The sequence below is a fragment of the Rhizobium rosettiformans genome, assembly GCF_016806065.1.
Classification (GTDB): Bacteria; Pseudomonadota; Alphaproteobacteria; order Rhizobiales; family Rhizobiaceae; genus Allorhizobium.
Genome location: NZ_CP032405.1, coordinates 1444323 through 1557151 on the forward strand (window position 1 = coordinate 1444323; position 112829 = coordinate 1557151).

Genomic DNA, 112829 nt, shown 5'->3' on the forward strand with positions numbered 1-112829 from the left:
CTGCGCCCGGTCCGGTTGACTGGGCTGCCGTCTCCTTCGACACCGCGGAATATCGCCGCGTCGAGGTGCAAGGCCGCTATCTTCCGGGCGACGATATCCTCGTCAAGGCCGTGACGGCCCGCGGGTCGGGCTTCTGGGTCATGTCGCCATTTGAAACGCGGGAAGGATGGCGGCTCTTCGTCAACAGAGGCTTCGTTCCTGATGATCGCCGGTCACCGGCGGACCGTCCGCAGCCGAACGGCGAGCAGGAAGTGACGGGGCTTTTGCGGCTCACCCAGCCCGGCGGCGCCTTCTTGCGGGACAATGATCCCGCCAATGGTCGCTGGTTCTCGCGCGACACTGTTGCGATGGGCGGTACGCTCGGCCTCGGTGACGTCGCGCCCTATTTCATCGATGCCGACGCACGCGTCGACGCCCTCCCGATCGGCGGACTGACCGTCGTCTCCTTCCCGAACAAACACTTCGGCTATGCGATGACCTGGTTCGGTCTGGCTGCCGTCTTTGCCTACCTGCTTTACCGCGCCACGAGACCCGGCGCACCAGACCGCTAATAGCGCGCTTTGCGACGGGTTGGTCAGGATCTTTTCGATCCGGCGGCCCGGGGCGTTGGCACCGCGGTGTCAGCGGGTGCGGTCCACATGCTCTTGATGAGCTGTTTCACCTGGTTTTGCAGAATATCGTCCTGTCTTGCCACTTCCACGAAGCGGCCGGTGAACTCGCGCGTGGAGCTCAAGAGACCTGCAAGCGCGATCGACGCCATCATGCCCAGCTTGGTGTCGAACGGGCGCTGCTGCCCCGATGCATCGAGGCTTGACTGCACGAAAGGATAGAGGACTTCGAGAAATGGCTTCGCCAGAGCCTCTTCGATGAAGTCCTTTCGTTCCTCGTCGCGGCTGTGAATGATTTCCGAAAACAGAATTCTCGAAAAATGCGTGCGCCGCCAAATCACTTCGACGACTTCGGAACTGATGAAATCGACACGCTCTGCCTGCGGGCGTTCACGGGCCCGATCAATCGCGGACTCGAGCAACTCGACGGTTTCGCGCGCCACTTCGGTCACGATCGCCTGCCAAAGGCCCATCTTCGATCCGTAGCGATAGGAGATCAGCGCAACGTCCACGCCTGCGGTCGTTGCGATCGCACGCAGTGATGTCTGCTCGAAACCATTTGCCGCAAAGGTCTCCATGGCAGCATCCAGAAGGCCTTCGGCATTCTGTTCTGCGCCCCGGCGAGGCCTCCCTCGTTTCCGTTCGGTCACGTTCTTAATCTGTTTCACACCACCCTCAATTCGTTCGCTTGACAAGCCTAGCCGCATTCCGGCATATATTCAACAGACGATGAATAATTCTTCCCTCGTTTTCAGGAGCTTGCGATGCCCACCCCGTTGGTAACGCGCCAGATGGGTCGGTTGCCCCCGACGTCAACAAAATTTCCCTTGCTGGTCGCGGCAGTTTTGCCCCTCCTGCTCGCCTCTTGCAGCGACGATGTGTCGGAGAAGGCCGGCTATGTGCCGACGGTGAGGGTCGCAACCGCGGCCGCCGTGTCCGATGTTGTTACCGTTTCCGGTACCGGAGAGGTGAAGCCCCGGGTGGAAAGTGTCCTGTCCTTCAAGGTCAGCGGTCGCGTCATTGCCCGTGATGTCGAAGTCGGTGATCGGGTAAAGGTTGGCCAGGTGCTTGCCAGCCTTGATCCGACGGAACAGAAGGCGGATCTGACGGCGGCAGAAGCGGCCATACGGGCCCGCCAAGCCACTTTGCGCACCGCCGAATCCTATCTCAACCGCCGCCGTACCCTGACCCAGACAGGTGCTCTGCCGCAGCAGCAGCTGGACGAGGCGATCCAGCAATATGATTCGGCCGTCAATGATCTCGATGCGGCTCAGGCCAATCTCGCAAGCGTTCAGGAGAGCCTGGCTCAGACGGAGCTGAAAGCCGATGCCGATGGTCTTATCACGGCCGTGAGCATCGAACCGGGCGAAGTCGTGCAGCCTTCCTCGGCCGCATTCGAGCTCGCCCATGATGGTGAACTCGATGCGGTCTTCAACGTGGATGAAAGTGCCTTGACCAGGGATGCCCAGCCTGAATCGGTGGAAGTGGCTCTTGTCGATCGGCCGGATATTCGCGCAGTCGCGCGCATTCAGGAGATCAGCCCCTCGGTGGATCGCAAGCTCGGCACCGTGCGCCTGAAGCTGTCGATCACCGATCCGCCGCCGGAGATCACGCTGGGTTCGGCAATTGTGGCCTATGCGAAGCTCTCCGAAGTGGGGCGGATATCCATTCCGTCGCAGTCGTTGACCAGTGACAATGGAAAGCCCGCAGTCTTCGTCGTCGATCCGGCGACAGAAACCGTCGAGACCCGTCAAATCGAGGTGCTGCGCTACGACGCCGACCGGATCATCGTCGCCAACGGGCTTGAACCCGGTGATCAGCTCGTCGTCGATGGAACGCAGTTTCTCTACCCGAAACAAAAGGTGCGTGCGGTTCCGGGAGACGCGCAATGAAGCAATTGAAAGCATTTGCATTTCTGTGCCTTGCCGTCGTCGCGTTGAGTGCCTGCAGCGAGGCCGAAGAACCGGCCGCGCCCCAGGTGCGCCCGGCTCTCTCGATCATCGCAGGTCCGCGCGAGAGCGAGCCCGGATCGACCTTCACCGGGACTGTCGAGGCCAAGCTGAATGTCGACATCGGCTTTCGTCTGCTCGGTCGGGTCACTGCGCGCATGGTGGATGTCGGCGATGTCGTTCGTGCCGGCGATGTTCTGATGACGCTCGACACGACAAGCCTTCAACTCGCAGTCCGTCAGGCCGAGGCAGATCTCGCATCCGCAAAGGCCAAATTCGATCTGGCGCAGGTGAATGCCAGCCGCCAGGCGACGCTTCTGAGAACCCAGGCGACCACGCGGGAGCGACTGGAAGAGGCCGAGCAGACGGCGGAAGCCGCTGAGGCAACGGTCAAACAAAAGGAAGCCGATCTGACCAAGGCGCGCGAGCAGACAACCTATGCCACTGTCGTCGCGCAAACCGACGGTGTCGTTTCGGCCGTGAGCGCGGAAGTCGGACAGGTCGTTGCAGCCGGTCAATCGGCCGTAACGATCGCCCGGCTGGAGGCCCTCGATGCGGTCATCGATGTGCCCGACACGCTGAAGGCGCTTCAACTGCCCGATACGGAATACGAGGTCACCCTCCTGTCGAATCCGCAGATCAAGGCACAAGGTCGCGTGCGGGAAGTCGCACCCGAGGCTGATGGCGCAACCCGGACGCGGCGAACCAAGCTTGCTCTGTCCGCCCCGGACAAGGCCTTTCGCTTGGGCAGCACCGTGGTCGCGAGACCAATCGCAGCCGTCGCCACCGCCATCTGGCTGCCTGAAACGGCTATAGGTGCCGATCAGTCAGGCGGCGCATTTGTCTGGGTCATCGACCCCGCCAGCGGTGCCGTGGAGCGTCGGCCTGTCGAAGCCGAAAAGGCCCAGGGCGGCGGCTATGACATTGTTTCGGGATTGCAGGCCGGAGAGCGCGTGGTCAGCGCCGGCGTGAACTCCCTCACCGAAAACCAGATCGTTTCCTTCACCGACGAGATCGCCCGATGAACAGCAAATTCAATCTTTCCGAATGGGCACTGCGTCACAAGTCGCTCGTCTGGTACTTCATGATCCTTGCCACTGTCGCGGGGGTCATGGCCTATTTCAATCTCGGACGGGAAGAAGATCCGGAATTCACGATCAAGACGATGCTGATCCAGGCCCAATGGCCGGGGGCATCGGTCGATGAAATGACCAGCCAGGTCACCGATCGGATCGAGAAGAAACTGCAGGAACTCGAATCCCTCGACTACACCAAGAGTATCAATGCCCCGGGACAGGCGACGATCTACGTCAACCTTCTCGAGAACACGAAGGCAGCCGACGTCAACCCGACCTGGGTCAAGGTCCGGAACATGATCAACGACATCGTTCCAAACCTTCCTCAGGGTGTGGTCGGTCCCTTCTTCATCGACAGCTTCGGGGATGTCTATGGCAATATCTATGCCTTCACGGCAGACGGACTGACACAGCGACAGCTACGGGACTATCTGGAAGCGGCACGAACCGAGATCCTTGCCGTTCCCAATGTCGGGAAGGTCGATCTCATCGGCGCTCAGGACGAGGTGATCTATCTGGAGTTCTCCACCCGGCGTATGGCCGCGCTTGGCATCACCCAGCAACAGATCGTCGAGACACTGCAGAACCAGAACGCCGTCGTCGCATCAGGCACTCTGCGCACCGCGTCCGAGAGCATCAGCATGCGCGTCTCAGGTCAGTTCTCCACGGAAGACGACCTTAGAAAGGTCAACCTTCGCGTCAACGACCGCTTCTTCCGACTGAGCGATGTCGCGACCATCACGCGCGGCTATGTCGACCCGCAGCAGGCGCTGTTCCGGGTCAATGGCGAGCCGGCGATCGGTCTTGCGATCGGCATGAAGCCGGGCTCCAACCTGCTCGAATTCGGCGAAGCCTTGTCCGAGAAGATGGAAAAGGTGACCGCCAGCCTGCCCATCGGTATTGGCATTCATCATGTGGCTGATCAGGCCGTTGTCGTCGACGAGGCCGTCGGCGGTTTCACCAAGGCCCTCTTCGAGGCAATCGCCATCGTTCTCGTCGTTAGCTTCATAAGTCTCGGCGCCAGAGCCGGGCTCGTGGTCGCTCTGTCGATCCCGCTGGTCCTCGCCATCACCTTCGTCGCCATGGAGTATCTGGGCATCTCCCTCCAGCGCATTTCGCTCGGTGCATTGATCATCGCGCTCGGCTTGCTGGTCGACGATGCCATGATCGCCATCGAGATGATGGTGTCCAAGCTCGAACAGGGCGAACCCCTGTCCAAGGCAGCGATAGCGGTTTGGACCTCGACGGCATTTCCGATGCTGACCGGCACCCTGGTCACCGTCGCGAGTTTCATTCCCGTCGGTCTGAACGACAGCGCCGCGGGCGAGTTCACCTTCTCGCTCTTCGTCGTCATTGCCGTTGCCCTCATCGTTTCCTGGATCGTCGCCGTTCTCTTCGCGCCGGTTCTCGGGGTGCTGATCCTTCCGGCAAAGATGGAGCGGCATCATGAGCAGAAGGGCAGGGTCGCCCAGATGTTCTCGCGCATTCTGGCGGCTTGCATGCATTGGCCGAAGATGACAGTCGCCGCCACATTCGGCGTCTTCCTCCTCTCCGTCTATGGCATGGGCTTCGTCCAGCAGCAGTTCTTCCCGGCATCGGACCGTCCAGAATTGATCGTCGACTGGACCGGGCGGCAGAACTCCACGCTGGCCCAGACCAAGGCCGACATGGATGAGTTTGAGGCCGCCTACCTCGCCAATGACGACAGCATCGAACACTGGACATCCTATGTCGGGCAAGGCGCCAAGCGCTTCGTTCTCTCATTCGACGTGCAGCCGTCGGCCCCCTACTTCGGCCAGATGGTCATCGTCACCAAGAGCATCGAAGCCCGGGAGGCTCTCAAGGAAAAACTGATGGCGGTTGCCGCGGATGGCTATCCGGGCACGGACATTCTGGTCAAGGAAATGGAGCTCGGACCGCCGGTCGGCCGGCCGATCCAGTACCGCGTCAGCGGCCCGGATCCGGAAAAGGTGCGTGAATACGCAACCGGATTGGCAGCCGTCATCGGCACGGAGCCGCGTCTCGGTCGCATCGTCTTCGACTGGATGGAGCCGGCTCGCACCGTCAAGGTCGATGTGCTTCAGGACAAGGCCCGGCTTCTCGGCGTGAGCTCGAGCGATATAGCAACAGCACTCAACAATATGGCCGGCGGATCGACCATGACGCAGCTGCGCGACAGCATCTATCTGATCAATGTTGTTGGCCGTGCGCCGGGCGACGAACGCCAGTCCGTCGAAACACTTCGCAATCTGCAGCTGCCCGGCGGTGACGGCCAGTCCGTACCGCTCGCCTCCATCGCCAGCTTCTCCTATGGCATGGAGCAGCCCGTAATCTGGCGTCGTGATCGCAGTCCGACGATCACGCTGAAAGCTGCCATCACCGATGCCACGCAGCCGGCCACTATCGATGCTGCCTTGAAGGACAAGGTCGAAACCTATGCCGCCGATCTTCCCGCAGGTTATCATGTTGCGGTCGGCGGTTCGGTCGAAAGCAGTGCCAAGAGCCAGGCACCGATTGCGGCCGTCGTTCCGCTGATGCTTCTGACCATGACCACGATCCTGATGTTCCAGCTGCAAAGCTTCCAGCGGCTGTTCATGGTTGTGATCGTGGCTCCGCTTGGACTGATCGGTGTTGTCGCAGCCCTTCTGCCCAGCGGGGCGCCTCTCGGCTTCGTTGCCATTCTCGGCGTCTTGGCCCTGATCGGTATCCTCATCCGAAACTCGGTCATCCTCGTGGTCGAGATCGATACGCTGCAACGGAACGGCCGCCATGCCTGGGATGCGGTCCGCGAGGCCACCGAGCACCGCATGCGGCCAATCATGCTGACGGCGGCCGCAGCCAGTCTCGCGCTCATCCCCATCGCCTCTGAGATCTTCTGGGGGCCAATGGCTTTCGCGATGATGGGCGGCATCATCGTCGGTACGGTGCTGACGCTGCTTTTCCTGCCGGCGCTCTATCTGATCTGGTTCCGGATCAAGGAGCCTTCTGTCACGGCCTGACCGACTGGACGAACTTGACCGGCCGCGACAAAGCTTGCGGCCGGTTTTCTTCTTGGCTCAATAAGAACTTTCGAGACTGTAGCGGCTGCCTGGGTAAAGAAGCCGAACGGATGTCACCAGCCGGTCGCCGGACCAGGTCCGACGCCGCACGAGTAGACAGGGTTCGGACCGTGCGATGGCCAGCAGCCGGCATTCCCACGGCAGCGGCAAGACCGCCTCGACGAACTGCTCGGCGCGCGAGATCGGCGCGATACCGCTCAGATAGGCGTTCGGCGTGATCGTCCGGAAATCCTGGTCGAGATAGGCGGGCGCAAGCTCCGCATGGACGAAGCGATCCTCGAGCTGGATCGGCAGGTCGTCTTCCTTGTGCACGATGACCGAATGAAAGGCTGATGTGCCGGCGGCCACTTCCAGCCTGTCCGCCAGATCGTGATCGCAGACTTCCGCCTGCATCAGCACGATCTCGACCGAATGCTGGCCGCCGCGCTCTGCAATTTCCTCGGCGATATTGCGCACATCGCTGACATTGGCCCGGCGCTTCTTCGGTGCAACGAAGGAGCCTCGCCCCTGGACCCGCACGATGACGCCTTCGCTGGCGAGTTCGCGAAGCGCCCGATGCGCGGTCATCCGGCTGACCCCCAGCATCTCGACCAACTCGTTTTCAGAGGGAATGCGAAAATTGATCGGCCATTCGCCGCGCTCGATCCGCGCCTTGATCTCGGCCTTCATCTGCTCGTAGAGCGGCGTATCCTGACCTTCCTCGGGAAGCGCAAAGCCTGGTTGATCATCGGACATGCTGGTCGATCCTGCTGGTGGCGATGCGAATGTAATGTCGCGGCGCGGCGTTCAATCCCTTATCGGCTAAGGCCTTGTCGAGGCAACTGGTTCGCAACTCGATCCCTCATCGGCCACAGCAGACACCTCGATGACGTAAAGGCAACAATCAGCCCCAAGAGGCTCGACGGCGAGCTCCAGCGGCATCTGTCCGCATATCAGCACATCACCGAGCCTGACATCCGATCGTAGGCTATCGATCTTAACCACAGCATCGCCGCGAAACACGATCGCGAGAGTGTCATCGGACATCGAGAGCGTTTGTACGGCTGACACGGCGATCTTCGTCATGTGATGGACGAAGATCCCGCGACGGCTCATGACATTGAGATCGAGCGTTTCACCGCCAAGACAATCCGCCTGAACCTCTGCATCGCCGGAAAAGGCAAAGGGAGGCGAGGCCACTAAAAGCGGCGGCTCCCGCCTCCCATCGACCGTCAACTGCATGCCGTCGCCTTGCAGAACAGCTATCGTCCTGTCGATTCCAGCAAAGACCGAGAACGGACCGGAGGTCCCGACGGTTGCCAGGCTGATTCGCCAGTCGAACCCGCCGGATCCATCCGAAGCCGGCCGGGAGATCACCTCGCGGGTGATCCCCAGCCCGTTTTTCCAGGGCATCTTCAGGTGCTCGTCAAAGCGCTGGATGCGGATGGACATGGGCGTGTCGTGTCCCCTCAGTTGCCGAGGATGCCGGGCAGACGAAGGCCCTTTTCCTTGGCGCAATCGAGCGCGATGTCATAGCCCGCATCGGCGTGGCGCATGACGCCGGTCGCCGGATCGTTCCACAGAACCCGCTCCAGTCGGCGTGCAGCATCGTCGGTTCCGTCGGCGCAGATGACCATGCCGGAATGCTGGGAAAAGCCCATGCCCACGCCACCGCCGTGATGCAGCGAGACCCAGGTCGCACCCGAGGCGCAGTTGAGCAGCGCGTTCAGAAGCGGCCAGTCGGACACGGCGTCGGAACCGTCCTTCATCGCTTCCGTCTCGCGGTTCGGCGAAGAGACCGAACCCGAATCGAGATGATCGCGACCGATGACGACGGGAGCCTTGAGCTCGCCACTGCGCACCATCTCGTTGAAGGCAAGGCCCAGCTTGTGGCGATCGCCGAGACCGACCCAGCAGATGCGCGCCGGCAGGCCCTGGAAGGAGATGCGTTCACGCGCCATGTCCAGCCAGTTGTGCAGATGTTTGTTGTCGGGCAGCAGCTCCTTCACCTTGGCATCGGTCTTGTAGATATCCTCCGGATCACCCGAAAGGGCTGCCCAGCGGAACGGGCCGATGCCACGGCAGAACAGTGGACGGATATAGGCCGGCACGAAGCCCGGGAAGGCGAAGGCATTCTCGAAGCCTTCCTCCTTGGCGACCTGGCGGATGTTGTTGCCATAGTCGAGCGTCGGAATACCCCTGTTCCAGAAGTCGACCATCGCCTGCACATGGGTCTTCATCGAGGCCCGGGCAGCGACTTCTACCGCCTTCGGATCGCTCTCCTGTTTCGCCCGCCATTCGGCAACCGTCCAGCCGAGTGGCAGATAGCCGTGGATGGGATCATGGGCCGAGGTCTGGTCGGTGACGATGTCGGGGCGTACGCCACGACGCACCAGTTCCGGGAAGATCTCGGCGGCATTGCCGACGAGGCCGACGGATTTCGCTTCACCTGCCTTGGTCCACTGGTCGATCAGCGCGAGCGCCTCGTCCAGCCTATGCGCCTTGGCATCGACGTAACGGGTGCGCAGGCGGAAATCGATGCGGGTCTCATCGCATTCGACAGCAAGGCAGCAGGCGCCGGCCATGACGGCCGCCAGCGGCTGGGCGCCACCCATGCCGCCGAGGCCACCGGTCAGGATCCACTTGCCCTTGAGATTGCCGTTATAGTGCTGGCGCCCGGCTTCCACGAAGGTCTCATAGGTGCCCTGCACGATGCCCTGGGTGCCGATATAGATCCACGAACCGGCGGTCATCTGGCCGTACATGGCCAGCCCCTTCTTATCCAGCTCGTTGAAATGGTCCCAGGTCGCCCAGTGCGGCACGAGGTTGGAATTGGCGATCAGCACACGCGGCGCATCCTTGTGGGTGCGGAACACGCCGACGGGCTTGCCCGACTGTACGATCAGCGTCTCCTCCTCGGTGAGCGTCTTCAACGTCTCGACGATCCGATCGAAATCGTCCCAAGTGCGCGCCGCCCGGCCGATGCCGCCATAAACGACCAGCTCGTGCGGTCGCTCGGCGACATCAGGGTCGAGATTGTTCATCAACATGCGCAGCGGCGCTTCCGTCATCCAGCTCTTGGCCGATAGTTCGGTTCCGATGGCGGCGCGGACGTCGCGGATATTGTGTCTAGGATTGCTCATGGTCCTGTTTCCTTGTGGAACGTCTCATCGATTTTTCAGAATGGCCCCTCACCTGACCCTCTCCCCGCAGGCGGGGAGAGGGAAAAGCGAGGCTGCGGCGCGCTGCCTTCTCCCCGTTTACGGGGAGAAGGTGCCGGCAGGCGGATGAGGGGTTGCATGTTTGGCAACTCGAGCGCGATGGCTTCGATTGATGTCAGAATGATCTTGAGATGATGTCTCAGCGCCTCGGCCTTCCCGACGTCATAGGCGAAGGGTGGTGCTTCGGTGGCCAGATGCGTGATCTGCGCCAGTTCCATCTGAATGGCGTGCACGCCGGTATCCGGCTGCCCGTAATGCCGCGTCGTCCAGCCGCCCTTGAAGCGGCCATTGACCACAGACCTGTAGCCCTCGGCCAGACCGGCGATCTCGGCGGCGGTTCTCTCGATCCGGGCATCGCAGGTGCGGCCCATGTCGGTGCCGATGTTGAAATCCGGAAGAGGTCCTTCGAACAGGTAGGGGATGCGTGAACGTATCGAATGGCAGTCATAGAGCACCGCCACGCCATGCATCGCCTTCACGCGTTCGATCTCGACCTTGAGCGCCGCATGATAGGGCTGATGGAAGCCTGCCAGCCGCTCGGCGATATCGTCGTCGGTCGGCTCCTCGCCGCTCTTCCAGATGGCGACACCGTCGAAATCCGTTTCCGGAACGAGGCCGGTGGTGTTCTGCCCCGGATAGAGGCTCACGCCATCAGGATCGCGGTTCGCATCGATCACGTAGCGATGGAAGGTCGCCCTGACCGTCGTCGCATCCGGCAACAACCCGGCATAGAGCTCATGGATATGCCAGTCGGTATCGGCCAGCAGCTTGCCATTGTCGTTGAGCCGATCCCGGATCGCAGGCGGCACGTCCGTGCCCGTATGTGGGAAGGCAAGGATGACGGGCGATGTGCCTTGCTTGACTTCGAAGACGGCCATCTCACCCCTCCAGACCCGGCAACAACCCGGCAGACACGGCCGAAACCAGCGTCCCATCCGCCACCAGGCGACCGGCAGCCTCGAGATCTGGCGCCATGTAGCGGTCCTCTTCCAGTGTGGCGACATGGGCACGCAAGGTGGAGATCACTCGTCGCAGTTCCGGGCTCGTCGTCAGCGGACTGCGGAATTCGACGCCCTGGGCGGCCGTCAGCGCCTCGATGCCGATGATCGAGAAGAGGTTATCGGTCATCTGCAGCAGGCGCCGTGCGCCATGGCAGGCCATGGAAACATGGTCTTCCTGATTGGCTGAGGTAGGTGTGGAATCGACCGAGGCCGGATGCGCCATCTGCTTGTTTTCGCTCATCAAGGCAGCAGAGGTCACCTCGGCAATCATCAGGCCGGAGTTGAGGCCGGGCTTCTTGGCGAGGAAGGCCGGCAGCCCGTAGGACAGGGCCGGATCGACCAAGAGCGCGATCCGCCGTTGTGCGATCGCGCCGATCTCGCAGACAGCGATCGCGATCTGGTCGGCGGCGAAAGCGACGGGCTCTGCATGGAAGTTGCCGCCCGAGACGACGCTCATGTCGGAAAGCACGAGCGGATTATCGGTAACAGCATTCGCCTCGATTTCGAGTGTGCGGCCGGTCATGCGCAGGAGATCGAGACAGGCGCCATCGACCTGCGGCTGGCAGCGGATGCAATAGGGGTCCTGCACCCGCTCGTCGCCTTCCAGATGGCTTTCCCGGATGACGGAGCCGGAAAGCAGGCCACGCAGGGCCGCTGCCGTATCGATCTGCCCCTTGTGGCCACGCAGTGTATGAATGTCAGCGGTGAAGGGCGCCGACGAGCCCATCGCAGCGTCAGTCGAGAGCGCGCCGGTAATCAGCGCGGCCTGTGCGGCCCGATGGGCGCGGAACAGGCCGGCCAGCGCCAGTGCCGTCGAGGCCTGCGTGCCGTTGATCAGCGCCAGACCTTCCTTGGCCGCGAGCACGACGGGCGTCAGCCCCGCGCGCTTCAGCGCCTCGGCGCCGGAAAGCCGTTCGCCCTCAAAGAAGGCTTCCGCCTCGCCCATCATCACCGCTGCCATATGCGCAAGCGGTGCCAGATCACCGGAGGCGCCGACGGAGCCTTTCTCAGGAATGAGCGGGGTAACGCCTTTCTCCAGCATGCCCTCGATCAGGCGCACCAGTTCGAGGCGGACACCGGATGCGCCGCGACCGAGCGAGATCAGCTTGAGCGCCATGATCAGCCGCACGATGTTGGCGCCAAGAGGCTGGCCCACGCCGCAGCAATGCGACAGGATCAGATTGCGCTGCAGGGTCTCGGTGTCGGCCGCATCGATCTTGATTGAGGCGAGTTTGCCGAAGCCGGTATTAATGCCGTAGACCGGCTCATTGCCAGCGGCGATTTCGGCAATCCGTGCGGCCGCTTTCTCGATGCCGGCATCGAAGCTGCGGTCTAGTACGGCGCTTTCGCCGCTCCAGTAGATCTGCGCGAGTTCGGCGAGAGAGACGCGGCCGGGGTGAAGCGTAATGGTCACGACAGAATTCCTTTGGTGATGTGGCCGTTCCAGATGCGCTGATGCAGCGGATTGAAACCGATGCGGTAGACGAGTTCCGCCGGGCTCTCGATCGACCAGATGGCAAGGTCGGCCTGCTTGCCGACCTCGATGGTGCCGACCGTATCGAGACGCCCGAGCGCGTGGGCGGCGTTGCGGGTCACGCCGAGAAGGCATTCCTCGACCGTCATGTGAAACAGCGTGGCCGCCATGTTCATGGTCAGCAGCAGGGAGGTGAGCGGCGAGGTGCCGGGATTGCAGTCCGTGGCAAGCGCGATCGCTGTTCCGTGTTTGCGGAATAACTCGACCGGCGGCTTCTTCGTCTCACGGATGAAGTAATAGGCGCCGGGCAAGAGCACCGCGACGGTTCCGGCCTTGGTCATCGCGGAAGCGCCGTCTTCATCGATGTATTCCAGATGGTCGGCCGAAAGCGCCTGGTATTCGGCTGCCAGCGCTGCTCCATGCAGATTCGACAGCTGGTCGGCATGCAGTTTGACCGGAAGGCCCAGAGACCTTGCCGCATCGAAGACAAGCCGCATCTCATCGGGCGAGAAGGCAATGCCTTCGCAAAAGCCGTCCACCGCATCGACCAGTCCTTGCGCCTGGGCGGCTTTCAATCCCGGCAGCACGACGTCTTCGATGAAGTCGCGATTGCGTCCTTTGTAGTCGGCGGGCGTCGCATGCGCCCCGAGATAGGTCGTGGTAATGGCCACCGGACGCTTCTCGGCCAGCTGCCGGGCGGCGCGCAGCATCTTGAGCTCGTCTTCGACGGTGAGCCCGTAGCCGGACTTACCCTCGACGGTCGTCACCCCCTCGGCAATCAGCGCGTCAAGCCGGGGAAGCGTTTGCGCGACAAGATCCGCCTCGCTCGCTTCGCGTACCTGGCGCACCGACGATACGATGCCGCCGCCAGCCCGTGCGATTTCCTCGTAAGATGCGCCGGCAAGGCGCATCTCGAACTCTTTCGCGCGATTGCCTGCATGCACGAGATGCGTATGGCAATCGATGAGGCCCGGCGTCGCCCAGCGACCTTCGCAGTCGATCACCTCGGCGCTACCAGGGATCGCGATCTCGTCCGCCTCTCCGACGGCAACGATCCGCCCGCCGTCGATCACCACCCTGCCATTCTCGATCACACCAAGCCCTGGCCGGTCAGGCGCCATGGACGCGAGCCGTGCATTGGTGAGTATAGTCGTCATGCGCCCTCGCTTTCGGGCCAGGCGGCCGTCGTCTTCAGGAGTGTTCGGATCTGCTGGATGTCGCGGTTCAGGGGCCGATCGTCCCGGTAGAAGGGCACCGCGTGACGAACCCGGTCATAGATCCGTTGTGTCATCGGAGCCTTGGCCGCATTGGAGGATTGCAGGTCATGGGCCTGCGCAGCGGCGGTCAGTTCGATGGCAAGCACCGTCTCGAGATTGTCGAGTATGGCGAGCGCCTTGGCCGCAGCCGGCGTCGCATGGGTCAGGATGTCTTCCTGCAGGCCTGAGGTGATTCCACCGTCGAGGCTCGCGGGCATCGCGAGCCGGCGGTTTTCCGCCACCAGCGCTGCCGCAGTGTACTGGATGATCATGAAGCCGGATTCGACGCCGCTACCCGAGGCGAGGAAGGCCGGCAGGCCGCTCACCAGCGGGTTGACCAACCTATCGATCCGCCGCTCGGAAATGGCGGCAAGTTCGGCTGCGGCCGTCGCCAGATGATCCATGGCGAGCCCAAGGGCTGCACCCACGGCATGCGCCTGCGAATGCACTTTCGGGTCGAGAGGCGAGCCGCTCACGGCGGGGTTGTCGGTGACGCTCGCCAGCTCCCGATCCACCACCGCACGCACGTCATCGAGCGCATCGCGCACCGCGCCATGCACATGCGGCACGGCCCTGAGGCTGAGCGGATCCTGCGTCCGCTTGCCGGCAGATTCGGCGAGAAGGGCGCTCCCGGCAAGCAGTTGGCGCAAGTTATGCCCGACCTGCTGCAGGCCATCGGACTCCCGCAGGGAAAGCGGCATTTCCGCAAATGGATCGCTTTGCGCGCCGAGGTTCTCGTAGCTCATCGCCGCTGCCGAATCCGCCCAGTCGACGAGATGCGCGAGCCTGGTGACGGCAAGCGAAGCAAGGCCGGTGGCGCAGGGTGTACCGTTGATCAGGCTCAGACCTTCCTTCGCCTGGAGCACAAGCGGCTTCTGACCGAGCGCTGCCAGCGCCTCGGCGCCCGACAACAGCTTGCCGTCATGGCGGCATTCGCCAGCGCCGATGACGACAAGCCCGATCGCCGCGCCATGCGTCAGGTAACCGACCGAGCCTCTCGACGGGATCACCGGAAGCATATCGCTGTTCAGAAGCGCAATGAGCGTCTCGACGACCTCAAGCCGAATGCCCGAATAGCCATGGGCAAAATTGGCGATCTGGGCCGCCATGATCGCGCGGGTCTCCACTCGCCCGAGCGGTTCACCGACACCACAGGAATGGCTGAACAGCAGATTGCGAGAAAGCGACGCCTGCTCCTCGCGATCGATGACCACGTCGCAGAGTGCGCCAACACCGGTATTGATCCCATAACCACGGATGCCTTGGTCGACCAGGGCCTCGACGATCGCGCGGGCATCGAGAATCCGCTGCCGCGCTGTTTCGCTCAAACCCAGCCTTGCTCCCTCGGCAACGGTAGCGATTTCATCGGATGTCAGCACCGTATCGAGCGTGATCGTCTGCGCCATCAAGCATCCCATCTGATGAAAACAATTTGCCGGCTAATTAAACTCATTGCAGGATCCTCTTCAGCGCACGGGCAAAGTCGCTGTCGATCCGTTCCTCTGCCAGGTGGCGACCCTCCCGAACCACGAAGTTTCCGCGAACCATCACGTCGCGCACGGCCTCACTGCCAAGTGCAAAGATCCAGCGGTCGAGGATCTGGTCGTCCTTGGCAGCGGCGATGAAAGGGTTGGCACCGTCGAGGACGACGAGATCGGCCCGTGCGCCGACGCGAATGCCGCTCGTCCTGAGACCCGCAGCCTGAGAGCCACCGGCAAGGCTGGCGTCGATCAGAGTGCAGCCGACAGAGCCTCCGGGACCGGACACAAGCCGGTTGCGGCGGCGGTCACGAAGCCGCTGGCCATATTCCAGCACGCGCAGTTCCTCCGCCACGGAAGTTGCGACATGGCTATCCGTGCCGATTCCGAAGCGCCCGCCCTGAGCCATGAATTCCGTCGCCGGGAAGATACCATCCCCGAGATTGGCTTCGGTGGCCGGACAGAGACCCGCGACCGCGCCGGATTTCGCCAGCCGGACTGTCTCCTCCGCCGTCATATGCGTCGCATGGATGGCGCACCAGCGCTCGTCGACCGCGAACTCATCGAGCAGATAGCTGACCGGTCGGCGGCCGCTCCAGGCAAGGCAGTCCTCCACCTCGCGTTCCTGCTCGGCCACGTGGATGTGGATCGGTCCGCCGGTCTGCTCAGATGACAGCACCGCGCGCATCTCGTCTGGCGTCGCCGCCCGCAGCGAATGGATTGCCAGACCAAGGCGCACCTCGGCAGCAGCACAAGCCGGCGCCAGTCGATCGAGGAGAGCCAGGAAACTGTCGACGCTATGAATGAAAGGGCGCTGTCCTTCATTGGGCGCGAGCCCACCGAAGCCGGCATGAGCGTAGAAGACGGGCAGGTGCGTCAGACCGATCCCGGCCGTCTCTGCCGACCGCAGGATACGGCTAGACATTTCGAAGCCATCGGACCTGCCGACCTCAGCCAAGGCATGGTGGAAATAGTGGAATTCCACGACCTGACCGAAGCCGCCCTTCAGAAGTTCACTATACAACTTCGTTGTAACAGCCTCGACATCGTCAGGCGACATCTGCCCGACCAGCCGATACATGGTGTCACGCCATGTCCAGAAGCTGTCGTTAGTTGACCCGGCAATCTCGGCCAAGCCAGCCATTGCACGCTGGAAGCCGTGAGAATGCAGGTTTTGCAGCGCCGGAACGACGGGTCCAGCCAGCGTGGTTGGATCAGGACCATGCACCTTGCCGCATTCGATCGAGGCAATCGAGCCACTCTGATCGATCCCGATTGTCACATTGCTCGCCCAGCCCTCGGGCAGAAGCACGCGCTCACAGAACAGAGTTTGAGGAGCTTTCATCTCGAAACCTTCGCAAGTTGTATAGGCAACATGGCAGGTTCCAAGCTCTGGCGCAAGAGGGCACCGATGCGCCTTTCAGATCCGGTATTCTGGTGACTGCACGCGGCCGAGACCTCGCCCCCACAGGCGCGTGGAATCAGATGGCCAAGGAGATGGCGTCAGGCACTCTGGCCTGAGGGCTCGCCAGAGCGGCAAGCTCCTCGCGATGCCGCATCATGGCTTTGAGCAGTGCGTGATCTCGCGCGAGAGCCTGTTGCCGCTTCGGCGATGGCGGAAAATGCTTCATGGCATACCGCATCCGGCTTCCCGCTTCGGCAGACGTCGAAAAGGCGCCGGCGGCAACAGCCGCATGCAGTGCGCAGCCGAGAAGAACGGCGTCGCGGTCGATCGGCACAAAGACATCGCAGCCGGTCGCATCGGCATAGAGCTGTGCCAGAAGCGGATGGTCGGCGAGACCGCCCGCCAACAGGAGCTGCTTCGGCGCTCCCGCACGCCGCGGCTGATGCTCGATGATGTGGCGGATACTGCAGGCGAGTGCCACACAGCTTCGCCAGTAGAGCCTGAGGAGGGAGCGCTCGCTCCGATCGAGATCGAGCCCCGCGATTGTCCCGGTGAGCATCGGATCGGACATAGGTGAGCGTGTACCATGCAGGTCCGGCAGGACGCTGATCGGGAGACCGAAGTCTGGTCCTTCGCTCGCCAGACACTCAGCAATCCCGTCGAGAATAGCGCGATGGCGCGCCTTCATCGGAATCCCGCCGGCCGGATGCTGCGTCACGATATAGTCGAGGAAGGCACCCGATGCGGACTGCCCTGCCTCCGTCAGCCAGAGGCCGGGAATCGCAGCATCACGGAAAGCGCCCCAGCAGCCGGGCCCGGACACAGGCTCGCTCGAAAGCCGCACGATGCAGCTTGAGGTGCCCGCGATCAGAACGGCTTCGGCGTCGAAAGAGACACTTGGCCGTTGTCCGGCTGCAAACAGTCCGGTGGTGCCCGCATAGGCATCGATCAGCCCGGGAGCGACAAGACATTGCTCGTCGAGACCGAGTTCCTGGGCACTGGTTCGGCAGAGGCGGCCGATCGCTTGATCTGGCTGCTGCGAAAGCGCCGGCAGCCCTGCTCGATCCATGACGTCGCCGAGTCCGACTTTTCGATAATAGTCGATCGGGGGCGCGCCGGGCGCTTCCGGCGTATAGCCCCATTTCGAGGCGAGCGCCGAATGGCTGCGTTTCTCGGAGCCGGTCGCGCGCCAGGTCAGGAAATCGCAGAGATCGAAGATGTGTGCGCTTTCAGCCCAGAGATCCGGTCTGTGCCTTTTGAGCCAGAGAAGTTTCGGGATCTGCATCTCGACCGATAGCCGTCCGCCAAAGCGTTCAAGCAACGGATCGGCAATCGCGTTGCAGTATTCGGTTTCCTCGAGCGCCCGATGGTCCATCCACAAGATGGTGTCGAGGGTCGGAGAGCGTGTTTCGGAGACGGAAAGCGGGCGTCCGTTTCGATCGCGCACGACGAGCGAACACGTCGCGTCGAAGCCGATGGCAAGGATTTGGGCAGCTGAAATTCCGCTGTCGGCAAGGGCTGCCTTCACAGCGCCGCAGACCGCAGTCCAGATCTCCTCGCTGTCCTGCTCCATGTGTTTAGGCAGCGGCTGGTGAACGCTGATCGGCACGACGCAGCGGGCAAGTTGCCGACCGCTGAGATCAAACACCCCGGCCCGTGCACTGCCAGTGCCAACATCCACGGCCAAAAGGTGCTCACGCATCAGTCAGATCTTCCGGTCTCCTCGCTCCGAGGACAAAGTGGAGCAAATTCTCCATCGCGTCAAACTGCCCGTCTGGTGCCAGATGCGTGAGCGCTTTTTGATAACTGGCATGGCCGGTGTGGGATCCGCCTGTAAAGGCGATGACCTTCATGCCGGCTGCTTGCGCCGCACGGATCCCCGCAGGGCTGTCCTCGATCACGAGACACTGTGACGGCGAGACCCCCATTTCGGCGGCTGCGTGCAGAAAAAGGTCCGGCGCGGGTTTGCCGCGTTCGACCATCGTGGCGCTGAAGATATGTGGGCTAAGACGGGGAAGAAGTCCGGTCACGGACAGGGACAGCTCGATGCGTTCCCGCTGGCTGGACGAGGCCACACAGCAGGAGACCTGCATGGCCTTCAGCGATTCGATGGCAGCCGCGACCCCGGGCAGGGGGTCCAATTCCGCACGAAACCGAGCGTAGAGCCCGTCCCGCATGCCGGCCAGAAAAGCCGGATCGATTTCAACACCGAATTCGGATCGAACCACCTCTGTCAGCGAACTAAGACTTCGCCCGAGAAAGCGCTCCGCCGCCTCGTCCGTCGTCAGCAGAACGCCCTTCTCGGCCAGCGCTTCGACCAGAACCTCGAGCGCGATGCCTTCGCTGTCGACGAGGACCCCGTCACAGTCGAAGATCACCAGGCGGATCGGCTGCGGGTCCATGGTCACTCAGCTTGAAAGGGTTCCGTCGAGATAGCGCTGGAGCGTAGCGGCAGCACCTTGGCTCCGCAAGCTGGCGATCGCTTCACCGAATCGCTTCTGGAACTGCGGATTGGCACCGACGGAACCGAAGATGTCGGTGACCCCGATGAAAGCCATGGGATCATTCCGGGAGGCAAGCGCTGCCGCGTGCAGCCGATCCGCGCTTGGATCGTTGAAAGCGATCGGCTTCCCGCCATCGCTCGTGCCTTCGAAGTAGCGGCACCACAGGGCCGAGACGAGTGCGAGGCCTTGCACGTCCAGATCCTGGGCCAACCGATCGGCCGTCGAGGGCAGAATGAACTTGGGCTGACGGTTCGAGCCGTCCTGCGCCAGGCGCGGAATGGTGTCGCCGATCTTCGGATTGGCGAAGCGGTTCTCGATGAGCGCGAAATAGTCCTGCAAGCTGGTATTCGGCACCGGCGGCACGACCGGGATGATTTCGTCGTTTTCGAGCTTCGCCAGGAAGGCCCGGATCAGCAGGTTCTCCATGGATTCATGCACGAAATGAATGTCCATCAGCGCCGCCGGATAAGCGATTGCCGCATGGCCGCCATTCAGGATCCTGAGCTTCATCAGTTCGTAGGGCGCCACATCGGGCACAAAGGTCACGCCCACCTCTTCCAGGGCAGGGCGTCCCAGCGGGAACTTGTCTTCGAGCACCCACTGCTTGAAGCCCTCGCAGAATACGGGCCAGCCGTCTTCGATCCCGTAACTCTCCCGCGTGATATCGATCTCCCGCTGTCCGGTCGCAGGCGTGATGCGGTCCACCATGGAATTCGGAAAGGCGACGTTGTGGTGGATCCAGTCTGCGATCTCGGGATCAGACAGCCGGGCGAGACCGCAGATCGTCGCTTCTGTCACCTCGCCATTGCCGGGGATGTTGTCGCAGCACATGACGGTGAAGGGTGGAATGCCCGCAGCGCGGCGCGCCTTGAGGCCGGCGATGATCAGTCCGAAGACGGTCTTCGGCGCGGCCGGGTTCTTCGCGTCGGCGACGATCGCCGGATGCTCAGGATCGAACTGGCCGGTGGCCGCATCGATAAAATATCCACCCTCCGTGATCGTCATCGAAACGATCCGGATATCGGGCGAGGCGAGAGTCGCAATGATCCGATCGAAATCCGGTGCGGTGATCACGTCCAGCATCGGACCGGTGATGGTCGCGGCCGACCGGTCAATGTCCTGTTCGACAACGGTCGTCAGGAAATCCTGGGCTTTCAGCGTGTCACGCATCCGCTGGTCGGAGGCCATGACACCAGCGCCGATGATGCCCCAATCGAGATCGCGACCGCTGTTGAAGAGTTCGTGCAGGTAGATCGCCATATGGGCACGGTGGAAATTGCCGACGCCGAAATGCAGGATCCCGGGACGGATATCCTCGCGGCGATAGGAGGGCAGGGACGCCCGGTCACCGATATCTGCCAGAGTTGCAAGCGAGAGTTTGATCGTCATGGGTGCATTCCTTGGCTGGGGGCCGAGCGAGCCGTCAGCTCATCCAGTTTCCGCCGTCGACATTGTAGGTCTGGGCGACGATGTAGTCGGCTTCCGCCGAGGCCAGGAAGACTGCCATACCGGTCAGATCTTCAGCCCGGCCCATACGGCCGAAGGGGACCGCCTCGCCGACCAGTTTCTTCTTTTCGCCGAGCGGACGGTTTTCGTATTTTGCAAAGAGCGCGTCGACCTCGTCCCACATCTCGCTGCCGACCACGCCAGGCGCGATCCCGTTGACGTTGATCCCGTGCTTGATGAGGTCGAGACCAGCCGATTGGGTGAGCGAAATGACGGCAGCCTTCGAGGCGCAGTAGACGCCGACCAGCGGTTCCCCGCGTCGTCCGGCCTGGCTCGCCATGTTGATGATCTTGCCACCACGCCGTTGCGCGATCATCTGCTTGGCCACAGCCTGCATCGTAAACAGCGTTCCACCGACATTGATGTCGAAAACGCGCTGATAGCTCTTGCGGGAAATCTCGATGATCGGGGCGAGATCGAAGATCGCGGCATTGTTGACCAGGATGTCGATGCCGCCGGCGCGTTCGACACAGGCCGCAACCGCGGCGTCGATCGATGATTGATCGGAGATGTCGATCCGAACGGCATAGGCCGCAGGACCGATCTCCTCTGCCGTTGCCGATGCGCGGTCGAAATCGATATCGGCGATCGCAACTGCCGTCGCACCCTCGCGAAGATAGGCTTCCGCAAAGGCGCGGCCGATGCCGCGGGCCGAGCCCGTGATCATTGCCGATTTTCCGCTCAATCTGCCGGTCATGCTGCCAGTCCCTTGTCATTGAATTTGTGCAGTCGATCGAGATCCGGTGTCACATAGACGGTGTCGCCGTGACGGACCGGGAACTCCCCGCCGGTGCGCGTCGTAATCGTGCCCACGCCGTCAACTTCGACATGCAGGAACGTGTCGGAGCCGAGATGTTCGGCGACCGTCACCAGACCGCGCCACATGCCGCTGTCGAGCGAGAGCGTGATATGCTCCGGCCGAATGCCGATCGTATGGGCGCCGTGGGCAGAAGCAGCCTGGCCGGAAATCAGGTTCATCTTCGGCGAGCCGATGAAGCCGGCAACGAAGAGATTGGCCGGGCTGCGATAGAGGTCGAGCGGCGATCCGACCTGCTCGATACGGCCCTTGTTGAGGACCACGATCTTGTCGGCCATGGTCATGGCTTCCACCTGGTCGTGGGTCACATAGATCGAGGTTGCCTTGAGCTTCTGATGCAGTTCGGTGATCTCGAGACGCATGGCGACGCGAAGCGCCGCATCAAGGTTCGAGAGCGGCTCGTCGAAGAGGAAGCAACGCGGATTGCGAACGATGGCGCGGCCGATCGCGACGCGCTGACGCTGGCCGCCGGAAAGTTGTCCGGGCCGGCGTTCCAGATAGTCGGTGAGGTTCAGGATGCGTGCGGCCTCCTCGACCTTGCGGTTGATCTCGGCCGGATCGACCTTCGCCATCTTCAGCGGAAAGCCGATATTCGAACGCACGCTCATATGCGGATAAAGCGCGTAGGACTGGAACACCATCGCCAGCCCGCGCTGTGCCGGCGCAGTATTCGTTTGATCCTTGCCGTCGATCACGATGCGCCCGCCGGTCGCGTCTTCGAGGCCGGCGATCAGGCGCAGCAACGTGGACTTGCCGCAGCCGGACGGCCCGACGAAGACGACAAATTCGCCGTCATTGATTTCAAGGTCGATCCCCGGGATGACCGCATGCTCGCCGAAAGACTTGGAGAGCTGTTCGAGTTTGATGCTGCCCATGGTCGGGTTTCCTTACTTGACGGCGCCGAAGGTGAGGCCGCGCACGAGTTGTTTCTGGCTGAACCAGCCGAGGATCACGATCGGCGCGATCGCCATCGTCGAGGCCGCCGAAAGCTTCGCCCAGAACAACCCCTGCGGACTGGAGAAGGAGGCGATGAAGGCGGTCAGCGGCGCTGCGTTGGTGGTGGTGAGACGGATCGTCCAAAATGCTTCGTTCCAGGCGAGAATGATGTTGAGGAGAAGCGTCGAGGCGATCCCCGGCAGGGCCATGGGCGTGAGCACATAGACGATCTCGTTGAACAACGATGCGCCGTCCATCCGCGCAGCTTCGAGGATCTCGCCCGGGATCTCGCGGAAATAGGTGTAGAGCATCCAGATGACGATCGGCAGGTTGATCAGCGTCAGCATGATCGTGAGGCCAATCCGAGTGTCGAGCAGACCGAAATCGCGGAACAGCAGGTAGATCGGCACGAGCACGGCGACGGCAGGCATCATCTTGGTCGAGAGCATCCACATCAGGATGTCCTTGGTCCGTTTGGTCGGCGAGAACGCCATGGCCCAGGCGGCCGGTATGCCGACGAAAAGTGCCAGGATCGTCGAGCCCACCGACAGGATGACCGAGTTCATGAACGGTTTCATGTAGTCGCGCTGTGTCTGGACCGTCACGTAGTTCTCGAGGGTAAAGGTCGGGATCAGGTCGAAGCCCTGAATCGCTTCCGTTTCCGTCTTCACGCTGGTGATCAGCGTGTAGAGGATCGGGAAGAAGATCACGAAGGCAATTGTCCAGGCAATCGCCGTAAAGATGATCTTGCGCCGGGTTGTGACGTTGCGAGCCATGGCCTTGTCCTTACCGGTCGAGGTTCTTGCCAACGGCGCGCATCAGGAAGATGGCGACGATATTGGCGAGAATGATTGCGATGATGCCGCCTGCCGAAGCGCCGCCGACGTCGTAGCCGAGGAGGGCTGTTCGGTAGATCAGGAAGACGAGATTGGTCGAGGCATAGCCCGGGCCGCCATTGGTGGTGACCAGGATCTCCGCATAGACCCCGAGCAGGAAGATGGTCTGGATCAGGATGACCACGGTAATTGCACGGGAAAGATGCGGAAGCGTCAGATAGATGAACTGGTTGATGAAGTTAGCCCCGTCCATCTCGGCGGCTTCCTTCTGCTCGACATCCAGTGACTGCAACGCGGTGAGCAGGATGAGCGTCGCAAACGGCAGCCACTGCCAGGCGACGATGATGATGATCGACAAAAGCGGATATTGCGCAAACCAGTCGACGGGCCTCAAGCCGAGCGCCCGGTTGATGTCGGCCAAAACGCCATAGCCCGGGTGCATGATCATGTTTTTCCAGATCAATGCAGCGACCGGCGGCATGACGAAGAAGGGCGAGATAATGAGTATGCGTACAATTCCCTGGCCGAAGATCGGCTGGTCGAGCAGCAGCGCCAGCAGCGTGCCGCCGAAAATTGTGATGAACAGCACGCCACCGACGATCAGCATCGTGTTCCAGATCGACTGGAAGAAGGCCGGATCCGTGTAGAAATAGCGGTAGTTGAACAGGCCGGCGAAGCTGACATTGGCAGGATTGAGCAGATTGTAGTTCTGGAACGAGAACCACAGAGTCATCGACAGTGGCACGATCATCCAGATCAGCAGGAGCCCGACAGACGGCGCCATCATCAGACGGGCCAGGGTGCGTGTGTTTTGAGTAGCCATGATGAAGCTCGCCCTGATGGCCATGTCGGAAACGAGGTCCGCAGGCCCGTTGGAGGCTGGGTGACGACGACCGGCATTGGCCGCAAACGGTCGAAGCCTGTCCTGCCCGGATCGCAATCCGGGCAGGTGGTTCGGGAGGGTGGATTACTTGATGTAGCCGCCGCGGGTCATTTCACGCTCGGTCAGGCTCTGGGCCTGGGCCAGTGCGTCATCAACCGACATCTGGCCTGCAAGCGCTGCCGAGAAGAGCTGACCGACGGAGGTGCCGAGGCTCTGGAACTCGGGGATCGCCACGAACTGCACGCCGACATAGGGCACCGGCTTGACCGTCGGGGCCTTCGGGTCGGCCGCGTTGATCGAGTCGATCGTCATTTTCGCAAACGGCGCTGCCTTCTGGTATTCCGGGTTCTCATAGAGAGAGGTCCGCGTGCCCGGAGGAACATTGGCCCAGCCTTCCTTGGATGCGACGAGCTCGGCATAGGCCTTGCTGGTTGCCCAGGAGATAAACTTCTCGGCCGATTCCGCCTTCTGCGAGCCAGCCGGGATCGCGAGGTTCCAGGCCCAGAGCCAGTTGCCGCGCTTGCCGAGACCGGTGTCAGGCGCGAGCGCGAAACCGACCTTGTCGGCAACCGTCGAGTCGGTCGGATTGGTGACGAAGGAGGCAGCAACCGTGGCGTCGATCCACATGCCGCACTTGCCCTGCTGGAACAGTGCCAGGTTTTCGTTGAAGCCGTTGGAAGACGCACCCTGCGGGCCGGCGTCATTCATCAGCGTGACGTAGAAGTCGAGCGTGTTCTTCCATTCCGGCTGGTCGAACTGGGGCTTCCAGTTTTCGTCGAACCAGCGGGCGCCGAAGGCATTGGAGGTGGCCGTCAGGAAGGCCATGTTTTCGCCCCAGCCGGCCTTGCCGCGCAGGCAGATGCCGTTGATGTCGTTGGCACGGTCGGTCATCTTGCGGGCGGCATCCGCGACGAACTCCCAGGTCGGAGCGTCGGGCATGGTAAGCCCTGCCTTCTCCATCAGGTCCTTGCGGTACATGATGAAGGAGGACTCGCCGTAGAACGGCGCGGCATACAGCTTGCCGTCTTCGCCGGTCAGACCCGAACGGATCGCCGGCAGCAGATCGTCGACATCATAGTCCGCGCCGAGGTTTTCGAGCGGCAGCAGCCAGCCCTGCTTGGACCAGATCGGAACTTCATAGGTGCCGATCGTCATGATGTCGTACTGGCCGCCCTTGGTGGCGATATCAGTCGTCACGCGTTCGCGCAGGACGTTTTCCTCGAGCGTCACCCATTCGACCTGGATATCCGGGTTAGCGGTGGTGAATTCCGAGGTCAGGCCCTGCATGCGGATCATGTCGCCGTTGTTGACGGTCGCGATCGTGAGGGTTTCGGCCGAGGCCATGCCGGCAAATGCCAGCGCTGAGCAGGCGCCCAGCAAAATCGTCTTCAATGTCATGTCTTCCTCCCAGAAGAAAAATGAGCATTCGCTTTGCTCATGGGCAATTACTCAATCGTAGAGCAAAAAATGTCAATCCGCATTTCATGCTGCGCTGCCACATGAATTGACTAAACGCCTGTTCCGAAATTGAAATTTTATAGAAGCCTAGCTCGCCAGAAGATGGCGCGCAGCGTCTTCATCCGTGATCAGGCCATTGATATGCCCGCCCCGGACGGCAGCCAGGATGGCCGGATGCTTGCGCCGACCCCGTGCGAGACCGATTACGGTCGAGGTTTCCCGGGAAGGTATTTGCAGGCTGGCGACCCGCTCATTGACCGGATGGGTCAGCAACTTTCCGTCGTCCCCAAAGATCCAGCCGCAGATCTCTCCAACCGCGCCGGCCTGAAGGAGACCTTCCATCTCGTCGGCGTTCAAAAACCCGTCGACGAGAAGCGGAGCACGCATGTTCATCTCGCCGATGCCGACAAAGGTGACGTCCGATCGGCGCGCGAGCGCGATTGTCGGCGCGACCAGAGGCTGGTCATGCAGCAATTGCCGCTCGGCTGGAGAAGAGACTATGACCGGCAGCGGCATTGGGAAGTGCGGTGCCTTGACCGCATCGGCCATGGAGAAGATGACGTTGAAATAGGCAGCCGATCCGTCAGGGCTGATATTGCCCGTAAGCGAGACGATCTTGTGCTGCGGACATTCCATCGGAGACAACTGATCGATCATCGAGCGGAGCGTTCGACCCGTTCCCATCGCAATGATCAGCGGCTCGGACTGCTTCAGCCAGCGCTCCAGCTGCGCTGCGCCGGCTTCCGCCACTCCCACTGTCGCGGACTCGGATCCCGGATCGGTGGGAACGATCTCCACCGCCTTCAGGTCGAATTTGTGCTTCACAGCTTCGGCAAGCTCCAGACATGCCGCGATGGGATGATCGAGCCGCACCTTGATCAGCTTTTCTGCGACCGACAGGGAAACGAGGCGCTGGGCGCTCTGCCGAGATATGCCCATGGCAGCCGCGATCTCGTCCTGGGTTTTGCCGGCGACATAGTAGAGCCATCCGGCCCGCGCCGCATCGTCCAGTCTCGTCTGCCCCTCGCCACGCCGTGCCATGCAGTCTCCTCTCCGTCTGGAACACTGCTGCCAATTTTGCCCCCTCGTGTCAAATCCGGGTTCTGCGCTCGTCCCTCTATTGGAACGGTTCGAGGACTGGCGGGTTGAACCAACAACCCGTTATTCAAGGAGAACCATCATGATACGCTCCATTTCGCTCGCAGCCGCAACTGCCCTCTGCCTTGGCGCCACGGCGATGGCTCAGCAGACAGCGCCAATCCAGCAATTACCGACTCCAGAGGCTTCGGCCGAAACCAAGGCATTGGGTCCGGCTGAGTTCGTAAAGCAGGCTGCCGCGACCAATGAGTTCGAAATACTGTCTGCAGAACTTGCTCTGAAGCGTAGCGAGGACGAGCAGGTAACGGCTTTCGCCCGTACCATGCTGGACGACTACAAGCGTGCGCAGGGACAGTTGACCGACGCCGCCGAGGCCGATTCAATCGCGATGGTCATGGAACTGTCGATGGAACAGAAGCAAACGCTCACCGCGCTGGAACAGGCAGAGCAGAGCCAGTTCGACGCGGCCTACATGTCCTCCCAGATGAAGGCTCATGATCAGGCGATCAGGCTGCTGGGCGCCTATGCCGATCATGGACCGGCCGGAAGCCTGAAAACCTACGCGATTGCCAATTACCCGCTCGTCCGGATGCACAAGGTGAGAGCACAATCACAAACCAATCCTTGAAGGTCTTTAGCGCAGCAACAACGAAGACAACAAGGATATCCCTCGGTACGGTATGCAACAGTAAGCCGGTACTCACGAAAAAGAACCCCGCCGAAGCGGGGTTCAGGTAGGCGCCCTTGGGGCGGCCGGGGGAGGTTCGGGGGAGGGAACAATGATCTCTCTCATGAACCGGTAAGGCGAAGCTTTGTTCCAACGCTGGAACAAAGAAATATTTGCCCTGCAATTCTCGTGACCAGCTGTTTCGCCTAAGCGCCGCATGGACTGGGAGACGAAGTGTTCCTTCCATCGACCGACTGCCCTTGACCAACCGTCCCGCCTCCGAGCCGTTCCCCCGGAACATTTCTTGACGCCTTCCGGTTGTCCCGGAACAATGCGAGCAGACAGTGAGGTGATGATGGAAGAACTATCCAATGTCGGGAGCCGGCCACGCGTCGTGATCGTCGGCGCAGGTTTCGGAGGTCTCGCCTGCGCAAAGGCTCTGGCCGATACCGAGGTCGATGTGACGGTGATCGACCGGCGCAATCACAATCTGTTTCAACCATTGCTCTATCAGGTCGCAACCGCGGCGCTTTCGCCTGCGGATATCTCGGAGCCGATTCGCCGCACATTGGGACGGTCGGATAACATTCATGTGCTGATGGGAGAGGTGGTGTCGATCGATCCGACCGCCCGGACGGTCTCCCTCGCCGATGGGGCGGCAATTCCCTACGATCGCCTCGTCCTCGCGACGGGTTCAAAATACAACTATTTCGGTAATGAGGACTGGCAGAAACATGCGCCGGGGCTGAAATCGATCCACGAAGCCCGGCAGATCCGTCACCGCCTCCTCCTCGCCTTCGAACAGGCCGAGCGAAGCCAGGACGAGGCAGAGCAGCGCCGCCTCTTGACCAGCGTGGTCATCGGTGGTGGCCCGACCGGCGTCGAGATGGCCGGCGCCATTTCAGAACTCGGTCGCTTCATGATCGAGCGCGACTTCCGCAGCCTGCGACCGGAGCAGCATCATGTCGTACTCGTTGAGGCCGGTCCGCGTATTCTGGCAACCTTCCCCGAGAACCTCTCGGATTACGCGGCCGACTACCTCCGGAACATCGGCGTGGATATCCGGCTGAACACGCCCGTCGAAGACGTGACCGCCGAGGGCGTGCAGGTGAAGGACAGATTCCTGCCGGCGAGCTGCATCGTCTGGGGAGCCGGCGTGAAGGCATCACCGGCCGCTGACTGGCTTGGCATCTCGCCGGGCCCGGGCGGGCGCCTACCGGTGGCGCGGGACCTCTCGGTGGATGGCTTAGAGGGAGTCTATGCCATTGGCGATACCGCGCTGGCTTTGGACGAAGATGGCGAAGCATTGCCCGCCCTCGCTCAGGTGGCCAAACAACAGGGCACGTTCCTCGGCAAAGCGCTCAAAGCCAGCCTCCTAAAGGGTGCGGCAGTGCCGAACTTCCGCTTCCACAACCGCGGCAATACGGCGGTCATCGGCAGAAACGCAGCCATTTTCGACTTCGGTACCTGGCAGCTCAAAGGCCGCTTTGCCTGGCTGCTCTGGGCGATCGTCCATGTCTATCTGCTGGTCAATTTCGAGAAACGCCTGCTTGTGAGCGTTCAGTGGATCTGGCGTTACACCACCCGCCAGAGAGGCGCGCGCCTGATCGACGAAAACTTCATCGCCCCTGACAAATAGCGGCTTTCATTGACGAGCTGAGGGTAGACGCTGTTTCACAGTAGACAACCCAATCTGAGATCTATAGACGTTACGATATTACATAACCAAGAAGATCGAGGCTTGACCGCCAGGGGCTGCAGGTCCTATGCAAGCAGTGACGGTTCCCCGCCGGATGACTCCGAGGGGATTAATAGGGAACACGGTGAGGACGACCCAATAGGGACCAAGACCGTGGCTGCCCCCGCAACTGTAAGCGGATTGCTGTCCATTCTCGCGGCGTGAAAGCGCCGGGCCACTGCGGGTCACCGTGGGAAGGCAAATGGAGAGCGCATATCCGTGAGCCAGGAGACCTGCCGTCAAGTGAAGAGAACGAAGCGGACGGGGTGTTCCGATGGATACGAACTGGCTTTTGCGCCGCGCCTCCTGGCGCGCCGACCACACGCCATTTTGCCTCCGGAGAAATCCTGCGGAGGAACGGCATGCATTACCTTCCAGATCATGACGCGCAGGGACGGGCGATCGGCCTTGGCCATGGCGTAACGCTCGGCGTTTCGTCGTTCGATGAGGTCCGCCCATGAGCTGTACCAGCAAGGGCTGCCCGATCCGGGTCACCGATATCGGTTGGGGGCCGAAGTCATCCCAGTTTTTGGTCCGAGGCGTTTCCTTCTCCCTCGATGCCGGCGACCGGCTGGCAATCGTCGGGCCGAACGGGGCTGGCAAGACCACGCTTCTGCGCTGCCTCTATCGCGGTGTTAGCCCGCTGGAGGGGCGCGTCGAGGTCGACGGTCAGGATATCTGGCAGATGAGTGCCCGCCAGCTTGCCCGTCGGGTGGCGGTCGTTCTGCAGGAAATGCCGGGCGACTTCCCGTTCACCGTCCGCGACGTGGTGATGATGGGGCGCGTTCCCTGGCGCGAAGGCCTTGCGGGCTGGAGCGAAGAAGACCGAGCCGAAGCAGAGCACGCGCTCGATCATCTCGATCTGCTGCGGCTGGCGAACCGGCAGTTCTCGACCTTGTCGGGAGGTGAGAAGCAGCGTGTCCTGGTGGCACGTGCGCTGGCGCAGAAGCCTGAAATCCTCATACTCGACGAGCCGACCAACCATCTGGATATCCGCCACCAGCTCGAGATCCTCGATCTGCTCGGCGCTTTGAACCTGACGATCATCACGACCCTGCACGACATTAACCTCGCCGCCGAGTTTGCAACGCATATTGCCCTGATGCATGGCGGCCGGATGAATGCGTTCGGCCCACCGGAAGCTGTTTTGACCGAACAGGCCCTGTCCGGAACCTTCGGTGTCCTCGCCGCCCGTCAACAGGCGGAGGGCGCTCGATCCCATCGTTTTTCCTTTTCCCTTGCCTTGACCTGATTTTGAAAGGATCCGCCCATATGGCTTCCCGTCTTCTATTGTCTGCTACGCTCTTTGCCTCGGTCTTCGCCGCCTCCTCGGTCTTCGCCGCCTCCTCGGCCTTCGCCTATCCTGTCACGGTCAAGAGCTGCGATCGCGAGGTCACGTTCGACGCCCCTCCGGCACGTGCGATCTCCAATGACGTCAACCTGACCGAGATGATGCTGGCCCTGAAACTGCAGGACCGCATGGTCGGTTACACCGGGATCTCCGGTTGGAAGACGCTGGATGAGGGGCTGCGGGAAGGTGTGAAGGAGTTGCCGGAGCTTTCGCCGAAATACCCGACGAAGGAAGTGCTGCTGAACGCCGATGCCGATTTCTACTTCGCCGGCTGGAACTACGGCATGAAGGTTGGCGGCGAGGTGACGCCCGAAACGCTCGAGCCCTTCAAGATCAAGGTCTACGAGCTGACGGAGTCCTGCATCCATATCATGGCGAAGAACAAGCCGACGATGGACGACATGTTCGTCGACCTGCTGAACCTCGGCAAGATCTTTGGCGTCGAGGACCGCGCCGAGGCCCTGGTTGCTGGCTACCGCAAGCAACTGGACGACATCACCACCCGCATCGGCGGCATCGAAAAGCCGGTCCGCGTCTTTGTCTATGATTCCGGCACCGAGAAGCCCTTCACCTCGGGTCGCTTCGGCATTCCGACCGCAATGATCGAAGCCGCAGGCGGCGTGAACATCATGGAAGACGTCGAAAAGAGCTGGACGGAAGTGTCCTGGGAGCCGGTCATCGAGCGCAATCCGGAAGTCGTCGTCATCGTCAACTACGGCGATGTCACGGCCGAACAGAAGATCGCTTTCATGAAGGAAAACCCGGCCTTCAAGAATCTCGATGCCGTCAAGCAGGATCGCTTCGTGGTGCTGGAATATGTTGAGGCAACACCGGGGCCGCGCAATGTCCAGGCAATCGAGCGGCTCGCAAACACCTTCCATCCGCGCAACATGTAATCCGCAAGGCGGGACCGCGAACCGGTCCCGCCCGGCACGAAATTCGAGGCAGAATGATGCACGGTCGCATGTTTCTCTGGATGGGTCTGGCTATCGTGCTGCTGGCCCTCTGCCTCACCGCTGGCGTGTCCCTGGGTTCGGCTCCCATTCCGGTCAGCACTGTCTGGTCGATCGTGGCCAGCAAACTCGCACCCGGTACATTTGAAGTGACATGGTCGCCCGGTCGCGAGAGCATCGTGTGGGACGTTCGCTTCCCGCGCGTCATCCTGGCTGGCCTCGTGGGTGCCGGCCTCGCAACGGTGGGGGCTGTCCTGCAAGCGGTGACGCGCAATCCACTGGCCGATCCGCATCTGCTCGGCGTCTCCTCCGGCGGTGCCCTCGGTGCGATAATCGCGCTTCTCCATACCGGTCTGATCTTCGGCCTGGTCACGGTGCCGCTCTTTGCCTTCGTGGGTTCCCTGATGGCGACGCTCGCGGTCGTCACTGTTACGCGCTTCACCGGCGCAGGTGCCGATCGCCTCGTATTGACCGGTGTGGCCATCGCTTTCGTGGCGACCTCGCTTGGCAATCTCGCGATCTTCCTCGGAGATCCACGCGCCGCTCATACGGTGGTCTTCTGGATGCTGGGAGGGCTTGGCCTCGCCCAATGGTCGCATCTTCTCTATCCGGTGGCGGTGCTTTCAGTTTGCCTCGTCTTCCTTGTCGTTCGCGCCCGGGAAATCAACGCCATGGCCATGGGCGACGAAACGGCAGCAACGCTTGGTATTCCCGTCGCCCGATTCCGCGCGGAGCTCTTTGTGATCACCGCGCTGCTGACAGGTGTGATGGTCGCCTTTTCGGGTGCCATCGGCTTTGTGGGCCTTCTGGTTCCGCATTTCGTCCGCCTGACCGCCGGCAGCGACAATATCAGGGTCATTCCCCTTTCGGCATTGGCCGGCGCCGTCATCCTCATTCTGGCCGATATCGTGTCGCGCACGATCATGGCGCCTGAGGATGTCCCGATCGGGGTAATTACCGGGCTTGTGGGCGGGCTTGCTTTCATTCTTCTCCTGCGACGGCGATAGTTGGAGCCTGCCTATTGCCCCTGTTTCGTTTTTGCCTAGACTGAAGAAAAACGAAATAAGGGGAGGGGGCGGCATGATGTTCTCCGCGAGACAGGCCGAGATCATGACTCTGGCCAAGGAGCAGGGCCGCGTTCTGGTGGACGAGCTCGCCGCGCGCTTCGCAGTCACACCGCAAACGATTCGCAAGGACCTCAACGACCTGTGCGACGCACGCGCCCTCAACCGTATCCACGGCGGTGCCGTCTTTCCGAGCGGAAACGAAAACGTCAAATACGAAGCACGCCGTTCGATGGCGGCCGGCGAAAAGCAGGCGATCGGCCGCGCTGCAGCCAACCTGATCCCGGACAATTCCTCCCTCTTCATCAACATCGGCACCACGACGGAAGCTGTGGGCGAAGCGCTTGTTGACCACAGGGAATTGATGGTCATCACCAACAACATCAACGTTGCCAATCGCTTGCGCGTCTATCCCTCGATCGAGGTGGTCATCGCCGGCGGTGTGGTGCGTGGTTCTGACGGCGGGATCGTCGGCGAGGCAGCCGTGGATTTCATCCGTCAGTTCAAGGTGGATTTCGCTGTTATCGGCGTCTCCGCGATCGATGAGGATGGTGCACTGCTCGATTTCGATTTTCGCGAAGTGAAAGTCGCCCAGGCCATCATCGCCAATGCCCGGCATGTGATCCTTGTTTCCGACGCTTCGAAATTCGAGCGCACCGCGCCGGTCCGTATCGGACATATCTCGCAGGTTCAGACCTTTATCACCGATCACTGTCCTTCGAGCAGCATCCGCGACATCTGCGCCGAGCGCGATGTCAGGATCATCGAAACGGCGCCGGTCGACCGCGATGTAGCCGCGGAATAACTTTCGTTTGACATTCGTTTAAATTTCGAAAAAGATAATCCTACTTTCGCAATAGCAGCAAATGCTGCAGGTGCGAACATACGGAGGAACGATGTCGGGGCAGCCAATTTACGATCTGTTTGTGATCGGCGGCGGGATCAACGGGACTGGGATCGCGCGCGACGCGGCCGGCCGTGGTTACTCGGTCGCCTTGGCTGAAATGAACGATTTCGCCTCCGGTACGTCGTCGGGCGCAACCAAGCTCATCCACGGCGGCCTTCGTTATCTGGAGCACTACGAATTTCGCCTTGTGCGCGAAGCGCTGATGGAGCGCGAAGTCCTCTGGGCCATGGCCCCGCATGTCATCTGGCCTCTGCGATTTGTCCTGCCCTTCCAGAAGGGCGGCATCCGTCCGGCCTGGCTCATTCGCCTCGGCCTTTTCCTTTACGACAATCTCGGTGGCCGAAAGCTGCTTCCGCCGACCAAGACGCTCGATCTGCGCCGTGATCCGGCCGGAAAGCCTTTGAAGCCGGTCTTCTCCAAGGCCTTTGAATATTCGGATGGCTGGGTCGATGACGCGCGCATGGTGGTTCTCAATGCCCGCGATGCACAGATCCGCGGCGCAACGATCCTGAGCCGCAACCGCGTTGTCTCCGCTCATCGCGAAGATGGCCATTGGGTCGTCACGACGAAGTCGCAGCGCGACGGCTCGACAGTCATCCACAAGGCCCGCATGCTGGTCAACGCGGCCGGCCCCTGGGTCGACCAGGTGCTTGCTGGAGCCTTCGGCCGCAACAATGTTCACAATGTGCGCCTTGTGCAGGGCAGCCATATCGTGGTGCGCAAGAAGTTCACCGACCCGCGCGCCTACTTCTTCCAGAACCCCGACAACCGGATCATTTTCGCCATCCCATACGAGGGTGAGTTCACCCTGATCGGCACGACGGATCGGGACTTCACCGAAGATCCCAAGGACGTCCGGATCAGCCCCGAGGAAGTGAACTACCTCTGCGGTGCCGCGAGCGAGTATTTCCAGGAACCGATCCGCCCCGAGGATATCGTCTGGAGCTATTCCGCCGTCCGGCCGCTTTTCGACGACGGTGCATCAAAGGCCCAGGAAGCGACCCGCGACTACGTGCTCAAGATCGAAGGGACGAGTGAAGAGGCCCCGTTGCTCAACGTCTTCGGCGGCAAGCTGACGACCTATCGTCGTCTGGCCGAACATGCCTTGGAGAAAATCGGTGAGACGATCGGGCAGAAGGGCACGCCATGGACGGCGGGCAGTCGTCTGCCCGGCGGCGACTTCGCCGCGACGGCATTCGAACCAACGGTTGCCGATCTCCTGAAGGCCTATCCGTTCCTGGAGCGAGGGCACGCCGAGCGTTTGATCCGCTGTTACGGAACGGATTCCAAATCGATTCTGGGCAAGGCCCGGTCTTTGGCTGATCTCGGTCGCCACTTCGGCGGCACGCTATACGAGGTTGAAGTTCGCTGGCTGGTGGAAAGGGAATGGGCCGTCACGGCCGAAGACGTGCTGTGGCGCCGAACGAAACAGGGATTGTTCCTGACGCCGGAGGAGGCGAAGGGGCTGGATGCCTATCTGGGGATGCTGGCGGCGGCCTGATCGCCCATCTCGACAAAGACCGACGGTTTGGAGGAGGCCCGAGGACATATGTTGGAACTGCGTAAAGTCTCGAAACTGGCGGGAGGTGGATATCACATCCACCCGACCGACCTGACGTTGCAGCGGGGTACGCTCAATGTCCTGCTCGGGCCCACTCTTTCGGGCAAGACGTCCCTGATGCGCCTGATGGCAGGCCTCGATAAGCCGACTTCGGGCACCGTTCACTTCGATGGTCGGGATGTCACGGGCGTGCCGGTCCAGAAGCGCAATGTCGCGATGGTCTACCAGCAGTTCATCAACTATCCGGCTTTGACGGTCTACGAAAACATCGCCTCGCCGATGCGGGTTGCGGGCAAGGATGCGGCCACCATCGATCGCGAGGTCCGCAAGGCGGCCGACCTCTTGCGCCTGACGCCCTATCTCGATCGCACCCCGCTGAACCTGTCCGGTGGACAGCAGCAGCGCACGGCGCTCGCTCGCGCTATCGTCAAGAATGCGACCCTTGTCCTGCTCGACGAGCCGCTTGCCAACCTCGACTACAAGCTGCGCGAGGAACTGCGCGAAGAACTCCCGAAGATCTTCGCCGAATCCGGCGCAATTTTCGTCTACGCGACAACCGAACCCTCGGAAGCTCTGCTGCTCGGCGGCAATACCGCGACGCTGTCCGAAGGTCGGATCACCCAGTTCGGTCAGACGATCGACGTCTATCGCCGCCCATTGGACCTCCTGGCCGCCAAAACTTTCGCCGATCCGCCGCTCAACACCATCGCGCTGGTCAAGCGGGGCGCAAGCTTCGAACTGAACGGCCAGCCAGTTCTGGCGGTGCCTGGCCATCTGGCATCGATCGCGGACGGCCCCGTCACGGTCGCCTTCCACCCGCATCACCTGTTGCTTGCCGCCCTGCCGGGCGCCCTGCCGATGCGCTCGCGGACGCTGGTTTCCGAAATCGCAGGCTCGGAGAGCTTCATCCATGTCGAATACGGCGCGGCCCGCTGGGTGTGCCTGGCCCATGGCATCCACGACATCGATCCCGATCGCGAGATCGATGTCTTCATCGACACCCGCCACCTGATGGCGTTCGGCGCCGACGGCAAGGCGCTCGGCGCGCCGGCCGAAATGGCCGCGTGAGGAGCAACGTCATGGCACGCATCAATCTCGACCACATCCGCCACGCCTACTCCCCCGCTGCCCGTGCGGCCGGAGATTATGCTTTGAAGGAAGTCCATCACGAATGGGACGATGGCGGCGCCTATGCGCTGCTTGGGCCCTCGGGCTGCGGCAAGACCACCCTGCTCAACATCATCTCGGGCCTACTGCACCCGTCCGACGGCCGCATCGAGTTCGACGGCGTCGACGTCACCAACCTGCCGACGGCCGCCCGCAACATTGCCCAGGTCTTCCAGTTCCCGGTCGTCTACGACACGATGACCGTCTACGACAATCTGGCCTTTCCACTGCGCAACCGCCATGTCCCGGAAGATCAGGTGAACAAGCGGGTCAACGAGATCCTCGACATGATCGACCTGCAGCCCATGGCCCGCAAGCAGGCGCAGGGCCTGACGGCAGACCAGAAGCAGAAGATCTCGCTCGGTCGCGGCCTCGTCCGCTCCGACGTCAATGCGATCCTCTTCGACGAGCCGCTGACCGTGATCGATCCGCATATGAAGTGGGTCTTGCGCTCGCAGCTCAAGCGCCTGCACCGCCAGTCCGGTTTCACCATGGTCTATGTCACCCATGACCAGACCGAAGCGCTCACCTTCGCCGACAAGGTCGTGGTCATGTATGACGGCCAGATCGTGCAGATCGGGACGCCCGCCGAACTCTTCGAGCGTCCCAGCCACACCTTCGTCGGCTATTTCATCGGCTCCCCGGGCATGAATGTCATGCCGGCCAAGGTGAGCGGCGCAACCGCCGTGATCGGCGACCAGACGATCAACCTGCCGGGCGCCCCGAAGCTTTCGGGCCAGAGCAAGATCGAGCTCGGTGTCCGCCCCGAATTCATCCGCCTCGGGCGGGAAGGCATGCCGGTCTCTATCGCCAAGGTCGAGGACATCGGTCGCCAGAAGATCGTGCGCGCCCGCTTTGCCGATCAGTCGCTGTCGATCGTCGTGTCCGAAGATGCAGACATTCCCGCCGATCCCCGCATCACATTCGTCCCCGAAGGTCTCGGCATTTTTGCCGATTCCTGGCGCGTAGGCATGGAGGGCTGACCGATGGAAAAAACCTGGAACAACAAGGCCTGGTTCATGGTCGTCCCGGTCCTGGTGCTGGTGGCCTTTTCGGCCGTCATCCCGCTGATGACCGTCGTCAACTATTCCGTCCAGGATACCTTCGGTAACAACCAGTTCTTCTGGGCCGGCACCGACTGGTTTGCCGACATCCTGTCGTCCGACCGTTTCTGGAACGCACTCGGCCGCAACCTGATCTTCTCCATGATCATTCTGGCGATCCAGGTGCCACTTGGCATCTTCATCGCGCTCAACATGCCGAAAACGGGATTGGGGGTTCCTGTCTGCCTCGTTCTGATGGCCTTGCCACTGCTCATTCCGTGGAACGTCGTCGGCACCATCTGGCAGGTCTTCGGTCGCGTCGACATCGGTCTTCTCGGCTATTCGCTCAACGCGCTCGGCTTCGACTACAATTACACGCAGAACCCGATGCATGCCTGGGTCACCATCATCGTGATGGATGTCTGGCACTGGACGAGCCTTGTCGTGCTGCTCTGCTATGCCGGTCTCGTCTCCATCCCGGATGCCTATTACCAGGCCGCAAAGATTGACGGCGCATCGCGCTGGTCCGTGTTCCGCTTCATTCAGCTGCCGAAGATGAAGCGCGTCCTTTTGATCGCAGTCCTTCTGCGCTTCATGGATAGCTTCATGATCTACACCGAGCCCTTCGTTCTGACAGGTGGTGGCCCCGGCAATTCGACCACCTTCCTGTCGATCGATCTCGTCAAGATGGCGGTCGGCCAGTTCGACCTTGGTCCGGCGGCGGCAATGTCGATCATCTACTTCCTGATCATCCTGGCTCTGTCCTGGGTTTTCTACACCGTCATGACCAACAGTGACGCGAAGGGCTGAGGGAGGCACCGATGAAAAGCACTGACAACCGCACCAATCTCGGCTTTCTGGTCCCGACGATCTACATCATCTTCCTGCTGCTGCCGATCTATTGGCTCGTCAACATGAGCTTCAAGACGAATGCGGAGATTACGGGCGCCTTCTCGCTTTGGCCCGTCAACCCGACACTTGCCAACTATGCGGTGATCTTCACCGATCCCTCCTGGTACAAGGGCTACATCAACTCGATCATCTATGTGTGCATGAACACCGTGATCGCGGTTGCTGTTGCCCTTCCGGCAGCCTACGCCTTCTCGCGCTACAGGTTCCTTGGTGACAAGCATCTGTTCTTCTGGCTGCTGACCAACCGCATGGCACCGCCGGCCGTCTTTGCACTGCCCTTCTTCCAGCTCTATTCCGCCTTCGGCCTGATCGACACGCATATCGCAGTCGCGATCGCACACTGCCTATTCAACGTGCCGCTGGCTGTCTGGATCCTCGAAGGCTTCATGTCGGGCGTGCCGAAGGAGATCGACGAGACGGCCTATATCGACGGCTATTCCTTCCCGAAGTTCTTCGTGAAGATCTTCATGCCGCTGATTGCGTCCGGCATCGGTGTCGCTGCCTTCTTCTGCTTCATGTTCTCCTGGGTCGAACTGCTGATCGCCCGCACGCTGACCACGACGGATGCCAAGCCGATCGCTGCCATCATGACGCGTACGGTCTCGGCCTCGGGCATGGACTGGGGCGTGCTCGCAGCCGCCGGCGTGCTGACGATCATACCCGGGGCGCTCGTCATCTATTTCGTCCGCAACTATATCGCCAAGGGCTTTGCCCTGGGCCGCGTCTGAGGAGGTTCCGATGGACTTTACATGGATGGCCTGGACGATGCCGACGACGATTTTCTTCGTCGTGATCTTTAGCCTGATTCTGTCGATGGCGGTCTGGGAGTATCTGTCCCCGGGCGGCAATCCGCGGACCGGCATCCTGCGCTTCGAAACCACCCGTGGCGACCGTCTTTTCGTGTCGCTGCTCGGGTCGGCTTTTATCAATCTCGCTTGGCTCGGTCTTGTTGGACCGAACCTGTGGTGGGCTCTTGCTCTCTCCGTAGTCTACGCCATCGGCGTTTTCCGCTACGTCTAGAGCAGACAAGACGGGGTGGCGGCGGGAGGTCGCCATTCTCGAGACTGCAAACCGAATGCAATCGCAACCTTAGGGAGGACATAATGCGAAAGCACCTTTTGACGACGACGGCCGCCATGCTTCTGGCTATGACGGGCGCAGCCTTCGCCGACATGGAAGCGGCGAAGAAGTTCCTGGACGCCGAAGTCGGCGACATGTCGGCACTCGACCGTGCCGGCCAGGAAGCCGAAATGCAGTGGTTCATCGATGCCGCGAAGCCGTTCGCCGGCATGGAGATCAAGGTCGTTTCTGAGACCATCACCACGCATGAATATGAATCGAAGGTCCTCGCTCCGGCCTTCACCGCCATCACCGGCATCAAGATCACCCATGACCTGATCGGTGAAGGTGACGTCGTCGAAAAGCTGCAGACGCAGATGCAGTCGGGCGAAAACATTTATGACGCCTACATCAACGACTCTGACCTGATCGGCACCCACTGGCGTTATCAGCAGGTTCGCAACCTGACCGACTGGATGGCGAACGAAGGCAAGGACGTCACCAGCCCGACCCTCGACATTGAAGACTTCATCGGCAAGTCCTTCACGACCGCTCCGGATGGCAAGCTCTACCAGCTGCCGACCCAGCAGTTCGCCAACCTCTACTTCTTCCGCTACGACTGGTTCAACGACGAGAAGAACAAGGCCGACTTCAAGGAAAAATACGGCTACGACCTCGGGGTTCCGGTCAACTGGTCGGCCTATGAAGACATCGCCGAATTCTTCACCGGTCGCGAAATCGACGGCAAGAAGGTCTTCGGCCATATGGACTACGGCAAGAAGGACCCGTCGCTCGGCTGGCGCTTCACCGATGCCTGGCTCTCCATGGCCGGCAACGGCGACAAGGGCATCCCGAACGGCCTTCCGGTCGACGAATGGGGCATCAAGGTCGACGAAAACTCCCGCCCGGTCGGCTCCTGCGTCGCCCGCGGCGGTGACACCAACGGTCCGGCCTCCGTCTACGCCATCGAGAAATATCTCGAATGGATGAAGAAGTATGCCCCTCCGGCTGCTCAGGGCATGACCTTCTCGGAATCCGGTCCGGTACCGTCTCAGGGTGAAATCGCCCAGCAGATGTTCACCTACACCGCCTTCACCGCCGACTTCGTCAAGGAAGGCCTGCCGGTCGTTAACGAGGACGGCACGCCGAAGTGGCGCTTCGCTCCGAGCCCGCATGGCGTCTACTGGAAGGACGGCATGAAGCTCGGCTATCAGGACGCCGGTTCCTGGACGCTGATGAAGTCCACCCCGGAAGATCGTGCCAAGGCCGCCTGGCTCTACGCACAGTTCGTCACCTCGAAGACCATCGACGTGAAGAAGAGCCATGTCGGTCTCACCTTCATCCGTCAGTCGACCCTGGATCACGCCTCCTTCACAGAGCGCGCTCCGAAGCTTGGCGGTCTGGTCGAATTCTACCGCTCGCCGGCTCGTCTGCAGTGGTCGCCGACCGGCACCAACGTTCCTGACTATCCGAAGCTGGCTCAGCTCTGGTGGCAGGCGATCGGTGACGCTTCTTCGGGCGCCAAGACTGCCCAGGAAGCCATGGACTCGCTCTGCGCCGAGCAGGAAAAGGTGCTCGAGCGTCTCGAACGCGCTGGCGTCCAGGGCGATATCGGTCCGAAGCTCGCCGAGGAAAAGACCCTCGAAGAGTGGAATGCCGATGCTGTTGCCAAGGGCAATATCGCCCCGCAGCTGAAGATCGAGAACGAAAAAGAACAGCCGATGACGGTCAACTACGACGAGCTCGTCAAGAGCTGGCAGTAAGAACCGGCGATCGCCGCTGAATTGACAATTGCCGGGGCGCCAACTACGCCCCGGCTTCTTCACTTAAGGAGTTTCGCCGTAATGAGCGGTTACATTCTGGCCATCGACCAAGGAACGACCTCGACGCGCTCGATGATCTTCGATCACGAGATGCATATCGTCGGCGTCGCCCAGCAGGAGTTCACCCAGCATTTCCCGGATTCCGGCTGGGTCGAGCATGATGCGGACGAGATCTGGCAGACTGTGCTTGCCACCATCGAAAAGGCGGTTGCCGCCGCCAAGATCAAGATCGGCGATGTGACCGCGATCGGCATCACCAACCAGCGCGAAACCGTCGTCGTCTGGGACCGAGAGACCGGTCAGCCGGTACACCGTGCCATCGTCTGGCAGGACCGCCGCACGGCCCGTTACTGTGATGAACTCAAGCATAAGGGCCTGGAACCACTCTTCACCGAGAAGACCGGCCTGCTGCTCGACCCCTATTTTTCCGGCACCAAGCTCTCCTGGCTCCTGAAGAACGTTGATGGCCTGAAGGCCCGCGCCGAAAAGGGCGAGATCTGCTTCGGCACGGTCGATAGTTGGCTTATCTACAAACTGACCGGTGGCAAGGTCCATGCGACCGACGCGACCAATGCCTCTCGCACGTTGATCTATGACATCGGCGAAAACCGCTTCGACGATGAACTCCTCTCGATCCTGAAAATCCCGAGCGCCATGCTGCCGGAGGTCAAGGATTGTGCCGACGACTTCGGAATCACGGATGCGGCCGTAGTCGGCGCCGAAATCCCGATCCTCGGCGTTGCCGGCGACCAGCAGGCTGCCGTCATCGGCAATGCCTGCTTCGAGCCCGGCATGATGAAATCGACCTATGGCACGGGCTGCTTCGCGCTTCTCAACACCGGACCGGACCGCGTCGCCTCATCGAACCGGTTGCTAACCACCATCGCCTATCGCTTGAATGGCGAGACAACCTACGCCCTCGAAGGCTCGATCTTCATCGCCGGTGCCGCCGTCCAGTGGCTGCGCGACCAGATGGGCTTCGTAAAGGTCGCCTCGGAAACGGACGCGCTCGCCAGCAAGGCCGATCCGCATCAGCGCGTCTACCTCGTGCCGGCCTTCACCGGTCTTGGAGCGCCGCATTGGGATGCCGATGCCCGCGGCGCGATCTTCGGCCTGACGCGTGGCACAGGCCCGGCCGAATTCGCTCGTGCCGTGCTCGAAAGCGTCGCCTACCAGACCCATGACCTCCTGGAGGCGATGAAGAAAGATTGGAACGGCAGCGCGTCGAAGACGGTGCTCCGCGTCGATGGCGGCATGGTGGCGTCGGACTGGACGATGCAACGCCTCGCCGACATCCTGGCAGCCCCCGTCGATCGTCCTGTCGTGCTGGAAACAACGGTTCTCGGAGCCGCCTGGCTTGCCGGCTCCCGCGCCGGCCTCTGGCCTGACCAGAAGGGCTTTGCCGCGACCTGGAAGCGCGATCGTCGCTTCGAGCCAGGCATGGATGTGACCGACAGGGAAGCAGCCATCGCCGGCTGGCAGGACAGCGTTTCTCGCTGCCTGACCACGCGCTAGCTCCGGAGACGCTAGGCGTCAGAGCATCGCGACCAGCGTCTCCAACCGGTCGGCATCCCTGGGCAATTTGTCCTGACGCAGACGCGCGATGCGGGGAAACCGCATCGCGATCCCGGATTTATGCCGGGTCGACCGCGCCAGCCCCTCAAAGGCCACCTCGACGACAAAGCCATGCTCGGGTTCTGCCCGAAGACTCCGGACCGGGCCGAAGCGCTCCACCGTGTTGTTGCGCACGAAGCGGTCGAGCACTTCGAGTTCCTCATCGGTGAAGCCAAAGTAAGCCTTGCCGACTGGGACCAGCACATCCCCTTCGCCGGGGATCGCCGTCCAGACCCCGAAGGTGAAGTCCGAATAGTAGCTGGAGCGTTTGCCATGCCCGCGCTGGGCATACATCAGCACGGCATCGGCATTCATAGGGTCGCGTTTCCACTTGAACCACGGCCCCTTGGCGCGCCCGGCCTGGTAGCTGCTATCCAGCCGCTTCAGCATCACCCCTTCGATCACAGGATCAGGTGGGGTGGCACGCAGTTGCTCCAGCTCTTCCCAGGTCGAGAAGGAGACGAGCGGCGACAGATCGAACCGGCGCGGCTCTTGCCGCTCGACCAGTGCGCTCAGCCGCTCGCGGCGTGTGAGAAAGGTCTCGGGCCGCACATCCACATCACCGTCGAACAGGATGTCGTAAGCACGGATGAAGACCGGATAATCTTCCAGCATCTTGGCGGTCACCGTCTTACGATTGAGACGCTGCTGGAGATCGGAAAAGGTGCGCGTCGGCGCATTGGTCCGCGAGGTGCCACCGACGAGCAATTCCCCGTCGATCACGCCCTCGAGCTGGGCCGCCTCGACGATATCGGGGAAGGCGCTGGAGATGTCGTCGCCCGAGCGCGAATAGAGCCGGCTCCTGCCTCCGGAGCAGGAGAGCTGCACGCGAATGCCGTCCCACTTCCATTCGGCAGCGAAGTCGTTTGGATCGAGATTGGGCAGATCCCTGTCTTCGATCGGTGTGGAGAGCATCACCGAATGGAAAATCGCTGGCGTCGACAGGACAGGCTTCTCGATCCGACCCTCCAGCCACGCGAACAGTTCCGTATATGGCGGCTTCAGCCCGTGCCAGAGGCCCTCGATATCGACGATGTCTTTGTCGCCATAGAGTGCCAGCGCCTGTTTCGTCAGCCGCGCCGAGACCCCGATCCGGAGCCCCCCTGTGACGAGCTTGATCAGCGCGAACCGCTCCGACGTGTCCAGCCGGTCGAAGAGATCGCGCATGACGGCGCGTGTTTCGTTGCGCCCCAGACGTTGCAGGCGCTCGACGATCTTTGACAGGCTTTCGAAATCCTGCTCGTCCTCGGCCTCAAGCGTCTGCGGCTCCCATACCAGCGAGATGGTCTCGGCGAGGTCACCCACGTAGTCATAGGAATATTGAAACAGGATCGGGTCCATCCGCTCCAGCACCAATTCCTTCAGCAGCGCCGGCTTCACGCCCTTGATGTCGAGACCTTCGGTGAGCGCGGCCAGCGCATAGCCACGGTCAGGATCAGGCGTCTGCCGGAAATAATCCACCAGTAACGTCAGCTTACCGTTGCGGCTGGGTGTCAGCACGAGGCGATCGAGGAGGCGGGCAAAGGCCTTCATCTCAGTCTCCCTCGTCTTCGTAGCCGACAAGGTGCAGCGGTCGCGCCTTGATACCCTCAAGCTCGCACCAACGCACCAGCGCCTCCTCCCGGCCATGGGTAACCCAGACCTCCTGAGGGCCGACCTCGCGGATCGTATCCAGCAGTTCCGGCCAGTCGCAGTGGTCGGAGATGACGAGCGGCAGTTCCACGCCGCGCTGTTTGGCTCTCTGGCGCACCATCATCCAGCCGGATGCGAAGATGGCGAGGGGATCCTCGAAGCGCCGAGCCCAGCGGTCGTTGAAGGCCGAGGGCGGGCCGATCACCACGGCGCCCTTGAAAGCGCCGGACTTCTTGTCCTCGGTCGTCGCCGGGCGAAGCTCGCCGAGTTCCACGCCCTGTTCGGTGTAATAGTCGCAGAGCCGCGCCATCGAGCCGTGGATGTAGATCGGCTTGTCGTAACCGCCGCGCCGAATGAGTGAAATCACGCGTTGTGCCTTGCCAAGCGCATAAGCCCCGATCAGGTGGCTGCGTTCCGGAAATTGCTGCAGAGAGGTCAGCAGCTTCTGGATCTCGAGGCGTGGGTCTGGATGGTGGAACACCGGCAGGCCGAAGGTCGCTTCGGTAATGAACACGTCGCAGGGCACCGGCTCGAAACTCGCGCAGGTCGGATCCGCGCCACGCTTGTAGTCGCCGGAAACGACTATGCGTGTGCCCTGCGCTTCGATCTCGATCTGCGCGGAGCCCAACACATGGCCGGCTGGGTGAAAGCGAACGGTCACGCCATTGACCGATATCGTCTCTCCGAAAGTCGCACTCTGTGATGTGCCGCAAAAGTCCTCGCCGTAGCGTATCGCCATGATGTCGAGGGTCTGGCGCGTGGCGAGAACGTGTGTGTGGCCGGAGCGGGCGTGGTCAGAATGTCCGTGGGTGATCAGCGCCCTATCGACAGGCCGCACCGGATCGACAAAAAAATCACCCGGCGGACAATAAAGCCCGCCCGGTGTTGGATGGAGAAGAAGGTCCGGCTTGATCATGCCGTGAACATAGGGCGCCCGAAGACGCCCTTCCAGCACTCACTGCGTAAAGCGCGAAACGGCGAGATAACCTGCAGCGCAAGCGGTTGCCGAGAGAAATGCACCCCAGGCCATGTCAACGAGGCTGACCTGCAGCGACCAGCCCTTCAGCGTGGCGAGATTGGTCATGTCATAGGTGCCATAGGCCAGAAGCCCAAGGAGCGCCCCGTTGAACAATGCTGTCAAGAGGCTGCCGGCAGACACGGCCGGCATGACCGCAAAATAGACAAGTCCGACCACGTAGAAGAGATAGAAAATCCCGGCGGCCGCAAAGTTTGGGGTTGCCAGAAGAAGGGCGCCGATATGCTCGCGATAGAAGCCGATCGCAATCCGCGTCAGCCAGAGATAGTCGATGGCGAAAAACACAACGGCCGTAGAGATATAGGCAATCACGTAAGGCATATGTCTTCCCCCTCAGGCCGGGCATCGCCCGGCCATCCATCAAATTCCAAGAACCGGCTGAACCAGTCGGACAAGAAAACTCTTGAACTTCAGCGGCGCATCGGTGACCGCAAGACAGATGCAATCTTCGTCCGGCGTCGCCACAGGCTGATGAGTCAAGGTCTCGTCGGCCTCTTCGATGTCGCCGCGCTTGAACACGGTCTCACCATCGGTGAAGGCGCCTTTGAGCACCAGCGTCAGCTCACGCCCACCATGCGAGTGTTCGGGCACCGGCTTGCCGGCTGGGATCTTCAGCAGGCGAACCTGGCTCTCCGTATCACCCGTCTTGATCGGGATATGATAGGCGCCGCGGCCGAGTGCCTTCCATTTCAGAGCCTCGACGTCACCGCCGAGATAGGAGCGCAGCGGCTCTGGAAGGACCGGAAGGTCGGTCGGCGTGGCAACAGGCTTGGCCGCAGCGAGCCGCGCCGTCCCCTGCGACTTGAGCTTCGCCTTCATGGCCGACCAGCTGTCTGTCGCGGGTGCATCCTCGGCGGTCACCTCGGTCGCCTCGAGCAACTGACCGCCGGTATGCTCCATAAAGGAAAGGCGGTCGCGGCATGACGGGCATAGCGCCAGATGCGTTGCAACGGCAATGCTCCAGCCTTCGGCCAGGTTTCCTGTCGCATAATCGAGCAGAAGCTCGTCGCTGATGTGGTGTTGAACGTGGAGGGTCATGCCCGCTCCTCCAATGCTGCGCGCAGCTTTGCGAAAGCGAGGCGGATACGCGATTTCACGGTCCCCATCGGCAGTCCGAGTTCGGCCGCGATCGTGCTGTGGGATGCTTCTCTATAGAATGACATTTTTAGGAGTTCGAGCTGTTCGGGTGGTAGGGTTTCCATGGCGCGGCGAAGGCGATCAGCCTCCTGCTTGCCTTCGAATTCGACATCGGCCGGCGGCACGTCGTCTGGCACGAAGGCCGGATCGGACGGGTCGAAAGTCGGCCGTCTTTCGCGGCGGAAGGCGTCGATGCGCTGGTTGCGGGCGATGGTGAAGATCCAGCTCGAGACATTTCCTCTTGTGGGGTCGAACTGCTCGGCCTTGTTCCAGACCGCAAGCATCGTCTCTTGCATCAGCTCTTCAGCCGCCTGCCCGTCACGGGCAAGTTTCGCCATATAGGCACGCACCTTCGGACCATAAAACTTGAAAATCGTCTCGAAGGCTTCGATGTCTCTATCGCGGCCGACGGCGGCCAAAAGCTGCGAGAAGTTACGCTGGTCCAGTTCTTCCACCGACTCGGTCATCGAAACGCTTTTTTTCCCTCGTTTGAGCGACGCAACGACCTTTTGCCGTGCACTTCGCCCGGGGTCATTGTGGCACGCATCTGCCGAGATGTGTATCGCGTTCATCATGCAGCGGTCTACGCCGCGGTTCTCGGCTCGGATCACTGCCTGTGAATTTATTCGCTGCGATCAATCCATTGAGATTTGCTTTGCGTAATCAGCGACAAACAGATTGAATTGCATACGTGGCAAAGGGCGGGAAATGGACACTGGTAAGACGAAGGCCGCATCCGGCGGTAAACGCAGGATCGCGGTCATCGGATCGGGGGTTTCGGGCCTCTCATCCGCCTGGCTGCTTTCAAAAAGCGCCGATGTCGTTCTCTATGAAACAGAGAGCCGCCCGGGCGGTCATTCGAATACGGTGATCGCGCCCGGCGCCCAGAAAGACATCCCCGTCGACACTGGTTTTATCGTTTACAACGACCGCAACTACCCCAATCTCGTGAAGCTTTTCGAGCATCTCGATGTGCCAACCCTGCCGTCGAACATGTCTTTTGCCGCCTCTCTCGGCGGTGGCGCCTTCGAATATTCGGGTTCGGGGCTCTCGGGGCTCTTGGGGCAGAAGTCGAATATCTTTCGTCCGCGCTTCTGGCGCATGGTGAAGGACGTTCTGCGCTTCTACAAGGAAGCCCCCCGCCTTCTCGAGCGTCGTGAACTCGAAGGCGTGTCGCTCGGCGACTATCTCGCATCCGCCGATTATTCGCCTTCCTTCATCGAGGATCATCTCCTGCCGATGGGCGCTGCAATCTGGTCGACCACGGCCTCGGAGATGCGGCTTTATCCGCTGCACGCCTTCATCCGCTTCTTCGCAAACCATGGATTGCTTGTGCTCAAGGACCGTCCGCAGTGGCGCACGGTGAAGGGCGGCAGCCGCGAATATGTAGCCCGCATTCTTGCCGATTTCAGCGGCGAAGTGCGCCTTGGTACGGCTGTCACGGGTGTCCGCCGTGGCATTGCCGGCGTTCAGGTGACCGACGTGCATGGAGGCGTGGAAGTCTTTGATGACGTCGTTCTCGCCACCCATGCAAACCAGAGCATCGATCTTCTGGAGGACGCTGACAGTGAGGAGATCGAGATCCTCGAGTCCTTCCAGTACACACCGAATCTCGCCGTTCTGCATTCGGACGAGACTTTGATGCCGAAGCGCAAGTCGGTCTGGTCAAGCTGGAACTATGTGGCGGAGAAACAGGCGGGTTCCGGCGAAACTCTTTGCGTCACCTACTGGATGAACAAGCTGCAGTCGCTGGATCCGGCAACGCCTCTCTTCGTCACGCTCAATCCCTGCCGTCCGATCGATCCGGCCAAGATCATCAAGACGTTCAACTACGAACATCCGCTCTTCGATGTGGCCGCAATTCGCGCCCAGCGCCGTATCTGGCAGCTTCAGGGCCGCCGCAATACGTGGTTCTGCGGCGCCTATTTCGGCAGCGGGTTTCATGAGGATGGCCTGCAGGCGGGGCTCGCCGTCGCCGAAGCGCTCGGCGGCGTCCGTCGTCCCTGGTCGGTTGAAAATGAATCGGGTCGCATCGTGATTGGTCGCCAGCTTGAGGCGGCGGAATGAAGCTGAACTCTGCAATCTATGCCGGGCATGTGCTGCATGCCCGCAGTCGGCCCAAGAAGCACAGCCTGCGCTATAGCGTGTTTTCGCTTTTGGTCGACCTGGATGAGATCGACAAGTTGAACCAAAGCCTGCGTCTGTTCGGTTACAACAAGGCCGCACTCTATTCGGTGCATGATGCCGACCACGGCAATGGCCGAACCGGCGAACTGAGAGCCTGGGTCGAGGAACGCCTGGCCGCGGCCGGAGTGGAGGCTGATGGCATCAAGATCCATATGCTCTGCTACCCCCGGATCTTCGGCTATGTCTTCAATCCGATCACGGTGTTTTTCTGCTATCGCGCCGAAGGTGAGCTTGCCGCAGTCCTCTACGAGGTCTGCAACACCTTCAACGAGCGCCACACCTATGTGATCCCGGTCGAGGCCGAAGAGAACGGTATCCTGCGCCATAGTTGCGCAAAGGAGATGTATGTCTCGCCATTCATGCCGATGAACTGCCAATACAATTTCCGTATCAGCCCGCCGACGGATGATGTGGCCATCAACATCGGCGAGAGCGATCCGGAAGGGCCACTTTTGTTTGCAACTTTTTCCGGCCGGCGCCGTCCTTTGTCAGACAAAGGTTTGTTGCACATGTTGCTGAAGTATCCTTTGATGACCCTCAAAGTGATGGGGGGCATTCACTGGGAGGCGTTGAAGCTTTGGTGGAAGGGCGTTCCGATCTACCGACACAAGCCAGCCGCAGCCAAGATAGCCTCAACGATCGTCGTGCAGAATGGGATGAACAAGTCATGAGTCACGCTGAGCAGGAAATGCACCCTGTGGTTAGCTCTCTCACATTCTGGCAGCGCATGATGTGCCGCTGGGCCGACCGGATTGCCGTGGGCCGCCTGACACTTCAGTTCGAAGGTTATGGCGAACATGTCGCGATCGGCGCAAACCCTGGCCCGAATGCCGTCTTGTGTGTCCGCAATGCGAGCCCGGTCCTTCGGATACTAACGAATGGCACTCTCGGTTTTGCTCAGGCCTATATCGATGGCGATCTCGACTCGCCCGACATTGGCGCCGTGCTCGAACTCGCCCTCGCCAATGAGGCACAGCTCGGCCGCGTTCTGGCGTCTTCCTCCATCTTCATGACGCTCGCCCGCTTGCGGCACAAGCTGCGCCGCAACTCGAAGAAGGGTAGCCGGCGAAATATCGCCTATCATTACGATCTCGGCAATGCGTTCTACGGCCTGTGGCTGGACCGCACCATGACCTATTCCTCCGCGCTCTACAGCGCACCCAGCATGAGCCTTGCCGATGCGCAGGAGGCGAAATACGCCCGCATCGTCGACGAGCTGAAGATCGGTCCCGAGGATCATGTCCTGGAAATCGGCTGCGGTTGGGGCGGCTTCGCCGAACATGCGATCCGCAAGACCGGCTGCCGGGTCACAGGGCTGACATTGTCGACAGAGCAAGCGAAGTTTGCGCGCGAGCGGCTTGAAAAAGCCGGTTTCGCCGACAAGGTCGACATCAGGCTCGAAGACTACCGCGATTGTCGCGGGCAATACGACAAGATCGTTTCGATCGAGATGTTCGAGGCGGTGGGTGAAGAAAACTGGCCGGTCTATTTCAAGGCCGTGCAGAACCTGCTGGTCGACGGCGGGCAGGCGCTGATCCAGACCATCACCATTGATGAGAGCCGCTTCGACTATTATCGCCGCAGCGCTGATTTCATCCAGACCTATATCTTCCCCGGCGGCATGCTGCCCTCCGTGACCGTTTTCGAGCGGGGCGCTGAGGCTGCAGGCCTGAAGGTCGGCGATCGCTTCCGATTTGGCCGCGATTACGACCGTACTCTGATTGCCTGGGACAGCGCTTTCACGGCCAATTGGCAGAAGATCGAGCCGCTCGGTTTCGACCGGCGCTTCTACCGCATGTGGCGCCTCTATCTGCACTATTGCGCGGTTGGCTTCCGCTTCGGTCGCATCGACGTCGTGCAGTTCAGGCTGGACAAGCCAGCCTGAACGTCAGGGTTTCCACATTTGCAGTTTGTGCTCCGGTCAAGAGCCCTTCGGCCGGAGCATCTTGCGCGTGAGCGCAAAACGCAGCGCGTGGGGCAGGGCGTGCAGGAAACGGATCGCGAGCGCCATCTTCCAGGGGAAAATAATCTCGAACTTGCCCTTGGCCAGCCCCCTGGCGATCGTGTCGGCTGCTTCCTCTGAAGAAACGAGGAAGGGCATCGGGAAGTCGTTCTTCTTGGTCAGCGGGGTGTCGACGAAACCCGGGTTGATGATGGTCATCTTCACGCCGTGACGCTCGAGCTCGGGATAGAGCGCCTCGCACATCACGTTGAGCGCGGCTTTCGTTGCGCCATAGGTCGCAGCACCCGGCAGCCCGACATAGCCCGATACGGAGGCCACGACGGCGATATGTCCGCGGCGCCGCGCGATCATCGCGGGCATCACCGTTTCCAGGCACGAGGCGGTGCCGAGCACGTTGAGTTCGAACATCTGGCGGGTCCGCTCGCTGTCAAAGTCCTCGGCGTAGTCGCGTGTGTAGGAGCCGGCCGCAAAGACGGCGAGATCGACCGGGCCCATTTCGCTCTCGATCGCCGCAAATGCCTGCTTGACGGCTGCGGGGTCGGTGACATCGAGCGGGTAGACGCCGACTTTACCGGGATGGCTGGCGGAGAGCGACGCGAGCGCATCGACACTGCGAGCGCTGACGGCGATCCGGTATCCGTCTCGAAGCAGGCGTTCGGCGAGCGCGCGGCCAATGCCGGTGCTGGAACCCGTAATCCAGGCAATCTTGGTCATGATATCCTCTTGCTTGATCTCATGACCAATACGCCCCGCGGAGGGGCTCGGTTCAGACCGTCCAGCCCTCGATCAACGAAAGCCCCTGCTTCAGCAGCTGCTCTGCGTCTTCCTTGTTCGCGGCTTCGACATAGCAGCGCATTTCCGGCGCATTGCCCGAGGGGCGAAAGTGGATGACCCGGCCGTCGGCCAGCGTTGCCCGCAGTCCGTCGATGTCGCTGACGCTGTCGACGGCACCGATTGGGCTGAGGAAAGCCGACAGATGGTCGCCGGATTCCCGGAGATGCGCCATGAGAGACCCGCTGCGCTCGCTGGCATAATTCTCCAAGCGGTCGCTGAGTGCCACCGGCAGATTGAAGTCTTCGACGAGCCCAGATAGCGACAGGCCGCGTTCTGCCGCAGTTCCAAGCACGGCCAGTGCCGGCAGAAAGCTGTCCCGGGTCGGCAATGCCGCGATCGTCTTGTCACCGATGGTGAAGTCGGAGCCGAGCATCAGACCGCCATTCGCCTCGAAACCGAGCACGCCGGCTTCTCCAGCCGACAGCGCGTCCTCCATAGCAGCAATGACAAAAGGCGAGCCGACTCGCGTACGGCGCACGGCGAAGCCGCCATCCTGCTCCAGGCCGGAATTCGATGTGACAGGCGTTGCTACAACCTTCGCCTTGAGGAAGCGGGAAACGATCAGGCCGAGCAGATCGCCGCGCAGCGGCCTGCCATGTTCGTCGGCCACAAGCGGCCGGTCCCCGTCGCCATCCGTCGAGAGGATCGCGTCGAGGGCGAGCTCGTCGCTCCAATGCGCAAGTTGGGTGACGGTATCCGGCGATACCGCCTCGGTGTCGACGGGAATAAACTGCTCCGAGCGCCCCAACGGAAACACGGTGGCTCCGCAGTGCTCGAAAACCGTGACCAGCATGTCGCGGGCGACCGAGCTGTGTTGGTAGATGCCGATCCGCTTTCCCTTCAGCGCATCGGGCGCAAGGATGCCGAGATTGCGGTCGATGAAGAGCTGTGTCGCCTCTGCCTCGCCAGGCGTACCGGAACCGGCCTCGACCTTGTTGGCGTCTGCATCGTTTTTCAATGTGGCTGCGAGACGGGTGATCGCCTCCTCGTCGCTCTTGTTGACCTCTCCATCGGGGCGGTAAAATTTGATGCCATTGCGGTCGGCCGGAATATGAGAGCCGGTGACCATGATGCCGGCCGCCCCGATCGAGGCGCCGTAGAGCGCGAGCGCCGGGGTTGGGATGGTGCCACAATCGATCGGTTCAAGGCCAAGGCGTTTCATCGCGGCCATGATCGTGGAAGAGATTTCCGGGCTCGACGGACGAAAGTCGCGGCCGACGACAACAGGCGATCCAGGCTTCAGCGCCCCGCTTTCCAGCATGTGCCGTGCAAAGGCGGTCGCATAAAGTGCTGAAACCGAGCCAACGAGATCTGTCGAAAGCCCTCTCAAACCGCTCGTACCGAACTTTACCGTCATGCATGCCTCCTGGGGTCTCGCGAACAGATGGCGTTATATGGGCCTGTGCCCCACGCCATCAAGCGGAACTGTCGCTTGGCGGTCAGGCGAGTCTAAATCTGCAGGGGGATCCGGAAACGAAAAGAGCCTGGCGCGGGAGGAGGATGCGCCAGGCTCTTAAACTTGATCGGCAATTGGGAGGAGGAGGAGTATTGCCGATCCTACCGAGCGGCACTGGGAGGAGGAGTGCGCCGCTTCGATGCTTTGGTTATACCCACGGCACTCGATTCTGCCAAGCGCGCTTGTTGCAACGCAGCAGTGCGTTTAATGCATGGCTCAAGATTCAAGCGGCAACGCGCTGCTGCGACTTTTGCATCGGGACGCTTTCGTATCTTTCGCATCGGTGCGTTTTTCAGAGAACGAAAGCGCATTTGCGTAGCAATTGAGCAAATCTCTATCCTGCTTAGCAGTTTCTCATGCATCTATCACAAGGCTGTGACCGCCTTGAGTGGCCCGGGCAGGCGCGGGATGGTGCGCGGATGTGCTTTGGTCTATAGCGGGCAGGGACAACATCAGACTTCTGGAGCATCCGATGACGACGATCCGCTATCACGAGGGGGACATTTCGTCCGAGGCCGCTAGCCGCTATGTCGACGCCATTGCGATCGATACGGAAACCCTCGGCCTCGTCCCGCGCCGCGATCGTCTCTGCGTCGTGCAGCTGTCTTCCGGTAACGGAACTGCCGACGTAATCCGGATCGCCAAAAATCAAAAGGATGCGCCCAACCTCGTGGCGATGCTCGCGGACCCGGCCCGTCAGAAGATCTTCCATTATGGTCGCTTCGATATCGCGGTCCTGTTTCACACCTTCGGCGTGACGACGACCAATGTCTTCTGCACCAAGATTGCCTCCCGCTTGACCCGAACCTACACCGATCGGCACGGCCTCAAGGACAATCTCAAGGAACTGCTCGAGGTCGATATCTCAAAGGCGCAGCAATCGTCTGACTGGGCGGCCGAGACACTCAGTCAGGCCCAGCTCGAATATGCGGCCTCCGATGTCCTTCATCTGCATGCCCTGCGCGACAAGCTCACGCAGCGCCTGTTGCGCGACGACCGGATGGAACATGCCAAGGCTTGCTTCGAATTCCTTCCCACCCGGTCCAAGCTCGATCTCCTCGGCTGGGAAGAAACCGATATCTTCGCGCATAGCTGATCCGTCTGGCCGCCTCAGTCGCGCCTGACAATGCCGACCCGGGACATGACATCGGCCGGGATGGCATAACGCCGGATCATGTCGCCCTGGTTTCGCAAACCGCATAGCTCCCGTTGGACCATCAATCCGAATACCGCGTCAGCTGCTGCATAGAGCAAGGCCTCGATCGGGGCCTCGTCCAGGCCGCGCGCGCCAGCAAGCGTCTTGAGAGCGTCTTCGGCCTTTCGGCCAGCTCGCCCCAAGGCATCGGCTTTCTCACTGGCCAGTTCCAGGTCGAGCGGCGGGACGCTGTCTCGAAGCGCTGGCGAAAGCAGGGAGGCCGGTGGTTTGAAGCTCATAGCTAGATCTTCTCATCGGTGAGATTTGAGGGGAGCTCTGCCTATTTCGCCAAGGTTTCGTTAACCGAGACTTCGCATGATCCCCGCATAGAAATCGGTAACGCGATGGGCCTTTCAAGTTGCTCGTTGCACATAAGGCGTTGATCAGGCGACCATGACGGAAGCAGCCAGCATTCTCCTCGACTCTGTATCGCGTAATTCATCCAGCTATGATCTGGATCTGATCGAAGCGCCTGCGGAACAAGCCGACACTGAAGACCAGGGGCCGCGTTATGCGCCTGCCAACTGGCTGGACGCATTCATCGTCGACGAGCGCAGCCGGTCCGAAGAGGCCTTTGGCGAGCGTGTTCCGGTCCCCTCAGACGAGGCTGGCCTCTATCCGCGGTTCATGCGTCTCGTCGACTGAGCTAGCGTGGCAGGCTGGCGGCCGTTGCCCTGGCCCGGATCTCATCCAGACTCCAGTCCACCAGAAGCTCCCCGTCCTGCCAGACCGGCTGCAACAGGTTGGGGCGCTTTCCGAGGTCTTCCAGCGGGATAGGCATGATGTCGTAGCCGTCAGTGATCGCAGCCACACGGCCGGCCATCGATACCTTTTCCTGCGGATTGGATGGGCGGCGCACGACGGGATGCCATCGGCCCCCATCGTCCTGAACGGCGCTGGTGCGCATTGTGAAGGACATCGTGTCCCTATTGATCTTGTGCAGCAGGCCCGATCCCATGCCGAATGATATGTTTTCGGTAGAGAAACCCATGCCTTCGAGCCGGCCGAGGATCATCTGAATATCCTGGATCGAAACGCCGTCCGACTGGATCACCCGGACATTGCCATCGATCACCTTGAAGCCCTTGCCGTTCAGGCGCGTACCAAAGGCGTAGGCGAGTTGGGCCACGACCTGGACCGGGGTATCGATCGGATCGCCGCTGTCCGGGCGGACTACGAGCACGCCACCGGCCGCGCGCACCTTTGTCTGCAGCTTCTTGCCCCAGATCTCGGAGACCGCGTTGTGCAGATCGAAGCTGTCCGAGACAACGGAATAACCGCCGAAACTCGCGAAATTGTCGATCATGTTGGAATAGGCTTCCGTCTCATGCTCCTGACCCCAGGCAATGATCGTTCCATGTTCGGCCGCCGGGATCGAATGGGCAGGCATTGAGGCCTTGTAGAAGCGGCGTGCCTGCAGAATGGCGGGAAGCGAATCAGAGCTGTGGAAGTGCACGAGATGGGCTGCGCCTCCGATCGCAGCCTGTTCGACGCTGGACGTGCTGCGGCAACCATAGTCGCTGATCCGGCTCGGTTGCAGCCCGGCCGGATCATCAGTCGTCCTGTCCAGAAAGGGCTGTATCGCCATCCGGATGCGCCAGGCGGTCGTCGCGACCGTTGACGGATACCACACGGCGCGGAGCAATGCGGTCTCCATATAGGAGGTGAGCCACGGCACGAGAGGATCGGTATTGACCACCTGCATGACGGGCACCCCCCGACGGATCGCGGTGCCTTCCGGCAGTGCCTCGATGCGCAGGGGCAACATGCCGCCGTGCGCATTCAGGATATGCTCCCAGCCCTTGCGGTCGAACGGCTGGCCATGGGCTCGCGCAATCTCTTCTGCTTCCTCGATGTCGCCACGGGTGATCGGCGTCGACAGATAGTCCTTCAGGAACATCTGCAGGCCGAAGAACATCACCTCGGGACGGAAAGAGTTTCCCCGCGTGGTGACAAAGGCGCTGACGGCCCGCGTGTCCTTCGGATATTGCAGAAAGACGCCAAGCTTGTAGCTGTCGGTGTTCAGGAGGAGATTGCGTGTCATGCCTGCGTCCGTGTTGGATCGAATCGGCGACAGTACGCCGCCTCGCCCATCGTGCATGCCAATCAATGCGCGAGGCTGGTGTCGCCCGTGAAAATTGCGCCTTAGTAGTTCATTAACCAAATCAGGCAAGGATTGCGGATCGGGATCGGCAGCCGTGGCTCGGCTACTGACGTCCCCCGAAACTCTTGTCCCAAGGCACCAGAACCGGAGAGGTTGCCATGCTTCCTCCAGTCCTTGCGTCCCCTGCGTCCTACGCGTCTGCCACCGATGCGAAGCCGCGACCGGAACAACCGGCCGGCTCTCGCGCCACAGCGCTTGCCCCACCACCAGCGCCGACGCCCATCAACCAGAACTCTGCAATCGCGGGCCAGTTGAACATCATGCTCCTGTCGGGCCCGGAGCGCATGTCTCAGAGTCTTTCGGTTCTGGCAGACGTTCTCGGCGCAGCCTTGAAGATCGAGCGGCGCTCCGACGAGACACCTGGCGATTACATGGGTCGCTTGATCGAAGGCATCGCGGCACTGCCAGCCGCTGATCGCCTGAAGCTGCAGAAGCTTCTGAACCAGTCGTTTGCCGGACTACAGTTGCGCACATTGCTGGCGGCCATGGCCGCCCCGTCAGGCCCGGAACGCGCAACTCTGGCACTTTATCTCGAACTCTATCGCCAGTCGGACAGGGATGGAGCAACACGCTCGGTCATCTCATCCTATCGCGAAGCGGCTGGAGAGGCCCGCCCGACGGCTCAGAGCGTCAGCCGTCCCTTGGCCGCAAATGATGTCGGAGGTGCGCCGAACGACACCCAGCGCACCGAACAGACGGCAGCCGGGCAAAACAGACCTCTGAACACGCCAGCCGAGGCCAAAGGCAATGCCGAAGTGCGCGCCGCGAATGCCGGTCCGCCGCAGCGTCCAGACATGGATGTGACGCGCTCCGGTCGACCCACAACGGCAACGCCATCCGGCTCCATGCCGGGCCTCGGTATTGCGTCCGGTCGACCCGAAAGTTTGCAGGTGGCGACCGGCGCAAGCCACCCACTGCAGAAGGCCGGGATGGAACCGCAGACGAGCCGAACGGCACCGTTCACAGGTCTGTCGTTATCGCCCACCGGCAGCCCGGCCACGCAAGCCGAAAGTGGCCAAAGGCTGCCCATGCTAGCAAGCGGCGGCGCCAGACAGCCGGAAGAACGGGCTCCTGCTGGTATCGGCACCCCGGATCGCCAGACGCCGACCTCCGCTGCGTCTGCCACAGCCATGCCGGTGATCGCCGTGCCGGCGCAGGCGAAGCTCGTACCACCGATGTCGGCGGGTTGGCTCGCCGAACTGCTCGAATCGGATTTCGTTCGGACACTCCTGCAGCTGAAAAGCCTGTCGAGCTTGCCGCAAGCCGCGGCCCGGCCCGGCATCGCTCCCAGCCTGGAAACGCAACCAACGGCAACAATTGCCGTGCGGCCGGCGTCATCCGACGAAACGGGCGATTCAGCTGAACAGCTTGCGCGGATGCAGGATGCTGCCCTGAAGGAGACGACAGAAGAGCGTCCAGTGGCCGGAGCAATCCCCTTGCCGGAGCAGGCGCTGGCGAGGTTTCCGATTGCGCGGGAAGGCATGCCCTTGCCCTTCATTCCGTACCAGCTGGAAGACGAATTCGACGTCGAACGCGTCGAGGAGAAGGAAGAAGAGGATCCCGACAATCGGGATGGGGAGACGGATGCCGAGGACGATGACAGGGACGAAGCTGTCGATGGGGACGAGGATGGTGCAGACGTCGTGATGCCCGAAGACGAACGCCCGGCCGCTGAACCAGCGGAGACGTATATGCAGGAGAGCACGGTGGCGGAGTTGTCCGCACTACCGGCGCCTTCGGAGACGCCTTTGCCGCCCCCGCCCGAGCCCGCTCACGAACTCTATCTGCGGATGGCCGGTCTCAATTGATACTCCAGACCAAAGAAAAACCCGCCGGGATCGCTCCCGGCGGGTTCTTTGCATTCAGCGAACAGCGAGGATTAGTCGTTGTTGCGGTTCTTCAGGGCAGCACCCAGGATGTCGCCGAGCGAAGCGCCCGAGTCGGACGAACCGAACTGAGCAACGGCTTCCTTCTCTTCTGCGATCTCGAGAGCCTTGATCGACAGCATGACCTTGCGGTCCTTCTTGGAGAAGTTGGTGACGCGGGCGTCAAAAACCTGACCAACCGAGAAACGCTCCGGACGCTGATCGTCACGATCGCGGGCCAGGTCGTTGCGGCGGATGAAGGACGTGATGTCTTCGTGGCTGACGAGCTTCACTTCGACGCCACCATCATTGATGCCGATGACTTCGCACGAGACGACAGCGTTCTTGCGCAGTTCGCCCGAAGTTGCGGCTTCGCCGACAGCGTCGCGGCCGAGCTGCTTGATGCCGAGCGAGATGCGTTCCTTCTCGACGTCAACATCGAGAACGACGGCCTTGACCATGTCACCCTTGTTGAACTCTTCGATGACCTGCTCGCCCGGACGGTTCCAGTCGAGGTCGGAGAGGTGAACCATGCCGTCCACGTCGCCTTCGAGGCCGATGAACAGGCCGAACTCGGTCTTGTTCTTGACTTCGCCTTCGACTTCAGTGCCGGCCGGATGGCTGAAGGCAAATGCCTGCCACGGGTTCTCGAGGGTCTGCTTGAGACCGAGCGAGATACGGCGCTTGGACGGATCGACTTCCAGAACGACAACGTCGACGTCCTGCGTGGTCGAAAGGATCTTGCCGGGATGAACGTTCTTCTTCGTCCAGGACATTTCCGAGATGTGGATCAGGCCTTCGATGCCCGGCTCCAGCTCGACGAATGCACCGTAGTCGGTGATGTTCGTCACGGTACCGGAGATCTTCTTGCCAACCGGGTACTTGGCAGCGATGCCATCCCACGGATCCGACTCGAGCTGCTTCATGCCGAGCGAGATGCGGTGCGTTTCCTGGTTGATACGGATGATCTGAACCTTGACCGACTGGCCGATGGACAGGATTTCCGAAGGATGGTTGACGCGGCGCCATGCCATGTCGGTCACGTGCAGCAGGCCGTCGATGCCGCCGAGGTCAACGAACGCACCGTAATCGGTGATGTTCTTGACGACGCCGTCAACAACCTGGCCTTCTTCGAGGTTCTGCACGATTTCCGAACGCTGCTCGGCGCGCGACTCTTCGAGAACCGTACGACGCGAAACAACGATGTTGCCGCGACGCTTGTCCATCTTGAGGATTTCGAAGGGCTGCGGGTTGTGCATCAGCGGGGTCACGTCGCGGATCGGACGGATGTCCACCTGCGAACGCGGAAGGAAGGCAACGGCGCCGTCGAGATCGACCGTGAAGCCGCCCTTGACCTGGTTGAAGATAACGCCTTCAACGCGCTCGCCAGCTTCGAACTTGGCTTCGAGCTTGATCCAGCTTTCTTCGCGACGAGCCTTTTCGCGCGACAGAACAGCTTCGCCGAGAGCGTTTTCGATGCGCTCGACGTAAACTTCGACTTCGTCGCCGACCTTGAGCGTGCCGTCCTTGGCGCGTGCACCGAATTCCTTCAGCGCAATGCGGCCTTCGACCTTGAGGCCGACGTCAACGATGGCGACGTCCTTCTCGATGGCCGTGATGATGCCCTTGGCAACATAGCCTTCTGCCAGATCGGTCTTGGCAAAGGATTCTTCGAGGAGGGCTGCAAAGTCCTCACGCGACGGGGTAGAAACAGACATGAAATCTCCTGGTCGCATCCATCTGGATGCGTGAGCGCCGGGGGCTAGTGTTGATCTTGGCCAACAACCGATCCGCTCTTTTAGAAGAGCAATTCCGGCGCGGGGACTGGATGTCGGCCCTCAGGCTTCGGCTTGTCCGAAACCTGGTCACTTCATTTCGTCAGGGCAGCGTCGACGAGAGCCTTCGCCGCCAAGAATGCGGCCTCTATACTCATTTCGGAAGTATCTAGCAAGTGCGCGTCTTCAGCTGGTTTCAATGGGCTGTCGGCCCGTCCCATGTCCCGCTCATCGCGTTTCTTCACGTCGGCGAAGATCGAGTCGAAATCGGCGCTGCCGCCCTTCGACAGGATCTCGTCATGGCGGCGTCTGGCGCGAACCTCGGGCGACGCCGTCACGTAGAGTTTGACCGGAGCGTCCGGGCAGACGACGGTGCCGATATCGCGACCGTCGAGCACAGTGCCGGGCGCGCGCCTCGAGAAGGCGCGCTGTGCCTCGACGAGGGCGCGACGTACGGCTGGCATGACCGCGATCTTCGAGGCCGCTTCGCCGATCTCGTGCGCCGAAAGAACGTCGCGGTCCAACCCGGCGAGCTCCACGGCAAGCGCCATGCGCTCTGCCACCGTTTCATCGTCGAGGGGCAGTCCGGCGTCGAGCAGGGCCTTGGCCGTTGCGCGATAGGTGAGCCCCGTGTCGAGATGATGGAATCCGTAGGTCTCCGCGATCTGGCGCGACAGCGTCCCCTTGCCGGCGGCGGCCGGCCCGTCGATGGCGATGATCATCCGGTCCTCATTGTCTCTGTCTTTGATACCATCGCTGATACAAATCTTGGCAGCCCTTGCCAAGCGAAGCATGCGAACCCCCGGTTGCCAAAATACCTGCGCAGATAGCCTTTGACAGGAAGAGCATCAGCGATTAAGGGGACCGACTACAGTTTGGCCGGCCTCGCGCCGGGCGCTTGGCGCATGCCCTTAATCTTCACGACTTCATGAGGCTTTGACAGTGGCGAAGGCAGAACTTGGAACGAAACGGACTTGCCCCGACACCGGCAAGAAATTCTACGACCTGAACAAGGACCCGATCGTGTCGCCGTACACGAACAAGTCCTGGCCGCTTTCCTATTTCGAGGAAACCTCGGTCGCAGCCATCATGGAGAAGGCTGAAGAAGAGGAAGTCGCCGAAGTCGACACCGAAAATACGGATGTCGAGCTCGTATCCCTTGAGGACGCCGACGAGGCATCGGGCGACGACATCCCTGATATCGGCGACGATGACGTCGAGATCGACGGCGATGACGACGACACCTTCCTCGAAGCCGACGAAGACGATGACGACGATGACATGACCGGCCTGATCGGCGTCACCGGCGACGACGACGAAGTCTGATATTTCAAGGATTTCGAGCCCGGGCTTAAAAAAATGCCCGGGCTTTCATTTTTCGGCTTGCCATCTCCGACTACCGGAAGTATCAAGCCGCCACCCCGACGGAAGCGGTGCTTTCAAACGGGTTCCCGGAGCCGGAAATTAGCCGGCACCCTGATGGGGCTATAGCTCAGCTGGGAGAGCGCTTGCATGGCATGCAAGAGGTCAGCGGTTCGATCCCGCTTAGCTCCACCAAATTTCCATTGAGAATATGATGACTGTTCCACGCCGACTATTCAAGTCTGGCGACTGCAGCGCGTACCGTGTGTCGCTGGCCGCGCTGCCTCAGCCCTCACCGCCGAAACAGCTCTACCCGTTCCCCCGTCTCCGAGAGATCGATCTGGAACCAGTCGATGATCTTGCGGATGTCGAGCTTCACCTCTCCGTCGCGAAGCTTCAGGTGCAGATTGTTGTCGCTGACATGCACGGGCGTACCGATATAGAGGCGGTCATTGCCGGAGTCGTCCACGGTGTCGATGGCAAATCGCATGGTTTCCTCCCGGAAAATTTAGAATCGAAATGGGTGACAGTGGGACGAGGGTTTAGTAACGCCTCCTTGAGCGAAGCTGGCCTCCCTGAGGTCTGATGGCTTCAGGCGTAGGCGGAAAGTCGGATCGGGAGAGTGCAGATTGTTTGTGGTTTCAAAACTGTTTTGGAATGCGATCCAGCCGCTCTCGCTCGTTTTCCTGCTCGGGCTGCTCGCGCTGGCCTTGATCTGGTTCCGCTGGCTCCGGTTGGCCGTTGCTGCCCTGTCGCTCTCGCTTTTGATTCTGTTCCTCACCCTCTACACGACCCTTGGCTCCGTCCTGCTGCAAAGCTTGGAGGCTCGATTTTCCAAACCGGCGGCAGATCCGGCAAGTGTATCTTGCATGATCGTGCTCGGCGGCGCCTTCGAGACCGAAGTCACGACAGCGCGCGGCGGTGTGGATCTCAATCAGGCGGCCGACCGCTTCGTTGAGGCACTGCGCCTCGCAATGCGATATCCCGAGGCAAGCATTCTCGTGTCTGGCGGCGACGGATCCCTGAGTGGTGTTTATGAGGGCGATGCTGCGGCATCGATCCGTTTCTTCGAGGCTTTCGGGATATCAAGCGACCGGCTCATCGCCGAAACGACATCCAGAAACACCGATGAAAACGCCCAGAACAGTCGCGAACTTCTGTCCAGCCGCGATCTGGGTCAATGTCTGCTGATCACGTCTGCCTTCCACATGCCACGCTCAGTCGGGCTGTTTCGAAAGGCAGGTGTGGATGTAGCCCCCTGGCCGGTCGATTATCGCACTGCCGGCAATCTGACCTTCGCGCTCGACTTCACGCAGCCGACCCTCAACGCGCAGCAGATGTCGACAGCCGTCCGCGAGTGGGTGGGGCTGGCCGGCTATCGAATTCTCGGCAGGATCGACGACGTCTTTCCCGCGCCGTAAACGTCACTTTTTCGAGATCGTAAAGAATGTCGTGCCACGCACGCGAACCGTCATGGCGCAGGGCTCCTGGCCCTCTTCCCGCTCGCAATAGCGGGGATGCATCTTCAGGACGAAGACCATGTTGCCGAAGCGCTGGATGAAGTCATAGGAATACATCTGTGCCGTGGCGATCATGAAGTAGCCGCCTTCCTTCACCTGTAGATAGAAGTTGAAGGGGCATCCTTCGGCCGTGCAATCGGGCCCCCGCACGCCGTCGCAGACGATTTCGCTGCTGTTGGTGACGACGTCCTGGAGCCCGTCATTGTTGATGTCGATCCGGTCGAGGAAGCGGCCGCCATACTGCACCACGTCGCAACGCTTGGCATAGTGGTTCTTCTCGTAGATCTCGGGATCGGTCAGCAGTTCCTGCTGGGCGAAGGCGGGCATGGCGAAAATGCCGGTCGCGACAACGAGGAGGAGGCGGAATAGGAAAGACACGGTCTGGACTCCGGATCGCAATCTGTGCTGAACGAAAGAGAAGTCTAGCGGCTGCGTCTTGCCTCACCCTTAACGGCGTGCGGCAAATCTCGCCCGGACCGGAGGCTCCAGCGAGGAAAGAAGCCATGTCGCTCCTGTCTTATCTCGACTATGCGGGGATTGCCCTGTTTGCTGCCACCGGCGCGCTTGCAGCGTCGCGAAAGCAGCTCGACATGATCGGCTTCTTGTTCTTTGCGGTTGTGACCGGGCTCGGCGGCGGCACGGTCCGCGACATCGTGCTCGGTCGCGTGCCCGTCTACTGGGTTCTCAACCCCGATTACATCCTGATCTGCTGTGCAATCGGCGTCGTCGTCTTCTTTACCGCCCACATGGTCGAATCGCGCTACCGCCTGTTGATATGGCTCGATGCGATCGGGCTGTCGGCCTATTGCGTGATGGGTGCTGCAAAAGGTCTGGCCGCGACCGGCTCGCCGACGATCGCGATCGTGACCGGCACGCTGACCGCAAGTCTGGGCGGTGTGCTGCGCGATCTCCTGGCCAATGAGCCATCCGTGCTGCTGCGACCGGAGATCTACATCACGGCGGCGCTGGTCGGGGCAGCGGTTTTCACGGGTGCCCACGAGTTCGGCGCACCGCTCTATGTCGCTTCTGCCCTGGGGGCGATCGCGGCCTTCCTGTTGCGCGGCGGCGCACTCTACTTTGGATGGACGTTTCCGACCTACAAGCACAAGCCTGGCCGACATCCGGATGAGGTCATGTAAGGGGAGGCGAGGGCGAGTTTCAGCCCTGCTTGGGGCGCAGCCGGATCACGACGTCGACATGCGCGATTTCCATGCCTTCCGGCGGTGGCGGCAGATTGTCGATGCTGATGTTGTTGACCGGGATATCCAGCACCTTGTTCTCGCCTTCGACGAAGAAATGGTGATGGTCGGATACATTCGTGTCGAAATAGGTCTTGGAGCTTTCGACCGCGAGAACGCGGATCAGCCCTGCTTCGGTGAACTGGTGCAGCGTGTTGTAGACGGTCGCAAGCGAGACCGGAAAATCGGCGGAGATCGCCTCTTCATGCAGTTCTTCGACGGTCAGGTGGCGGTCACCCTTTGCGAACAGCAGGCCGGCCAGCGCAATGCGCTGCTTCGTCGGGCGAAGGCCCGAGCGGCGCAGTTTCAGTTCGATACCCGTTTGGCAGGTTGCCATCGTCAAAGACGCACTCCAGTCGTTGCGTGGCATGCACGAGCATCCACACGTGTCGATATAGCTGCAAAATCAGGCTCTTTCAATAGATACAGTAACGAGAAGCCTTGTGACGCCTGCCGTCGGGCGGTTTTTGATGTTTCGGGTCTGGTGATGCCCTTTTCCTTCCTGTATGCGACGATGATATGAGGATGAGGCCGGCAAGGCCTCTAGGAAACCGGCGGAGCGGCTGCGGGGCTTCAATTTGCCACCGTCTTGCTCTAATGGGTCCCGGATATCTGAAGCAGAGGGGGGAAGAAGAAGAAAAATGGTTACGAGACAATCCAGCTATAACTACGACGAAATCCTCGCCTGCGGCCGCGGTGAACTCTTTGGCGAGGGCAACGCGCAGCTCCCTCTGCCGCCCATGCTGATGGTGCACCGGATCACCGACATTTCCGAAACCGGTGGCGCCTTCGACAAGGGCTATATCCGCGCGGAATACGATGTGCGTCCCGATGATTGGTATTTCCCCTGCCATTTCCAGGGCAACCCCATCATGCCCGGCTGCCTTGGCCTCGACGGCATGTGGCAGCTGACCGGCTTCTTCCTCGGCTGGCTGGGTGAGCCCGGTCGCGGCATGGCGCTGTCGACGGGCGAAGTGAAGTTCAAGGGCATGGTGCGCCCCGAGACCAAACTTCTCGAATACGGCATCGACTTCAAGCGCGTGATGCGCGGTCGCCTGGTGCTCGGCACGGCCGATGGCTGGTTGAAGGCCGATGGAGAGACTATTTACCAGGCATCCGACCTGCGCGTCGGTCTGTCGAAGGACAAGGCGGCCTGAACCGGCCCGGTCCGCACCTGAAGTTTATAAAGAAGGTCTGAGAGATGAGACGGGTTGTAGTAACAGGTCTTGGCATCGTGTCCTCCATCGGTGCTGATGCCGCCGAAGTCACGGCATCGCTGCGCGACGCCAAGTCGGGCATCACCTTTTCTCCCGATTTCGCCGAACACGGTTTCAAGTGCCAGGTCTGGGGCAAGCCCGACCTGGATCCGACCGACCTGGTCGACCGCCGTGCCATGCGCTTCCTGTCCCAGGGTGGTGCATGGAACCACGTGGCCATGAAGCAGGCGATCGCGGACGCCGGTCTGGAAGAGGCCGACTATCAGCAGAATGAGCGCGTCGGCATCATCATGGGTTCCGGTGGTCCATCGACCAAGCAGATCGTCGAAGCCGCCGATATCGTTCGCCAGAACAACAGCCCGAAGCGCATCGGCCCATTCGCCGTGCCGAAGGCCATGTCATCGACGGCTTCCGCAACGCTTGCCACCTGGTTCAAGCTGCACGGCGTCAACTATTCGATCTCGTCCGCCTGCTCGACCTCGGCGCACTGCATCGGCAATGCCTACGAGATGATCCAGTGGGGCAAGCAGGACATGGTCTTTGCCGGCGGCCACGAAGATCTCGACTGGACGATGTCCAGCCTCTTCGACGCCATGGGCGCCATGTCGTCGAAGTATAACGACACGCCGTCGAGCGCCTCGCGTGCCTACGACGTCTCGCGCGACGGCTTCGTCATCGCTGGCGGCGCCGGCGTTCTGGTTCTGGAAGAGCTGGAGCATGCCAAGGCCCGTGGCGCCAAGATCTATGCCGAAGTCGTCGGCTATGGTGCCACCTCCGACGGCTACGATATGGTCGCTCCCTCGGGCGAAGGCGCCATCCGCTGCATGCGTCAGGCCCTGTCCACCGTGAAAGGCGATGTCGACTACATCAACACCCATGGCACTTCGACGCCGGTGGGTGATAGCAAGGAAATCGGCGCGATCCGCGAAGTGTTCGGCGACAAGATCCCGCACATCCAGTCGACCAAGTCGCTGACCGGTCACTCACTCGGTGCTGCCGGCGTGCAGGAATCGATCTATGGTCTCCTGATGATGCAGGCCGGCTTCATCGGCGAAAGCGCGCACATCACCGAACTCGATCCCGAGTTCGAAGGTGTGCCGGTTGTTCGCAAGCGCATCGACAACGCAAAGATCGATACCGTGCTGTCGAATTCCTTCGGCTTCGGCGGTACCAACGCGACGCTGGTCTTCCAGCGCCATCAAGGCTGATCTTTTAGACGTCTGAACAAAAAAGCCTGGCGCGTTGCCGCGCCAGGCGTTCATCCGAAGTGGTCCGCCAGCCGTGGGAGTACGGCTTACTTCGGTTGATGAGGATCGGTATGGTCGATGACGCCGATCAACATGGCGAGGCTCACCGCATGCATCAGATTGCTCGCTTCGAGCTTTTCTTGAGCACTGACCAGAGCCTGGTTCACCTCTTCCCTTGACAGCACGAGCGCATTCGCAGCCTCGTCCGACCGCATGCCCTCAGCCACGAGCTGCAGGCAGCGGATTTCGCGATCCGAGAGGATCGAAACAGCAGGCGATCGTCCGATTGCCCGTTTGGTATCGGTTTTCATGATTTTCGTTGCCGCAATGGAGAAAGGTCGACTTGATATCCATCAGGTCGTCAGGCGGCGCTCATAGCATTCTGCCGGAATGGCGTCGTTGACATCGCACGCCAACAACTTATCCGAACACGCTAAAATAAGGGAAGTTCAGCGCTGAAAGCACTTTGATCCCTCAATTAGGGCGGATCGTACCGCCCTTGTCAAGTTTCCGCGGCTGTCAGGCAGACTTCCGCTCGCGCACTTCCGTCGGCGTGGTGCCGAACCATCGCGTGACGGAGCGCGTAAAAGCGCTCGGCGCGGAATAGCCGAGCCTGTAGCAGATTTCCGAGATCGGCAGTTCACTCTCGGTCAGCAGATTGAAGCTGACCTCCTTGCGGATGTGATCCCTGAGCTCGTTGAGACTTGTCCCGTGGCCCGCCAAACGGCGCTGGAACGTCCTTTCCGACAAACCGAAATAGGGTGCGATTTCGGCGAGCGGATAATCGTCATCCGACACGTGCAGCAGCAGGTAGCGACGGACCTGCTCCAGGAAATCAGCGCTTTTCTCCGGCGTCGGCGGCCTCAGGCTCCGACATTGCAAATCCATCAGTTCGAATAGTCTGCGGTCACCGGTGGGATTTAAGGCCTGAAGGAAGCTGGGCGGAAAATGCACGCAGTTGACGCGTGCGCCGAAGCTCACGCGTCGCGACAGCAATTGCCGGAATGGCTTGTGATTGCGGGGAGCCGGTCTTTCCAGTTGGACCTCGATACTGTCGCTGGTGGCAAACGTCTGGGCCCGTTGCATGACAAGCCCGACCGACATGTCGACATACTGGTCGCGTTTCACGATGACGGGAGCGAAGGTCCAGGCGAGATGCGCACCGCGCTCGTCGAGCGTCAGCTTGGAATAGCTGGTATGGGTCACATACTGGATGTGGTCGTCGAGAAACTGGACAAAATCCAGCCCTGTCGGCGCCGCCATCAATCCGTAGCCGAATGGACCGGTCGAGCCCGCCTCATAACGCGTGATGCTTGTGAGCCCGAATGCCTCATCGTCGGACAGGAGAGCGCAGGTCTCCAGGAGCCTGCACAGGCGATCGAGGCTGATGCGCGCGGTCAGGCTCTGGAAAATCTGCGGATCGATCTCCAGCGCCTTGCAAATGGGCTTTATGTCGATGCCATAGGACTGGGCATGCTCGACCACCGCTGAAGCGAGGCCGGCCACGGTGGTCAATTCATCGGTGAGATTCCGAGAAGGCATGAGACCGCTGGCGCCAGAAGTGAAGCTTATGGCGCCAGATGCTAAGGCAGCTGCGATCCGGAGTCGAGCGGCGCGTAGTCTTAGTCCGCGCCCTCCCGATCACGATCGCTTTTGTGTCAGCGCTTTGCCCAGAGGACCTTGAAGCGGGCATTCCGGCAGACTTCTCCAGACTGCTTGAAATGCTGAGCCAGCACGGGCTCGTAGGTCAGGCCCCGGTTTGCCACCATCAGGAGGTCACCGCCGCCGCGCAGCGAATCTGCGGCGGCTTTTATCATCGCGGCACCGATAGACGGTTCGGCGGCGTGGCCCTCATGGAAGGGCGGGTTCATGATGACGAGATCGTATTTTTCCTTCGGCGGCTCGTTGCCGAGATCCTGCCAGAAGAACCGTGCCGTCAGATCGGGGCAGTTGCGCGCCAGATTGCGCTTGGCATGCTCCAGCGCCTCGTGGCTCGCTTCGAAGAGATCGATGCGATTGGTGCGGGGCGCAGCCTCCGCAAGCATGACCGACAGATAGCCCCAGCCCGCGCCGAAATCGGCTGCATTGCCGTCGAAGGCCGTCGGCAGGCGGCTTGCGAGCAGTTCGGAACCTTCATCGGCATGGGCGTGGGAAAAGAGGCCGGAGCGCGTCTCGAAGCGACCGTCCACCGTGACCGGCTTGGCGGAAAGCGTCGAAACGATTGTCGATGGATCCTCGGGTGCGGCGAACCAGACGACGACGCCGTGGTATTTCGGCATGGATTCCGGCGAAAGGCCGAGCCGGTCAAGCTGCTTGCGCAGCGGCAGGATGCCATCTTCCTTGGCGCCCGCAACCAGGATCATGCCGCCGGCTTTCACCCGCTGCAGCGCTTCGGCGACACGGTCCTCGTTGACGCCCTTGTGCTTGCCGCAGAGGATGAGGGCACCGTCGTAGCCCTCGCCATCGACGATCGGGACGGGCTGGAGGTGGCTGGCTTCGAGGCGCCGGAATTCCGGGCGGAAATCCTGAACCACGGTCAGTTCGGCGCCAAAGCCCTCGGGCTTGGCAAATCCCGCCTCGGCGCCGAGAAACAGGTAGCGACTTCCAGCTTCGGGAAGGGCGACGGTTTCGGTGACGAAGGGGTGGAACAGGGTCTTCAGCGTTTCGCGGCTCATGGCTCGGTCTTCTCTCTCGGCGAACAAAAAAGGCGCGGGAAATTCTCCCGCGCCTCGGATCGGGAACGACGTCAGCTTATTCAGCTGCTTCGCCGTCGTTCTTCTTCTCGGCAACGATTTCCTGGCCGGTGGTCTGATCAACGACCTTCATCGACAGGCGGACCTTGCCGCGCTCATCGAAGCCCATCAGCTTGACCCAGACCTTGTCGCCTTCCTTGACGACGTCGGAGGTCTTGGCCACACGCTCGGAAGCCAGCTGCGAGATGTGAACGAGGCCGTCACGCGAACCGAAGAAGTTGACGAAGGCGCCGAAGTCAGCGGTCTTCACAACGGTACCTTCGTAGATCACGCCGACTTCCGGCTCGGCCACGATCGAGTGGATCCACTTGCGGGCCGCTTCGATTTCCTTGCCGGAGGCGGAGGCAATCTTCACGGTGCCGTCGTCTTCGATGTTGATCTTGGCGCCGGTCTTTTCGACGATTTCGCGGATGACCTTGCCGCCGGAGCCGATGACTTCACGGATCTTGTCGACCGGGATGTTCATCACTTCGATGCGCGGTGCGAATTCGCCGAGCTGGCCACGGCTTTCCGAAAGGGCATTCGCCATTTCGTTCAGGATGTGCTTGCGGCCACCCTGTGCCTGGCCGAGTGCGACCTTCATGATCTCTTCGGTGATGCCGGCGATCTTGATGTCCATCTGCAGCGAGGTGATGCCGTCGGCAGTACCCGCAACCTTGAAGTCCATGTCGCCGAGATGGTCTTCGTCGCCGAGGATGTCGGAGAGAACCGCAAAGCGCTCACCTTCGAGGATGAGACCCATGGCGATACCGGCAACCGGCTTGGCGAGCGGAACGCCGGCGTCCATCAGGGCGAGGGAGGTGCCGCAAACGGTTGCCATAGAGGACGAGCCGTTCGACTCGGTGATCTCGGAGACGACGCGCAGCGTGTAGGGGAACTGCTCAGGCGACGGCAGCATCGGGCGGATAGCGCGCCATGCGAGCTTGCCGTGACCGATTTCGCGACGACCCGGCGAACCCATGCGGCCGGTTTCACCGACGGAGTAGGGCGGGAAGTTGTAATGCAGAAGGAAGCGTTCCTTGTACATCCCGGTGAGCGAGTCGACATACTGCTCGTCTTCGCCGGTGCCGAGCGTGGCGACAACGATCGCCTGGGTCTCGCCACGGGTGAACAGGGCCGAACCGTGCGTGCGCGGCAGGATGCCGACTTCCGACACGATCGCACGAACGGTGGACAGGTCGCGGCCGTCGATGCGGCTCTTCGTGTCGAGGATGTTCCAGCGAACGATCTTCGCCTGCAGGTGCTTGAAGACGGCACCGATGACTTCGTTGGTGTACTTCGGCTCTTCGCCTTCCGGGAAGAAGTGTGCCTTCACCTTGGCCTTGACAGCGTCGACGGCTGCATAGCGATCAGCCTTCTGGGTGATCTTGTAGGCAGCGCGCAGCTCGGTTTCGGCGATCGACAGCATTTCGGCTTCGAGAGCGGAATGATCTTCCGGCTCGAATTCGCGCGGCTCCTTGGCAGCCACTTCAGCGAGCTTGATGATCGCGTCGATGACCGGCTGGAAGCCCTTGTGGCCAAACATGACGGCGCCGAGCATGATCTCTTCGTTGAGTTCCTTGGCTTCCGACTCAACCATCAGGACGGCGTCCTGCGTGCCGGCAACGACGAGGTCGAGAACCGACTCGTCCATCTCGTCGAGATGCGGGTTCAGAACGTATTCGCCGTTGATATAGCCGACGCGAGCGCCGCCAACCGGGCCCATGAAAGGTACGCCGGAGAGGGTGAGGGCTGCCGAAGCGGCAACCATGGCCAGAACGTCCGGATCGTTTTCGAGGTCATGCTGGACCACGGTGACGACAACCTGGGTGTCGTTCTTGTAGCCTTCCGGGAAGAGCGGGCGGATCGGACGGTCGATCAGGCGGGAAACCAGCGTTTCCTTCTCCGACGGACGACCTTCGCGCTTGAAATAGCCACCCGGGATCTTGCCGGCGGCATAGGTCTTTTCCTGGTAATTGACGGTAAGCGGGAAGAAGTCCTGGCCCGGCTTCGGCGACTTGGCCGAAACGACGGTGGCGAGAACGACGGTTTCGCCATAAGTGGCGAGAACGGCACCGTCAGCCTGGCGGGCGATCTTGCCGGTCTCGAGCTTCAGCGGGCGGCCTGCCCACTCGATTTCGACGCTGTGAACATCAAACATATCTTGTCCTTCATATGCGACCAGCGTCCTGCCGAAAGTGCAGGGGCGACCGGTCCGCAATGTGCTGACGCAATCACGGGCAAGACAGTGGGAGGCTTCGGAAACGGCCTTGGCCGGCAAGTGCATCCTCAAGGATGCGGAAGCGTCCAACAATCCTGCCCCATGACAGGTCATCGGTTGGTGTCGACAGATCCGGCCCATCCGGTCTGTCATTCGTTTCGTGCGTTCGTCGCGCGAAACCGTGTCGCGGGTCGTATGGCCTGACCCGGAAAGGCGACCGGCGGATCTTCGTTGCCGAAGACCCGCCGGGAACTTGTTAGCGGCGGATGCCGAGGCGCGTGATCAGGGTCGTGTAACGAGCCTCATCCTGCTTCTTGACATAGTCGAGAAGCGAACGGCGGGTCGAAACCATGGTCAGAAGGCCACGACGCGAGTGGTTGTCCTTCTTGTGACCCTTGAAGTGTTCCGTCAGGTTGGTGATACGCTCGGTCAGGATTGCGACCTGAACTTCCGGAGAACCGGTGTCGCCTTCCTTGATTGCGTATTCCTTGATGAGGGCGGCCTTGCGCTCTGCAGTTATCGACATCGTGAATCCTTTCTACAATAAGGAGAAACAGGTCGCCAAACGCCGGGATGTCGTCCAGCATTGGCCGTGAATGCAGACACCCGAAGGTGCCAGCTGCCGCCGCCTATACTCTATTCCCCGATGAAAGGAAAGAGCAGGCGGCGGGAAGGCTTCAGGCGAAGACGCGCCGCGGGTGAAACTCGCCGCCTGCGATCTCGCCGATGGCGATCAACTTGCCGCCGGCCAATGCGACGGCCTCAGGCTCTGCAACCGGTGCATCACGGCCGCGCAGGATGATGGGATTGCCCATGCGAAGCCGATGCGCCTGGTCATCGGTGATCCTGAGTTGTGGCAAGGCGGACAGTGCTTCGGCCGTGTCACCGAGGAAGGCGTCGAGAGCGGCCAGCCGCTCGTCCCGGTCCTCGATGGCTTCGAGCGCCACGAGCTCCGCGAGCGGCACCATCGTCTCCTCGGCAAACGGGGCCACGAAGGTGCGGCGGAGCGAGGAGATATGGCCGTAGCAGCCGAGATCGCGACCGAAGTCGCGGGCCAGCGAGCGCACGTAAGTGCCTTTGCCGCATTCAACCTCGAAATGCGCCTTGTCGCCTTCGCAGTTCAGGAGCGTCAGGCGGTGAACTTCGACTTCGCGAGAGGGAATCTCGACCGTCTCGCCATCGCGGGCGAGATCATAGGCGCGCTCGCCGGCAATCTTGATCGCCGAGAACTGCGGCGGGATCTGGCTGATGGTGCCGGTGTAGTTGGGCAGCAACGCCTCGATGTCACTCTTGGCGGGGCGCTTGTCGGAGCTCTGCGTTACCTCGCCCTCAAGATCGTCCGTCGAGCGCTCCTCGCCCCAGGTCACCGTGAATTCGTAGATTTTGCGGCCGTCCATGACATAAGGGACGGTCTTGGTCGCATCGCCGAGTGCAATCGGCAGCATGCCGGATGCGAGCGGATCGAGCGTGCCAGCATGACCGGCCTTCTGGGCGTTGAACAGCCACTTGATCTTGCCGACGGCCTCGGTCGAGCCGAAATCCACCGGCTTGTCGAGAATGAGCCAGCCCGAAATCGGGCGGCCCTTGGGCTTTCTTGGTTTGGACATCTAGGTCTTCTCAGTCTTGATCTTCGTCGGAGCCGAGGTCGCGCTGGACCTCCGGCGAACGCAGCAGGGCATCGATCTTCTGGTAGTTGTCGAAGCTGGTGTCGTCGCGGAAACGGACTTCCGGCATGTATTTCAGCTGCCGCAGCTGGTTGCCCAGCCGGCCGCGAATGTATTTGGCGTGCTTGTTGAGGGCCGCAATGACCGTGTCATGGTCCTTGACGCCGAGCGGCGTGACATAAGCAGTCGCCATCTTCAGGTCCGGCGACATGCGGACTTCGGAGATCGAGATGACGGTCTTTTCGATCACCTCGTCGCGGACTTCGCCGCGCTGCAGGACCTGGGTGATGGCGGCACGCACCTGCTCGCCGACGCGCAGCATGCGCTGCGAAGGTGCCGAAGAGGTTGGTTTTGTCATGGTCTTCCTGACTTCATTTTATATTTAAGCACTGCGACAAGGGCGCCCATTGCCAGCGGCATCGCAAAGATGATGGACATGATGGTCCCTGACCACGCCGTTCGGCAACCTTCGGCAATCATGGAAAGCATGATCGGGTCATCGGTGTCGTCCGAAAAACCCAGCATCACCAGTCCCAGCGAGAGCAGCGTTGTTGGCCAAACCAACCATCGCCAACCCTTCAGAATGCCGACCGACAGAACAAGGGCGATGATCAGTGACCAGCGCGTACTGTCGATGATTTCGTTTGCCACTGTGACAGCGCCGTCTGATGGATCCCATCCGGCCTTGTCGCAGATTTCCGCGAACGCATTCGTCGCATAAAGAAAACAGACGATGGCGATGGCCACCGTCTGCTTGTTCGTATGACCGCCACAGGCAGTCAAGACCATTAGAGCGTACGCGTGATGTGTTCCACGCGGAAGCACTCGATCGTGTCGCCAGCGCGGATGTCTTCGTAGTTCTCGAAGGCCATACCGCATTCCTGGCCCATCGGCACTTCGCCGACTTCGTCCTTGAAGCGCTTGAGCGTCTTGAGCTTGCCTTCGTGGATGACGACGTTGTCGCGCACGAGGCGGACGCCGGCTCCACGTTCGACCTTGCCTTCGACGACGCGGCAACCTGCGACCTTGCCGACCTTCGTGATGTTGAACACCTCGAGGATCTCGGCATTGCCGAGGAAGGTTTCGCGACGCTCCGGAGAGAGCAGACCCGACATCGCTGCCTTCACGTCATCCACCAGATCGTAGATGATGTTGTAGTAGCGGATCTCGATGCCAGCACGCTCGGAAGCGGTACGGGCCTGCGCGTTGGCACGGACGTTGAAGCCGATGATTGCCGCATTGGATGCCTCGGCGAGCGAGATATCCGATTCCGTGATGGCACCGGCGCCCGAATGCACGATGCGCGCCCGCACTTCGTCGGTACCGAGCTTGTCGAGAGCAGCAACGATCGCTTCGACGGAACCCTGCACGTCGGCCTTGATGACCAGCGGGAATTCCTTGAAGCCGGTGTTCTGCAGCTGGCTCATCATCTGTTCCAGCGAACCGCGCTGACCCGACTGGCGGGCAACGGCCTTGTCGCGGGCCAGACGCTGACGATACTCGGAGATCTCGCGAGCGCGGCTTTCGTTTTCAACAACCGCAAAACGGTCGCCGGCAGCAGGCGTGCCCGAAAGGCCGAGGATCTCGACCGGCATGGCGGGACCAGCTTCCTTGACGTGCTCGCCCTGGTCGTTGACCAGCGCACGAACGCGGCCCCACTGGTCGCCGGCAACGATGATCTGGCCAGGCTTCAGCGTGCCCTTCTGGACGAGAACCGTCGCAACGGCACCACGACCGCGGTCGAGCTGGGCTTCGATGACGGTACCTTCGGCAGTACGCTTCGGGTCGGCCTTCAGGTCGAGGATTTCGGCCTGCAGCAACACCGCTTCGAGCAGCTTGTCGAGGTTGAGCTTGTTCTTCGCCGAAACCTCGACGTCGAGCACTTCACCACCCATGGATTCCACGAAGACTTCGTGCTGCAGAAGCTGCTGGCGAACCTTGTCCGGATTTGCCTCGTGCTTGTCGATCTTGTTGATCGCCACGATGATCGGCACATTGGCCGCCTTGGCGTGGTTGATGGATTCGATCGTCTGCGGCATCACGCTGTCGTCGGCCGCAACCACCAGAATGGCAATGTCGGTCGCCTGGGCGCCACGGGCACGCATCGCGGTAAAGGCCGCGTGGCCGGGGGTGTCGATGAAGGTGATCTTCTGACCGTTCTGTTCGACCTGATAGGCGCCGATATGCTGGGTGATGCCACCGGCTTCGCCCGATACGACCGAGGTCTTGCGGATGGCGTCGAGCAGCGAGGTCTTGCCGTGGTCGACGTGACCCATGATCGTGACCACGGGCGGACGCGATACCAGCTCGCCCTCGTCGTCCTTGACGTTGAAGATACCTTCTTCGACGTCGGACTCCGAAACGCGCTTCACGGTGTGACCGAATTCGGTCGCGATGAGTTCTGCAAGGTCGGCATCGATGATGTCGCCCGGCTTCATCATCTGACCTTCCTTCATCAGGTACTTGATGACATCGACGGCGCGCTCGGACATGCGCTGCGACAGTTCCTGAATGGTGATGGTCTCAGGCAGAATAACCTCGCGCATGACCTTTTCACGGGTCTCCTGCATCTGGCTACGGCGGAACTTCTCCTGGCGGCGGCGCATGGAAGCCAGCGAACGGCCACGAGCGGTGCCGTCGTCGTCAACATTGGCGCTGGTCACCGTCAGCTTGCCACGACGACGGTCTTCCTCGACCTTCGGACGGGCAGGGACCTTGGCAGCCACGGGCATGGCGACCTTGCCCCGACCGGGGATCGTCCGCGGGGATGCACGACCCTCGTCTTCGTCATTGGTCTTGCGTCCACGCACGAACCCGGGTGCGCCGGGTGCCGGAATGGCCGTACGGTTCACGACGACGGGCGCATCAGCCACTGGCGCCACAGCGGGCTCAGCGGCAGCTTCAGCTTCCGGCTGTGTCTCTGGCTGCGGCTCGGCGGCGCGACGTGCGGCCTCTTCTGCGGCCAGGCGTGCGGCTTCCTCGGCTTCGGCCTTGCGGCGAGCCTCGTCGATCACGCGCTGCTTGGCTTCCTCGACTTCACGAATCTGGGCTTCGGCAAGAGCGCGGCGACGCGCTTCCATCTCACCGGCCGACAGGTCGTGCAGAACGGCGCCGCGCGGACGTTCCGGCTGACGCTGCGGCTGCGAGGGCTGCTGGCGTTGCGGCTGCTGGGGGCGCTGTGGCTGCTGCGGGCGATGCTGCTGTGCCGGTGCCTGTGCCGGGCGTGCCGCTGCAACGGGTGCCGCAACCGGCGAAGGCGCCTGTGTCGGTGCCGGCGTCGGAGCTGCCGCGGCCGGTTCCGCACGAACAGGGGTGATCGGCGTAATCGGTGGCTTTTCGTCGAGCGGGCGGGTCGTGCGGCGCTTCACCGTTTCGACGACGACCGACTTCGTACGGCCGCGCCCCATGTCCTGGCGCACGGTACCCTGGCTCATCCCCGAGGGTTTCAGGGTGAGAGTCTTCTTCACGCCGATAGTCTTGTCGTCTTTGTTGTCGGTCATTCCGTTCCCGTTCCTTCGAGCGGGGCCGGATGCCGAGCATCAGGCCTCGCCGTTCACATACTGTCCTAAACCACGGAGGCCGACCTGTGCCGGTGACCGCGTCATTGTGATTTCGGGCCAGCGCCCGATACCCGCGGCGTGCCGCGGTAGGTTTCGAGCAGAGTTGCGCGCTTCACTACACCTTCACCTGCCTGCCCTGCAAGCACGCAAGCATGGATAAACGCATTCTGGCCCATCTGCTCGTCCAATTCCGCCCCGGTGAGCAGGTGAAAGGCGGGAACTTCCGCCTCTGCCCCTGTTCCGAGGTGCCAGGCCTTTCGGGCCTGGTCGATCTTTCTCACACCATCTGGCGCGGCATCCTGCGAATGGAAGACCGCGATGGCTTCTCCGCTGCGCACCGCCGCCTCGACCTTCGCCGCTCCGGTGATGAACTGGCCGGCCTTGCGGGCCATATTCATCATCCCGATCAGCTGCGTGACCAGAAGCCGCTCGACCACGGACCCGAGTTCCGGATCCGCCTTTACATCCCGTTTCAGTGCCCGGGCAAAGAGCTTCTTCGCCACGGCCTTGTCGACGGCCTCGCGGCTGGGGCTGACCCAGCAGCCCCGGCCCGGAAGCGCCCGCTTCAGATCAGGGACCACGGTCCCGTCGGGTGCCGCCACGAAACGCAGAAGCGTCTCGGGCGATCCGCTTTCGCGGGTGACGATGCACATGCGTCCGTTCACGTCGGAGAGGTCGAAGTCGTCTTCGGCCTCTGTCGCGTCGGGCGTCTGCGCGCCCATCACGTTGCCTGCTCGGCTTCTTCGCCTTCGAGTACGCCTTCAGCTTCGACTTCGGCTTCGGCCGCGAGGTCTTCCTCGGTGATCCAGCCGGCTGAGAGGCGGGCCTGCACGATCATGGCTTCAGCTTCGGCGCGCGAGATGTCGAACTTCGAGAACAGGCCCTCGAACTTCTTGGTCTCGCCGTCCTTGCGTTCGCTCCAGCCGATCAGGTCGTCGGCAGCGCAGCCGGCGAAGTCCTCGACCGTCTTGATGCCGTCTTCGCCGAGCGCGACCATCATCTGCGAGGTCATGCCGTCGATCTGGCGCAGTTCGTCCGCAACGCCGAGTTCGCGGCGCTTCGCATCCATCTCGGCCTCGATCTTCTCGAGGTATTCGCGGGCGCGGGTCTGGATTTCTTGCGCGGTGTCTTCGTCGAAGCCATCGATCGACGCAATTTCGTCGAGCTCGACATAGGCAACTTCTTCAACCGCAGCAAAACCTTCCGATGCCAGAACCTGGCCGACCATTTCATCAACGTCGAGCGCATCCATGAACAGGTTCGTACGCTCGTTGAATTCCTTCTGACGACGCTCGGATTCTTCCGCTTCCGTCATGATGTCGATGTCCCAGCCGGTCAGCTGCGATGCCAGGCGAACGTTCTGACCGCGACGGCCGATGGCCAGCGACAGCTGCTCATCCGGAACCACGACTTCGATGCGCTCTGCATCTTCGTCGAGAACGACCTTGGCGACTTCAGCCGGCTGCAGGGCGTTGACGATGAAGGAGGCCGGATCCTGGCTCCACGGGATGATGTCGATCTTTTCACCCTGCAACTCGCCGACGACGGCCTGAACGCGCGAACCGCGCATACCGACGCAGGCGCCGACCGGATCGATCGAGCTATCGTTCGAAATCACGGCGATCTTGGCGCGCGAACCCGGGTCACGGGCAACCGACTTGATCTGGATGATGCCGTCGTAGATCTCAGGAACTTCCATGGTGAAGAGCTTCACCATGAACTGCGGATGGGTACGCGACAGGAAGATCTGCGGGCCACGCTGCTCGCGACGCACGTCGTAGACATAGGCGCGGACGCGGTCGCCGTAGCGGAAAGCTTCGCGCGGGATCATCTCGTCGCGACGGATAATGCCTTCGCCACGACCGAGGTCGACGATGACATTGCCGTATTCGACGCGCTTGACGGTGCCGTTGACGATCTCGCCGACGCGGTCCTTGAATTCGTCGAACTGGCGGTCACGCTCGGCTTCGCGAACCTTCTGCACAATGACCTGCTTGGCCGACTGGGCAGCGATACGACCGAAGTCCATCGGCGGCAGCGGATCGGCGATGAAGTCGCCGAGCTTGGCATCGACGTTGCGGTCACGGGCCAGCTCAAGTGCGATCTGGGTCGCGTAGTCCTCGACCTTCTCGACCACTTCCAGAAGACGCTGCAGACGGATCTCGCCGGTCTTGGAGTTGATGTCGGCGCGGATGTTGGTCTCGCTGCCGTAGCGCGACCGAGCAGCCTTCTGAATCGCGTCGGCCATGGCGGCGAGCACGATTTCGCGGTCGATCACCTTTTCACGGGCGACGGCATCTGCGATCTGCAAGAGCTCAAGCCTGTTAGCACTGACTGCCATTGTCTTAGGTCTCCGTCTTCACGCCCGGGCATCGGCCTCGGGCTATAGGTCAAACGTTATTCTTCGCTGTCGTCTTCGTCGTTCTGGTTCGCGGCCTGCGCCTTGGCGAGCTTGTCGGCTCGGAGCGCGTCACGGATCAGATCGTCCGTCAGAATGAGCTTTGCCTCGGCGAGGGTATTGAAGGGGATAACCACCTTCGGTTCTTCGCCATAGGCCACCTGATCGCGTTCCAGGGTAAAGCCGTCCTGGTTCACGTCGGTAATCTTGCCGCGGAAGCGCTTGCGGTTGTCGACGAGGATCGACGTCTCGCACTTCACGATATGGCCCTGCCAGCGGCTGAAATCCGACTTGCGAACCATCGGGCGATCGATGCCCGGCGACGACACTTCCAGATGATACGCCTTGTCCACCGGATCCTCGACGTCGAGAACCGGGGAAACTGCCATCGATACGGCTTCGCAATCTTCGACGGTCATCGTGCCGTCGGTGCGTTCTGCCATGATCTGCAGTGTCATTCCGTTCTGGTTCATCATACGCACGCGAACCAGCTTGAAATCCATCGCGACGAGCACGGGCTCGATAATCTCTGCGATACGACGGTCAAGGCCCGTCTCGATGATGATCCGTGCTTCGCCGAGTTCCGGCTTCGGCATGTCTTCGGACAATCGTTTTACTCCCGATTGGCTGTGATCGCCAATAAAAAAGAGCGGGTCCTTCCGGGCCCACCCTTCATCTGTCGATCAAGAATTTGAAGCTCATATAGCCGACCGCCCCGGCTTTTGCAAGCTTTTAGCCGAAGGGTGAAAACAAACTTGCCATCCATGCGTTGCGCAAGGCAAGGTTTGACCCGCCGCAGCTGTTTCCAAACATGGTTGTGGCCAGAGAAGTTCAAGACATGTCCACACACGAAAGCCGTTCCCCGCTCCTGCCGCTGCGCAACGAAGCCTATCGCCGGATCTGGCTTGCCAGCATCTCGTCCAATCTCGGCGGCCTGATCCAGGGCGTTGGTGCCGCTTGGATGATGGCCTCGATCTCGACCTCCGAAAACATGGTAGCGCTGGTCCAGGCCTCTAACACCGGCCCCATCATGCTGCTCTCCCTGATCGCCGGAGCCATCGCCGACAGCTTCGATCGACGCCGCGTCATGATCGCCGCCCAGCTCTTCATGATCGTGGTCTCGGCCCTTCTGACGCTGTTTGCCCTGCTTGATCTAATCACGCCCTGGGCACTCCTCGCCTTCACTTTCCTCATCGGCTGTGGCACCGCGCTCAACAACCCGTCGTGGCAGGCTTCAGTCGGCGACATCGTACCGCGCGCCGATCTGCCGGCTGCTGTCTCGCTCAACAGCATGGGCTTCAACATCACCCGCAGTGTCGGCCCCGCGATCGGCGGCATGATCGTCGCCGCCGCCGGAGCGGCAGCCGCCTTCGCCGTCAACACGCTTTCCTACTTCGCCATCATCTATGCGCTTTTCCGCTGGCGACCCAATATCCCGAAAAACCCGCTTCCCCGCGAGCAGCTGGGCTCCGCGATTGGCGCCGGCCTGCGCTATGTCGCCATGTCACCCAATCTCGGCAAGGTGCTCTTCCGCGGCTTTGTCTTCGGCCTCACGGCAACGGCAATTCTCTCGCTGCTGCCGATCGTCGCCCGCGACCAGTTGGCCGGTGGCCCGCTCACCTTCGGCGGCCTGCTCGGCGCCTTCGGCCTCGGTGCCATCTTCGGTGCGCTCGCCAACCAGCGCGCCCGCGAACTCCTGTCGAGCGAGGATATCGTCCGCGCCGCCTTCGCCGGCTTTGCCGTTGCCGCTGGTGTCACGGGGATCAGCGCCTCGGTCTGGATCACGGCACTGGCGCTGATGGTGGCCGGCGCCTGCTGGGTCCTGGCGCTTTCCCTGTTCAACACCGTCGTCCAGCTCTCGGCTCCCCGCTGGGTCGTTGGCCGCGCGCTCTCGCTCTATCAGACCGCCACCTTCGGCGGCATGGCGACCGGCAGCTGGCTGTGGGGCAGTGTCGCCGAAAGCTACGGTTCCGGACACGCACTGGTGGCTTCAAGCCTGTTGATGATAGCAGGCGTCTTCATCGGCTTTTTCCTGCCCATGCCCGCATTCGCCACCCTCGATCTCGATCCGCTCAACCGTTTCAACGAGCCGTCCCTGAAGCTCGACATCCGCCCGCGCAGTGGCCCGATCGTCATTCATGTCGATTTCGAGATCGCCGACGAAGACGTTCCGGAATTCCTGAGGATCATGGTCGAGCGCCGCCGCATCCGCCTGCGCGACGGCGCACGCAACTGGACGCTGATGCGCGACCTGGAAAACCCTGACATCTGGACGGAAACCTATCACGTGCCGACCTGGGTCGACTATGTTCGCCACAACCAGCGGCGCACCAAGGCCGATGCCGAAATCACCGATCGTCTGCTCGAACTGCATCGCGGCGACAGGCCGCCCAAGGTCCACCGGATGATCGAACGTCAGGCAATCCCACCGGCTGACGACGTCTTCCACCAGTCGCACATCGATCACCACTAATGGCGGGTATCAGCGCAGCTTGGCCTTGAGGTCTGCACTCGGATAGCAGGTGGGTTTCATTCCGTTCTTCGCCTGCCATTCGCCGAGCGACCGCCGCGTCTTGAAGCCGGGCAGGCCATCGACCTTTCCGACATCATAGCCTTGAGCGACCAGGGCTTGCTGCATGGCGAGCACATCCGAGCGCAGCATCTTGCCGACATCGCCCCAGGGCGCCCTGAAGGCGCCACCACCGCTCGCGATGCGGTCGGCCAAATTGCCGATGAACAGCGCATACAGATCGGAATTGTTGTATTCCTTAAGCACATAGAAATTCGGCGTCACCAGGAATTCCGGACCATAGGTGCCGGCTGGCACCAGCATCATCGCCGGCTGCGAGGCCTCCGACGACGGGAAGGCCCGACCGGAGATCCGGGTCAGCCCGCCGCTTGCCCAGGCGGATACCGCCTTTGCCCTGTCCGGCCCTTCCTGAGCACAGGAAACGCCGTCGGGAATGGTGATCTCGTAACCCCAGTCGCGACCTCTCTGCCAGCCACTCTTGACCAGATAGTTGGCTATGGATGCCAGCGTATCCGGCACCGAATTCCAGATGTCGCGCTTGCCGTCGCCGTCGAAATCGACGGCGTATCTCAGGTAGCTTCCCGGCATGAACTGCGGCTGTCCGAGCGCGCCTGCCCAGGAGCCCATCAGCCTGTTGGCACTGACATCCCCGCTCTCGACGATATGCAGGGCCGAAATCAGCTCCTGCTGGAACATCGGCTTGCGCGTCGACATGAAGGCCTTGGTCGCCAGCACGTCGATCGCCGGATGCGGCAGCTTCGCCCGGCCATAACCTGACTCGCGCCCCCAGATCGCGACGATGATCGAGCCGGGGACACCATAGGTCGCCTCGATCTTGCGGAGCGTCGCCGCATGCTGGCTCGCAAGCGTCCGCCCGGTCGCGGCCAGTCCCTGCAGGCGCTTCTCGTTGAAATAGGACGCGGGCGAGCTGAATTCCGCCTGGCTCTGCGTTCGCTCCTTCGGCGGCGCAGTGCCGGGAGGCACGAGATCCGGCAGATCCCAATTCAACTGTACGTTCTGAAGCGTCCGGTCGAAAACCTCTTTGCTGATCCCGCCTTCCTGAGCGGCGCGCCAGAGATCCCCCGCGATCCACTGCCGGAACTGCGCCTCGACGGCGCTGCGGGAAGCCGCAGCAGCCGGTACTGCCAAACTCCCGGCCAGCAGCAGTGAAACGGTGGTCATCAGCCACTTAAGTGGCTTGCGGATGCGTGCCATCGGTTCTTCCTCGCGGTCAGATCGTGGTCCGGGCCCTGATCGCCGCAGACAATGTTCCCTCGTCCAGATAGTCCAGTTCGCCCCCGACGGGCACGCCATGGGCAAGCCGCGTGATTTTCACGTCGAGCCCTACCAGGTGGTCGGTTATATAGTGTGCTGTGGTCTGCCCCTCGACAGTGGCATTCACAGCGATAATGATCTCGCGGATCCCGCCTTTGGCCACCCGGTCGATCAGCCCCTTGATGTTGAGATCATCGGGCCCGATGCCGTCGAGCGGCGACAGCGTGCCGCCGAGGACGTGATAGGCGGCATTCATCGCGCCCGCCCGTTCCAGTGCCCAGAGATCGGAGACATCCTCGACAACGATGATGACGGACTGGTCGCGAGCGACGTCCGTGCACACGGTGCAGGGGTCGATCGTATCGACATTGCCGCAGCAGGAGCAGATCTTCACCTTGTCATAGGCCTCGCCCATGGCATGACCCAGGGGGCCCAGAAGCTGATCCTTCTTCTTGATCAGATGCAGCGCCGCACGCCGTGCCGAGCGTGGTCCAAGCCCCGGGACTTTCGCCAGAAGCTGGATCAGTTTCTCAATTTCAGGGCCGGTGACTCGTTTTGCCATGGCGGCGTTTCTAGCCCATATAGACGCCAAACGGAATCGCCGAAGGAGCGCTCCAGATGAAAATCCTCGCTGTCTGCCTCGGTCGACCCGAGACCCTGCCGGGGAAGAAATACAAGACCGGCATCAACAAGCTCGCCATCCAGGGCCCTGTTATGGTCGATGCGGAAGGTCTTGTCGGCGACGCGATCCTCAATCGCAAACACCACGGCGGCGTTGATCAGGCCGTCTATATCGAGGGCTCCATCGATCTCGACTGGTGGCAGGCCGAACTCGGCCGCGACCTTCCCTATGGCACCTTCGGCGAGAACTTGGTGATCGAGGGGCTGGAAAGCGCCATGTTGGCAGCCGGCGACAGGTTGGCGATCGGCGAGGTGCTCCTGGAAATCACCTCAGCCCGCATTCCCTGCGCCACCTTCGCGGCCAAGATGGGCGAGCCCAGCTTCGTCAAGCGCTACACGCGCGCCGCCCGCCCGGGCGCCTATGCCCGCGTGCTTCAAGGCGGCATGATCGAAGCTGGCCAGGCCGTCGCGTTCACCCCCTGGAGCGGCGACCGTGTGACGATGCGCGAGATGATGGCGACCTTCGGCCGCAGGCTGAGCGACGCCGATCGAGCCCGCTACATGGCGGCTCCGGTCCACTACAAGATCAAGGACGCAATCCGCGCAGGCGAGATGTGAGCCTCCGCCAAAGGTCGTAAAGCCGCCCGGCTTTACCCGCCCCATACTTCTCGCCATCATGCCGCCCGCTTGGAGGAGCGATGGACCCGAGGAGAATAGAGCTGACCGCAGCCGATGGCGTGCGGCTGACCGGTCATTGGTGGCGGCTGGAAGGGGCGTCTCCATCTACAACCGTGATCATCAACCCGGCAACCGGCGTCCACTCCCGCTACTATCACCGCTATGCCGCCTATCTCGCCGAAAACGGCTTCTCCGTCCTCACCTATGATTATCGCGGTATAGGGCTCTCCCGTCCCGAAAGCCTCAAAGGGTCGACCTTCACCTGGCGCCAATGGGGCGAGCAGGATTTTGACGCGGCCCTGCGCCATGCCTTGCAGGAGGACAAGACAGGACGCCTGCTTGTCGTCGGCCACAGCATCGGTGGTTTCCTGCCCGGCTATTCGCCGGCGGTCGGACGCGTCTCGGCTATCCTCTCGGTCGGTGGGCAATACGGCTATTGGGGGGACTATCTGCCGGCCCGCCGCCTGCCGCTCTTTTTGAAATGGCATATCGCGATGCCGGTCATCACTCTTGCAATCGGCCATTTTCCCGGCAAGCGCCTTGGCTGGCTGGAGGATCTGCCGAAGGGGGTCGCCTATGGCTGGGGGCTGCAGCAGGGCAGAGCGGAGCAGGGGCTGACCCGCGAGGCGGCCGAAGTCATGCGCGACCGGTTCGCCACCGCAACCTGCCCGATCCTCAGTGTTGCCATGTCGGATGACGAGATCGCGACGCCGAAGGCGATAGATCGGGCGATGCGTTATTATCGCCGCGCGCCAGTGACCAAGGTGCTGCTCGCACCAGAGGACTTGGGCTTCGCCCAAGTCGGTCACTTCGATCTTTTCCACGCCCGCCATCGGGATGGCTTCTGGCGCGAAACCCTCGCGTTTCTGCGCGAGGGGAAAAACCCGTGGAATGATCGGGTCTATCCTTGACGGACCCGATCAGCAGTTTTTGTCAGAACGGGAACTTCATCCCCGGCGGCAGCGGGATGCCGGCGGTGAGTGCCGCCATCTTTTCCTGCGCCTGAGCTTCGCCCTTGTCCTTGGCGTCCTTGTGGGCAGCAACGATCAGGTCTTCGAGAATCTCGACATCGTCTTCCTTGAAGAGCGACGGATCGATCTTGAGGCTGCGCATCTCGCCCTTGCCGCTGAGAACAACGGTCACCATGCCGCCGCCGGACTTGCCTTCGATTTCGAGCGCAGCAATCTCTTCCTGCATCTTCTCCATCTTGGACTGCATTTCCTTGACCTTGCCCATCATGCCCATGATGTCGCGCATTACCGTCTCCTTGGATTGTTGTCGTGTTCTGCGAGAAGAGCCTTCGGCCCTAGAATTCGATGTCGTCGCCCGGCAGGATGTCGCCTTCGGCGGATTCGGCTGCCGCTGGCGGCGCCGCGACAATGTCGTCGTCCTCGATGGCGGCCGCCTTGATCCGGACGTCGGTCACCTTGGCGCCGGGAAAGCGTGCGAGGATCGCGGCCACGTCAGGATCCTGCCGCGCATCGACCAGCCGCGCCTCGCGCGTTGTCTTCTCGACTTCGACCAGCGTCGGCGCGCCCGCCTCGTTGGACAGCGTCACCCACCAGGTGATGCCCGTCCACTCGCTGAGCTTCATCTTCAGCTCGTTGACGATCGTAGGTGGGCATTGCGATTCCAGACGAATTTCCAGCCGGCCCGGCTCGATCTTCACGAGATGCACGAACTGGCGCAGCTGAGCCCTGAGGACCGGCGCGCGGTTCTTGGTGCAGAGATCGGCGATATCATCAAGCGTCTCTACGCGGACGCCTGGGATCACTGCTTCCTCGGCCCTGGCTTCCCGCCGCTCCATCGCTTGCGGCAGCGCGTCACCAGCCGGCACGCTCTGCAGATGCGCAACCGGCTGGCTCATCGCCGGGCGGGGGGCACTGTCCTGCGAGGGTTGGCCCACGGCCTGCACGCGCATCGCCATCGAGGCCCCACCACCGCCGCCATTCGGCCGCGGCGCAGAAGGCGAGCGATCTCCACCACCTTCACCATTGGAAAGTTCAAGCAGGCGTCGCGCCGCATCCTCGGGCGAGGGCAGATGCGCGGCATGCGCAAGTCGGATCAGCACCATTTCGGCGGCCCCTGCCGGTCGCGATGAAGCCTCGGCTTCCGGAATGCCCTTGAGCAGCATCTGCCACATGCGTGACAGCGTCGTCACCGCCACGCTGTCGGCGAGATCGGCGCCCCGCACGCGCTCGACTTCGGAAAGCGAAGGATCCTGCGACGCAGAGGGAATGTATTTGAGCCGGGTCACCAGATGGGTGAAGTCGGCAAGATCGGTCAGCACCACGGTCGGGTTCGCACCCGCTTCATACTGGCTGCCGAATTCGGAAAGGGCTGTTGCCACATCACCGCGCACGACATGCTCGAAGAGATCGACGATACGGGCGCGGTCTGCGAGACCCAGCATGGAGCGCACGGCATCGGCATGCACCACGCCGCTGCCGTGGGCGATCGCCTGATCAAGCAGCGACAGACCGTCACGCGCCGAGCCTTCGGCCGCGCGCGCAATCATCGCCAGCGCGTCTTCGTCCGCCTCGATGCCTTCCTTGGATGCGATCGTCGAGAACAGGCCGACAAGATCGCCCGCACTGATACGGCGCAGATCGAAGCGCTGGCAGCGCGAGAGAACGGTGATCGGAACCTTGCGGATTTCTGTCGTCGCAAAGATGAACTTCACATGCTCCGGCGGCTCTTCCAGCGTCTTCAACAGCCCGTTGAAGGCCGCCGTCGACAGCATGTGCACTTCGTCGATGATGTAGACCTTGTAGCGCGCCGAAACCGGGCGGTAGCGCACCTGCTCGATGATCTCTCTGATATCATCGATACCGGTATGCGAGGCGGCGTCCATCTCGATCACGTCGACATGTCGGCCTTCCATGATCGCCTGGCAATGTTCGCCGGGGATGCGAAGGTCGATCGTCGGCTTGTCGATCTCGGGCGTCTTGTAATTGAGTGCGCGCGCCAGAATGCGCGCCGTCGTGGTCTTGCCCACCCCGCGCACGCCGGTCAGCATATAGGCCTGGGCAATGCGGCCGGTCTCGAACGCATTGGTCAGGGTCCGCACCATCTGCTCCTGGCCGACCATCAGGTCCGTGAAATCCTTGGGGCGATATTTGCGGGCGAGAACGCGGTAGCCGCCGGGGGCGGGCGTGGCCTCTGCTGTCGGCTCCAATTCGCTCATCGCGCTGCCAGCTTCCCCGTTCGCCCGCTTCCGGGCATGGCACGGCCCGTGTTGAAACAGGGGCCGGAAATGAAGATGAGGTGGGAGGCTGGCACGATGACCCGTGCCGTGCTCGTTGGGGCTGCTTCCTTCCGGACCTGACCCGGTTGGCGAGTGGCTCGTCCACCACCAACCTCCCAAGGAGACATATCGGCAATTACGTCGCCAAATGCAAGCCAAGCCAAAAAAAAACTGCTAGTCTCGCAGAAAACGTGAGGGAGAAAACGCCTTGCAGCCATTCGTCCTGGATGACCGCCTCGCGAGGGACAGCGAGTCGATCCTGAAGCTCGGCCTCTGTGACCTGAGGCTGGCGAGGGACAGTCGCTGGCCCTGGCTTATCCTCGTGCCGCAACGTCCTGATGTCTCAGAGATCTTCGACCTGACCCCGCTCGATCAGGCGCTCCTGACATTCGAGCAGGTGACGGTCGGGACGGCGCTGAAGAAGATGACCGGTGCCGACAAGATCAACATCGCCGCCATCGGCAATATCGTGCGCCAGCTTCACGTGCATGTCGTCGCACGCAGCGAGAATGATCCGAACTGGCCCGGCCCCATCTGGGGCTTTGGCCAGTCTGTCCCCTATGAGGAAAAGGCCTTCGAGGCGATGAAGCACAGGATACTTGAAGCATTCCAATGAAGAATTCCATTTTCCTCAATCGTGCCCCCCATCTTGAACCCAGCGAACTCACGGCCTTTTCCGGCAACAAGCTCGACCGTGACAGCGAACATCGCGACGAGACCTCGCTTGAACAGGCACTCAAGGTCGAGGGCATGCATATCCTCGCCTTTTCCGGCGCTCAGCTTGTCTTGAAGCATGATGGCCAGGTTCTCGATCCGCTGTTTGCCCCTTACGAGCTCGCGGATCTCCAGCCGAATTTCGATGACGCCATTCTGCTCGGCCACCGTGCCTCCGGGGAACCGCGTCTGGCAGTCCCCGTCAATGTTCCCCCGGAAGCGCTCGCCGCGCACTACAAGCCCGCCGACCCCCGTGCGCTTTTCCGCGATGCCCTGATCGGTGACGAACTTTTGGGCGAAGTCGCCCAGGCCCTCAGCCTCCTGCGCTGGAACGCCGACAACAAGTTTTGCGGTCGCTGCGGCGGCACGATGGACACCCTCATCGGCGGCTACAAGCGCAAATGCGCCGCATGTAGCCACGAGATCTTCCCGCGCACCGATCCGGTCGCCATCATGCTGGTGGTCGATGAAAAACAGGATCGCTGCCTGATGGGCCGCAGCCCGCGCTTTCCGGCGGGCATGTATTCCTCGCTCGCCGGCTTCGTCGAGCCGGGCGAGACGATCGAAAACGCAGTCCGCCGCGAAACGCGCGAGGAGTCTGGCATCACCGTCGGGCGCGTCCGCTATCACGCCTCGCAGCCCTGGCCGATGCCGCATCAGCTGATGATCGGCTGCTATGGTGAGGCGACGAATTTCGACATCACTTTCGATACCGCCGAACTCGAAGACTGCCGCTGGTTCACCCGCGACGAGATTGGCCGGATGCTGTCAGAGGGTTCAGCCGATGGCAGGACCCTGCCGATCCACGGCACGATCGCCCGTCGTCTGATCGAGGATTGGTACGAGTGGCGGCACTGAGCAATTCCGGCCAAAGTGCGTAGCGGTTCTGCGGCCGGAATTGCGCGAAAACAAAAATAGAGCGTTCCGGCGCTTCTTTTCGCCGGAACGCTCTATGCCGCCACCGTAGTGATTAGAGCTTGCCGCGCATCTCGTGCGCCTTGTAGACGCCGAGGATGCGAACCTTCTCGGAGAAGAAGCGCAGTTCTTCCAGTGCCCGCTTCACCGGCGCATCGTCCGGGTGCCCCTCGATATCGGCATAGAACTGTGTGGCAATGAACTTGCCGCCGATCTGGTAGCTTTCGAGCTTGGTCATGTTGACCCCGTTCGTCGCAAACCCGCCCATCGCCTTGTAGAGGGCTGCCGGAATGTTGCGCACGTTGAACACGAACGTCGTGATGAACAACTCTTCGTCGCTCACGCGCTTCGGCTCGTCTTCGTCGCGGGATAGCACGACGAAGCGGGTGACGTTGTTCTCCGAATCCTCGACGTTCTCGGCGATGATGTCGAGCCCGTAGAGCGGCGCCGCCAGCCGCGGCGCAAGGGCTGCCATCGTGCGGTCGCCCTTCTCCGAAACCAGTTTGGCAGCTCCCGCCGTATCGCCGGCGACGACCGCTTTCCAGCCATGGCTGCGAATGATCTTGCGGCATTGGCCGAGCGCATGGATATGGCTGTGGACAGTGCGGATCTCGTCCAGCTTGACGCCCGGCAGTACCATCAGCTGGAAGCGGATCGGCATGAAATACTCACCGACGATATGCAGGCGCGAGAGCGGCAGCAGGTAATGGATGTCGGCGACGCGACCGGCGAGCGTGTTCTCGATCGGGATCATCGCCAGATCCACTTCTCCCGTCTCCAGCGCCACGAAGGCATCCTCGAAGGTCGGGCAGGGCAGCGGCTCCATTTTGGGGAACATGTCGCGGCAGGCCATGTCGGAATTGGCGCCGTAGTCGCCCTGGAAGGAAATCTTGTTCGTCGGTGCCAAGGGATCAGTGTCCTGCGTTTGAGTAGGATGCGGAAAGAATACGGCGTGCTTTTTCAAGGTCGGCGGGCGTGTCGACGCCGAGCGGCACGGTTTTCACGATCTGGGCATCGATCCGCATGCCGGCTTCCAGCGCTCGAAGCTGTTCGAGTGATTCCCGCCTCTCGAGCGTGGACGGGCGCAGAGTAACGAAGCGTTCGAGCGCGGCGCGCCGATAGGCATAGAGCCCGATATGGTGATAAAGCGGGCCTGCACCGTAGGGCGCAGTCGCACGCGTGAAATAGAGCGCCCGCAGCCTGTCCTCGGAAAGCGGCGAGCCGATCACCTTGACCACGTTCGGGTTCGTCTTCTCCTGCTCGTCCGCGATTTCGACGGTGAGAGTTGCGATGTCGACTGCAGGATCTTTGAGCGGCTCGAGCGCCGCGCGGATGGTCTGCGCATCGATTGTCGGCAGATCGCCTTGAACGTTGATCACGATCTCGGCCACGCCGTCGGGGTCCATCTTCGTCAACGCCTCGTAGATGCGATCCGAACCGGACTGGTGATCGCCGCGCGTCATGACCACTTCGAACCCTGCTGCCTTGACGGCATCGAAGACCCTCTGGTCATCGACAGCGACGATGATTCGCCCGACTGCCGCCTCCTGGGCCCGCTTCGCGACCTGCACGATCATCGGCAGACCTGCGATATCGGCCAGCGGCTTGTCCGGAAGACGGGTGGACGCCATGCGTGCCGGGATCAGGACCAGGGTTTTGGCGGCTCCGCCTTCATTCATGTCCATAACCCCTTCAAATCCCCATACAGAAGTGTCAAATAGTCCCAGCCGCGGGACCATAATCGTGTTGCAAGTGTTATGCAAAAGACATAGGTTCCGCGCGATTTCAAGATCGTCCGGTTGCTCATCGGCCGGCTGCACGGGGAGCTTTGCAGATGAACTCTTATACCAACATGGGCGTGGGTGCCTTTCTCGGCACCGTCTTCGTCCTGATGTCTGTGTCAATCGCATCGGAAGGGATATTCCATTCTGAAGCGCCTGAGCAGGAAGGCTTCGCCATCGTGGCCGAAGAAGCCGCTCCGGCTGACGCAGCACCGGAAGTCGCCGCCACTCCCATCGCAGTCCTGCTTGCCAGCGCCGATGCAGCCGCGGGTGAATCGTCTTTTAGGAAGTGCGCGAGCTGTCACACCGTCGACAAGGGCGGCGCCAACAAGGTTGGCCCGAACCTCTATGGCCTTGTCGACCGTCCCATCGCCTCGCATGAAGGCTTCAGCTATTCTGCTGCTATCCGGGAATTCTCGCAGGGCGGCAGCGAGCTCTGGACGTGGGACCACCTGAACGAATTCCTCCTCGCTCCCAAGCAGCATATTCCTGGCACATCTATGGGTTTTGCCGGCCTGAAGCAGGATGCCGAGCGCGCCAACGTGATCCTCTATCTGCACACCATGGCCGACAGCCCGGTTCCGCTGCCGTCGCCTGAAGATGCTGCTCCGGCTGAAGATGCTGCCGCGCCTGCCGATGCTGCTCCGGCCGAAGACGCCGCTGCACCTGCGGATGCCCCTGCCGACGCCGCTCCTGCCGAAGCTCCGGCTGATGCTGCTCCTGCAGATGCCGCCCCTGAGGCTCCGGCTGATGCTGCCCCGGCTGAGCCTGCACCAGCACAGCCTGCAACGCCCTGATCGTCATCGCCTCTAGGCTTTGACAGTTTGAAGACTGCGCCCGGCCCTTGTTGGCCGGGCGTTTTGTTTTTTGAGCGTCAGAGCAGGAGCAGCGCCCAAAGCGAGACGGTCGCCACGCCGGCGGCAGTCGAGAGAGTAATGACCGAGGCCGCCAGTCCCTGGCCGACACCGAAGCGGTTTGCGATCAGCCAGGCGTTGATGCCTGTCGGAACGGAGGACGTCAGAACGAGTGCCGCCGTCCATTGCGGGGAGAGGCCGAGCAGCGTGGACGCGAGCCAGACAACTGCCGGCATCAGGCCGAGCTTCAGGAGCGAGATACCCGTCGCGATCCTGACATTGCCTGCCATCCCGTATTTGTTCAGCGTCATGCCGAGCGAAATCAGCGCTGCCGGGGCTGCCATGCCGGCCACCTGAGCGACGATGCCGTCGATCAACGCCGGAACGGGCGTGCCGAGAAGCTGCAGCAAAACCCCGCCGGCAAGACCGATGATCAGCGGATTGCGCACCAGATTGCCACCCACCTGTTTGGAAACCGCGAGCACACCAGCGGCCTTGCGTCCTCCGCTTCTCTGCTCTGCCCGCTCCATCGCCAGAACGCCGGCGATCATCATCAGCGGCAGATGCACGGCGAGCAGAATCGACATGGCGACGATCCCTTCCGGTCCGACGGTGCGTTCGACCAGCGGCAGTCCGATGAAGACATTGTTGGCAAAGGATGCGGAAACGCCTGCGAGCACGCCGACCTTCTGGTCGCGTCCAAAGACGCGCGTTGCCAAAAGATGGCCGACGATCCAGGTAATCAGGACTCCGGAGAAATAGGCGATCCACAGCCGGAACGGCGAGGCGCCGTGGAAGTCGGCATTGGCGATCGTCCGAAGCAGGAGGAGCGGCACCGCGACCTTGAACACGAAGTCGCCCAACCCGTCACCGATCTCGGCGGTCAGGATCTTCAACCGGACGAGCGCCCAGCCGAAGAGAATGAGTATGAATATGGGAAGGACGTCCTGGGCAACGGTGGTCATGAAAATCGACTCGTCATGGCAAGAAAGCCCTTCTTAGGCCTCTTGCCGCGCCCGGCCAATCCATCAGAAACGACAAAAGCAGGCGAAAAGCCTGCTTCGACGCCCGGCCACACCGGGGTGGGATCTGCCGCCAGTACATCCGTGGTCGGCTTTCCCGCACGGAACCGTCATGGTCCGGTGGAGAGACCAGGGGAGATGGTCATCTACGGCGGTTTTCATACCCGCCTGATGTAACGACGAGATGACGTCGGCCTGCTTTTCCCTTCCCATCGGCGGAAAAACGGCTATGACCGTCAGGCCAAGCAAACGGAGCCCCGGACCTCATGAGCCAGTTCGATGTCCTGACGATCGGCAACGCCATCGTCGACATTATTTCTCGCTGCGACGACCAGTTTCTGATCGACAATGCCATTACCAAAAGCGCAATGAACCTGATCGACGCCGAGCGTGCCGAACGGCTCTACGGCATGATGGGGCCGGCTGTGGAAGCCTCCGGCGGCAGCGCTGGCAACACGGCGGCCGGCATTGCCAATTTCGGCGGCAAGGCCGCCTATTTCGGCAAGGTGGCAGAAGATCAGCTCGGCGAGATCTTCACTCATGACATCCGCGCCCAGGGCGTCCATTTCGAGACCCGTCCGCTCGGCAGTCAGCCGCCGACGGCCCGCAGCATGATCTTCGTCACTGAAGACGGCGAGCGTTCGATGAACACCTATCTCGGCGCCTGCGTCGAATTCGGCCCCGAAGATGTCGAGCCCGAGGTCGTCGCCAAATCCAAGGTGACCTATTTCGAGGGTTATCTCTGGGATCCGCCGCGCGCCAAGCAGGCGATCCTCGACTGCGCCCGCATTGCCCATGAGGCAGGCCGGGAGATGTCGATGACGCTCTCCGACAGCTTCTGCGTCGGCCGCTACCGCGCCGAATTCCTCGATCTGATGCGTTCCGGCACCGTCGATATCGTCTTCGCCAACGAGCAGGAAGCCCTGTCTCTCTACGAAACGGACGATTTCGCCCGCGCGCTTGATCTGATCTCGAAGGATTGCAAGCTGGCCGCCGTCACCATGGGCGATCAGGGTGCGGTCATCGTCAAGGGGGAGCAGCGCATCCGCGTGCCCGCGACGAAGGTGGAGACGGTGGTCGATACGACCGGAGCCGGCGACCTCTTCGCGTCTGGCTTCCTCTATGGCTACACGAATGGTCGAAGCTTCGAGGATTGCGGCCATCTTGGCTGCTATGCGGCGGGCGTTGTCATCCAGCAGATCGGACCGCGACCGATGATGTCACTTGAGAAGGGTGCCTCGGCGATCGGCCTCATTTAAAGGCCTCGCCCGGATAAGCGCCCCAGATCTCGTTCTGGGAGATCCAGCCGCTGACGCCGCTGGTCTCGGCCTGGCACCAGTTGCCGTTGCACTCCCTGAGCCGGAGCACGACACCCGGCTCGAGCTTGGCAATGACCTGAGCCGACGAGTTCGAATCGCGGCGCATCATGACATAGACACTGTCGCCATTGCCGCGCATCCACGGGGCGGCAACCGCCGTCCGCTCGCCGGTAAGCAGGGTCTGGTTCACCCAGCCCTCGGTGCCGTCGGCGTCGCGGATCTGCCGCCAGTTCTCGTATTCGCGGATGATTTCGACCGGCAAGCCGGATTTCATGTAGCGCCAAGAGACGGCGTAGTCGGTGCTCGGACCGATTCGCAGGTTCACTCTTTCAGCCTTCAGACTGACGAAGCGCGGCAGCGGCAGCCCGCTCGAACCCTTGGTCGTGGATTGCGCATGACCGGCGATCGGGCCGGCCACGAGAGACAGCGCAAGAACGCTGAATGCAATGCTGACGCGGCACAGATTATGAAACATGGTCATTCCGGGCTAAGCTGTAGAAATGAAGGGCTTTCTGACCACCCCGAGACGCGTCGCGCGTATCAGGGACAAATCCGCCGCCATCCGACGAGTTTTGTTTGTCTTCGCCGACGGGTTTGGTAGAAATTGCCTTCCTGAGAAGCGAAGTATCCCGCGACTTGGTTAATGAGTTCTGAAGAAGGCATCGATCCGGCCCATGACGAACAGGAAAAGACCCCAGGTCTATATCACGCGGAAACTGCCCGATGCCGTGGAAACGCGCATGCGCGAGCTCTTCGATGCCGAGTTGAATGTCGATGACAAACCGCGCACGCGCGAAGAATTGATCGCCGCCATCAAATCGGCAGATGTGCTGGTCCCGACGGTGACCGACCGAATCGATGCAGCCCTGATTGCGGAGGCCGGCCCGCAGCTGAAGCTCATCGCCAGCTTCTCGAACGGTACGGATCATATCGACATCGATGCCGCGGCGAAGAAGGGCATCACCGTCACCAACACGCCGAATGTTCTCACCGAAGACACGGCCGACATGACCATGGCGCTGATTCTCGCCGTTCCGCGCCGACTCGTGCAGGGTGCGCGCGTGCTGATGGATAAGCCGGGCGAATGGGAAGGCTGGTCGCCCACCTGGATGCTCGGACGCCGAATCTGGGGCAAGCGCATCGGCATCATCGGAATGGGCCGCATCGGCACGGCCGTTGCCCGCCGTGCCAAGGCCTTCGGCCTGTCGATCCATTATCACAACCGCAAGCGGGTCAGTCCGGCAACTGAGGACGAGTTGGAGGCGACCTATTGGGACAGCCTCGACCAGATGCTCGCCCGCGTCGATATCGTATCGGTCAACTGCCCCTCGACGCCAGCGACCTTCCATCTGCTCTCGGCCCGTCGTCTGGCGCTGTTGCAGCCGACGAGCTACGTCGTGAACACGGCGCGCGGCGACATCATCGATGAGGATGCACTGGTTCAAGCCCTGCGCGCCGGCAAGATCGCCGGTGCTGGTCTCGACGTGTTCGAGAACGAGCCCGCGGTCAACCCGAAGCTGGTCAAGCTCGCCAACGAGGGCAAGGTCGTGCTCCTGCCGCATACCGGTTCGGCGACGATCGAAGGCCGCATCGACATGGGCGATAAGGTCATCATCAACATCAGAACCTATTTCGACGGCCACCGCCCGCCGAACAGGGTGCTGCCGAGCCGCAACTGAGCCGCGTCAGGTCAGTCGCTTCTGCATCTCGATATAGGTCGGGCGGTCATAGCCGGCATGGCTCTTCTCGGCGGTTCTGACGAATCCCCAGGCGCCGAACCGCTCATGGTTCCCGGTCAGTTCGATCCGGGTCTCTAGCCGCAGCGCCCGTTTGCCTAAGCGTTGGGCGATCGCCTCGCCCTCGGCCAGCAGTCGGCCACCGATCCCCTTGCCTTGCGCCTCTGCGGCAACCGCGAGCTTGCCGAGATAGAGAAATTCCGGTTCAGGACGCAGAAAGGCGCAGCCCACGAGGTTTCCGTTCAGTTCGGCGATCAAGCCGATCTCGTCACGAGCCTTGTCTTTCATGGAGCCGATGGTCAGGCGATGCGCGGAGGAGGGCGGGTCGATCACGCCGTCCATATAGGCGAAGGACGCCATGATTAGCGCCAGCAGTTCCTCGTAATGCGAATAGCTCTGATCGATCTGACGGATGACGATGCTCATGTTCATGCCCGGCGTTTGTAGCGGATGGTATCGAAACGGGCCGCAAGCCCATCATACATCAACAGCCGTCCGACCAATGGCTCGCCGATCCCGGTGATCACTTTGATTGCCTCCATCGCCATCAAGGTGCCGATCACCCCCGTCAACGCGCCGATGACGCCAGCTTCTGCGCAGGCCGGTATCAGGCCCTCTGGCGGTGGCTCGGGAAAGAGATCGGTATAGCGCGGATACGCCATCCCATCCGGCCCGCTCTCATAAGGTTTCAACACTGTCACAGTTCCGTCGAAGCGACCGACAGCGCCTGTCACCAGCGGCACCTTCGCAAGTTCGGCGGCATCCCCTGCCGCATAGCGCGTCGAGAAATTGTCGGATCCGTCGATCAGCAGGGTGAAGCGCGGCAGGTAATCGCGCGCGAAGTCAGTATCGAACCGCTGCTCGTATCTCACGACACGGCAATGGGGGTTGAGCCGCGCAATAGCCTGGGCCGCGCTTTCGGTCTTCTTTTCACCCAGCGTGCCCGTGTCATGGATAACCTGCCGCTGGAGATTGGAGAGCGACACCCCGTCGTTATCAACGATCCCGAGCGTGCCGACGCCAGCCGCCGCCAGATATTGCAGCACCGGTGAGCCAAGACCGCCAGCGCCGATCACCAGCACGCGCGCGGCTTTGAGCAGTTGCTGCCCATGGCCGCCCACTTCTGGCAGCAGGATATGGCGGTGATAGCGGGAGAGTTCTTCGGGCGAGAGCGGGTCCATGGGTCTACCTTGCCACCCGAGAATGGAGATGAAAAGCGCACTCACGCATCGATCTGCCCATCTGTCACGGTGACGAACTGCGCCCGGTCGCCCAGTGCAGAGAACATCGCTCTGTCCGTGCCCGTCATGAAAGCTTGGCCGCCGAGTGCATCGATGCGGGCAAAGAGCGATGCCCGCCGGCCCTCGTCGAGATGTGCGGCGATCTCGTCGAGCAGCAGGATCGGCGCAAAGCCCGTCATCGTGGCAACCAGTCGCGCATGAGCAAGCACCAGCCCGATGAGGAGAGCCTTCTGCTCCCCCGTTGAGCAGCGCTCGGCGTCCATGTCCTTTTCGATATGTCGGACCATGAGATCCGCGCGGTGCGGTCCATCCAATGTCCGGCCGGCTGCCGCATCCCGATGGCGGGATTGTGCGAGGATCTCGATATAGCGCTCTTCGAACTCAAAGGCCGGCAGGTCGGCCAAGTCATCGAGAAAACCGGTCAGGGCGAGCGAGGCCGATGGAAAGGCGGAGGTTTCCCTGTCCGCCTCGATCAGGCCGGAGAGCAATCCCAGCATCTCGCGCCGTGCGGCCGCCATGGCAACGCCCAGCGCTGCCATCTGCTGCTCGATGCCGGAAAGCCAGGTCGGATCGAAGCGCCCTTCCGAAAGCAGCTTGTTGCGGCTGCGCATGGCGCGCTCGAAATCGCTGGCACGTCGTCCATGCGCTGGGTCGAGGGAGAGAACCAGCCGATCAAGGAACCGGCGCCTGTCGGAAGAGGAGCCGGTGAACAACCCATCCATGGCCGGCGTCAGCCAGAGGATGCGCAGGTGGTCGGTGAGCTCATCGACCGACTTTGCCGGGCCGCCATTGATCCGGAGACGCCGGACGAGGTTGCCTTCCTCCGTGGTCTCCGTGCCGGTGCCGATATCGGCCTCGCCGGCCATGCCCTCGATGGCGGCAAAGACGGTGAAGCTTCCGGAGGCGCCAAGACGCGGAATGTCGGAGAGTACCGCACGGCGCAGGCCACGCCCGGGTGAGAGGAAGGAGATCGCTTCCATGAAGTTGGTCTTGCCGGCCCCGTTGTCGCCGACCAGCACCACATGCCGTCCGTCCAGCGCAAGGCCTGCCTGCGCATAGTTGCGGAAGTCTGTGAGTTTGAGCCGCTGGATCTGTGTCTTCTGGGTCATCGGTCGGATTCGCTGTCGCCTTGAGCTAGGCCGAATGTGCCGTGAAGGCAAGGCGCAAGCGCGCTTTCCGGAATTTGCCGAGGTGTGCGGCGCTTGGCGACATGAAACTCTTTTCCAGACGTGTTAGTTTTGTCGCATTGCCGCCGCCCTGGAGCTCAGGCCATGTCCCAGCATTCCGATGATCTGACCCCCGAAGAAGCCCGACGCGACCACTGGGAGATGCTCGGCTTTCTTGCCCTCAACGCATCGCTCGGTGCAGCAATCGGTTTCCTGGTCGCTTTTGCCATCGTCTGGCTCGACCTCGGCGGCCTTGGCACCTCGCTCTCGCGCTCCAGCCACCCCGTGCTTCCGACGATCATGATGGCCGTGCCCCTGGCGCTGATCTTTGCCGCGGCCGTGACCGCCTCTGCCGTCATGACCATGCCGTATCGCAAGAAGAAGCAGCGCTGATCCGATGCCTTCAGCGCCACGTTTGACGGGGCGTACGTCTTGCGGCATCTAGGCCGCTTGAGAGACGATGGAGAAGATCATGGACACGCAGGACGAGCGCATCACACGTCTGGAAGAGACCGTCGCCCATCAGACGCGGGTCATCGAGGAACTGTCGGACCAGCTGACCGAGCAATGGAAGGTGGTCGAACAGGCCCGGGCCAAGCTGGATCGGCTCACGGAGCGCTTCCTGTCCCTGGAAGAGCAGGGCCTGGAAGCCCCGGCCATCACCCGCCCGCCGCATTACTGAGCGTCACGACCTGTCGTCGCAAAGCCGGTCAGCACGGCATCGACGATGTGTGCTATCTGATCGCGTGACGGGTTGAGCCGACCGGTCAGCAGCCGCTGCCAGCAGAAGCTTGAGAACAGTTCCATGACGAGTGGGATGTCGAGGCCGGAGCGGATATCACCGCGCGCCACGCCCCGCTCCAGGATCACGCCGCTTGCCCGGCAGCGCGTCACTGCGTAGTCGCGCAGCGCCTCCAGAGCCGCCGGATCGCTCTGTGCCTCGGCGATGATCGAGCGGAAAACTTCTCCAGCACTCGTCTTCCAGAAGCCGAGCAGGGTTTCGAGAAAGACGATGAGGTCCTCGCGTGTGTTGCCGGTGTCCGCATAGAAGGTCTCGCCCTTTTGTCTGTGATAGACATCGAGCAGCAGTGCGGCCTTGGAGGGCCACCAGCGATAGATCGTCGGCTTTCCGGCCTTGGCCCGTCGCGCCACCGCTTCGATCGAGAAGGCGGATAACCCGCCTTCACGCAGGATCTCGGCCGCTGCCGTCAGGATGGCGTCCTCGCTGGCCGGGTTCCGCTGTGCGCCGATCGATGTGCGCTTTGTGATGTCAGGTGCAGTCATCGTCACAGGCTGTACTCCTCTGCAATTCCTCTAGCAGAAAAATCTATTGAACGAAACGGCCCGTTTCAATATAAACGGAACGTACCGTTCTAATGGAGCCTCCCATGTCGAATTCGTCTGCATCCCGCCCAACACCGTCTAAGCATCGCCTTGCCCTGCTGATGCTGCTCGTCATCTATCCCTTCGTCACCGGCATTCTCTACGTCCTCATGCCGCTGACCGAGGGATGGCCGATCTGGGCTCGCACGGCACTTCTGGCGCCGATCATGGTGTTGTCTATCGTCTATGGCATCGCACCCGCGATCCACAGGCACTTTGCCTGGTTCATCCTGCGCCAGCCGCGTCTGCTGGCCTGACTTCATGCAAAAAGGGGCGGCCCCTGTCGGACCGCCCCTTGCAAATCTTGTCGCTGACGATCGCTCGCTCAGTCGCTGAGCGTATCGAAGAAATCCTTCATCCGGGCAAAAAAGCCCGTCGATTCCGGATTGTTCTCCTTCGACGACAGCTGCTCGAATTCCTGCAGCAACTCGCGCTGACGCTTGGTCAGCTTCTGCGGCGTCTCGATCTGGATCTGAATGTAGAGATCACCGACCTGTGTCGAGCGCAGCACCGGCATGCCCTTGCCCTTCAGCCGGAACTGCCGACCGGGCTGGGTGCCCTCTGGAACCGTCACACGCGACTTCGTCCCATCCAGCGTCACCACGTCGAAGGTCCCGCCGAGCGCTGCCGTCGTCATCGAGATCGGCACGGAGCAGTAAAGGTCTGCCCCGTCGCGCTGGAAGAACTCGTGCGGCTTCACCGACAGGAAGATGTAGAGGTCGCCTGAGGGACCACCGCGCAACCCGGCTTCGCCTTCGCCCTGCAGGCGGATGCGCGTGCCGTCCTCGATACCAGAGGGAATGCTGACCGAAAGTGAGCGCTCTTCGGTAACACGGCCCTGGCCGTGGCACTTGGTGCAGGGATCAGAGATGGTCTGGCCGCGACCGTGACAGGTCGGGCACGTCCGCTCGATCGAGAAGAAGCCCTGGGCCGCACGGACGCGGCCAGAGCCCTGACAGGTCGTGCAGGTCTTGGGCTGCGTGCCCGGCTTTGCGCCTGAACCCGTGCAGACGTCACAGGTGATCGAGGTCGGAACCCGGATCTGGGCCGTCTTGCCGGTGAAGGCTTCTTCGAGGCTGATCTCCATGTTGTAGCGCAGGTCGGCACCGCGTTCGCGGCCGCCGGTCGAACGCGCGCGTCCGCCACGCCCGCCGCCCATCATCTCGCCGAAGATGTCCTCGAAGATGTCGGAGAAGCCGCCGCCGGCAAAACCGCCGCCGCCACCAAAGCCACCACCGCCCATGCCGCCCTGTTCGAAGGCTGCGTGGCCGAAGCGGTCATAAGCTGCGCGCTTCTGCGGATCCTTTAGAGTTTCATAGGCCTCGTTGAGTTCCTTGAACTTTTTCTCGGCCTCTTCGTCACCTGGGTTCTTGTCCGGGTGGTATTTCATGGCCAGTTTGCGGAAGGCGCTTTTCAGCTCCTTCTCATCCGCCGTCCGGCCCACGCCGAGGGTCTCGTAGAAATCTGCTTTTGCCATTGTATTACAAAGCTCTCAAAGCTTTCCCAACGCTCGTGTGGCTGCCCGTCGCCTTGCCGGCCTGCTTGTCACAGGCCTGCATGTCTTTCTGGAAGTCGGACGCAGCCGAGATCGCATCCTGCATCAAGAGCTTGCGCGCTTCGCCTTTGCTGATCAGCCCGTCTGCGGACGTCACGGCTGCAAAGGCCAGCGAATGCGCAGCCATGTCGCAGGAAGTTACCTCGCCACCGTTCTCACGCCTCTGAAGCGCAGCTTCGATGATCTTGCCGAGATCGTTGCCGATGCGGGAAAGGGTATTGCTGTCCTTCGCGGAAATCGCCTTGGCCACACCGGCCTCGGCGGCGCTCACCTGGCGGTGAACGGCGCTGACCTGCCCCCTGTCCTGTGCCACGGCACCGGTCGCCAGAATCAACGAAAATGCGGCTGGCCCGAAGGCCAGCCAGGTCTTGGAACGGCGTCCGAAGTGGCCCTGCATCAGGCCGACTTCTTCGCGTCTTCGTCCTTCACTTCTTCATAGTCGGCGTCGACGACGTTGTCGTCCTGGCCACCATCTGCGTCGCCTGCACCGCCGTCGGCCTGCTGGGCTTCATAGATGGCCTGGCCCAGCTTCATGGAAACTTCCATGAGGGTCTGGGTTTTGGCCTGGATGTCGTCGGCATCAGGCTCGGAGGCTTCGATGGCGCCCTTGAGGGCAGCAATCGCATCCTCTATCGCCTTGCGATCGGTTTCCGAAACCTTGTCGCCATACTCGCTGACCGACTTTTCGGTGGAGTGAACGAGGCTTTCGGCCTGGTTCTTGGCTTCGACCACGGCGCGACGCTTCTTGTCGGCCTCGGCATTGGCTTCGGCGTCCTTCACCATCTTTTCGATGTCGGCGTCGGACAGACCACCGGAGGCCTGGATGCGGATCTGCTGTTCCTTGCCGGTGCCCTTGTCCTTGGCCGAAACCTGGACGATGCCGTTCGCGTCGATATCGAAGGTAACTTCGATCTGCGGAACGCCACGCGGCGACGGCGGCAGACCAACCAGGTCGAACTGGCCCAGCAGCTTGTTGTCCTGAGCCATTTCGCGCTCGCCCTGCGATACGCGGATGGTGACGGCCTGCTGGTTGTCTTCGGCGGTCGAGAAGGTCTGGCTCTTCTTCGTCGGGATCGTCGTGTTGCGATCGATCAGACGGGTGAAGACACCACCGAGCGTTTCGATGCCGAGCGACAGCGGGGTCACGTCGAGCAGCAGAACGTCCTTGACGTCGCCCTGCAGAACGCCGGCCTGGATGGCGGCGCCAAGAGCAACCACTTCATCCGGGTTGACGCCCTTGTGCGGCTCCTTGCCGAACAGCTGCTTTACGACTTCCTGGACCTTTGGCATGCGGCTCATGCCGCCGACGAGAACGACTTCGTCGATATCGGCTGCAGAGACGCCGGCATCCTTGAGGGCTGCCTTGCACGGTGCGATCGTGCGCTGGACGAGGTCGTCGACCAGGCTTTCGAACTTGGCGCGGGTCAGCTTCATCGTCAGGTGCTTCGGACCCGAAGCATCAGCCGTGATGAAGGGCAGATTGATTTCGGTCTGCTGCGAGGACGACAGCTCGATCTTTGCCTTTTCGGCGGCTTCCTTCAGGCGCTGCAGGGCAAGCTTGTCGCCCTTCAGGTCGATGCCCTGATCCTTCTTGAACTCGGCTGCAAGATATTCGACGAGACGCATGTCGAAGTCTTCACCGCCGAGGAAGGTGTCGCCATTGGTCGACTTCACTTCGAAGACGCCATCGCCGATTTCCAGAACCGAGATATCGAAGGTGCCGCCGCCCAAGTCGTAGACTGCGATCGTCTTGCCTTCGGTCTTGTCCAGGCCATAGGCGAGAGCTGCTGCTGTCGGCTCGTTGATGATGCGCAGCACTTCAAGACCCGCAATGCGGCCGGCATCCTTGGTGGCCTGGCGCTGCGCGTCGTTGAAGTATGCGGGAACGGTGATGACGGCCTTTTCGACCTTCTCGCCGAGATAGGCTTCAGCCGTTTCCTTCATCTTCTGGAGGATCATGGCCGAGATCTGCGACGGGGAATAACCCTTGTTCTGGGCTTCGACCCAGGCGTCGCCATTGTCACCCTTGACGATCTGGAAAGGCACGAGGCCCTTGTCCTTCTCGACGGTCGGATCTTCGTAGCGACGACCGATCAGGCGCTTGACGGCGAACAGGGTGTTGGTCGGGTTGGTGACAGCCTGGCGCTTGGCCGGCTGGCCGACGAGGCGTTCGCCATCGTCCGAAAACGCAACCATGGACGGCGTGGTGCGTGCGCCTTCCGAATTCTCGATGACCTTTGCATCTTTGCCGTCCATGACGGCGACGCAGGAATTGGTCGTTCCAAGGTCGATACCGATTACTTTTGCCATGTCATATTCTCCTTGAAGCAGGCCGTCGGAACCCCAATCAGGCATTCCTGACAGCCCCTCGACGTGGATGGTCTGGGATACACTGCAGCGCCGCTGCGGTTATGTCGCGTATATAAGAAGCGGAATTTCTGACTGCAAGGCTGGATATCCGCTGGAAACCGGTAAAAAAGAACAGATTGGTGCAGCGTTTTCATGGGCTTTGCCGCACCCCTCGGTCCTTGACAGACCTGCTATACTAGAGTCGCGGCCTTGCGTCAGGCCGACGGCATCTCGCCGTCCTCATGTGGCCCTTATTGTCCCAGGATCAAGTCGAGCAGGGTGGTTCGGCGCGTGCCTTGCCCTCCGCCGACCTCGCCCGGCGGTATGGGGCCTGCAGAGCCAGTGACATCCTGGGATGGAACGGGACCTGCAGGATAGTCTTCGGCGTAGACGGGATCGCCTGAATACCGCTCTTCGCCGCCACCCTGCAATACGTCGGAGATGATGGTGCCGATCGTCATTGGGTCTTCCGCAGGTGCCGGCTCGATGAAGTCCCCGCCCGGCAGCGGGGCCGGCGCTAGACCCTGATGCGCCGCCTTCATGAAGTCATGCCAGGCCTTGGCCGGAAGCCCGCCGCCGGTCACCTTCTTCATCGACTGACCGTCGTCATTGCCGAACCAGATGCCCGTGGTCAGGTTGCTCGTATAGCCGACGAACAGCGCATCGCGGAAGGATTGCGTCGTGCCCGTCTTGCCCGCTGCTTCCCATCCGGAAAGCCGTGCGTTCTTTCCCGTGCCGTGATCGATGACATCGCGCATCATCGCGTTCATCATCGCCACCACCCCGTCGTTCAGCACCTTCGGCGGCTCGAGATAATTGTTCTCGTAGAGCAGGCTGCCATCGGCCTTGGATATGCGTCGAACGATATGCGGCGTCGCCTTATAGCCGCCGTTCATGAAAGGCGCATAGGCCGCCGTCAGTTCGAGGAGCGAGACTTCCGAGGTCCCGAGCGCGATCGAGGCATTATTCTGCAGGCCGGATTCGATACCCATCCGATGTGCGAGCTTGATCACCTGATCGGGTCCGACTTCCATGACCAGCTGGGCAGCAATCGTGTTCAGGGATTCGGCAAGCGCCTGCGTCGCAGTCACCGGTCCGCGAAATTTCTGGTCGTAGTTTTCAGGTGTCCACGAGCCAATCCGGATCGGCGCGTCATTGCGCACCGACGTCGGCCGAAGTCCGTTTTCGATGGCGGCGGCATAGACGAAAGGTTTGAAGGCCGAGCCCGGCTGACGCTTTGCTTTGACTGCACGGTTGAACTGGCTCTCGGCATAGTCCCGGCCACCGACCAGCGCCCGAATGGCCCCGGTCCCGTCGATGGAAACGAGCGCTGCCTGCGAGGCATTGACCTTATCGCCCTCGGCGGCCAGCGATTCCGTCAGCGCGGCTTCGGCCTTCTTTTCCAGCGTCATGTCGATCGTCGTCTCGACCAGGATATCTTCCGTGACCTGGCCGATCAGCAGGGTCACTTCGTCGCGTACGAGATCCGCGACATACTGGCCTGCACCGCTCCAGTAGCGCTTCGCTTTGGTCGGCGGTTGCGACATGGCGGTCTTGATCTCGTCGGCAGTGATGTAGCCTTCTTCAAGCATGGCCTGCAGAACGACCTGCGCGCGGGCTTCCGCTGCCTCCGGATCGCGCGCCGGCGACAGCCGGGACGGTGCCTTCAGCAGACCTGCCAGAAGGGCGGCCTCGCCGAGGTTCACGTCGCGGGCCGACTTGTTGAAATAGCGTCGCGATGCCGCTTCCACGCCGTAAGCGTTCGAGCCGAAGAACACCCGGTTCAGATACATCGCGAGGATCTGGTCTTTCGTGTACTTCTGCTCCAGCCAGAAGGCGAGAAGCACTTCCTGCACCTTTCGCTCGATCGTTCGCTCCGGCGATAGGAACAGGTTCTTGGCCAGCTGCTGGGTGAGCGTTGAGCCGCCCTGGACGGCTCGACCGCTGGTGACATTGGTAACAAGCGCGCGCGCCAGACCCAGCGGATCGACGCCGAAATGCGAGTAGAAGCGGCGGTCTTCGATCGCCATCACCGCCTGCGGAATGAAGGGCGACATTTCCTCAAGCGGCAGCGCTTCGCCGCCGGTCGCGCCGCGGTTCGCAATCACGGTACCTTCGACGGACACGATTTTCATGTTCGGTGGGCGCTCGGGGATCGACCAGCTGCTGGCGCTCGGCATCTGCGAGCCGTAATAGGCGACCAGACCCACCACGCCGATGCCACACCAGATGGACAGCACGAAACCCCAGTAGATCAGCTTTCCAAGCCCAAATCCGCCGCCGCTGCTTTTCGCTTTCCGGCTCTTCTGGTTGCCGGATTTGCCGCGCTTGGCCGAACCCGCCGTCTTCTTGCCACCGGCGCGTACCGGCCGCCCGCCGATGACACGATCATCTGCATCCAGACGGAAATCCTCGTCCTCGCGCTCGTCACCGAAGCTGGGTTCAATACGGTCGCGGGATTTGCCTCTGCTCACCATTGCGGTGATCTTGCTCCAGATGCTCGTTATGCGCTGCCCGGGGAGGGCATGCGCGGAAATGGCTTCAAGAAATCTCGGACGATCATCTACCCTCGTCGAGCCGATGATCGCGCAATTGCACAGTAATTGCGGCGATTTAAGGGGTGGTTAAAGCCCGGTAAACAAGCTCTGAACGACGCGTGAAGTTACTGGCAGAGATCCGCCCATTCCCCATTGACGAGTGACCTCATGCGCTCCGGCGCAATCTTCACCGCAGCATTCGTCGCGCCTGCCGCCGGAACCACCTCTTCGAAGTCCTGAAGTGACAGGTCGCAATAGACCTTGAGAGGTGAGGGCAGGCCGAAGGGGCACACGCCACCGACCGGATGGCCCGTTGCCTCGACCACGGCTTCGGCATCCAGCATGCGCGGCTTCACGCCGAAACGATCCTTGAACTTGCGATTGTCGAGCCGCTTCGTGCCCGCGGTGACCACGAGCACCACGTCTTCGCCGATCCTCAGGCATATCGTCTTGGCGATCTGATCAGGCTCGACGCCATGCGCTTCGGCCGCAAGCGCCACGGTGGCGGAGCTTGCTTCGGTGACGATCACGGAGATGTCAGGGGCATGCTCAGAGAAGAACTGGCGGACGGATTCGAGGCTCATGGGAGAAGTCTAACCGGAGCGCTCAAGGCTTTTCAAGCGCATGCATCTTGAAAGCCGGATCGAGCATCCCCATCTCTGGATTACCAGACGATAGAGCGTTTGCAGGGATCCTGTTTCAGGAACTTCGAAACGCTTAACCGGTTGTTAAGCATCCAGAGTGATCATCTAGATCCGGGATGCGGTCCACGAAGGTGGGCCAACATCCGAGACATCGAATGGCACGTTTCCGTCCCTGACCACGGATGTACTGGCAGGCAAGCGTAGAAGCGTAAAGGAAAGGCCGGTTTTTGACCGGCCTTTTTGCTTTTCTGGCCTTAGCCGTTTGCGAGCCCGTCAAGGATGCGGATCCACGAGCGGATGCCCTTGTGGAACGAGTTGAGGTCATATTTCTCGTTCGGCGAATGGATGCGGTCGTCGGTCAGGCCAAAGCCGACCAGCAGAGAATCCATGCCCAGCATCTTCTGGAAGTCGCCGACGATCGGGATCGAGCCGCCCATGCCGATAATCACGGCCGGCTTCGGCCACTCATCCGAAAGCGCATTCTTCGCCTTGGTCAGCTCCGGCGAATCATAGGAGAGCTGGATGGCCGGCGAACCGCCATGTTCGTGGAACTCCACCTTGCAGTCGGCGGGAATGCGGGCCTTTACGAAGGCGCGGAAGCTCTCGCGCACCTTGGCCGGATCCTGCGTGCCGACGAGGCGGAAGGAAATCTTCGCAGAGGCCTTGGCCGCAATCACGGTCTTGAAGCCCTCGCCGGTATAGCCGCCGATGATGCCGTTCACTTCCGCCGTCGGCCGCGCCCAGGTCAGTTCCAGCACGGAACGGCCCTTTTCACCCGCAGGGACTGACAGGCCAACCTCGCCGAGGAAGCTTTCCGCCGTGCGACCAAGGCTCTCCCAGGAGGCCTTGATGTTGGCCGGGGTTTCCTCGACGCCATCGTAGAAGCCGGGAAGCGTGACCTTGCCCGTTTCGTCATGCAGATCGGCAAGGATCTTGGTCAGGATATGAACGGGGTTGGCAGCAGCGCCTCCGAAAAGGCCCGAATGCAGATCGCGGTCAGCGGCAATCACGGTCACCTCTTCGCCGACGAGACCGCGCAGCGCCGCAGCGATTGCCGGCGTCTCGCGATCCCACATGCTGGTGTCGCAAACCAGCGCGAAATCGGCCTTAAGCTCGTCGGCATTGGCCGCAAGGAAGGGCTTCAGCGACGGCGAGCCGGATTCTTCTTCGCCCTCGAACAGAATGGTGATCTTGACCGGCAGCGAACCCTTGACCGCCTTGTAGGCGCGGCAGGCTTCAACAAACGTCAAAAGCTGACCCTTGTCGTCGGATGTGCCACGACCGGTGATCACCTTGCGGCCGTCCTTCTCCTTGATCGCAGGCGCAAAGGGATCGTCTTCCCAGAGATCGATCGGATCGACCGGCTGCACATCGTAATGGCCGTAAAACAGCACGTGCGGCGCGTCGGCCGCATCAGCTGCGTGATGGGCGACCACCATCGGATGGCCGGGCGTATCACGCAGCGAGGCATCGAAGCCGAGCTCGGTGAGTACGGATACCAGCCATTCGCCGGCCTTGCGGCAATCGGCCTTATAGGCCGGATCCGTCGAGATCGACGGAATGCGCACGAGATCGAACAGCCGTTCGAGGCTCTGCGGCAGGGCCTCGTCGGCCTTGGCGAGGATGGGGGAGAGATCGGTCATGGTCATGTCCTGCAAATTTGAAAGTGCGGCGGACGATAGACCAAAGCTCCTGATGTTTCGAGGCGTTCGGACCGCGAATTTTTCTCAACTGCGCATCAATATCTGCTCACAGCTTGCGGGCATTCGCGATCGCCCAGCGGATGTATTCCTTGAGCAATTCCTTCTCGAAACGCCGGAAACCCTGGAAGATGGCCTGCTCGGCCGCTTCGGCGGCAGCCATCGCTTCCTCGCGCATGTCGCGCGCCTTATCGGTCAGGAAGATCTGCTGCGCGCGTCTGTCCTTAGGGTGAACGCGGCGCTCGATCAGCCCGTCGCGCTCCATCCTGGCAAGCGTATTGGCGATCGTCGCCTGCTCCACATCGACGCGGTCGAGCAGCTGCCTTTGGGTCAGCCCCTCTTTCTCCCAGAGTTCGATCAGGATCGGAAACTGCCCGGGCGAGAAGCCGAGCTTTGCGGCTCGCGTCTGCAGCGCCCGTGTAAACCCGCGCGCAAGCTGGCTCGCCAGCCATGTGGCGGACTCGGAGCGGTCGGGGATCGTACGGTCATGGGCCATGGCGCTCGACACGTCGTCGTGGTTCGTCTTCCGGGAATGATCGCATGCGATCCATTTCCGAGGCTGACTAATTTTGGGTTTTCATACGAGGGGAACGGAAGCCGCCGTGGCGTTAGGCGGGGGGGCTGCCACGACGGCTCCGGAATATGGGGACAAAGGCCCGGAGAGGGGGATAAGGCCTTTGCCCGAGTCTGAAGCGGCGGGGGACGAGCCTCTTTCAGACTACGGCGTGATCAGGCGCCGATGACTAGCAATTGTGATTTGGAATGTGTTTTTTCAAGGGAGGACGGGATTACAAATCGGTAAGCTTTTCGTGAAGGTTGGCGACTGATCCGATTCATTTTCGTGCCCGCCCCTTGGCGGGTGATTTTGGCGCCTTCTGGCCAAACCGTCATGGACGTTTCAGCCGCCCCGCGCTATCCATGCCGACATGAAAAAAGGCGATCATCTCTTCCTCGTCGACGGCTCGGGTTTCATCTTCCGCGCCTTCCACGCCATCCCGGCCCTCAACCGCAAGTCGGACGGTCTGCCCGTCAACGCGGTCTCGGGCTTCTGCAACATGCTGTGGAAGCTCCTGCGCGACGCCCGTAACACCGATGTCGGGGTGACGCCGACCCATCTGGCCGTGATCTTCGACTACTCCTCGACGACATTCCGCAAGGAAATCTACCCGCTCTACAAGGCAAACCGTTCGGCCCCGCCGGAAGATCTTATCCCGCAATTCGGCCTGATCCGCCATGCGACCCGCGCCTTCAACCTGCCCTGCATCGAGACCGAAGGCTTCGAGGCCGACGACATCATCGCCACCTATGCCCGCCAGGCAGAGGCCGTCGGCGCCGATGTCACCATCGTCTCCTCCGACAAGGACCTGATGCAGCTCCTGACCCCGAACGTGCATATGTACGACGCGATGAAGGACAAGCAGATCGGCATTCCCGATGTCATCGAGAAATGGGGTGTAGCCCCGGAAAAGATGATCGATCTGCAGGCGATGACCGGCGATTCGACCGACAACGTGCCTGGCATCCCCGGCATCGGTCCGAAGACCGCCGCCCAGTTGCTGGAAGAATTCGGCGATCTCGAAACGCTGCTCGCCCGCGCCGGTGAGATCAAGCAGATCAAGCGCCGCGAAAACATCATTGCCAATGCCGAGCTCGCCCGGGTCTCCCGCCAGCTGGTCGAACTGCGCACCGACGTGCCGCTCGACATGAAGCTGGAGGACCTGGTTCTGGAGCCGCAGGACGGACCAAAGCTGATCGGCTTCCTCAAGGCTATGGAATTCACCACATTGACGCGGCGCGTCGCGGAGGTCTGCGATTGTGATGCGGGTGCCATCGACGCCGCTGTTGTTCCCGTCGAATGGGGTGACGCCGCCCGCGGTCCCGATCTCGACGCCGGCGACGTTTCCACCTCATCTGACACTGCGACCTCGGCGCTATCAGCCGCATCGTCTTCAGCTCCGGCAGCAAGCCCCGACGGCAAGACACCCGCCGATCTCGCAGCAAGCCGGGCCAATGCATTCGCCGGCAAGCCGATCGACAGAAGCGCATACGTGACGATCCGCGACATCGAGACCCTCGAGCTCTGGATCGCCGCTGCCCGCGAAACCGGCCTCGTCGCCTTCGACACCGAGACGACCTCGCTCGATCCGATGCAGGCCGAACTCGTCGGCGTCTCGCTCGCCATCCAGGACAACGTCCTGTCGCCGGGCTCGACCGACATCCGCGCGGCCTACATTCCGCTCACGCACAAGACCGGTGTCGGCGATCTCCTCGGCGGCGGTCATGCCGAGGGCCAGATCCCGATGAAGGAGGCGCTCGCGGCATTGAAGGGGCTGCTCGAAGACCCCTCCGTGCTCAAGGTCGCGCAGAACCTGAAATACGATTACCTGGTGATGAAGCGCCACGGCGTGACGCTCCAGTCCTTCGACGACACCATGCTGATGTCCTACGTGCTCGACGCCGGCAAGGGCAATCACGGCATGGACGGCCTGTCGGAGAAGTGGCTCGGCCACACGCCGATCCCCTACAAGGACGTCGCCGGCTCGGGCAAATCCTCCGTGACTTTCGATCTCGTCGATATCGATCGCGCCACGGCCTATGCCGCTGAAGATGCGGACGTAACGCTTCGCCTATGGCTGGTGCTGAAACCTCGCCTGGCCGCCGAAGGCCTCACCCGCATCTACGAGCGCCTGGAACGTCCGCTCGTCCCCGTGCTCGCCCATATGGAAGAGCGCGGCATCACCGTCGACCGCCAGATCCTCTCGCGTCTGTCAGGCGAACTTGCCCAGAAGGCTGCCGCCACCGAGGACGAGGTTTATGAACTCGCCGGCGAGCGCTTCAACATCGGCTCGCCGAAACAGCTCGGCGATATCCTGTTTGGCCGCATGGGCCTGCCCGGTGGTTCCAAGACCAAGACCGGTCAGTGGTCGACCTCGGCCCAGGTGCTCGAAGACCTCGCCGCCGAGGGCGCCCCGCTGCCGCGCAAGATCGTCGACTGGCGCCAGCTGACCAAGCTGAAGTCAACCTATACCGACGCGCTTCCCGGATACATCCATCCGCAGACCAAGCGCGTCCACACCGGCTATTCGCTCGCATCGACGACAACGGGGCGCCTTTCATCCTCAGAACCGAACCTGCAGAACATCCCGGTCCGCACCGCCGAGGGCCGCAAGATCCGCACGGCCTTCATCTCGACGCCGGGCCACAAGCTGCTCTCGGCTGACTACAGCCAGATCGAACTGCGCGTGCTGGCCCATGTCGCGGAGATCCCGCAGCTGCGTCAGGCCTTTGCCGATGGCATCGACATCCATGCCATGACCGCATCCGAAATGTTCGGTGTGCCGGTCGAGGGCATGCCGTCGGAAGTCCGTCGCCGCGCCAAGGCGATCAACTTCGGGATCATCTACGGCATCTCGGCCTTCGGACTTGCCAACCAGCTGAGCATCGAGCGCTCGGAAGCGGGGGAGTACATCAAGAAGTATTTCGAGCGCTTCCCCGGCATCAAGGACTACATGGAGAGCACCAAGGCCTTCGCCCGCGAGCATGGCTATGTGGAAACCATCTTCGGCCGCCGCGCCCATTACCCGGAGATCAAGTCCTCCAACCCCTCGATGCGCGCCTTCAACGAACGCGCCGCCATCAACGCCCCGATCCAGGGCTCGGCTGCCGACGTCATCCGCCGCGCCATGATCCAGATCGAACCCGCACTCGTGGCTGCCGGCCTGTCGGAACGCTGCCGCATGCTGCTGCAGGTGCATGACGAACTGATCTTCGAGGTCGAGGACGAGGCGGTCGATGCCGCCATGCCCGTCATCGTCGACATCATGGAAAATGCGGCCATGCCGGCCGTCTCCATGCGCGTGCCGCTGAAGGTCGACGCCCGCGCCGCCCACAATTGGGACGAGGCGCACTGAGAATTCCCGGCCTGGCCGGAACCACAAAGACGGGCCGAGAACGGCCCCACAGGAGTATGAGATTTGGCCTTCACCACCATCAACGGCAATGTCGTCCATTACGAGCTGATCGGAGAGGCGAAAGCCAAGAACCTGATCGTCTTCTCAAACGGGCTCGGCACCGACTTCCGCATCTGGCTGCCGCTCTTCGATGAGCTCGGCGATGACGTCTCGGTGCTGTTCTACGATAGCCGCGGCCACGGCCTCTCCGGCGGCGCCGACAAGCCCTTCGGCATGGCCGATCTGGTCTCTGATCTCGCGACCCTCTGCGACGAACTCGGCATCCGCAAGGCCACTTTCTGCGGCCTCTCGGTCGGCGGTCTCGTCTGCCAGGGCCTCTGGCAGGAGCGGCCTGATCTCTTCCGCAAGCTTATCCTCTGCGACACCGCCCCGCGCATCGGTTCTGCCGGGATCTGGGCCGAGCGCATCGCCGGCATCGAGAAAGACGGGATCGAAAGTGCCGCCGACAGCGCCATGGCGCGCTGGTTCACCCCGGCCTTCCACGAAGACCGCGCCGATGAACTGGCCGGTTACCGCCTGATGATGACCCGCCAGTCAAAGGCCGGCTATCTCTCGACCTGTGCCGCCCTGCGCGACACGGATTTCTCCGACGTCCTGCCGACCATCACTGTGCCCACGCTCTTCGTCGTCGGCGATCAGGACGGCTCGACGCCGCCTGCCACTGTCGAAGCCGGCTCCCAGCTGGTGCCTGACGCGCGTTTCGAGGTGATCGATGACTGCGCCCATATCCCTTCCGTCGAACAGCCGGAAGCGCTCGCCGAGCTGATCCAGGGCTTCATGCGCAA

The 112829-nt window shown here is 61.6% G+C and carries 105 protein-coding genes, 1 tRNA gene, 1 other RNA gene and 1 riboswitch (2 of these 108 cut by a window edge); of the genes, 43 read left to right on the forward strand and 64 right to left on the reverse strand.

What is annotated here, in order from left to right; translation table 11 throughout:
- Window positions 1-551, forward strand: the 3' portion of a protein-coding gene (locus tag D4A92_RS06815) for an SURF1 family protein (RefSeq protein ID WP_203018915.1). Its footprint begins 154 nt before the window's first position; only the last 551 of its 705 coding nucleotides appear in the window; its start codon lies off the left edge, out of view; it ends in the stop codon at window positions 549-551.
- Between the two features lie 23 nt (window positions 552-574).
- On the opposite strand, the gene D4A92_RS06820 is transcribed toward D4A92_RS06815, so the two are convergent.
- On the reverse strand, window positions 575-1315 hold the full coding sequence (locus D4A92_RS06820) for a TetR/AcrR family transcriptional regulator (protein ID WP_281435262.1): 741 nt from the start codon (window positions 1313-1315) through the stop codon (window positions 575-577).
- A gap of 57 nt (window positions 1316-1372) precedes the next feature.
- Between D4A92_RS06820 and D4A92_RS06825 the strand changes: the two genes are divergently transcribed.
- The 3 genes from D4A92_RS06825 to D4A92_RS06835 are packed head-to-tail and all read left to right on the forward strand — an operon-like array spanning window position 1373 to window position 6632.
- Entirely contained in the window at window positions 1373-2500 is a 1128-nt protein-coding gene (locus D4A92_RS06825; RefSeq protein WP_203018917.1) for an efflux RND transporter periplasmic adaptor subunit, read from the forward strand.
- Window positions 2497-3582 carry an efflux RND transporter periplasmic adaptor subunit gene (locus D4A92_RS06830; RefSeq protein WP_203018918.1) on the forward strand — a complete coding sequence of 362 codons (1086 nt, stop codon included), beginning with the start codon at window positions 2497-2499 and terminating at the stop codon, window positions 3580-3582. Before D4A92_RS06825 ends, D4A92_RS06830 begins: the two co-directional genes overlap by 4 nt.
- Window positions 3579-6632, forward strand: coding sequence for an efflux RND transporter permease subunit (locus tag D4A92_RS06835; protein ID WP_203018919.1), 3054 nt, complete (start codon window positions 3579-3581; stop codon window positions 6630-6632). The genes D4A92_RS06830 and D4A92_RS06835 overlap by 4 nt, the downstream gene beginning before the upstream one ends.
- Before the next feature lie 57 nt (window positions 6633-6689).
- On the opposite strand, the gene hutC is transcribed toward D4A92_RS06835, so the two are convergent.
- The 17 genes from hutC to D4A92_RS06920 all read right to left on the reverse strand — a co-directional run bounded on the left by hutC (window position 6690) and on the right by D4A92_RS06920 (window position 26487).
- Window positions 6690-7427, reverse strand: a complete 738-nt coding sequence (hutC, locus tag D4A92_RS06840) for a histidine utilization repressor (RefSeq protein WP_203018920.1) — start codon at window positions 7425-7427, stop codon at window positions 6690-6692.
- A 66-nt stretch (window positions 7428-7493) separates the two neighbouring features.
- Window positions 7494-8123, reverse strand: coding sequence for a HutD/Ves family protein (locus tag D4A92_RS06845; RefSeq protein ID WP_203018921.1), 630 nt, complete (start codon window positions 8121-8123; stop codon window positions 7494-7496).
- A 17-nt stretch (window positions 8124-8140) separates the two neighbouring features.
- A complete protein-coding gene (hutU, locus tag D4A92_RS06850; protein WP_203018923.1) occupies window positions 8141-9814 on the reverse strand; it encodes a urocanate hydratase in 1674 nt (557 codons plus the stop codon).
- Window positions 9815-9849: 35 nt separating this feature from the next.
- On the reverse strand, window positions 9850-10770 hold the full coding sequence (hutG, locus tag D4A92_RS06855) for an N-formylglutamate deformylase (RefSeq protein WP_203018924.1): 921 nt from the start codon (window positions 10768-10770) through the stop codon (window positions 9850-9852).
- 1 nt (window position 10771) lies between these two features.
- The gene (hutH, locus tag D4A92_RS06860) at window positions 10772-12307 is read right to left on the reverse strand and encodes a histidine ammonia-lyase (RefSeq protein WP_203018925.1); all 1536 of its coding nucleotides are present in this window, start codon (window positions 12305-12307) and stop codon (window positions 10772-10774) included.
- Entirely contained in the window at window positions 12304-13524 is a 1221-nt protein-coding gene (gene hutI / locus D4A92_RS06865; RefSeq protein ID WP_203018926.1) for an imidazolonepropionase, read from the reverse strand. Before hutI ends, hutH begins: the two co-directional genes overlap by 4 nt.
- Window positions 13521-15029, reverse strand: coding sequence for an HAL/PAL/TAL family ammonia-lyase (locus D4A92_RS06870; protein WP_203018927.1), 1509 nt, complete (start codon window positions 15027-15029; stop codon window positions 13521-13523). Before D4A92_RS06870 ends, hutI begins: the two co-directional genes overlap by 4 nt.
- 43 nt (window positions 15030-15072) lie before the next feature.
- Window positions 15073-16446 (reverse strand): formimidoylglutamate deiminase, encoded by a 1374-nt coding sequence (hutF, locus tag D4A92_RS06875; protein WP_203018928.1) that lies wholly within the window; start codon window positions 16444-16446, stop codon window positions 15073-15075.
- Between the two features lie 136 nt (window positions 16447-16582).
- The gene (locus tag D4A92_RS06880; RefSeq protein ID WP_203018929.1) at window positions 16583-18208 is read right to left on the reverse strand and encodes an FGGY family pentulose kinase; all 1626 of its coding nucleotides are present in this window, start codon (window positions 18206-18208) and stop codon (window positions 16583-16585) included.
- On the reverse strand, window positions 18201-18908 hold the full coding sequence (locus tag D4A92_RS06885; protein ID WP_203018930.1) for an HAD family hydrolase: 708 nt from the start codon (window positions 18906-18908) through the stop codon (window positions 18201-18203). Before D4A92_RS06885 ends, D4A92_RS06880 begins: the two co-directional genes overlap by 8 nt.
- Before the next feature lie 6 nt (window positions 18909-18914).
- Window positions 18915-20399 (reverse strand): mannitol dehydrogenase family protein, encoded by a 1485-nt coding sequence (locus D4A92_RS06890; RefSeq protein ID WP_203018931.1) that lies wholly within the window; start codon window positions 20397-20399, stop codon window positions 18915-18917.
- A 34-nt stretch (window positions 20400-20433) separates the two neighbouring features.
- Window positions 20434-21213, reverse strand: a complete 780-nt coding sequence (locus tag D4A92_RS06895; RefSeq protein ID WP_203018933.1) for an L-iditol 2-dehydrogenase — start codon at window positions 21211-21213, stop codon at window positions 20434-20436.
- Window positions 21210-22208 (reverse strand): ABC transporter ATP-binding protein, encoded by a 999-nt coding sequence (locus tag D4A92_RS06900; protein WP_203018935.1) that lies wholly within the window; start codon window positions 22206-22208, stop codon window positions 21210-21212. Before D4A92_RS06900 ends, D4A92_RS06895 begins: the two co-directional genes overlap by 4 nt.
- A gap of 12 nt (window positions 22209-22220) precedes the next feature.
- Window positions 22221-23045: a carbohydrate ABC transporter permease gene (locus tag D4A92_RS06905; RefSeq protein ID WP_203018937.1), complete on the reverse strand. Its 825-nt coding sequence runs from the start codon at window positions 23043-23045 to the stop codon at window positions 22221-22223.
- Between the two features lie 10 nt (window positions 23046-23055).
- Window positions 23056-23928, reverse strand: a complete 873-nt coding sequence (locus D4A92_RS06910) for a carbohydrate ABC transporter permease (RefSeq protein ID WP_203018939.1) — start codon at window positions 23926-23928, stop codon at window positions 23056-23058.
- Between the two features lie 144 nt (window positions 23929-24072).
- Window positions 24073-25386 (reverse strand): ABC transporter substrate-binding protein, encoded by a 1314-nt coding sequence (locus tag D4A92_RS06915; protein ID WP_203018940.1) that lies wholly within the window; start codon window positions 25384-25386, stop codon window positions 24073-24075.
- 147 nt (window positions 25387-25533) lie between these two features.
- On the reverse strand, window positions 25534-26487 hold the full coding sequence (locus D4A92_RS06920; protein ID WP_203018941.1) for a sugar-binding transcriptional regulator: 954 nt from the start codon (window positions 26485-26487) through the stop codon (window positions 25534-25536).
- Between the two features lie 139 nt (window positions 26488-26626).
- Here D4A92_RS06920 and D4A92_RS06925 point away from each other — a divergent pair, with 139 nt between their 5' ends.
- From D4A92_RS06925 to glpK, 14 genes are all read left to right on the forward strand, one after another.
- Entirely contained in the window at window positions 26627-27172 is a 546-nt protein-coding gene (locus D4A92_RS06925; RefSeq protein ID WP_203018942.1) for a DUF4142 domain-containing protein, read from the forward strand.
- A gap of 394 nt (window positions 27173-27566) precedes the next feature.
- The gene (locus D4A92_RS06930) at window positions 27567-28850 is read left to right on the forward strand and encodes an NAD(P)/FAD-dependent oxidoreductase (RefSeq protein ID WP_203018943.1); all 1284 of its coding nucleotides are present in this window, start codon (window positions 27567-27569) and stop codon (window positions 28848-28850) included.
- 123 nt (window positions 28851-28973) lie between these two features.
- Window positions 28974-29204, forward strand: a riboswitch (cobalamin riboswitch).
- A gap of 202 nt (window positions 29205-29406) precedes the next feature.
- Window positions 29407-30201, forward strand: a complete 795-nt coding sequence (locus D4A92_RS06935) for an ABC transporter ATP-binding protein (protein ID WP_246754038.1) — start codon at window positions 29407-29409, stop codon at window positions 30199-30201.
- Window positions 30202-30221: 20 nt separating this feature from the next.
- Window positions 30222-31196, forward strand: a complete 975-nt coding sequence (locus D4A92_RS06940; protein ID WP_246754039.1) for an ABC transporter substrate-binding protein — start codon at window positions 30222-30224, stop codon at window positions 31194-31196.
- Window positions 31197-31264: 68 nt separating this feature from the next.
- Window positions 31265-32260: a FecCD family ABC transporter permease gene (locus tag D4A92_RS06945; protein WP_246754040.1), complete on the forward strand. Its 996-nt coding sequence runs from the start codon at window positions 31265-31267 to the stop codon at window positions 32258-32260.
- A 73-nt stretch (window positions 32261-32333) separates the two neighbouring features.
- Window positions 32334-33122: a DeoR/GlpR family DNA-binding transcription regulator gene (locus D4A92_RS06950; RefSeq protein ID WP_006725298.1), complete on the forward strand. Its 789-nt coding sequence runs from the start codon at window positions 32334-32336 to the stop codon at window positions 33120-33122.
- Between the two features lie 91 nt (window positions 33123-33213).
- The gene (gene glpD, locus D4A92_RS06955; protein WP_203018945.1) at window positions 33214-34725 is read left to right on the forward strand and encodes a glycerol-3-phosphate dehydrogenase; all 1512 of its coding nucleotides are present in this window, start codon (window positions 33214-33216) and stop codon (window positions 34723-34725) included.
- A gap of 48 nt (window positions 34726-34773) precedes the next feature.
- A complete protein-coding gene (locus tag D4A92_RS06960; RefSeq protein WP_203018946.1) occupies window positions 34774-35853 on the forward strand; it encodes an ABC transporter ATP-binding protein in 1080 nt (359 codons plus the stop codon).
- Window positions 35854-35864: 11 nt separating this feature from the next.
- Window positions 35865-36935, forward strand: coding sequence for an ABC transporter ATP-binding protein (locus D4A92_RS06965; protein WP_203018947.1), 1071 nt, complete (start codon window positions 35865-35867; stop codon window positions 36933-36935).
- Between the two features lie 3 nt (window positions 36936-36938).
- On the forward strand, window positions 36939-37805 hold the full coding sequence (locus tag D4A92_RS06970) for a carbohydrate ABC transporter permease (protein WP_006725294.1): 867 nt from the start codon (window positions 36939-36941) through the stop codon (window positions 37803-37805).
- A gap of 11 nt (window positions 37806-37816) precedes the next feature.
- Window positions 37817-38635, forward strand: a complete 819-nt coding sequence (locus tag D4A92_RS06975; RefSeq protein ID WP_203018948.1) for a carbohydrate ABC transporter permease — start codon at window positions 37817-37819, stop codon at window positions 38633-38635.
- 10 nt (window positions 38636-38645) lie between these two features.
- Window positions 38646-38927 (forward strand): DUF2160 domain-containing protein, encoded by a 282-nt coding sequence (locus D4A92_RS06980; RefSeq protein ID WP_203018949.1) that lies wholly within the window; start codon window positions 38646-38648, stop codon window positions 38925-38927.
- A gap of 83 nt (window positions 38928-39010) precedes the next feature.
- Window positions 39011-40729, forward strand: coding sequence for an ABC transporter substrate-binding protein (locus D4A92_RS06985; RefSeq protein ID WP_203018951.1), 1719 nt, complete (start codon window positions 39011-39013; stop codon window positions 40727-40729).
- An 81-nt stretch (window positions 40730-40810) separates the two neighbouring features.
- Window positions 40811-42304, forward strand: a complete 1494-nt coding sequence (glpK, locus tag D4A92_RS06990) for a glycerol kinase GlpK (protein WP_203018953.1) — start codon at window positions 40811-40813, stop codon at window positions 42302-42304.
- 18 nt (window positions 42305-42322) lie between these two features.
- Here glpK and D4A92_RS06995 read toward each other — a convergent pair whose 3' ends face one another.
- From D4A92_RS06995 to D4A92_RS07015, 5 genes are read right to left on the reverse strand one after another with little or no spacing between them, the layout of a single operon-like run.
- Window positions 42323-43936, reverse strand: a complete 1614-nt coding sequence (locus D4A92_RS06995; protein ID WP_203018955.1) for a cisplatin damage response ATP-dependent DNA ligase — start codon at window positions 43934-43936, stop codon at window positions 42323-42325.
- Between the two features lies 1 nt (window position 43937).
- On the reverse strand, window positions 43938-44951 hold the full coding sequence (locus tag D4A92_RS07000) for a ligase-associated DNA damage response exonuclease (RefSeq protein ID WP_203018956.1): 1014 nt from the start codon (window positions 44949-44951) through the stop codon (window positions 43938-43940).
- A gap of 39 nt (window positions 44952-44990) precedes the next feature.
- Window positions 44991-45392: a DUF2177 family protein gene (locus D4A92_RS07005; RefSeq protein WP_203018957.1), complete on the reverse strand. Its 402-nt coding sequence runs from the start codon at window positions 45390-45392 to the stop codon at window positions 44991-44993.
- A 39-nt stretch (window positions 45393-45431) separates the two neighbouring features.
- A complete protein-coding gene (locus D4A92_RS07010; RefSeq protein ID WP_006725286.1) occupies window positions 45432-46109 on the reverse strand; it encodes a ChrR family anti-sigma-E factor in 678 nt (225 codons plus the stop codon).
- A complete protein-coding gene (locus D4A92_RS07015) occupies window positions 46106-46675 on the reverse strand; it encodes a sigma-70 family RNA polymerase sigma factor (protein WP_006725285.1) in 570 nt (189 codons plus the stop codon). The genes D4A92_RS07010 and D4A92_RS07015 overlap by 4 nt, the downstream gene beginning before the upstream one ends.
- A 241-nt stretch (window positions 46676-46916) precedes the next feature.
- Between D4A92_RS07015 and D4A92_RS07020 the strand changes: the two genes are divergently transcribed.
- From D4A92_RS07020 to D4A92_RS07030, 3 genes are read left to right on the forward strand one after another with little or no spacing between them, the layout of a single operon-like run.
- Window positions 46917-48275 carry an NAD(P)/FAD-dependent oxidoreductase gene (locus tag D4A92_RS07020; protein ID WP_203018958.1) on the forward strand — a complete coding sequence of 453 codons (1359 nt, stop codon included), beginning with the start codon at window positions 46917-46919 and terminating at the stop codon, window positions 48273-48275.
- Window positions 48272-49066, forward strand: coding sequence for a DUF1365 domain-containing protein (locus D4A92_RS07025; RefSeq protein WP_006725283.1), 795 nt, complete (start codon window positions 48272-48274; stop codon window positions 49064-49066). The genes D4A92_RS07020 and D4A92_RS07025 overlap by 4 nt, the downstream gene beginning before the upstream one ends.
- Entirely contained in the window at window positions 49063-50280 is a 1218-nt protein-coding gene (locus D4A92_RS07030; RefSeq protein WP_203018959.1) for an SAM-dependent methyltransferase, read from the forward strand. Before D4A92_RS07025 ends, D4A92_RS07030 begins: the two co-directional genes overlap by 4 nt.
- Before the next feature lie 36 nt (window positions 50281-50316).
- Here D4A92_RS07030 and D4A92_RS07035 read toward each other — a convergent pair whose 3' ends face one another.
- Complete coding sequence (locus D4A92_RS07035) at window positions 50317-51072, reverse strand: SDR family NAD(P)-dependent oxidoreductase (protein WP_203018960.1); 756 nt, start codon at window positions 51070-51072, stop codon at window positions 50317-50319.
- A gap of 52 nt (window positions 51073-51124) precedes the next feature.
- The gene (locus D4A92_RS07040) at window positions 51125-52549 is read right to left on the reverse strand and encodes a phosphomannomutase (RefSeq protein ID WP_203018961.1); all 1425 of its coding nucleotides are present in this window, start codon (window positions 52547-52549) and stop codon (window positions 51125-51127) included.
- Window positions 52550-53120: 571 nt separating this feature from the next.
- On the opposite strand from D4A92_RS07040, the gene D4A92_RS07045 reads away from it, so the two are divergent.
- Window positions 53121-53744: a ribonuclease D gene (locus tag D4A92_RS07045; protein ID WP_203018962.1), complete on the forward strand. Its 624-nt coding sequence runs from the start codon at window positions 53121-53123 to the stop codon at window positions 53742-53744.
- A gap of 14 nt (window positions 53745-53758) precedes the next feature.
- Here the strand turns inward: D4A92_RS07045 and D4A92_RS07050 are convergent, their stop codons facing one another.
- Window positions 53759-54082 (reverse strand): DUF6665 family protein, encoded by a 324-nt coding sequence (locus D4A92_RS07050; protein ID WP_203018963.1) that lies wholly within the window; start codon window positions 54080-54082, stop codon window positions 53759-53761.
- A 154-nt stretch (window positions 54083-54236) separates the two neighbouring features.
- Between D4A92_RS07050 and D4A92_RS07055 the strand changes: the two genes are divergently transcribed.
- Window positions 54237-54488 carry a hypothetical protein gene (locus D4A92_RS07055; protein WP_203018964.1) on the forward strand — a complete coding sequence of 84 codons (252 nt, stop codon included), beginning with the start codon at window positions 54237-54239 and terminating at the stop codon, window positions 54486-54488.
- Between the two features lies 1 nt (window position 54489).
- Here the strand turns inward: D4A92_RS07055 and D4A92_RS07060 are convergent, their stop codons facing one another.
- On the reverse strand, window positions 54490-55887 hold the full coding sequence (locus D4A92_RS07060) for a nicotinate phosphoribosyltransferase (RefSeq protein ID WP_203018965.1): 1398 nt from the start codon (window positions 55885-55887) through the stop codon (window positions 54490-54492).
- Between the two features lie 218 nt (window positions 55888-56105).
- On the opposite strand from D4A92_RS07060, the gene D4A92_RS07065 reads away from it, so the two are divergent.
- The gene (locus tag D4A92_RS07065) at window positions 56106-57815 is read left to right on the forward strand and encodes a hypothetical protein (protein WP_203018967.1); all 1710 of its coding nucleotides are present in this window, start codon (window positions 56106-56108) and stop codon (window positions 57813-57815) included.
- Window positions 57816-57886: 71 nt separating this feature from the next.
- Here the strand turns inward: D4A92_RS07065 and rpsA are convergent, their stop codons facing one another.
- Window positions 57887-59590, reverse strand: a complete 1704-nt coding sequence (gene rpsA, locus D4A92_RS07070; protein WP_203018969.1) for a 30S ribosomal protein S1 — start codon at window positions 59588-59590, stop codon at window positions 57887-57889.
- A gap of 152 nt (window positions 59591-59742) precedes the next feature.
- Entirely contained in the window at window positions 59743-60369 is a 627-nt protein-coding gene (gene cmk, locus D4A92_RS07075; RefSeq protein ID WP_203018971.1) for a (d)CMP kinase, read from the reverse strand.
- A gap of 220 nt (window positions 60370-60589) precedes the next feature.
- Here cmk and D4A92_RS07080 point away from each other — a divergent pair, with 220 nt between their 5' ends.
- Together D4A92_RS07080 and D4A92_RS07085 are read left to right on the forward strand one after the other, a co-directional pair.
- Window positions 60590-60973, forward strand: a complete 384-nt coding sequence (locus tag D4A92_RS07080) for a TIGR02300 family protein (RefSeq protein WP_112247016.1) — start codon at window positions 60590-60592, stop codon at window positions 60971-60973.
- Window positions 60974-61128: 155 nt separating this feature from the next.
- Window positions 61129-61204, forward strand: a tRNA-Ala gene (locus D4A92_RS07085).
- Window positions 61205-61301: 97 nt separating this feature from the next.
- Here the strand turns inward: D4A92_RS07085 and D4A92_RS07090 are convergent.
- Entirely contained in the window at window positions 61302-61499 is a 198-nt protein-coding gene (locus tag D4A92_RS07090) for a hypothetical protein (RefSeq protein WP_203018973.1), read from the reverse strand.
- Window positions 61500-61638: 139 nt separating this feature from the next.
- Between D4A92_RS07090 and D4A92_RS07095 the strand changes: the two genes are divergently transcribed.
- Complete coding sequence (locus D4A92_RS07095; protein ID WP_203018974.1) at window positions 61639-62430, forward strand: YdcF family protein; 792 nt, start codon at window positions 61639-61641, stop codon at window positions 62428-62430.
- Between the two features lie 3 nt (window positions 62431-62433).
- Here D4A92_RS07095 and D4A92_RS07100 read toward each other — a convergent pair whose 3' ends face one another.
- Window positions 62434-62856 carry a hypothetical protein gene (locus tag D4A92_RS07100; RefSeq protein ID WP_203019862.1) on the reverse strand — a complete coding sequence of 141 codons (423 nt, stop codon included), beginning with the start codon at window positions 62854-62856 and terminating at the stop codon, window positions 62434-62436.
- A gap of 176 nt (window positions 62857-63032) precedes the next feature.
- Here D4A92_RS07100 and D4A92_RS07105 point away from each other — a divergent pair, with 176 nt between their 5' ends.
- Window positions 63033-63668: a trimeric intracellular cation channel family protein gene (locus tag D4A92_RS07105; RefSeq protein ID WP_203018975.1), complete on the forward strand. Its 636-nt coding sequence runs from the start codon at window positions 63033-63035 to the stop codon at window positions 63666-63668.
- Between the two features lie 19 nt (window positions 63669-63687).
- Here the strand turns inward: D4A92_RS07105 and irrA are convergent, their stop codons facing one another.
- Window positions 63688-64104, reverse strand: a complete 417-nt coding sequence (irrA, locus tag D4A92_RS07110; RefSeq protein ID WP_006725267.1) for an iron response transcriptional regulator IrrA — start codon at window positions 64102-64104, stop codon at window positions 63688-63690.
- A gap of 304 nt (window positions 64105-64408) precedes the next feature.
- Here irrA and fabA point away from each other — a divergent pair, with 304 nt between their 5' ends.
- A complete protein-coding gene (gene fabA / locus D4A92_RS07115) occupies window positions 64409-64924 on the forward strand; it encodes a 3-hydroxyacyl-[acyl-carrier-protein] dehydratase FabA (RefSeq protein ID WP_054149380.1) in 516 nt (171 codons plus the stop codon).
- Between the two features lie 44 nt (window positions 64925-64968).
- Complete coding sequence (fabB, locus tag D4A92_RS07120; protein ID WP_203018976.1) at window positions 64969-66192, forward strand: beta-ketoacyl-ACP synthase I; 1224 nt, start codon at window positions 64969-64971, stop codon at window positions 66190-66192.
- Between the two features lie 86 nt (window positions 66193-66278).
- Here the strand turns inward: fabB and D4A92_RS07125 are convergent, their stop codons facing one another.
- From D4A92_RS07125 to rimP, 12 genes are all read right to left on the reverse strand, one after another.
- On the reverse strand, window positions 66279-66542 hold the full coding sequence (locus tag D4A92_RS07125; RefSeq protein WP_006725264.1) for a LuxR C-terminal-related transcriptional regulator: 264 nt from the start codon (window positions 66540-66542) through the stop codon (window positions 66279-66281).
- A 208-nt stretch (window positions 66543-66750) separates the two neighbouring features.
- On the reverse strand, window positions 66751-67773 hold the full coding sequence (locus tag D4A92_RS07130; RefSeq protein ID WP_203018977.1) for a helix-turn-helix domain-containing protein: 1023 nt from the start codon (window positions 67771-67773) through the stop codon (window positions 66751-66753).
- A gap of 116 nt (window positions 67774-67889) precedes the next feature.
- Window positions 67890-68906: a class I SAM-dependent methyltransferase gene (locus D4A92_RS07135; RefSeq protein ID WP_203018978.1), complete on the reverse strand. Its 1017-nt coding sequence runs from the start codon at window positions 68904-68906 to the stop codon at window positions 67890-67892.
- A 76-nt stretch (window positions 68907-68982) separates the two neighbouring features.
- A complete protein-coding gene (pnp, locus tag D4A92_RS07140) occupies window positions 68983-71124 on the reverse strand; it encodes a polyribonucleotide nucleotidyltransferase (RefSeq protein WP_203018979.1) in 2142 nt (713 codons plus the stop codon).
- 316 nt (window positions 71125-71440) lie between these two features.
- Complete coding sequence (rpsO, locus tag D4A92_RS07145; protein WP_006725260.1) at window positions 71441-71710, reverse strand: 30S ribosomal protein S15; 270 nt, start codon at window positions 71708-71710, stop codon at window positions 71441-71443.
- Window positions 71711-71861: 151 nt separating this feature from the next.
- Complete coding sequence (gene truB / locus D4A92_RS07150) at window positions 71862-72791, reverse strand: tRNA pseudouridine(55) synthase TruB (protein ID WP_203018980.1); 930 nt, start codon at window positions 72789-72791, stop codon at window positions 71862-71864.
- 10 nt (window positions 72792-72801) lie between these two features.
- Entirely contained in the window at window positions 72802-73206 is a 405-nt protein-coding gene (rbfA, locus tag D4A92_RS07155; RefSeq protein WP_054149385.1) for a 30S ribosome-binding factor RbfA, read from the reverse strand.
- Window positions 73203-73595 carry a hypothetical protein gene (locus D4A92_RS07160; RefSeq protein WP_203018982.1) on the reverse strand — a complete coding sequence of 131 codons (393 nt, stop codon included), beginning with the start codon at window positions 73593-73595 and terminating at the stop codon, window positions 73203-73205. The genes rbfA and D4A92_RS07160 overlap by 4 nt, the downstream gene beginning before the upstream one ends.
- A 41-nt stretch (window positions 73596-73636) precedes the next feature.
- The gene (gene infB, locus D4A92_RS07165) at window positions 73637-76348 is read right to left on the reverse strand and encodes a translation initiation factor IF-2 (RefSeq protein WP_203018984.1); all 2712 of its coding nucleotides are present in this window, start codon (window positions 76346-76348) and stop codon (window positions 73637-73639) included.
- A gap of 101 nt (window positions 76349-76449) precedes the next feature.
- Entirely contained in the window at window positions 76450-77130 is a 681-nt protein-coding gene (locus D4A92_RS07170; protein ID WP_069042624.1) for an RNA-binding protein, read from the reverse strand.
- Entirely contained in the window at window positions 77130-78749 is a 1620-nt protein-coding gene (nusA, locus tag D4A92_RS07175; protein ID WP_203018986.1) for a transcription termination factor NusA, read from the reverse strand. The genes D4A92_RS07170 and nusA overlap by 1 nt, the downstream gene beginning before the upstream one ends.
- A 56-nt stretch (window positions 78750-78805) precedes the next feature.
- Complete coding sequence (gene rimP / locus D4A92_RS07180; RefSeq protein WP_069043975.1) at window positions 78806-79402, reverse strand: ribosome maturation factor RimP; 597 nt, start codon at window positions 79400-79402, stop codon at window positions 78806-78808.
- 242 nt (window positions 79403-79644) lie between these two features.
- Here rimP and D4A92_RS07185 point away from each other — a divergent pair, with 242 nt between their 5' ends.
- Complete coding sequence (locus D4A92_RS07185) at window positions 79645-81279, forward strand: MFS transporter (protein ID WP_203018987.1); 1635 nt, start codon at window positions 79645-79647, stop codon at window positions 81277-81279.
- 9 nt (window positions 81280-81288) lie between these two features.
- On the opposite strand, the gene D4A92_RS07190 is transcribed toward D4A92_RS07185, so the two are convergent.
- Both D4A92_RS07190 and recR read right to left on the reverse strand, forming a co-directional pair.
- A complete protein-coding gene (locus D4A92_RS07190) occupies window positions 81289-82521 on the reverse strand; it encodes a lytic murein transglycosylase (RefSeq protein WP_203019864.1) in 1233 nt (410 codons plus the stop codon).
- A gap of 46 nt (window positions 82522-82567) precedes the next feature.
- Complete coding sequence (gene recR, locus D4A92_RS07195) at window positions 82568-83173, reverse strand: recombination mediator RecR (protein WP_203018988.1); 606 nt, start codon at window positions 83171-83173, stop codon at window positions 82568-82570.
- A 56-nt stretch (window positions 83174-83229) separates the two neighbouring features.
- Here recR and D4A92_RS07200 point away from each other — a divergent pair, with 56 nt between their 5' ends.
- Window positions 83230-83850 carry an MOSC domain-containing protein gene (locus D4A92_RS07200; protein ID WP_203018989.1) on the forward strand — a complete coding sequence of 207 codons (621 nt, stop codon included), beginning with the start codon at window positions 83230-83232 and terminating at the stop codon, window positions 83848-83850.
- 80 nt (window positions 83851-83930) lie between these two features.
- Entirely contained in the window at window positions 83931-84821 is an 891-nt protein-coding gene (locus D4A92_RS07205) for an alpha/beta hydrolase family protein (protein WP_203018990.1), read from the forward strand.
- Between the two features lie 22 nt (window positions 84822-84843).
- Here D4A92_RS07205 and D4A92_RS07210 read toward each other — a convergent pair whose 3' ends face one another.
- From D4A92_RS07210 to ffs, 3 genes are all read right to left on the reverse strand, one after another.
- Entirely contained in the window at window positions 84844-85167 is a 324-nt protein-coding gene (locus tag D4A92_RS07210; protein WP_006725247.1) for a YbaB/EbfC family nucleoid-associated protein, read from the reverse strand.
- Between the two features lie 49 nt (window positions 85168-85216).
- Window positions 85217-87097: a DNA polymerase III subunit gamma/tau gene (locus tag D4A92_RS07215; RefSeq protein WP_203018991.1), complete on the reverse strand. Its 1881-nt coding sequence runs from the start codon at window positions 87095-87097 to the stop codon at window positions 85217-85219.
- Between the two features lie 80 nt (window positions 87098-87177).
- An RNA gene (gene ffs, locus D4A92_RS07220) (signal recognition particle sRNA small type) lies at window positions 87178-87274 on the reverse strand.
- A gap of 91 nt (window positions 87275-87365) precedes the next feature.
- Here ffs and D4A92_RS07225 point away from each other — a divergent pair.
- Window positions 87366-87773, forward strand: a complete 408-nt coding sequence (locus D4A92_RS07225) for an HIT family protein (RefSeq protein ID WP_203018992.1) — start codon at window positions 87366-87368, stop codon at window positions 87771-87773.
- Window positions 87770-88729 carry an NAD(+) diphosphatase gene (nudC, locus tag D4A92_RS07230; RefSeq protein WP_203018993.1) on the forward strand — a complete coding sequence of 320 codons (960 nt, stop codon included), beginning with the start codon at window positions 87770-87772 and terminating at the stop codon, window positions 88727-88729. Before D4A92_RS07225 ends, nudC begins: the two co-directional genes overlap by 4 nt.
- 112 nt (window positions 88730-88841) lie before the next feature.
- On the opposite strand, the gene D4A92_RS07235 is transcribed toward nudC, so the two are convergent.
- Both D4A92_RS07235 and D4A92_RS07240 read right to left on the reverse strand, forming a co-directional pair.
- The gene (locus D4A92_RS07235; RefSeq protein ID WP_246754090.1) at window positions 88842-89639 is read right to left on the reverse strand and encodes a prephenate dehydratase; all 798 of its coding nucleotides are present in this window, start codon (window positions 89637-89639) and stop codon (window positions 88842-88844) included.
- A gap of 58 nt (window positions 89640-89697) precedes the next feature.
- On the reverse strand, window positions 89698-90465 hold the full coding sequence (locus D4A92_RS07240) for a 3-deoxy-manno-octulosonate cytidylyltransferase (protein ID WP_203018996.1): 768 nt from the start codon (window positions 90463-90465) through the stop codon (window positions 89698-89700).
- 155 nt (window positions 90466-90620) lie between these two features.
- Between D4A92_RS07240 and D4A92_RS07245 the strand changes: the two genes are divergently transcribed.
- Window positions 90621-91364, forward strand: coding sequence for a c-type cytochrome (locus D4A92_RS07245; RefSeq protein WP_203018998.1), 744 nt, complete (start codon window positions 90621-90623; stop codon window positions 91362-91364).
- Window positions 91365-91441: 77 nt separating this feature from the next.
- Here the strand turns inward: D4A92_RS07245 and D4A92_RS07250 are convergent, their stop codons facing one another.
- Complete coding sequence (locus tag D4A92_RS07250) at window positions 91442-92386, reverse strand: AEC family transporter (protein ID WP_203019000.1); 945 nt, start codon at window positions 92384-92386, stop codon at window positions 91442-91444.
- 323 nt (window positions 92387-92709) lie between these two features.
- Here D4A92_RS07250 and D4A92_RS07255 point away from each other — a divergent pair, with 323 nt between their 5' ends.
- The gene (locus D4A92_RS07255; protein WP_203019001.1) at window positions 92710-93702 is read left to right on the forward strand and encodes an adenosine kinase; all 993 of its coding nucleotides are present in this window, start codon (window positions 92710-92712) and stop codon (window positions 93700-93702) included.
- Here the strand turns inward: D4A92_RS07255 and D4A92_RS07260 are convergent.
- Window positions 93695-94237, reverse strand: a complete 543-nt coding sequence (locus D4A92_RS07260; RefSeq protein WP_006725238.1) for an SH3 domain-containing protein — start codon at window positions 94235-94237, stop codon at window positions 93695-93697. The two genes, D4A92_RS07255 and D4A92_RS07260, sit on opposite strands and share 8 nt — an antisense overlap.
- Before the next feature lie 199 nt (window positions 94238-94436).
- On the opposite strand from D4A92_RS07260, the gene D4A92_RS07265 reads away from it, so the two are divergent.
- Entirely contained in the window at window positions 94437-95441 is a 1005-nt protein-coding gene (locus D4A92_RS07265) for a 2-hydroxyacid dehydrogenase (RefSeq protein ID WP_006725237.1), read from the forward strand.
- Between the two features lie 6 nt (window positions 95442-95447).
- On the opposite strand, the gene D4A92_RS07270 is transcribed toward D4A92_RS07265, so the two are convergent.
- From D4A92_RS07270 to recF, 3 genes are read right to left on the reverse strand one after another with little or no spacing between them, the layout of a single operon-like run.
- Window positions 95448-95930, reverse strand: coding sequence for a GNAT family N-acetyltransferase (locus tag D4A92_RS07270; protein WP_006725236.1), 483 nt, complete (start codon window positions 95928-95930; stop codon window positions 95448-95450).
- The gene (locus tag D4A92_RS07275) at window positions 95927-96679 is read right to left on the reverse strand and encodes a molybdopterin-synthase adenylyltransferase MoeB (RefSeq protein ID WP_203019002.1); all 753 of its coding nucleotides are present in this window, start codon (window positions 96677-96679) and stop codon (window positions 95927-95929) included. The genes D4A92_RS07270 and D4A92_RS07275 overlap by 4 nt, the downstream gene beginning before the upstream one ends.
- Window positions 96680-96720: 41 nt before the next feature.
- Window positions 96721-97848, reverse strand: coding sequence for a DNA replication/repair protein RecF (gene recF / locus D4A92_RS07280; RefSeq protein WP_203019003.1), 1128 nt, complete (start codon window positions 97846-97848; stop codon window positions 96721-96723).
- Between the two features lie 162 nt (window positions 97849-98010).
- Here recF and D4A92_RS07285 point away from each other — a divergent pair, with 162 nt between their 5' ends.
- The gene (locus D4A92_RS07285) at window positions 98011-98298 is read left to right on the forward strand and encodes a hypothetical protein (protein ID WP_203019004.1); all 288 of its coding nucleotides are present in this window, start codon (window positions 98011-98013) and stop codon (window positions 98296-98298) included.
- Window positions 98299-98377: 79 nt separating this feature from the next.
- Window positions 98378-98587, forward strand: a complete 210-nt coding sequence (locus D4A92_RS07290; protein ID WP_203019005.1) for a SlyX family protein — start codon at window positions 98378-98380, stop codon at window positions 98585-98587.
- Here D4A92_RS07290 and D4A92_RS07295 read toward each other — a convergent pair.
- Window positions 98581-99189 carry a TetR/AcrR family transcriptional regulator gene (locus D4A92_RS07295; protein ID WP_246754091.1) on the reverse strand — a complete coding sequence of 203 codons (609 nt, stop codon included), beginning with the start codon at window positions 99187-99189 and terminating at the stop codon, window positions 98581-98583. The genes D4A92_RS07290 and D4A92_RS07295 overlap by 7 nt on opposite strands.
- A gap of 104 nt (window positions 99190-99293) precedes the next feature.
- On the opposite strand from D4A92_RS07295, the gene D4A92_RS07300 reads away from it, so the two are divergent.
- A complete protein-coding gene (locus D4A92_RS07300; RefSeq protein WP_246754041.1) occupies window positions 99294-99545 on the forward strand; it encodes a hypothetical protein in 252 nt (83 codons plus the stop codon).
- A 68-nt stretch (window positions 99546-99613) separates the two neighbouring features.
- Here the strand turns inward: D4A92_RS07300 and dnaJ are convergent, their stop codons facing one another.
- The 7 genes from dnaJ to D4A92_RS07335 form a co-directional block, all read right to left on the reverse strand.
- Window positions 99614-100765: a molecular chaperone DnaJ gene (dnaJ, locus tag D4A92_RS07305; RefSeq protein WP_006725229.1), complete on the reverse strand. Its 1152-nt coding sequence runs from the start codon at window positions 100763-100765 to the stop codon at window positions 99614-99616.
- A 4-nt stretch (window positions 100766-100769) separates the two neighbouring features.
- On the reverse strand, window positions 100770-101240 hold the full coding sequence (locus D4A92_RS07310) for a hypothetical protein (protein WP_203019008.1): 471 nt from the start codon (window positions 101238-101240) through the stop codon (window positions 100770-100772).
- Window positions 101240-103153, reverse strand: coding sequence for a molecular chaperone DnaK (gene dnaK, locus D4A92_RS07315; protein WP_203019012.1), 1914 nt, complete (start codon window positions 103151-103153; stop codon window positions 101240-101242). The genes D4A92_RS07310 and dnaK overlap by 1 nt, the downstream gene beginning before the upstream one ends.
- A gap of 290 nt (window positions 103154-103443) precedes the next feature.
- Window positions 103444-105669: a transglycosylase domain-containing protein gene (locus tag D4A92_RS07320; protein WP_203019013.1), complete on the reverse strand. Its 2226-nt coding sequence runs from the start codon at window positions 105667-105669 to the stop codon at window positions 103444-103446.
- Between the two features lie 185 nt (window positions 105670-105854).
- Window positions 105855-106313: a YbaK/EbsC family protein gene (locus D4A92_RS07325; RefSeq protein ID WP_203019014.1), complete on the reverse strand. Its 459-nt coding sequence runs from the start codon at window positions 106311-106313 to the stop codon at window positions 105855-105857.
- A gap of 314 nt (window positions 106314-106627) precedes the next feature.
- Window positions 106628-108016 (reverse strand): dipeptidase, encoded by a 1389-nt coding sequence (locus D4A92_RS07330; protein WP_203019016.1) that lies wholly within the window; start codon window positions 108014-108016, stop codon window positions 106628-106630.
- A 106-nt stretch (window positions 108017-108122) separates the two neighbouring features.
- A complete protein-coding gene (locus D4A92_RS07335) occupies window positions 108123-108569 on the reverse strand; it encodes a MarR family winged helix-turn-helix transcriptional regulator (protein ID WP_203019018.1) in 447 nt (148 codons plus the stop codon).
- Between the two features lie 430 nt (window positions 108570-108999).
- On the opposite strand from D4A92_RS07335, the gene polA reads away from it, so the two are divergent.
- Together polA and pcaD are read left to right on the forward strand one after the other, a co-directional pair.
- Window positions 109000-111984: a DNA polymerase I gene (gene polA / locus D4A92_RS07340; RefSeq protein WP_203019020.1), complete on the forward strand. Its 2985-nt coding sequence runs from the start codon at window positions 109000-109002 to the stop codon at window positions 111982-111984.
- A 63-nt stretch (window positions 111985-112047) separates the two neighbouring features.
- A protein-coding gene (pcaD, locus tag D4A92_RS07345; RefSeq protein ID WP_203019022.1) for a 3-oxoadipate enol-lactonase crosses the window boundary here: on the forward strand, window positions 112048-112829 show its 5' portion. The gene runs 13 nt beyond the window's last position; only the first 782 of its 795 coding nucleotides appear in the window; the start codon lies at window positions 112048-112050; its stop codon lies beyond the right edge, outside the window.

What these genes read in the sequence shown, in the direction of transcription:
- D4A92_RS06820 (WP_281435262.1), bottom strand. Translation starts at nt 1,315, where the DNA reads ATGCGGCTAGGCTTGTCAAGCGAACGAATTGAGGGTGGTGTGAAACAG.
- D4A92_RS06825 (WP_203018917.1), top strand. Translation starts at nt 1,373, where the DNA reads ATGCCCACCCCGTTGGTAACGCGCCAGATGGGTCGGTTGCCCCCGACG.
- D4A92_RS06830 (WP_203018918.1), top strand. Translation starts at nt 2,497, where the DNA reads ATGAAGCAATTGAAAGCATTTGCATTTCTGTGCCTTGCCGTCGTCGCG.
- D4A92_RS06835 (WP_203018919.1), top strand. Translation starts at nt 3,579, where the DNA reads ATGAACAGCAAATTCAATCTTTCCGAATGGGCACTGCGTCACAAGTCG.
- hutC (WP_203018920.1), bottom strand. Translation starts at nt 7,427, where the DNA reads ATGTCCGATGATCAACCAGGCTTTGCGCTTCCCGAGGAAGGTCAGGAT.
- D4A92_RS06845 (WP_203018921.1), bottom strand. Translation starts at nt 8,123, where the DNA reads ATGTCCATCCGCATCCAGCGCTTTGACGAGCACCTGAAGATGCCCTGG.
- hutU (WP_203018923.1), bottom strand. Translation starts at nt 9,814, where the DNA reads ATGAGCAATCCTAGACACAATATCCGCGACGTCCGCGCCGCCATCGGA.
- hutG (WP_203018924.1), bottom strand. Translation starts at nt 10,770, where the DNA reads ATGGCCGTCTTCGAAGTCAAGCAAGGCACATCGCCCGTCATCCTTGCC.
- hutI (WP_203018926.1), bottom strand. Translation starts at nt 13,524, where the DNA reads ATGACGACTATACTCACCAATGCACGGCTCGCGTCCATGGCGCCTGAC.
- D4A92_RS06870 (WP_203018927.1), bottom strand. Translation starts at nt 15,029, where the DNA reads ATGGCGCAGACGATCACGCTCGATACGGTGCTGACATCCGATGAAATC.
- hutF (WP_203018928.1), bottom strand. Translation starts at nt 16,446, where the DNA reads ATGAAAGCTCCTCAAACTCTGTTCTGTGAGCGCGTGCTTCTGCCCGAG.
- D4A92_RS06880 (WP_203018929.1), bottom strand. Translation starts at nt 18,208, where the DNA reads ATGCGTGAGCACCTTTTGGCCGTGGATGTTGGCACTGGCAGTGCACGG.
- D4A92_RS06885 (WP_203018930.1), bottom strand. Translation starts at nt 18,908, where the DNA reads ATGGACCCGCAGCCGATCCGCCTGGTGATCTTCGACTGTGACGGGGTC.
- D4A92_RS06890 (WP_203018931.1), bottom strand. Translation starts at nt 20,399, where the DNA reads ATGACGATCAAACTCTCGCTTGCAACTCTGGCAGATATCGGTGACCGG.
- D4A92_RS06895 (WP_203018933.1), bottom strand. Translation starts at nt 21,213, where the DNA reads ATGACCGGCAGATTGAGCGGAAAATCGGCAATGATCACGGGCTCGGCC.
- D4A92_RS06900 (WP_203018935.1), bottom strand. Translation starts at nt 22,208, where the DNA reads ATGGGCAGCATCAAACTCGAACAGCTCTCCAAGTCTTTCGGCGAGCAT.
- D4A92_RS06905 (WP_203018937.1), bottom strand. Translation starts at nt 23,045, where the DNA reads ATGGCTCGCAACGTCACAACCCGGCGCAAGATCATCTTTACGGCGATT.
- D4A92_RS06910 (WP_203018939.1), bottom strand. Translation starts at nt 23,928, where the DNA reads ATGGCTACTCAAAACACACGCACCCTGGCCCGTCTGATGATGGCGCCG.
- D4A92_RS06915 (WP_203018940.1), bottom strand. Translation starts at nt 25,386, where the DNA reads ATGACATTGAAGACGATTTTGCTGGGCGCCTGCTCAGCGCTGGCATTT.
- D4A92_RS06920 (WP_203018941.1), bottom strand. Translation starts at nt 26,487, where the DNA reads ATGGCACGGCGTGGCGAGGGGCAGACGAGACTGGACGATGCGGCGCGG.
- D4A92_RS06925 (WP_203018942.1), top strand. Translation starts at nt 26,627, where the DNA reads ATGATACGCTCCATTTCGCTCGCAGCCGCAACTGCCCTCTGCCTTGGC.
- D4A92_RS06930 (WP_203018943.1), top strand. Translation starts at nt 27,567, where the DNA reads ATGGAAGAACTATCCAATGTCGGGAGCCGGCCACGCGTCGTGATCGTC.
- D4A92_RS06935 (WP_246754038.1), top strand. Translation starts at nt 29,407, where the DNA reads ATGAGCTGTACCAGCAAGGGCTGCCCGATCCGGGTCACCGATATCGGT.
- D4A92_RS06940 (WP_246754039.1), top strand. Translation starts at nt 30,222, where the DNA reads ATGGCTTCCCGTCTTCTATTGTCTGCTACGCTCTTTGCCTCGGTCTTC.
- D4A92_RS06945 (WP_246754040.1), top strand. Translation starts at nt 31,265, where the DNA reads ATGTTTCTCTGGATGGGTCTGGCTATCGTGCTGCTGGCCCTCTGCCTC.
- D4A92_RS06950 (WP_006725298.1), top strand. Translation starts at nt 32,334, where the DNA reads ATGATGTTCTCCGCGAGACAGGCCGAGATCATGACTCTGGCCAAGGAG.
- glpD (WP_203018945.1), top strand. Translation starts at nt 33,214, where the DNA reads ATGTCGGGGCAGCCAATTTACGATCTGTTTGTGATCGGCGGCGGGATC.
- D4A92_RS06960 (WP_203018946.1), top strand. Translation starts at nt 34,774, where the DNA reads ATGTTGGAACTGCGTAAAGTCTCGAAACTGGCGGGAGGTGGATATCAC.
- D4A92_RS06965 (WP_203018947.1), top strand. Translation starts at nt 35,865, where the DNA reads ATGGCACGCATCAATCTCGACCACATCCGCCACGCCTACTCCCCCGCT.
- D4A92_RS06970 (WP_006725294.1), top strand. Translation starts at nt 36,939, where the DNA reads ATGGAAAAAACCTGGAACAACAAGGCCTGGTTCATGGTCGTCCCGGTC.
- D4A92_RS06975 (WP_203018948.1), top strand. Translation starts at nt 37,817, where the DNA reads ATGAAAAGCACTGACAACCGCACCAATCTCGGCTTTCTGGTCCCGACG.
- D4A92_RS06980 (WP_203018949.1), top strand. Translation starts at nt 38,646, where the DNA reads ATGGACTTTACATGGATGGCCTGGACGATGCCGACGACGATTTTCTTC.
- D4A92_RS06985 (WP_203018951.1), top strand. Translation starts at nt 39,011, where the DNA reads ATGCGAAAGCACCTTTTGACGACGACGGCCGCCATGCTTCTGGCTATG.
- glpK (WP_203018953.1), top strand. Translation starts at nt 40,811, where the DNA reads ATGAGCGGTTACATTCTGGCCATCGACCAAGGAACGACCTCGACGCGC.
- D4A92_RS06995 (WP_203018955.1), bottom strand. Translation starts at nt 43,936, where the DNA reads ATGAAGGCCTTTGCCCGCCTCCTCGATCGCCTCGTGCTGACACCCAGC.
- D4A92_RS07000 (WP_203018956.1), bottom strand. Translation starts at nt 44,951, where the DNA reads ATGATCAAGCCGGACCTTCTTCTCCATCCAACACCGGGCGGGCTTTAT.
- D4A92_RS07005 (WP_203018957.1), bottom strand. Translation starts at nt 45,392, where the DNA reads ATGCCTTACGTGATTGCCTATATCTCTACGGCCGTTGTGTTTTTCGCC.
- D4A92_RS07010 (WP_006725286.1), bottom strand. Translation starts at nt 46,109, where the DNA reads ATGACCCTCCACGTTCAACACCACATCAGCGACGAGCTTCTGCTCGAT.
- D4A92_RS07015 (WP_006725285.1), bottom strand. Translation starts at nt 46,675, where the DNA reads ATGACCGAGTCGGTGGAAGAACTGGACCAGCGTAACTTCTCGCAGCTT.
- D4A92_RS07020 (WP_203018958.1), top strand. Translation starts at nt 46,917, where the DNA reads ATGGACACTGGTAAGACGAAGGCCGCATCCGGCGGTAAACGCAGGATC.
- D4A92_RS07025 (WP_006725283.1), top strand. Translation starts at nt 48,272, where the DNA reads ATGAAGCTGAACTCTGCAATCTATGCCGGGCATGTGCTGCATGCCCGC.
- D4A92_RS07030 (WP_203018959.1), top strand. Translation starts at nt 49,063, where the DNA reads ATGAGTCACGCTGAGCAGGAAATGCACCCTGTGGTTAGCTCTCTCACA.
- D4A92_RS07035 (WP_203018960.1), bottom strand. Translation starts at nt 51,072, where the DNA reads ATGACCAAGATTGCCTGGATTACGGGTTCCAGCACCGGCATTGGCCGC.
- D4A92_RS07040 (WP_203018961.1), bottom strand. Translation starts at nt 52,549, where the DNA reads ATGACGGTAAAGTTCGGTACGAGCGGTTTGAGAGGGCTTTCGACAGAT.
- D4A92_RS07045 (WP_203018962.1), top strand. Translation starts at nt 53,121, where the DNA reads ATGACGACGATCCGCTATCACGAGGGGGACATTTCGTCCGAGGCCGCT.
- D4A92_RS07050 (WP_203018963.1), bottom strand. Translation starts at nt 54,082, where the DNA reads ATGAGCTTCAAACCACCGGCCTCCCTGCTTTCGCCAGCGCTTCGAGAC.
- D4A92_RS07055 (WP_203018964.1), top strand. Translation starts at nt 54,237, where the DNA reads ATGACGGAAGCAGCCAGCATTCTCCTCGACTCTGTATCGCGTAATTCA.
- D4A92_RS07060 (WP_203018965.1), bottom strand. Translation starts at nt 55,887, where the DNA reads ATGACACGCAATCTCCTCCTGAACACCGACAGCTACAAGCTTGGCGTC.
- D4A92_RS07065 (WP_203018967.1), top strand. Translation starts at nt 56,106, where the DNA reads ATGCTTCCTCCAGTCCTTGCGTCCCCTGCGTCCTACGCGTCTGCCACC.
- rpsA (WP_203018969.1), bottom strand. Translation starts at nt 59,590, where the DNA reads ATGTCTGTTTCTACCCCGTCGCGTGAGGACTTTGCAGCCCTCCTCGAA.
- cmk (WP_203018971.1), bottom strand. Translation starts at nt 60,369, where the DNA reads ATGATCATCGCCATCGACGGGCCGGCCGCCGCCGGCAAGGGGACGCTG.
- D4A92_RS07090 (WP_203018973.1), bottom strand. Translation starts at nt 61,499, where the DNA reads ATGCGATTTGCCATCGACACCGTGGACGACTCCGGCAATGACCGCCTC.
- D4A92_RS07100 (WP_203019862.1), bottom strand. Translation starts at nt 62,856, where the DNA reads ATGCCCGCCTTCGCCCAGCAGGAACTGCTGACCGATCCCGAGATCTAC.
- D4A92_RS07105 (WP_203018975.1), top strand. Translation starts at nt 63,033, where the DNA reads ATGTCGCTCCTGTCTTATCTCGACTATGCGGGGATTGCCCTGTTTGCT.
- irrA (WP_006725267.1), bottom strand. Translation starts at nt 64,104, where the DNA reads ATGGCAACCTGCCAAACGGGTATCGAACTGAAACTGCGCCGCTCGGGC.
- fabA (WP_054149380.1), top strand. Translation starts at nt 64,409, where the DNA reads ATGGTTACGAGACAATCCAGCTATAACTACGACGAAATCCTCGCCTGC.
- fabB (WP_203018976.1), top strand. Translation starts at nt 64,969, where the DNA reads ATGAGACGGGTTGTAGTAACAGGTCTTGGCATCGTGTCCTCCATCGGT.
- D4A92_RS07125 (WP_006725264.1), bottom strand. Translation starts at nt 66,542, where the DNA reads ATGAAAACCGATACCAAACGGGCAATCGGACGATCGCCTGCTGTTTCG.
- D4A92_RS07130 (WP_203018977.1), bottom strand. Translation starts at nt 67,773, where the DNA reads ATGCCTTCTCGGAATCTCACCGATGAATTGACCACCGTGGCCGGCCTC.
- D4A92_RS07135 (WP_203018978.1), bottom strand. Translation starts at nt 68,906, where the DNA reads ATGAGCCGCGAAACGCTGAAGACCCTGTTCCACCCCTTCGTCACCGAA.
- pnp (WP_203018979.1), bottom strand. Translation starts at nt 71,124, where the DNA reads ATGTTTGATGTTCACAGCGTCGAAATCGAGTGGGCAGGCCGCCCGCTG.
- rpsO (WP_006725260.1), bottom strand. Translation starts at nt 71,710, where the DNA reads ATGTCGATAACTGCAGAGCGCAAGGCCGCCCTCATCAAGGAATACGCA.
- truB (WP_203018980.1), bottom strand. Translation starts at nt 72,791, where the DNA reads ATGTCCAAACCAAGAAAGCCCAAGGGCCGCCCGATTTCGGGCTGGCTC.
- rbfA (WP_054149385.1), bottom strand. Translation starts at nt 73,206, where the DNA reads ATGACAAAACCAACCTCTTCGGCACCTTCGCAGCGCATGCTGCGCGTC.
- infB (WP_203018984.1), bottom strand. Translation starts at nt 76,348, where the DNA reads ATGACCGACAACAAAGACGACAAGACTATCGGCGTGAAGAAGACTCTC.
- D4A92_RS07170 (WP_069042624.1), bottom strand. Translation starts at nt 77,130, where the DNA reads ATGGGCGCGCAGACGCCCGACGCGACAGAGGCCGAAGACGACTTCGAC.
- nusA (WP_203018986.1), bottom strand. Translation starts at nt 78,749, where the DNA reads ATGGCAGTCAGTGCTAACAGGCTTGAGCTCTTGCAGATCGCAGATGCC.
- rimP (WP_069043975.1), bottom strand. Translation starts at nt 79,402, where the DNA reads ATGCCGAAGCCGGAACTCGGCGAAGCACGGATCATCATCGAGACGGGC.
- D4A92_RS07185 (WP_203018987.1), top strand. Translation starts at nt 79,645, where the DNA reads ATGTCCACACACGAAAGCCGTTCCCCGCTCCTGCCGCTGCGCAACGAA.
- recR (WP_203018988.1), bottom strand. Translation starts at nt 83,173, where the DNA reads ATGGCAAAACGAGTCACCGGCCCTGAAATTGAGAAACTGATCCAGCTT.
- D4A92_RS07200 (WP_203018989.1), top strand. Translation starts at nt 83,230, where the DNA reads ATGAAAATCCTCGCTGTCTGCCTCGGTCGACCCGAGACCCTGCCGGGG.
- D4A92_RS07205 (WP_203018990.1), top strand. Translation starts at nt 83,931, where the DNA reads ATGGACCCGAGGAGAATAGAGCTGACCGCAGCCGATGGCGTGCGGCTG.
- D4A92_RS07210 (WP_006725247.1), bottom strand. Translation starts at nt 85,167, where the DNA reads ATGCGCGACATCATGGGCATGATGGGCAAGGTCAAGGAAATGCAGTCC.
- D4A92_RS07215 (WP_203018991.1), bottom strand. Translation starts at nt 87,097, where the DNA reads ATGAGCGAATTGGAGCCGACAGCAGAGGCCACGCCCGCCCCCGGCGGC.
- nudC (WP_203018993.1), top strand. Translation starts at nt 87,770, where the DNA reads ATGAAGAATTCCATTTTCCTCAATCGTGCCCCCCATCTTGAACCCAGC.
- D4A92_RS07235 (WP_246754090.1), bottom strand. Translation starts at nt 89,639, where the DNA reads ATGGCCTGCCGCGACATGTTCCCCAAAATGGAGCCGCTGCCCTGCCCG.
- D4A92_RS07240 (WP_203018996.1), bottom strand. Translation starts at nt 90,465, where the DNA reads ATGAATGAAGGCGGAGCCGCCAAAACCCTGGTCCTGATCCCGGCACGC.
- D4A92_RS07245 (WP_203018998.1), top strand. Translation starts at nt 90,621, where the DNA reads ATGAACTCTTATACCAACATGGGCGTGGGTGCCTTTCTCGGCACCGTC.
- D4A92_RS07250 (WP_203019000.1), bottom strand. Translation starts at nt 92,386, where the DNA reads ATGACCACCGTTGCCCAGGACGTCCTTCCCATATTCATACTCATTCTC.
- D4A92_RS07255 (WP_203019001.1), top strand. Translation starts at nt 92,710, where the DNA reads ATGAGCCAGTTCGATGTCCTGACGATCGGCAACGCCATCGTCGACATT.
- D4A92_RS07260 (WP_006725238.1), bottom strand. Translation starts at nt 94,237, where the DNA reads ATGTTTCATAATCTGTGCCGCGTCAGCATTGCATTCAGCGTTCTTGCG.
- D4A92_RS07265 (WP_006725237.1), top strand. Translation starts at nt 94,437, where the DNA reads ATGACGAACAGGAAAAGACCCCAGGTCTATATCACGCGGAAACTGCCC.
- D4A92_RS07270 (WP_006725236.1), bottom strand. Translation starts at nt 95,930, where the DNA reads ATGAACATGAGCATCGTCATCCGTCAGATCGATCAGAGCTATTCGCAT.
- D4A92_RS07275 (WP_203019002.1), bottom strand. Translation starts at nt 96,679, where the DNA reads ATGGACCCGCTCTCGCCCGAAGAACTCTCCCGCTATCACCGCCATATC.
- recF (WP_203019003.1), bottom strand. Translation starts at nt 97,848, where the DNA reads ATGACCCAGAAGACACAGATCCAGCGGCTCAAACTCACAGACTTCCGC.
- D4A92_RS07285 (WP_203019004.1), top strand. Translation starts at nt 98,011, where the DNA reads ATGTCCCAGCATTCCGATGATCTGACCCCCGAAGAAGCCCGACGCGAC.
- D4A92_RS07290 (WP_203019005.1), top strand. Translation starts at nt 98,378, where the DNA reads ATGGACACGCAGGACGAGCGCATCACACGTCTGGAAGAGACCGTCGCC.
- D4A92_RS07295 (WP_246754091.1), bottom strand. Translation starts at nt 99,189, where the DNA reads ATGACTGCACCTGACATCACAAAGCGCACATCGATCGGCGCACAGCGG.
- D4A92_RS07300 (WP_246754041.1), top strand. Translation starts at nt 99,294, where the DNA reads ATGTCGAATTCGTCTGCATCCCGCCCAACACCGTCTAAGCATCGCCTT.
- dnaJ (WP_006725229.1), bottom strand. Translation starts at nt 100,765, where the DNA reads ATGGCAAAAGCAGATTTCTACGAGACCCTCGGCGTGGGCCGGACGGCG.
- D4A92_RS07310 (WP_203019008.1), bottom strand. Translation starts at nt 101,240, where the DNA reads ATGCAGGGCCACTTCGGACGCCGTTCCAAGACCTGGCTGGCCTTCGGG.
- dnaK (WP_203019012.1), bottom strand. Translation starts at nt 103,153, where the DNA reads ATGGCAAAAGTAATCGGTATCGACCTTGGAACGACCAATTCCTGCGTC.
- D4A92_RS07320 (WP_203019013.1), bottom strand. Translation starts at nt 105,669, where the DNA reads ATGGTGAGCAGAGGCAAATCCCGCGACCGTATTGAACCCAGCTTCGGT.
- D4A92_RS07325 (WP_203019014.1), bottom strand. Translation starts at nt 106,313, where the DNA reads ATGAGCCTCGAATCCGTCCGCCAGTTCTTCTCTGAGCATGCCCCTGAC.
- D4A92_RS07330 (WP_203019016.1), bottom strand. Translation starts at nt 108,016, where the DNA reads ATGACCGATCTCTCCCCCATCCTCGCCAAGGCCGACGAGGCCCTGCCG.
- D4A92_RS07335 (WP_203019018.1), bottom strand. Translation starts at nt 108,569, where the DNA reads ATGGCCCATGACCGTACGATCCCCGACCGCTCCGAGTCCGCCACATGG.
- polA (WP_203019020.1), top strand. Translation starts at nt 109,000, where the DNA reads ATGAAAAAAGGCGATCATCTCTTCCTCGTCGACGGCTCGGGTTTCATC.